The following is a 91,338-nucleotide window of genomic DNA, read 5'->3' as shown; positions in this document are numbered from 1 at the left end:
CTCGGAACGGCGCGGAATCGGTGAGTCGTGAAGGGACCGGCGCGGACGCGCCAACCGCTGCGGGCGGACACCCCCCGACACGGCCCCTCCTCGCCGTCGGCGACTGCGGCCGGTGGCTCCCTCCGCACATACGCCCTTCCGGGCGTGGGTGACTGCGGCCCGGTGGCCCATTGCGCGGGCGGGGGCTTGCGGTCACTTTCCGCGGGCGCGGGGCGGTGCGGCGGTCCGGACGCCACTCAGTCACGCGTCTCTGCGCGGGAGCGCGGGGCGACGGGCCGCTGCGGCCGGCAATCCGCGGGCAGTCGTGCCGCTGGGACGAGGGGGGGGGCTGGCGGCAATCCGTCACGCCGGGTCGCACCTCCCGGCGGTCACCGCAACGCCCCGCGCAGAAACCCGCGCTCACCCCAACCCCCGCACCAGAAGCCCGACGCTCACACCCCCGGCCACGCGACGCGGGTCACATGCGGGCGACGTTGCGTTCGTACACCAGGCGGAGCCCGATCAGCGTCAGCCACGGCTCGTGTTCGTCGATCACCGCCGACTCCCCCAGCACCATCGGCGCCAGTCCACCCGTCGCGATCACCGTCACGTCGTCGGGGTCGTCGGACAGCTCCCGCACCATGCGGTTCACGACGCCGTCGACCTGCCCGGCGAAGCCGTAGATGATGCCGGCCTGCATCGCCTCCACCGTGTTCTTGCCGATCACACTCCGCGGCCGTGCCACCTCGATCTTCCGCAGCTGCGCGCCCTTCACGCCGAGCGCCTCCACGGAGATCTCGATGCCGGGCGCGATGACCCCGCCGATGTACTCCCCGCGCGCGGACACCGCGTCGAACGTCGTCGCCGTACCGAAGTCGACGACGATCGCGGGCCCGCCGTACAGCTCGACCGCCGCGACCGCGTTGATGATGCGGTCCGCGCCGACCTCCTTGGGGTTGTCGGTGAGGATCGGCACGCCCGTCTTGACGCCCGGTTCCACGAGGACCGCGGGGACGTCGCCGTAGTAGCGGCGGGTGACCTCGCGCAGTTCGTGCAGGACCGAGGGGACGGTCGCGCAGATGGCGATGCCGTCGATGCCGTCGCCCAGCTCGTCGCCGAGCAGGGGGTGCATGCCCATCAGTCCTTGCAGCAGCACCGCCAGTTCGTCGGCGGTGCGGCGCGCGTCCGTGGAGATGCGCCAGTGTTCGACGATGTCCTCGCCGTCGAACAGGCCCAGCACGGTGTGCGTGTTTCCCACGTCGATCGTCAGCAGCACGGCCGCTCCCCCTACTCCGCCGCTCGCAGGTCCAGGCCGATGTCCAGGATCGGGGAGCTGTGGGTGAGCGCGCCCACGGCCAGGTAGTCGACGCCGGTGTCCGCGTACGCCTTGGCGTTGGCCAGAGTGAGGCGGCCCGAGGCCTCCAGCTTGGCGCGGCCGTCGACGAGGGCCACCGCCTCCTCGCACTCGCCCGGCGTGAAGTTGTCCAGCAGGATCAGGTCGGCGCCGGCGTCCAGGACGTCGCGCAGCTGGTGCAGGGTGTCGACCTCGACCTCGATCGGTACGTCCGGGAAACGTTCGCGCACCGCCTGGAAGGCCTGCGCGACGCCGCCCGCCGCGACCACGTGGTTGTCCTTGACCAGGGCCGCGTCGGAGAGGGACATCCGGTGGTTCACCCCGCCGCCGCAGCGCACCGCGAACTTCTCCAGGGCGCGCAGGCCCGGCGTCGTCTTGCGGGTGTCGCGGACCTTGGCCTTGGTGTCGGCGAGGACGTCCGCCCACGCGCGTGTGGCCGTCGCGATGCCCGACAGGCGGCACAGCAGGTTCAGCGCGCTGCGCTCGGCGGTGAGGAGGTCGCGGGTGCGGGTCGTCACGGACAGCAGCTTCTGGCCCGCCGTCACGCGGTCGCCGTCCGCCACGTGCCGTTCCACCTCGAACTCGTCCGTGCAGACGATGGACATCACCGCCTCGGCGACCCTGAGGCCCGCCACGACGCCGGCCTCCCGCGCGGTGAAGTCGGCGGTGGCCACCGCGTCCTCGGGGATGGTCGCGACGGTCGTCACGTCGACGCCGTGCGCGAGGTCCTCCTGGATGGCGACGTTGGCGATGTCCTCGACCTCCACGGGGTCGAGTCCCGCCTCGGTGAGGAGCTGGGCGAGCGCCGGGTCGAGCCCGCACTCCAGGTACTCCTCGCCGGCGCCGCAGTCACAGCTGCCGCCGCAGCCGTCGGACGGGGCGAGGGGAAGGTCGGGTGAGGTCACTGCAGTCACTGCTCCTGGGGGCGTCGCGCGGGGAGGGTCGGGGGGAAGTGTGCGGTGTCGGTGGTGTGCAGGGCGAGGGTGCGGTCCGGGTTCAGGCGTACGACGATGTGGCGGCGCCAGGCGGCGTCGTCGCGGTCGGCGTGGTCCTCGCGCCAGTGGCAGCCGCGGGTCTCCTCGCGCATCCGGGCGGCCGCCACGAGGACGCGGGCCACGCACAGCAGGTTGGTGGCCTCCCACGTGTCCACGCCGGGCTCGGCCGTCTTGCCGTGCTCGTGGAGGGCGTCGCGGGCCTCGCTGTGCAGCCGGTGGAGCTGGTCGGCGGCCTCGGCGAGGGAGTCGGCGGAGCGCAGGACGCCCGCGCCGTCCGTCATGATCCGCTGGATCGTGAAGCGGGCCTCGGCCGGGAGCAGCGGGTGGGCGGGTGTCTGCGGGTGTGGGACCGGTTCGGGCACGCGCGCGTGGAGGACGTCTTCGGCGTGGCCCTCGGCGATGTCGGCGGCGATGCGCTCGGCGTAGACCAGGCCCTCCAGGAGGGAGTTGGACGCCAGCCGGTTGGCGCCGTGCACGCCCGTGCAGGCGACCTCGCCGCACGCGTACAGGCCCGGCACCGACGTGCGGCCCCGGTCGTCGGTGCGGACGCCACCGGACGCGTAGTGGGCGGCCGGGGCGACCGGGATGGGCTGCGTGACGGGGTCGATGCCGTGTGCGCGGCAGGAGGCGAGGATCGTCGGGAAGCGGTGCTCCCACATGTCGGCGCCGAAGTGCCGGGCGTCGAGGAACATGTGCTCGGCGTCCTGCTCCTGCATGCGGCGCATGATGCCCTTGGCGACGATGTCGCGCGGCGCCAGTTCGGCCAGTTCGTGCCGGCCGGCCATGAAGCGCACGCCGTCGGCGTCGACCAGATGGGCGCCTTCGCCCCGTACGGCCTCGGAGACCAGGGGCTGCTGGCCCTCGGCGTCCGGGCCGAGGAACAGCACGGTCGGGTGGAACTGCACGAACTCCAGGTCGCTGACCTCGGCGCCCGCGCGCAGCGCCAGGGCCACGCCGTCGCCGGTCGACACCGACGGGTTGGTGGTCGCCGAGAAGACCTGGCCCATGCCGCCCGTCGCCAGGACCACCGCGGGGGCGTGCACCGCGCCCACGCCGTCGTGCTGGCCCTCGTCCATGACGTGCAGGGTGACACCGGCGGTGCGGCCGTCGGCGTCCGTGAGGAGGTCGAGGACGAGCGCGTTCTCGATGGTGCGCACGCCACGCGCGCGTACCGCCTCGACAAGGGCCCGGGAGATCTCCGCGCCCGTCGCGTCGCCGCCCGCGTGCGCGATGCGGCGCCGGTGGTGGCCGCCCTCGCGGGTGAGTTCCAGGCCGCCCTCGGCGGACTCGTCGAACTGCGCGCCGGCCTCGATCAGGCGGCGTACGGCGCCGGGCCCTTCGGTGACCAGGAGCCGGACGGCCGCCTCGTCGCACAGGCCGGCGCCCGCGACCAGGGTGTCCTCGAGGTGCTGCTCGGGGCTGTCTCCGTCACCGAGGGCCGCGGCGATGCCGCCCTGCGCCCAGCGCGTGGAGCCGTCGTCCAGGCGGGCCTTGGTGACGACGACGGTGTGCAGCCCGGCGGCCTCGCAGCGCAGCGCGGCGGTGAGCCCCGCGACGCCGGAGCCGACGACCACGACGTCGGCCGGGATCGACCACCCTGGCGCGGGCGCGTGCAGTCGTATGCCTGTGCTGGTCACGAGGCGGCTCCGAAGGTGAGGGGGATGTTGTCGATCAGCCGGGTCGTGCCGACCCGGGCGGCGACGGCGAGGACGGCCTCGCCGGTGTGGTCGTCGGCGACCTCGGTGAAGTCGGACGGGTCCACCAGGGCCAGGTAGTCCAGGACGAGCGGCGGGTCGAGGCGGGCGGCGTCGTCGAGGATCAGGCGGGCCGCGGCGCGGACGGCCGCCGGGGCGCACGGGGCGGCCTTGGCCACGGCGTGCGCGTCGGCGGCGGCACGGGACTCGCCCATGGCGCTGAGCGCCTCGGCACGCTCACGCGTGGCGGGCCATTCGCGGCCCCGGGCGCGCAGCGCCTCCTGCGCGGCGTGCCGGTCGCGGCCCGCGAACAGGGCGCGCGACAGGGCGAGGGCGGTGCGCCGCTCCTGGGGCGAGAGGTAGCGGTTGCGGCTGGACAGGGCCAGGCCGTCGTCCTCGCGAACCGTGGGGACGCCGACGATCTCGACGCCGAAGTTCAGGTCGCGCACCATGCGCCGGATCAGGGCGAGTTGCTGGGCGTCCTTCTGCCCGTAGAGCGCGATGTCGGGCCGGGTGAGGTGGAGCAGCTTGGCGACGACGGTGAGCATGCCGTCGAAATGCCCGGGACGTGAGGCGCCCTCCAGCCGCTCGCCCATGGGGCCCGCGCTGATCCGGACCTGGGGTTCGCCGCCGGGGTAGACCTCGTCGACGGACGGGGCGAACACGACGTCCGCGCCGGCCTCCTGGGCGATCTTGACGTCGGCGTCCAGGGTGCGCGGGTAGCGGTCGAGGTCCTCGCCCGCGCCGAACTGCAGCGGGTTGACGAAGACGGTGACCACGACCTCGGCGTCCGGTCCGGCGATGCCGCGCGCGGTGCGGATCAGCGTGGCGTGCCCCTCGTGCAGGGCGCCCATGGTCATCACGACGGCGCGGCGGCCGGCACGCGTGCGTGCGTGGAGCTCGTCGGCGGTGCGCAGCAGGGTGGTGGTCATCGGGCGTCCCCCTCGGTGCCTTCCGTGCCGCCCGTGCCGCCCGTGCCGTCCGTGCCGTCGGGGCCGTCGGGGCCGTGGGCGCCGTCGATCCCGGGCGTCCCGTGCGTGCCGGACGTGCCGGGCGTGCCGTGGGCCGCGTGGGCGCCGCCGTCGGCGAGTACCCCGAGGAGGTCCTCGGCCAGCTCCGGCTTGAGCAGGCCGGAGGCGAGCGCCCGGTCGGCGGTGGCGCGGGCCATCGCGAGGTAGCCGTCGGCGGCGGCCGGGGCGTGCTCGCGCAGCTCACGCACGTGTGCCGCGACCGTCCCGGCGTCGCCGCGCGCGACCGGCCCGGTGAGCGCCGCGTCGCCGGAGCGCAGGGCGTTGTCCAGGGCGGCGCCGAGCAGTGGGCCGAGCATCCGGTCGGGCGCCTCGACGCCGGCCGTGCGCAGCAGTTCCAGCGACTGGGCGACGAGGGTGACGAGGTGGTTGGCGCCCAGGGCGAGCGCCGCGTGGTACAGCGGGCGGTTGTGCTCGGCGATCCACTCGGGCTCGCCGCCCATTTCGATGACCAGGGCCTCGGCGGCCAGCCGCAGCTCGTCGGGCGCGGTGACGCCGAAGGAGCAGCCGGCCAGCCGCTGGACGTCCACGGGGGTGCCGGTGAAGGTCATCGCCGGGTGCAGGGCCAGCGGCAGCGCGCCCGCGCGCAGGGCGGGGTCGAGGACCTTCGCGCCGTACCGCCCGGAGGTGTGCACCAGCAGCTGGCCGGGGCGTACGGCGCCGGTCTCGGCGAGCCCGGCGACCAGGTCCGGCAGGGCGTCGTCGGGGACGGTCAGCAGCACCAGCTCGGCACGCCGGAGCACCTCCGCGGGCGGCACGAGCGGCACGTCCGGGAGCAGGTCGGCGGCACGCCGCCGGGAGGCGTCGGAGACTCCGGAGGCGGCGACCGGGCGGTGCCCGGCGAGTTGCAGGGACGCGGCCAGCGCCGGGCCCACGCGTCCGGCGCCGACGACGCCGACGGTGAGCCGCGCGGGGCGGTCCCGGGGATCTGGCTGTTGGCTTGTACTCACGCGACGGCGGCCTTCCCGTTCCAGTCCGCTCTGGGTACCGGACGATTTCTCGTCATGTTAACGCGATCGGTTCGAGGGCCGGCCGGTTGTCCACAGGCTGTGGGTTTCCGTGCCCGGCCCAGCCGTGCGGCGTGGGGAAATGACGGGTGCCCGCGCGGGCCGGCGCACGGCATGATCCGCCCATGAGCGATACGGCGGACGACGCGGCGAAGCAGGACCCCCACCTCTCCGACGACGACCGGGCCGAACGCCTCCGGGACCGGCGCAGGGCGGCCCATCGGGGCGCTCGGCGCGTCCTCGCGCGCCCCGGTTTCCTCGGCACCCTCCGGGAGCGCCTGGCGCTGCTGGAGTCGGCGTCCGACGTGTACGACCTGGACGAGCCGTCCGACCTGTACGGCAACGGCATCGTGGAGGCCCTGGAGGAGCGCACCGCCGGGCAGCTCGGCACGGAGGCCGCCGCGTTCTTCCCGACCGGCACGATGGCCCAGCAGGTCGCCCTGCGCTGCTGGGCCGGCCGCACCGGGAACCCCACCGTCGCCCTGCACGCTCTGAGCCACCCGGAGGTGCACGAGCGCAACGCGTTCAGCCGGGTCGGCGGCCTGCGTCCGGTCCGCGTGACCGCCGAGCCCCGGCTGCCCACGGCCGCGGAGGTGCGCGACTTCGAGGAGCCGTTCGGGGCGCTGATGCTGGAGCTGCCCCTCAGGGACGCCGGTTACGTGCTGCCGGCCTGGGAGGAGCTGACCGAGGTCGTGGAGGCGGCGCGGGAGCGTGACGCGGTGGTGCACTTCGACGGCGCGCGCCTGTGGGAGTCCACCGTCCACTTCGGCCGCCCGCTGGTCGAGATTGCGGGCCTGGCCGACAGCGTCTACGTGTCGTTCTACAAGTCTCTCGACGGCTTCGGCGGCGCCGCGCTCGCGGGCCCGCAGACGCTCGTCACGGAGGCGAAGGCGTGGCGCCACCGCTACGGCGGGATGCTGTTCCAGCAGTTCCCGACCGTGCTGTCGGCGCTCGTGGGCCTGGAGCGGGAACTGCCCCGGCTGCCGCGGTACGTGCGGCACGCACGCGTGGTGGCCGCGGCGCTCGGCGAAGGGCTCGCGGCGGCCGGGCTGCCGTGGGCGCGCGTGCACCCCGGGGTGCCGCACACCCACGACTTCCAGGTGTGGCTGCCGTACGACGCCGAGACCCTGTCGGAGGCCGCGATCCGCACGGCCGAGGAGACCGGGACGATGCTGTTCGCCCACGCCTGGGACCCGAAGGGGCCGGGCCTGGCCTGCACGGAGGTCCACGTCCGGGCGGCCGGCCTGGACTGGACGGCCGACGACGTGACCGGGGCGGTCGCGCAGTTCGCCGCCCGCCTCCCGCAGGCGTCGGGCAGGAACCCGTAGGCACCGGGCAAGGACCGCCCCGTGAGCGCCGGGCACGGACCGCCGCACCGAGGTCAGCCGGTGGAGCGCGACCGCAGGCGCAGCCGGCGGCCGAGCATCCGCCGCACCCGGCCGGGGACACGGCGTGCGACGAGGACGGCGTGGAACTCCCGCCGGTCGCGCAGCTCGCGTACGACCTGCCAGTCGTGGGCGCCCGGCGCGGGCGGGGCGGGCTCGCCGCGCTGCCTGGCGCGGTAGGTGTCCAGGAGGTACTGCTCGGTGATGCTCATGGCGGACCGCCTTCTCGGCACGTGGGAGACCTGCAAGACCTGTGGGACGACGTGGGTGACGTGCCTGGCCCACTGCCTCAACGACGCGTGTGACCTGTGGTTTCGGGCTCCGCGGCTGCCCCGGTGGTCCCAGGCTGCGCCGCCGTCGCGGCGAAGTCCCGTCGATTGACGGCCCCCGTCAATCGACGGCCGCGTTGTCAGTGGCGGGGTGCACCATGAGGGCATGGGCGTCGACATCGACATCGCGGGGCTGCGGCCGGAGAGCGTCACGGTCGCGCCCTCGCCGCTGGCCGAGCTGGGCATGGCGCTGCACGCGCTGTCCGAGCCGGGACACCACCCAGGCCTGCAGGCCTGGGTGACCGGCGTGACCGCCCGGCTCGACTCGCACCTGGCGGACCGCATGTGCGAGGCGGACTTCCTGTGGCGGACGACGTTCTCGGACCTGTTCCTGCCGAGCGCCGGGCTGCCGGGCGGCCCCACCCCGCCGGGCGGCACGCTCGCCGAGGAGCTGGACGTGCTGGACAAGCTGTCGGACGAGCAGTTCGTGGACGCGGCCCTGGAGTTCACGTGCGCGTTGCCGTACAGCTCGCGCGGGCCCTCCGCGCTGGCCGACGCCGAGGTGCGCCGGCGCGCCCTGGACCTGGCGGCGGCGCGCGGACCGCAGCAGATGCAGTTCAGCGAACGGCTGCTGGCCGACCCGCCGCGCATCCGGTCCTGGCTGCGGCAGTTCCTGCGGGACTGCGACGAGGCGTTCTTCGCGGAGACCTGGGCGCGGCTGCGTCAGCAGCTCGCGGCGGACGCCCGCCTCAAGACGGACCTGCTGCGGCACAAGGGCCTGGCCGGGGCGCTGGCCGCGGTGTCCCCGGCGGTGACGCTGGACGAGCCGGCCGCCAGGATCACGGTCGACAAACTGGGCGACGGCCACACCGCCACCCGGGACGTCGGCCTGCTGCTGGTCCCGACGAGCCTCGGCTGGCCGCACCTGATGGTCCTGCACCGGTACGGCTGGCAGCCCGTGCTGCACTACCCGGTCGGCTCCGCGGAACTGGCCGCCCCGCCCTCCGTCGACCAGCTGGCCCTGCGGATGACGGCCCTGTCCCACCCGGTCCGCATGCGCATCTGCCGCTACCTGGCCCGCAGCGCGTACACCACGGGCGAGCTGGCCCAGGTGCACGGCATGACGGCACCGGAGATATCCCGGCACCTGGGGGTGCTGAAGAAGGCGGGCCTGATCACGACGCGCCGCCGCGGTCGGTACGTGCTGCACCAGTTGGACGTGACGGTGGTGGCCCGGCTGGGCAGCGACTTCCTGGAGGGCATCCTCAGATAGCCCCCCTCCGCACAGACCGCCTACGCCCTCAGTCGAAGCGAATGTGCCGCAGCCCCACCCGCACCTGCCGCACCCTGCTGCGCAGCGCCCCCTCCGTGTGGGGCCGCAGCCGCAGCCCCGCCAGGACGGCGATGCGGTCGGCGGTCTTCGGCACGGTGGAGTGGTCGGTCCACAGATGCTCGGCGAACTCCGGTTCCCCCAGCCGCTTCAGGCAGTGGTCAAGCTGCTGCACGGCCCAGCTGTCCCCGTCCGCCGCCCCGGCCTTCTTGCCCGAGACGTACCGCAGGGCGCACCCGAAGCGGCGCTCGCGCAGCCGCCGCAGCACGGTGTCGCGTTCCGCCAGCAGCGTGAAGTGCCGTACGTCGTGGCCCAGTTCGCGCAGGGCGCCGACGGTCTCGGCGAAGTGGCCGGAGTCGGTGACCGTCATCGGGACGATCACCACGCCGTCGTGCTTGGTGAGCGCGAGGTCGAGCACCTCCACGACGCCCTGCCGCCAGGCGGCCAAGTCCTGGAAGTCGCCGCGCAGTTCGGGAGGAAGCATGCGGCGCAGACCGAACCCGACGTGCTCGGGGTCGCAGATGACGCTGCCGGGCAGGCGGCGCTGGATCTCGTGCGCGGTCTGTGTCTTGCCACCCCCGTAGGGGCCGTTGATCCACAGGAGCATGCGCAGACCCTACCGACGCCCGCGCACCCCGTCAGCCCGGCCCGTCAGCCCAGCCCACCGGCCCGTACCAGACCCGTCTCGTAGGCCAGGACCACGACCTGCACGCGGTCCCGCAGTCCCAGCTTGGTGAGGATGCGGCCGACGTGCGTCTTCACGGTCGCCTCGGACAGCACGAGCCGGGCCGCGATCTCCCCGTTGGACAGGCCCTGCGCGACCAGCACCATGACCTCCCGCTCCCGCTCGGTGAGCCGCTGGAACTCCTTGTGCTTCGGCTCGTTCCCGGTGCCGGGCAGCATCGGCGCGAAACGGTCCAGCAGGCGGCGGGTGGTCGACGGCGCGACGACCGCGTCACCGCTGTGCACGGCGCGGATCGCGGTGAGCAGCTCGCCGGGCGGCACGTCCTTGAGCATGAAGCCGGAGGCGCCCGCCTTCAGCCCGGAGAAGGCGTATTCGTCGAGGTCGAAGGTGGTCAGGATCAGCACCTTCGGCGGGTTCGGCGCGGCGCAGATGCGGCGGGTGGCCTCCACGCCGTCCAGTTTCGGCATGCGGACGTCCATCAGTACGACGTCGACCTCGGTCGAGGACAGCACCTGGAGGGCCTCGACGCCGTCGCCCGCCTCCGCGACGACCTCCATGTCCGGCTGGGCGGCGAGCACCATCCGGAACCCGGTGCGCAGCAGCACCTGGTCGTCGACGAGCATCACGCGGATCGCCATCGGGGCCTCTTCCCTGTCTCTTTCGGTCTCTCTCGGTCTGTCCCCGTGCCTTCCGGGGCGGGGCTGCCGCTTGGATGCGCCGACCCCGGGGTGTGACAGGTGCCAACAGGGGGCGCGGGGGCGTCAGTGCGCCGGTTTGAGCGGGAGCAGCGCGCTGATGCGGAATCCTCCGCCGGGGCGCGGGCCCGCGTCCAGGGTTCCGCCGACCATGCCGACCCGCTCCCGCATGCCGATCAGGCCGTGCCCCCGGCCGTCCAGGCCGCCGTCCTCGTACAGCTCGTGCGGGGCGCCCTTGCCGTCGTCCTCCACGAGCAGGCCGAGACCGTCGTCGAAGTAGACCAGGCGCACACTGGCGCCCGCGTCCGGCCCGCCGTGCTTGCGGGTGTTGGTCAGCGCCTCCTGCACGATGCGGTACGCCGTCAGCTCGACGCCGCTGGGCAGCGGGCGGGGTGTGCCCTCGACCTTGAAGTCGACGGGCAGCCCGGCCCCGCGGCACTGCTCGACCAGGTCCTCTATCTGCTCGACGTCGGGCTGCGGCACGTACTCGCCGGCCTCCTGGTGCTCGCCGGTGCGCAGCACCCCGAGCAGCCGGCGCATCTCGGCGAGGGCCTGGCGGCCGGTGGAGGAGATGGTCTCCAGGGCCTTCTTCGCCTGGTCGGGCGCGGCGTCCAGGACGTAGGCGGCGCCGTCGGCCTGCACGACCATCACGGAGACGTTGTGCGCGACGACGTCGTGCAACTCGCGCGCGATCCGGGCGCGCTCGGCGGCGACCGCGACCTTGGCCTGCGCCTCGCGCTCCTTCTCCAGCCGGGCGGCGCGCTCCTCCAGCTGCGCGAAGTAGGCGCGGCGGGTGCGGATGGAGTCGCCCAGCACCCAGGCGAGCACGAACGGCACCGTCAGGAACACGGCCGTGGCGACGTTGCCCGCGGCGCCCGTGTAGTCGTTCGGCCAGCGCAGCTGCGCGGCGGACGCGGCGCACAGGCCGGCGCCCAGCGCGAGCCGGGACGCCCAGCGCGCGCCCTCGGCGGCGACCGTGTAGGTGATCACGAGCATGGCGAAGTCGGCGGCCATCGTCCCGACGTCCAGCACCAGCTGTGCGAGCCCCACCCCGAGCGCGAGCAGCAGCATCCGCTCCGGCATGCGCCTGCGCAGCGCTATCACCAGGCACAACAGCAGGACGACCGGGATGATCAGGATCGGCGAATCGGTCCCGTTGGCCTCCTGCCGGGGGCTTTCGGCCACCACCGCGATCCCGAGCAGGACGACGGCCCAGAAGGTGTCGACGCCGGTCGGGTGCCTGCGGAGGAAGTCATAGAGGCGCTGCACATAACCCAGCGTAGGGAAGCGTGCTGTGTGCAGGAGTCAACCGGAGGGCCGATCCGTACCGGCCCGGCGTACTCCGCAAGGTGGAGGGACCGTGCCCGGGTGCGTTTAGCCTGGCCCGGTGACGGCACGGACGACGGACGACTGGCAGGGCGCGCGGGGCTGGCGGGCCGCGGCGCAGGAGGCGCTGTACGGGCCTGCGGGCTTCTACCGCCGGGCCGAGGGGCCGGCCGGGCACTTCCGGACGTCCGTGCACGCGTCGCCGCTGTTCGCGCGGGCCGTGGCGCGGCTGCTGTGCCGGGTGGACGAGGCGCTGGGCGGGCCCCGGGAGCTGGCTTTCGTCGACATGGCGGCCGGGCGCGGCGAACTCGTCACCGGCGTGCTCGCGGCGCTGCCCGCCGGCGTGGCGGCGCGCACGCGGGCGTACGCCGTGGAGATCGCCGGCCGGCCCGCCGGGCTGGACCACCGGATCGAGTGGCTCCCCGAGCCCCCGTACGGAGTCACCGGTCTGCTGTTCGCCAACGAGTGGCTGGACAACGTGCCGGTGGACGTCGCCGAGGTGGACGCCTCCGGTGTCGTGCGGCGCGTACGGGTCGGCCGGGACGGCGGCGAACGGCTCGGGGAGCCGGTCACCGGCCCGGAGGCCGACTGGCTGGCCCGCTGGTGGCCGCTGCCCGCCGAGGAAGGGCTGCGGGCCGAGATCGGGCTGCCGAGGGACGAGGCCTGGGCCGCGGCGGTCGCCACGCTCGACCGGGGCCTGGCCGTCGCCGTCGACTACGCGCACGCGGCGCACGCCCGCCCGCCGTTCGGCACGCTCACCGGCTTCCGCGAGGGGCGCGAGACGGCGCCCGTGCCGGACGGGTCGTGCGACATCACCGCGCACGTCGCCCTGGACGCCTGCGCGCTCCCCGGCGCACGCCTGCTGTCCCAGCGCGCCGCGCTGCGCGCTCTGGGCGTGACCGGCGCACGCCCGGCGCTCACGCTGGCGTCCACCGACCCCGCCGCGTACGTACGCGCCCTCGCGGGCGCTGGGGAGGCCGCCGAGCTCACCGCGGAGGGCGGCCTCGGCGACTTCGGCTGGCTGCTCCAGCCGGTGGGCCTCACCGCCGGAACGGACCTATTTGTCGATGTCCCCGACGACGAAGAACATTGACCCCAGGATCGCCACCATGTCCGAGACCAGCGTCCCCGGCAGCAGTTCGATGAGCGCCTGGATGTTGTTGTACGACGCCGACCGCAGCTTCAGCCGGTACGGCGTCTTCTCGCCCTTGCTGACCAGGTAGTAGCCGTTGATGCCGAGCGGGTTCTCGGTCCACGCGTACGTGTGGCCCTCGGGCGCCTTCAGCACCTTCGGCAGCCGCTGGTTGATCGGGCCGGGCGGCAGCTCCGCGATCCGGTCCAGGCAGGCGTCCGCCAGATCCATGGAGTTGTGCGTCTGCTCCAGCAGGCACTCGAAGCGGGCCAGGCAGTCGCCCTCCTGCCGGGTGACGACCTTCAGGACGTCCCGCAGCTCGCCGTAGGCCAGGTACGGCTCGTCGCGGCGCAGGTCGAAGTCGACGCCCGACGCCCGCCCGATCGGCCCGCTCACCCCGTACGCGTGCACGGCCTCCGGCGACAGCACGCCCACCCCGCGCGTGCGGCCCCGGAAGATCTCGTTGCCGAGGACCAGGTCGTCGAAGCGGCCGATGCGCGAGCGCACGGCGGCGACTGCGGCACGCGCACGTGCGGCCCAGCCCGCCGGCAGGTCCTCCTTCAGGCCGCCGACACGGTTGAACATGTAGTGCACGCGCCCGCCGGAGACCTCCTCCATCACGTTCTGGAGGGTCTCGCGCTCCTGGAACGCGTAGAACATCGGCGTGATCCCGCCGAGTTCCAGCGGGTACGAACCGAGGAACATCAGGTGGTTGAGCATGCGGTTCAGCTCCGCGAGCAGCGTGCGCGTCCACACCGCCCGCTCCGGGACCTCCATGCCGAGCATCCGCTCCACGGCCAGGACCACGCCCAGCTCGTTGGAGAACGCCGACAGCCAGTCGTGGCGGTTGGCGAGCATGATGATCTGGCGGTAGTCACGCGCCTCGAACAGCTTCTCCGCACCCCGGTGCATATAGCCGATCACCGGCTCGGCGCTCGTGATCCGCTCGCCGTCCAGGACCAGCCGCAGCCGCAGCACCCCGTGCGTGGACGGGTGCTGGGGTCCGATGTTCAGCACCATGTCGGTGCTCTCCGCGGCGCCGCCGATACCGACCATGGTCTCCGTCGTAGGAGTCATGCACACAGTCTCCCCTACGTACGCTGGCCTCATGGAGACGGGGAGCCCGCACGGCACGGAAACATCGGGAACGGCGGGACCGGCCGGTGCCGGACCGGAGTGGACCGGGCTGCCGCGCGCCCTGCTGCGGATGCGGCGCCTGCTGCTGGTGGTGTGGCTGGGGCCTCCGACGCTGGCCGCGGGGCTGTTGCCGGGGCTGCTCGCCGGGCCCGGCTGGGCGGCCCTCGCGCTGCTGCCGCTGGCGTTCATGGCGTGGGGCTGGGTGATGCTCGGCCGCAACTGGCGCTCCTGGCGGTACGCCGAACGCGCCGACGACCTGCTGATCAGCCGGGGCGTGCTGTGGCGCCAGGAAACGGTCGTGCCGTACGGGCGCATGCAGCTCGTGGAGGTCACCTCCGGGCCGGTCGAGCGGCACTTCGGGCTGGCCGGCGTGCAGCTGCGCACGGCCGCCGCGGCGACCGACGCGGCCATCCCGGGCCTCGACCCGGCCGAGGCGGAACGCCTGCGCGACCGCCTCACCGAACTGGGCGAGGCCCGATCGGCGGGGCTGTGACCACGCCGCGGGAGGACGAGGAGGGCCTCGCGGTCCCGCCCGCCGTCGAGGGCGCAACCGAGCGGCGGCTGCACCCCGTCACCCCGCTGCGCCGGGCCTGGGCGCCGATCGCCGCCGTCGCCGGGTGGGCCGTCCACGACCTCGACCAGACGCAGCGCCGGCTCACCGGGCTGACCACCGGCACCCTGCTGACCGGCCTAGCCGTGCTCCTCCCGGCCGCCGCCCTGTACGGCTTCATGAGCTGGTGGTTCACGCGCTTCGCGGTGACCGGCACCGAACTGTGCATCCGCACCGGCCTGGTGTTCCGGCGCACCGCGCACATCCGCCTGGAACGCATCCAGGCCATCGACGTCACCCAGCCGCTGCTCGCCCGGGTCGTGGGCGTGGCGAAACTCCGGCTCGACGTCATCGGCACGGACAAGAAGGACGAACTGGCCTTCCTCAGTGCCGGTGAGGCCCGCGCGCTGCGCGCCGAACTCCTCGCGCGTGCGGCCGGTTTCGCCCCCGAGACCGCGCACGAGGTCGGCGAGGCGCCCTCCCGCGAGCTGCTGCGCGTGCCGCCCGGCGTGCTCGCCGTCTCGCTCCTGCTGACCGGCGGGACCTGGGGCACGCTGGCCGCCGCACTCGTCGTACCGCCGGTGCTGTGGCTGTTCACGCACAGCGCCTGGACGGTCCTCGCCGCCGCCGTGCCGCTGCTCGGCGCGGCGGGCGCGAGCAGCGTGGGCCGCTTCGTCGGCGAGTACGACTGGACGGTGGGCGAGTCCCCCGACGGGCTGCGCCTGGACCACGGACTGCTGGACCGCGCCCACGAGACGGTGCCGCCCGGCCGCGTGCAGACGGTACGCATCGTGCAGCCGCTGCTGTGGCGGCGGCGGGACTGGGTGCGCGTCGAGCTGGACGTGGCCGGGTCGTCCAACTCCGTGCTGGTGCCGGTCGCCCCGCGCGAGGCCGCCGGGGCGATCGTCGCGCGCGTGCTGCCCGGCGTGACCGTGCCGCCGCGCGCCGCGCTGTCCCGTCCGCCGCGCCGTGCCGCACGCTGCGTGCCGGTGTGGTGGCGGGGCTACGGACTCGCCGTCTCCGACGCGGTGTTCGCGGCCCGCTCCGGGCTGCTGCGGCGCAGCCTCGCCCTCGTACCGCACGCGAAGGTGCAGAGCGTACGACTCACACAGGGGCCGTGGCAGCGGCGGTGCCGGGTCGCCGACGTGCACGTGGACACGGGGGCCAACAACACCGTGACGGCCCGTCTGAGGGACGCAGGCGAGGCCGCGGATCTCCTGCGCGCCCAGGCCGAACGCTCCCGCACCGGCCGCAGGGACGCCCGCCCGGACCGCTGGATGGTGTGAGGCGAAGACGCCCGACGCACGCCGGGGACCGGAACCGGACGGCGCGCCGGGCGGCGCGCGCCGGACCACGGAACGGGATGGTGCGCGCCGGAGACCGGACGGCGCGCGCCGGGCCGGGCTGTCAGCGCGGAAGCCCGGACGGCTTGAGCGCGGTCCCCGGACGGAGCGGGCGAAGGTCCCGAACAGCGCGAACGCGGGGCGGCGTCCTCCGCCTGCCCCGCGTTCCGCCGCCTCCGAACACCGCCCGGTTCCGCCGCCTTCGAACACCGCCCGGTTCCGCCGCCTTCGAAGACCGCCCGAATTCGCCGCCCCCAAGGCCGGATTGCGCCGCCTCCAGGCCGCCCGGCCGTCCTCAGGACGCCGCGCTGCGCAGCCTCTGTACGTCGATCTGCTCGGTCTCGTCGTGCGCCGTCAGGTCGATCACCTGGGGGTTCTCCCGGGACTCCACGTCGTCCGGCTTGAACGCGCCCTCCGTCTCCGCCTTGTGCAGGGCGAGGGCCTCCTGGCCGACGACATCGGCGAGGTCCTCGTTCTGCACGGCCTCCAGGGCGCTGCCCTGCTCCGGCGCCTGCCGCTTCGTACCGAAGAAGTCGAACCCGCCCTCGGCCGACGGACGCCGCACCGGCGCCTGCGGCACGACGGCCACCGCGGCCGGCACCGTGAAGCGACCGGCCGCCTGCCGCCCCTGCGGCTGCGGGGCCGTGGCGTGGGCGGCCGTGCGCTCGTGCCCGCCGGCCGCCCCGAACTTCCCCTGCGCCTCGTCCTCCCGCGCGCCGCCGTCGCCGCCCGGCTGCGCGTCCGCCCCGGCCGGCCGGCCCTTGGGCGCGCCGCCACCGCCCTTCGGCGACCCGTCGCCGTCCCCGTCCTCGTCCTCGTCCGGGCCCGCGGGCCCCTGGGACCGGTCCGCGTCGAACCTGGCCAGCGCCGCCCGCGCCCGCAGGAACAGCTGCGCGCCCTCCGCCGAGAACACCCCGGGGACGGCCGGCGTCCGCTCGGCGCCGTCGTCCGCGACGCGCCCGCTCTCCCCGGCCGGCGGGGCCGCCTGAGCGGGAACCGGAACCGGGGGCAGCGCGCGAGCCGGGGCCGCCGCCTCGATCTCCAGCAGGCGGCGGCCCTCCAGGGCGCTCGCCCGCTCCGTCTCCGCCGTGGCGTACCGCCGCAGCAGCGCCGCGTGCTCGTTGCGCAGCCCCGCCAGCTCCGCCCGCTTGGCCCGCAGCTTCTGCTCCAGCTTGCCGCGCAGCTCCCGCGATTCCTCGAGGTCGCTCTCCAGTTCGGCGACGCGTTCCTCGTGCCGCCACTCGTCGCTCGCACGCGCGCGCGTGAGATCGGCGACCCGCTTGCCGGCCTGGATGTCCCAGCGGCGCATGACGACGGCGCCGACGACCGCGGTCACCGCGGCGGCGGCGGACAGGCCGCGCAGCACCACGGCCTCCGAGAACACCCAGGGACCCAGCGCGCAGACGACCGAGACGCCTGCGATCGCCGACGGGGGCAGCAGCCTGTGCAGGGGCGGGGAATGGCGGTGTCGTCCACGTGGCATGGCCAGAAACTTACCGCGCGTAGGCGATTCTTGGCTCCCCGGGCCGTAAAAACGAACCCCTTCCGAAGTGGTTACGGGGAATCAGGAATTCCACCAAGATCGTTTATCGCTCACCGGCCGTCGGGCCTTGGAGGACGTTCACGCAATGCGAGTGAACCTCCCCCGCCAGGACAGCGTCCTACAGGGCGCAATGCCGCCGGACGCCCGCACCGGCACCGGGGCCGAGGTCTCTCGGGGAACCACGGATGCGATGTCTGACAGGACCGTACGCAAAAGCACACATGCCCTCGCCCAGGCCCCGCCCGGCCGGGCCCGGGCGGAAACCCACCCCCCACCTCGGGCCTCCCGCCCGGGCCGCATCACCCGCCCTCCCCTCACAGGCCTACGCTGAACACATGAGCAAGCAGAGCAGCGGACGCGGACGCGTGGCGGGCCTCCCGGACTGGGACCGCTGCGCGGTCATGGGGGTCGTGAACGTCACCCCCGACTCCTTCTCCGACGGCGGCCGCTGGTTCGACACGACCGCCGCCGTCAAGCACGGCCTCGCCCTCGTCGCCGAGGGCGCCGACCTCGTGGACGTCGGCGGAGAGTCCACCCGCCCCGGCGCCACGCGCGTGGACGAGGCCGAGGAACTCAAGCGCGTCATCCCCGTTGTCCGCGGTCTCGCCTCCGAAGGCGTCGTCATCTCGGTCGACACCATGCGCGCCTCCGTGGCCGAGCAGGCCCTCGCGGCCGGCGCCGCACTCGTCAACGACGTCAGCGGCGGCCTCGCCGACCCCGCCATGATCCCCGCCGTCGCCGCCGCCGACGCCCCCTTCGTCGTCATGCACTGGCGCGGCTTCCTGGAGGGCGGCACCATCCGCGGCGTCTACGACGACGTCGTCACCGAGGTCGTGAAGGAACTCCACGCACGCGTGGACGCCGTCCTCGCCGGCGGCATCGCCCCCGACCGCATCGTCGTCGACCCCGGCCTCGGCTTCTCCAAGGACGCCGCCCACGACCTCGAACTCCTCGCCCACCTCGACCGCCTGCTCGGCCTCGGCCACCCCCTGCTGGTCGCCGCCTCCCGCAAACGGTTCCTCGGCCGCGTCCTCGCCGGACCGGACGGCGCCCCACCGCCCGCCCGGGAACGCGACGCCGCCACCGCCGCCGTCTCCGCGCTCGCTGCGCACGCCGGCGCCTGGGCCGTACGCGTCCACGAGGTCCGCGCCACCGCCGACGCCGTACGCGTCGCGCACGCCGTGACCGAAGCGCGCACTCGGCCCGGCGCGCCGGGCGCGCACGACGCGGAAGGAGCGCGGTGAGCGCCTCTCACACGGACGTCGAGCAGGTCGAGGCCGCCAACACGGCCTACTACGAGGCCATGGAGCGCGGTGACTTCGAGACGCTCACCTCGCTCTGGCTCACCCCGTCCGACCTCGGCGTCGACGAGACCTACCACGACCCCGCCGACACCGGCGTGATCTCCTGCGTCCACCCCGGCTGGCCCGTCCTCACCGGCCGCGGCGAGGTCCTCAGGTCGTACGCGCTGATCATGGCGAACACCGAGTACATCCAGTTCTTCCTCACCGACGTACACGTGTCCGTCACCGGCGACACCGCCCTCGTGACCTGCACCGAGAACATCCTCAGCGGCGGCCCCGCCCCCGTGGGCAGCGACGAGCCCGGCCCGCTCCTCGGCCAGCTCGTCGTCGCCACGAACGTGTTCCGCCGCACGTCCGACGGCTGGAAGATCTGGTCCCACCACGCCTCCCCCGTCATGTCCGAAACCGACGAGGAAGAAGGCGACGAGACCCCCACCTGAGTGGGTAGGCGACACACAGCGACACCTGACGGGTTCTCCGGGGGAAACACCCGGTGAATCCTCCGGACCCCGGCCCGGGCGCGCGCCCCCGCGGCCCGGCCCTGTCGGTGTCCGCAGGTAGATTCGACCGGGGCCGACCGCGCCGCCGCACACGGCACGGGCCGGCCCATACCGACGATTGCAGGAGTGATTCGCGTGGATCGTGTCGCGCTGCGCGGCCTGAAGGCCCGCGGGCACCACGGTGTGTTCCCCAAGGAGCGCGAGGAGGGCCAGACGTTCATCGTGGACCTCGTCCTCGGCCTGGACACCCGGCCGGCCGCTGCCGACGACGACCTGGCGAAGACCGTGCACTACGGAATCGTGGCCGAGGAGGTCGTCGCCGTCGTCGAGGGCGAGCCCGTCAACCTCATCGAGACGCTCGCCGAGCGCATCGCCCAGACGTGCCTGAAGCACGACGGGGTCCACGAGGTGCAGGTCTGCGTCCACAAGCCGGACGCACCGATCACGGTCCCCTTCGACGACGTGACCGTCACCATCACCCGGAGCCGAGTATGAGCGCACCGTTCACGCGAGGTCACAGCGACCCGATCGTCCAGCCGGTACCCGCCTCCGTCGTCGAGAAGGTCGACGCCGCCGACACCACCCTGCACAACCCGCAGCGCGCCGTGATCTCCCTCGGCTCGAACCTCGGCAACCGCCTGGAGACCCTCCAGGGCGCCATCGACGCCCTGGAGGACACGCCCGGCATCCGCGTCAAAGGCGTCTCACCCGTCTACGAGACCGAGCCCTGGGGCGTCGAGCCGGGCAGCCAGCCGTCGTACTTCAACGCGGTCGTCGTCCTGAGGACCACCCTCCCGCCGTCCTCGCTCCTGGAGCGCGCCCAGGCCGTCGAGGAGGCCTTCCACCGCGTACGGGACGAGCGCTGGGGCGCCCGCACCCTCGACGTCGACATCGTCGCCTACGCCGACGAGATCTCCGACGACCCCCTGCTCACCCTCCCCCACCCGCGCGCCCACGAACGCGCCTTCGTCCTCGCCCCCTGGCACGACCTGGAGCCCGAGGCCCAGCTCCCCGGCCGCGGCGCCGTCGCCGGGCTCCTGGACGCCGTCACCCGGGAGGGTGTCGCACCCCGCGCCGACCTGGAACTCAGGCTGCCCGAATAGCCGTTAAGGTCAACACGACCGGATTTACGCGGTCACGGCGACACGGCGGACACCGGGGCCGGACCGCCGGGGCAACCGAAGGGACACCGTGAGAGAGCTGCGCATCAGGGTGCTGGCCGGCGTCTTCGCCGTGGCCGCAGTCCTGTCCTGGGCGGGCGCCCGCCTGTGGAACTCGATCGGGACCCTGCCGAGCGTCCCCCTGGCCGCCCCGGTGGTCCTGGCCCTGATCGCCGTGGTCCTGCTGGCCACGGCGATCTCCCTGCGCGCCCGCCTCAGGGCCCAGCGCGAGCGCCGCCCCGGCGCCAAGGGCGTCGATCCCCTGATGGCGGCCCGCGCGGTCGTCTTCGGCCAGTCCAGCGCCCTGGTCGCCGCCCTCGTCGCCGGCATGTACGGCGGCACGGGCGTCTTCCTCCTGGAGTTCCTCGACATCCCGACCCGCCGCGACCAGGCCGTCTACGCGGGCTTCTCGGTCCTCGCCGCCATCGCCGTCATAGCGGCAGCCCTCTTCCTGGAACGCGTCTGCAAGCTCCCGGAAGACGACGAGGACCCCCCGGCCACGGCACCGGCGGCGTGACGTACCGGCCCGTCAGCGGGCCATGATCAGGCTCATCGCCTCGTTGCGCGTCGCCGCGTCCCTCAGCTGTCCCCGGACCGCCGAGGTGAGGGTCTTCGCGCCGGGCTTGCGGATGCCGCGCATCGACATGCACATGTGCTCGCACTCCACGACGACGATGACGCCGCGCGGTTCCAGGATGTCCATCAGCGAGTCCGCTATCTGCGTCGTGAGACGTTCCTGCACCTGCGGACGGCGGGCGTAGACGTCCACGAGCCGGGCCAGCTTGGACAAGCCGGTGATCTTGCCGCTGGTGGACGGGATGTATCCGACGTGAGCGACGCCCCGGAACGGGACCAGATGGTGCTCACACGTCGAGTACACCTCAATGTCTTTGACGAGCACCATCTCGTCATGCCCCAGGTCGAACGTCGTCGTCAGCACGTCCTCGGGCATCTGCCACAGCCCCGCGAAGATCTCCCGGTACGCCCGTGCCACCCGGGCCGGTGTTTCCCTCAGGCCCTCGCGGTCGGGGTCCTCGCCGACCGCGATCAGCAGTTCGCGTACGGCGTTCTCGGCCCGCTTCTCGTCGAACTCGCCGATCTGGCCCTCGCCGTCCAGCGTCACGGGGTCGGTCATGTGGGGTGCCTCGTTCCTGTGTGTCTTGCCTGCGGGCATGCCAAAATGCCGCGCCCCCCAGGCTAGAACCTGGGGGGCGGGGCATTCATTCCGGGCCGGAGATCAGCTCTCGGGGCGTTCCTCCGGGGCTCGCTCGGCGGGCGGAGCGGGCTCCGGTGCCGTCGTGCTCTTGGCGGTGATCGCGGCCGTCGCGCCGTTGGCCCCGTTCGTCAGTGCGAGTTCCTTCGGGGAGAGCACCGGCGGGCGGGTGGACGGCGTGCGCCGCGAGGAGCCGGTCCAGGCGGGCCGCGGCGGGCGCTTGACGATCGGCGCGAAGATCTCGGCGATCTCCTCCTTGCCCAGCGTCTCCTTCTCCAGGAGGGCCAGGACCAGGTTGTCGAGCACGTCGCGGTTCTCGACCAGGATCTCCCACGCCTCGTTGTGCGCGGTCTCGATGAGCTTCTTGACCTCTTCGTCGACCAGCGCGGCGACCTCTTCCGAGTAGTCGCGCTGGTGCGCCATCTCACGTCCGAGGAACGGCTCGGTGTTGTCGCCGCCGAACTTGATCGCGCCGAGACGCTCGGTCATGCCGTACTGCGTGACCATCGCGCGGGCCAGGTTGGTGGCCTTCTCGATGTCGTTGGCGGCACCGGTCGTCGGGTCGTGGAAGACCAGCTCCTCGGCCGCGCGGCCGCCCAGCATGTACGCCAGCTGGTCGAGCATCTCGTTGCGGGTCGTGGAGTACTTGTCCTCGTCCGGGAGCACCATGGTGTAGCCGAGGGCGCGGCCCCGGGACAGGATGGTGATCTTGTGGACGGGGTCGGAGTTCGGTGAGGCCGCCGCGACCAGGGCGTGTCCGCCCTCGTGGTACGCGGTGATCTTCTTCTCCTTGTCCGACATGATCCGGGTCCGCTTCTGCGGGCCGGCCACGACGCGGTCGATCGCCTCGTCCAGCATGTGGTTGTCGATCAGCTTCTGGTCGCTGCGGGCCGTCAGCAGGGCGGCCTCGTTCAGGACGTTGGCCAGGTCGGCACCCGTCATGCCGGGCGTGCGGCGGGCGACGGCGGACAGGTCGACGTCGGGCGCGACCGGCTTGCCCTTCTGGTGCACCTTGAGGATCTCCAGGCGGCCCTGCATGTCGGGCCGGTCCACGGCGATCTGGCGGTCGAAGCGGCCGGGACGCAGCAGCGCCGGGTCCAGGATGTCGGGGCGGTTCGTCGCGGCGATGAGGATCACGCCGCCCTTGACGTCGAAGCCGTCCATCTCCACGAGCAGCTGGTTCAGGGTCTGCTCGCGCTCGTCGTGTCCGCCGCCGAGGCCGGCGCCGCGGTGGCGGCCGACCGCGTCGATCTCGTCCACGAAGACGATCGCGGGGGCGTTGGCCTTGGCCTGCTCGAACAGGTCACGGACACGGGAGGCACCGACACCGACGAACATCTCGACGAAGTCGGAGCCGGAGATCGAGTAGAACGGGACGCCGGCCTCGCCCGCGACGGCACGCGCGAGCAGGGTCTTGCCGGTGCCGGGCGGGCCGTAGAGGAGCACGCCCTTGGGGATCTTGGCGCCGACGGCCTGGAACTTGGCGGGTTCCTGGAGGAATTCCTTGATCTCGTGCAGCTCCTCGACGGCCTCGTCGGCACCCGCGACGTCACTGAAGGTCGTCTTGGGGGTGTCCTTGGTGATGAGCTTGGCTTTCGACTTGCCGAAGTTCATCACCCGGGAGCCGCCGCCCTGCATCTGATTCATCAGGAACAGGAAGACGACGACGATGAGGACGAAGGGAAGCAGGGAGAGCAGGATGCCGACGAACGGGTTCTGCTTGGACGGCGAAACGGTGTAGCCGTCCGGGATCTGCTTTTCCTGGAACTTGTTCTGCAGCGTGTTGGCGATGTCGACGCCCTGGTCGCCGATGTAGCTCGCCTGGATCTTCGAGCTGTCCTTGACCTTTACGCCGTCCTTGAGCTGGACCTTGATGGTCTGCTCGTCGCCGGTGGTCAGCTTGGCCGACTCGACCTTGTTGTCATTGATCGCCTGGACGACCTGGCCGGTGTCCACCGTCTTGTAGCCGCCGGACGAGCCGACGACCTGCATCAACACGACCACGGCAAGGACGGCCAGCACGATCCACATGACCGGCCCACGGAAGTATCGCTTCACGTCCATCCATACGGAGCGGTGCCGCCCCGTCCCTCCTGCCATAGTGAGTTTGATAAGACAGTTCTTCTGACGGTACCCCAGCATTGTCGCCCGAAGCCGCACGGGAAGGCTGGCGAACCCGTCTGCATGCTCCAACGGTGCGAAAGCCGCCGGGGTTCCCGATCACCAGCACGGGCCGCTCCGCCGGCTCAGCCGCCGTAGACGTGGGGCGCGAGCGTACCGACGAACGGGAGGTTGCGGTACTTCTCGGCGTAGTCGAGGCCGTAGCCGATGACGAACTCGTTGGGGATGTCGAAGCCGACCCATTCCACGTCGATGGCGACCTTCGCGGCCTCGGGCTTGCGCAGCAGCGTGCACACCTTGAGGGAGGCGGGCTCGCGCGAGCCGAGGTTGGAGATCAGCCAGGACAGGGTCAGGCCGGAGTCGATGATGTCCTCGACGATCAGGACGTGCTTGCCCTTGATGTCGGTGTCGAGGTCCTTGAGGATCCGCACGACGCCGGAGGACTGGGTGCCCGCCCCGTAGGACGACACGGCCATCCAGTCCATGGTGACGGGGGTGGACAGCGCTCGGGCGAGGTCGGCCATGACCATCACGGCGCCCTTGAGGACGCCGACGAGGAGCAGGTCCTTGCCCGCGTATTCCGCGTCGATCTTCGCGGCCAGCTCGGCCAGCTTCGCGTCGATCTCTTCCTTGGTGATGAGTACCTGCTTGAGGTCGGCACCCATGTCGTTCGCGTCCACCCGCATCACTTTCGGTCGGTCGTCCCACCGGCTGGCCGCCCCTCCGGTGAGGTGCCGGAGGGGTCGGGAGTCAGCCTTGCCGAATCACCAGTCTGCCACTCTGCCGCCGGGCGACGACTTTGCCGGGGAGGTTGATGGCCCCCTGGCCGCGCCAGCCGGTGATCAGCCGGTCGATTTCCTCGATGTGCCGGGCGAACAGCGAACCGGCCGGTGCGCCCGCCTCGATCGCGGCGCGGCGCAGCACCCGGCGGCGTACGGCGGGCGGCAGGGCGTGGAGCTTGGCGCACTCGAGGCGGCCGGCGGCGTCCCGTACGGAGGCCTCGGCCTGGCGGGCCCAGGCGTCGAGGGCGTCGGCGTCGTCGCGGGAGAGCCGGGCGGTGCGGGCGAGGGACTCCACGACGCCCTTGCCGAGGGCCTTTTCCAGCGCGGGCAGGCCTTCGTGGCGGAGCCGGGACCGGGTGTAGGCGGGGTCGGCGTTGTGGGGGTCGTCCCAGACGGGGAGGGACTGGACCATGCAGGCCCTGCGGGCGGTGTGCCGGTCGAGTTCCAGGAAGGGGCGCCGGTAGCGGCCGTCGGCCCCCGAGACCGCGGCCATGCCGGACAGGGAGCGGATGCCGGAGCCGCGGGCGAGGCCGAGCAGGACGGTTTCGGCCTGGTCGTCGCGGGTGTGGCCGAGGAGGACGGCGGCGGCGCCGTGGCGTTCGGCGGTGGCGTCGAGGGCGGCGTAGCGGGCGTCGCGGGCGGCGGCTTCGGGGCCGCCCGCGCGGCCGACGGTGACGGCGACGGCGTCGACGGGGTCGAGGCCGAGGTCGCGCAGGCGCAGGACGACTTCGTCGGCGCGCGCGTCGGAGCCGGGCTGGAGGCCGTGGTCGACGGTGACGCCGCCGGCGCGGATGCCGAGCTTGGGGGCTTCGAAGGCGAGGGCGGAGGCGAGCGCCATGGAGTCGGCGCCGCCCGAGCAGGCGACGAGGACGAGCGGGGACAGCGGGCGCTCGGGGCGCGTGGCACCGGGGGCGGTGGCGCCGCCGGGGGCAGCGGCGGTGCCGGCAGCGGCTGGGGGGCCGCTGTCGGGCGTGGTGCGGTGGTGTTCGGTCAGGATGTCGTGGAGCACGCGGCGGACCGCCAGGCGTATCGCCGCGACCGCAGGATGGGGACCCATGTCCGGTTCCCTTCATGAAGTTTTCGGGGGTGAGCCCGAGGCCGGTCACTCAGAGTGTGTAGATGGTGACAGAACCGGGCTGTTCCCCGAGCATTGCACGCCTACCCATGGCTCACGGTCCCTCGGACGGGTGATTGGAGGGGCGTTCGCCTGCCGTCGGCCGGTTTCGTTTCACGACCGCTCCACGGTGTTCACGCCTCGGGCCCGCCGTGCATCCGCGCGACCCAGTCCGCCGGTTTGGCGATCTCCGCCTTGGTCGGCAGGGTGTTCGGGGAGGTCCACACGCGGTTGAAGCCGTCCATGCCGATCTGGTCCACGACGGCCCGTACGAAGCGCTCGCCGTCGCGGTACTGCCGGAGTTTGGCGTCCAGGCCGAGCAGCTTGCGCAGCGCCAGGTCCAGCCGTGAGGCGCCCTTGGCGCGCCGCTGCTGGAACTTCTCGCGGATCTCCGCGACGGTCGGGACGACCTGGGGTCCCACGCCGTCCATGACGAAGTCGGCGTGGCCCTCCAGCAGGGACATCACGGCGGTGAGGCGGCCAAGGATCTCGCGCTGGGCGGGGGTCTGCACGATCTCCACGAGGGAGCGTCCCTCGTCGCCCTCCTCGCCCTCGGGCCGGCCGCCGGCGAGGGTCTGGGCGGCCTCGCGGACGCGCTCCAGGACGGTCATGGGGTCGACGTCGGTCTCGCTCAAGAACGACTGGATTTCGCCCTCGAGGTGGTCGCGCAGCCACGGCACGGACGAGAACTGCGTGCGGTGGGTCTCCTCGTGCAGGCAGACCCAGAGCCGGAAGTCGCGGGGCTGGACGTCGAGTTCGCGCTCGACGTGCACGATGTTCGGGGCGACCAGCAGCAGGCGTCCGACGCCGTTCTCCCCCGCGGGGAGGTCGCGGCTGGGCGGGGCGAACGTCTCGTACTGGCCGAGGACGCGGGAGGCCAGGAACGACAGCAGCATGCCCAGCTCCACGCCGGTGACCTTGCCGCCGACGGCGCCGAGGACCGCGCCGCCGGGGCTGCTGCCGCGCCGCTCCTGCATCTTGTCCAGGAGGGGTTTGAGGAGTTCCCGGAAGCCGGCGACGTTCGCCCGGACCCAGCCGGGGCGGTCCACGACGAGGATCGGGGTGTCGTGCGTCTCCTCGGTGGCCATGCGGGTGAAGCCCCGGACGTGTTCCTCCGAGGCCTTGGCGTGCCGCCTGAGTTCCGCGACGACGGCCCTGGCCTCCTCACGGCTCACTTCTGGGCCCGGCCGCACGAGCCGGGTCGCGGTCGCCACCGCGAGATTCCAGTCGACCATCTCCGCACCACGGATGCTCGTCATGCGTCAACCGTACGTGAGCGCTGCCACTTGGGGCAGGCGGCGCGTAGCGGGCAACGGGCCGCCTGCTGTGGTGCGCCCGGCGCCGCGGGCCGTGCCCCGCCCGTTCCGCGCCGCGTGCCCGCCCCGCACAACGCCTGCGCACGGCGGCGACGCACGACGTCAGCCGCAGCCGCAGGACGCCAGTGCCGTCGCCGCCTTGTCCAAGGCTTCCTGGGCGGCGCCCGGGTCGGTCGTGCCCGAGGCCATGAAGGCGAAGGCGAGGACCCGGCCGTCGCGGTCGACCACCGTGCCCGCCAGGGCGTTGACGCCCCTCAGCGTGCCGGTCTTGGCGCGGACGAAACCGGCCGCGCCGTCCTCGTAGCGGCCGGTGAGGGTGCCGGTGAAGCCGGCGACCGGGAGGCCGGTGAGGGCGGGGCGCAGTGCGGGGCGGCCGGGGTCGGCGGCCGTGACGAGGAGTGCGGTGAGCAGGTCGGCGGTGAGGCGGCCGGAGCGGTCGAGGCCGCTGCCGTCCTTGATGTCGGCGCCGTCGACGGGCAGGCCGAGCCGGTCGAGCCGGGCGCGGACGGCGTCGCCGGCGCCGGCGAGGTCGGCGCGTTCGCCGGCCGCGACGGCGGTGTGGCGGGCGAGGGCCTCGGCGATGTCGTTGTCGCTGTTGGTCAGCATCCGTTCGACGAGGGTGGCGAGCGGGGGCGAGGAGACGGCGGCGACGGGTTCGGCGCGGCCGGTGGCCCTGGAGGGACCGGGCGGCGTGGTCTTGATGCCGTGGTCCTTCAGGAGGTCGCCGAAGCGGCGGGCGGCGTCGGCGGCGGGTTCGGGCACGCGGGGTGCGGGGCCGCGGGTCGAGTCGTCCGTGCGGGCCTCGTCCAGCATCAGCGGGGTCACGGGGGCGAGGTTGTCGTTGACCCCGATCGGGTGGAGTTCGGGGCCGGCGTAGAGCGTGGTGTCGTAGGACAGGGTGATCTTGCGCAGGCCGCGCTCGGTCAGGGCGGCGGCGGTGCGGGCGGCGAGGGTGCGCAGGCTCGCGTGGCCGCCGGTCTTCTTGCGGGCGGTGAGGGTGGGGTCGCCGCCGCCGACGAGGACGAGTTCCCCGGTGTCGGGTTCGAGGGCGGTGCGGGTGGTGAGGCGGTGGTCGGGGCCCAGGGCGGAGAGCGCGGCCACGGCGGTGGCGATCTTGGTGGTGGAGGCGGGGGTGAGCGGCGTGCCGCCGCCGACGCCGTACAGCCGCTTGCCGGTGGTCAGGTCGACGACGGAGACGGAGCGCCGCGGGCCGAGCGCCGGGTTCTTCAGGAACGGCTCCAGGACGCGGTCGAGCGCCCTGCCGTCGGGTGCGTCGGGGGCGGCCCGCACGGTGGTGCCGGCGCCGAGGCCGGTCAGGACGGACGCGGCGCTGGGGGCGGCCCCCGGTTCCCGGCCCGCGGGGCCGCGGCCGTGATCTGCGCCACCCGTGGCCCCCCACGCGGCCGCCCGGTCCCGCTCGGCCGTACGCTGACCCGAGGAGTCCCAGGGACCGGCGGCGGTCACCGCGCCGGCGGCGAGCGCGAGGCCGGCGGTGGCGGCGCCCGCGGTGTACTGCCAGGTCCTCGTGGCTCGTGTGAGCTGCGGTTTCGTGGTCGTGGCGAGCCGTGCGACCCGCGGCCCGGCGGCCGCCGCGGCCCGTGCGAGACGCGGTCGTACGGCGCCCACGAGACGCGCCGCATGCGCTCTCGCGGATCGCCAAGGCCTCAGCTCTGGCACGACACCAGCCCCTTTCGCGATCACACACGTGCGTGAGGGACACTTAACCACCAGAACTATGTGCTGATCATGGAGGAGCCACCGGTGGAGTTCGACGTCACGATCGAGATTCCGAAGGGTTCGCGGAACAAGTACGAGGTGGACCACGAGACCGGTCGTATCCGCCTGGACCGCCGACTCTTCACCTCGACCAGCTACCCGGCCGACTACGGCTTCGTCGAGAACACGCTCGGCGAGGACGGCGACCCGCTGGACGCGCTGGTCATCCTGGACGAGCCGACCTTCCCCGGCTGCCTCATCCAGTGCCGCGCGATCGGCATGTTCCGCATGACCGACGAGGCGGGCGGCGACGACAAGCTGCTGTGCGTCCCGGCGCACGACCCGCGCGTGGAGCACCTGCGCGACATCCACCACGTGTCCGAGTTCGACCGCCTGGAGATCCAGCACTTCTTCGAGGTCTACAAGGACCTGGAGCCCGGCAAGTCGGTCGAGGGCGCCAACTGGGTCGGCCGCACGGACGCCGAGGCGGAGATCGAGCGGTCGTACAAGCGCTTCAAGGAGCAGGGCGGTCACTGAGCCCGGCCGGAGCCACCGCACACGAGGGGCCGCACGCATGCGCGTGCGGCCCCTCGTGTGCGGGTGCGCATACTGGGCACTGGGCCGACCAGTGGTGTCGTAGAGGGAGCATTGCGCACGTGACGGACGCGGAGGACCGCAAACCGCAGTCGGACGAGGCCAGGAGCGGGTTCTCCCCTCCCGCGGGGATCGCGGCGCCGTCCGTCGACAACGAGTCGTCGACGACGTCGGAGTTCGCGGTTCCGCAGGGGCTGGCCGTCCCCAAGGGCGGCTTCGATTCCGAGGCCACGTCCGAGTTCGCCCTGCCGGACGGGCTGGGCGTGCCGGCGCCGGCCGAGTCGGAGGGCTCGGCGTTCAGCCCGCCGCGCACGTACAGCGCCCGGCAGGCTCCGCCCGCCTTCACCCCGCCGAGCGGGACACCGGTCGTCAGCCTCACCAAGGACGTGCCGTGGCAGGACCGCATGCGCACGATGCTGCGCATGCCGGTGGCCGAGCGGCCCGCGCCGGAGCTGGTGCACAAGGCGGAGGACGGGACCGGTCCGGCCGTCCCGCGCGTGCTGGACCTGACGCTGCGCATCGGTGAGCTGCTGCTCGCGGGCGGGGAGGGCGCCGAGGACGTGGAGGCGGCGATGTTCGCCGTGTGCCGCTCCTACGGGCTGGACCGCTGCGAGCCGAACGTCACGTTCACGCTGCTGTCGATCTCGCACCAGCCGTCCCTGGTGGACGACCCGGTGACGGCGTCCCGCACGGTGCGCCGCCGGGGCACCGACTACACGCGGCTCGCGGCCGTGTACCAGCTGGTGGACGACCTGTCCGACGCGGAGACCCACATCTCCCTGGAGGAGGCCTACCGGCGGCTGGCGGAGATCCGGCGCAACCGGCACCCCTACCCGACGTGGGTGCTGACCTCGGCGAGCGGGCTGCTCGCGGGGGCGGCCTCGGTGCTCGTCGGCGGTGATTCGATCGTGTTCGTCGCGGCGATGATCGGCGCGATGCTCGGCGACCGGCTGGCGTGGCTGTGCGCGGGGCGCGGGCTGCCGGAGTTCTACCAGTTCACGGTGGCCGCGATGCCGCCCGCCGCGATGGGCATCGCGCTGACGCTGGCGCACGTCGACGTGAAGGCGTCCGCGGTGATCACCGGCGGGCTGTTCGCGCTGCTGCCCGGGCGGGCGCTGGTGGCGGGCGTGCAGGACGGCCTGACCGGCTTCTACATCACCGCGGCGGCCCGTCTGCTGGAGGTCATGTACTTCTTCGTCGGCATCGTCGTCGGGGTGCTGGTGGTGCTGTACTTCGGCGTGAAGCTGGGCGCCGGGCTCAACCCGGACGCGGCGCTGAGCGCCACGGAACGGCCACTGGTGCAGATCGGCGCGTCCATGCTGCTGTCGCTGACGTTCGCGGTGCTGTTGCAGCAGGAGCGGGCCACCGTGCTGCTGGTGACGCTCAACGGCGGTGTCGCGTGGTGCGTGTACGGCGCGATGCACTACGCGGGCGGGATCTCGCCGGTGGCCTCCACGGCGGTGGCGGCCGGTCTGGTGGGGCTGTTCGGGCAGTTGCTGTCCCGTTACCGGTTCGCGTCCGCGCTGCCGTACACGACGGCGGCGATCGGGCCCCTGCTGCCGGGTTCCGCGACGTACTTCGGTCTGCTGGCGATCTCGCAGAACGAGCTGGACGCGGGGCTGCTGTCGCTCACGAAGGCCGTGGCGCTGGCCATGGCCATCGCGATCGGGGTGAACCTCGGGTCGGAGATCTCGCGGCTGTTCCTGCGGGTCGGCTCGGCGGGCCAGCGGCGGGCCGCCAAGCGGACCCGAGGATTCTGACGCCGGAACGCCGGAACGCCGGAACGCCGGAACGCCGGGCGCCGGCCGGATGCCGGGACACCGGGCGCCGGATGCCCGACGCCAGCCGCCGTGCGCACGGCGGCTCGCGGTGGCGCTCCGCGGCGCTCAGTACCCCTCGTTGTACGGATACTGGCCGTTCTGCCCGCCGTAGCCCTGCGGGTACTGCGGGGCGTACGGCTGCTGCTGGGGCTGCGTCCCGTAGTACTGCTGGTCGTACGGCTGCTGCGGGTGCTGGGGCTGCTGCTGCGGGTGCCGGTGCGGCTGGTGCTGCGGCTGCTGCGAGTACGGGTACTGATCCTGGCCGTAGGGGTCGTGGTGGGCCGGGGGGACGCGGCGCAGCTGGGTCGTGGCGTCGTCCATCACCGGGGGCTGCTGCTGGGCGGGCCGGTGCGGGGCGGCGGCCGGGGCCTCGGCGGCGGCGCGCTTCTTCTTGCCGCGCTCGCGCAGGTACTCGACGATGATCGGGACGACCGAGAGCAGGACGATCAGGATGAGGATCGACTCGACGTTCTTCCTGATGAGCTCGATCTGGCCCAGCCAGTAGCCCGCGACGGTGACGCCCGTGCCCCAGGCGATGCCGCCGATGACGTTGTACGTGATGAACGTGCGGTACTTCATGCGGCCGGCGCCCGCGACGATCGGCGCGAACGTCCGCACGATGGGGACGAAGCGGGCCAGCACGATGGCCTTCGGGCCGTACTTCTCCATGAACTCGTGGGCCTTCTCCAGATTCTCCTGTTTGAAGAGCCTGGAGTTCGGGCGGTTGAAGAGTCTCGGCCCGAAGAACTTGCCGATCATGTACCCCACCTGGTCGCCGATGACGGCGGCCAGGACGATGAGGAAGCACACCAGCCACAGCGGCTGGCTGATGTACTCGCCCTGCGCCACGAAGAGGCCCGCCGTGAACAGCAGCGAGTCGCCCGGCAGAAAGGCGAAGAGGCCCGACTCGGCGAAGACGATCAACAGGATGCCGGGGAGGCTGAAGGTCGAGATCAGGTAGTCGGGGCTGAGCCACTCGGGGCCGAGCGCAAGCGTGGTCACGGGAATGTGGCTCCTGCTGCTGAGGTACGGGCTGGGGGGGCTGGCTGCCAAAAGTATCAACGCAGCCGTCGTGGCCCAGGTTCCACGGGACTCCCCAGGATGCCCTGTACCCGGCCCAGGCCAAAGTCGTGCTGGTCCTGGGCCGGGCGGGCACGCCCGGCACGTGGCGGTTACGCCGTGTGCCGGGCGGCGTTGGCGGCGATCGCGTCCCTCACATAGACCGCGAGGCCGGGCCGGCTGTTGTCGTAGGTGGAGGTGAACCGCGGGTCCGAGACGTACATCTCACCCAGGCACGTGTGCGTGCTGTGCGGGCAGTCGTAGTACGTCTCCGAGATGAAGCGGCGGTGCGCCTCGGCGGCTTCCATGGCCTCCTCGGAGTCGGCCGGGGTGCCGGCGTCCATGAGGTCGATCAAGCGGCGCAGGATCGCGTCGGAGCGCTCGTTGACGCGTTTCCAGTCCTCCTTGGTGTAGGAGGCGGTCCGCTCCCGCGACTGCCGGTACGCGTCGGTGGTGCCCCAGCGCTCCCGCACCTCGTCCTCGTACTGGTCGGGGTCGAAGTCCCCGAACACCTCGAACTTCTCCTCGGGTGTGAGGTCGATGCCCATCTTGCGTGCCTCCATGGCGTGCTCCACGGCCGCTGCCATCTTCTGCAGCTTCTCGATCCGGGCGGTCAGCAGCTCGTGCTGGCGGCGCAGGTGCGCGCGCGGGTCCGCGTCCGCATCGTCGAGCAGGGCGGCGACCTCGTCGAGCGGGAAGCCGAGCTGGCGGTAGAACAGGATCTGCTGCAGCCGGTCGAGGTCGGCGTCGCTGTAGCGCCGGTGCCCCGCGTGGCTGCGCTCGCTCGGGACGAGCAGGCCGATGCCGTCGTAGTGGTGCAGCGTGCGCACGGTCACGCCGGCGAAACCGGCCACCTGGCCCACCGAGTAGCTCACTTCCGCTCCCTTCGGGTTGACGCCCTCCAGGCTGAGCCCTCACGCCGCGTGAGGTGCAAGCCGAGGCGTCCTAACGGCTCAGCCGGGCGAAGCGGCGCACCGCCAGCGGGAAGAACACCGCCAGCAGGGCGAGCGGCCACACGATCGCCGCCCAGACGTGGCCGGGTTCCCCGCCGGGGCCGCCGAACAGGTCCCGTACGGCCGTCGCGGTCTGGGACATCGGGTTCCACTGCACGGCCGTGCCGAGCCAGTGAGGCATGGACTCGGGCGCGGCGAACGCGTTGGACAGGAACCCGACCGGCCAGATGAGGATCTGCACGGCCATGACGAGTTCCGGCCGGCCCGCCACCAGCGCCAGGTGGATGCCGATCCACAGCATGGCGAACCGGAACAGCAGCAGCAGGCCGACGGCGCCGAGGAAGCCGGTGAGGCCGCCCTGCGCGCGCCAGCCGATGGCGTACCCGACGGCGAGCATTCCCGCGAGGGCGAGCACGGACTGGAGCATGTCGGCGGCCGAACGGCCCACCAGGACGGCCCCGTCGGCCATGGGCATGGACCGCAGCCGGTCGATCACGCCCTTGTTGAGGTCCTGGGTGACCGCCAGCATGGTCCCCTCCAGCCCGAACGCCATGGTCAGCGCGAGCATGCCGGGCACCAGGTAGTCGACGTAGTCGCCGTCGACGCCGCGTCCGCCGCCGACGAGGTGGCCGAACATCAGCAGCAGCATCACGGGGAAGACGAGGCCGACCAGGACCTGCACCGGCTGCCGTGCCCAGTGGGCGAGTTCGCGGCGGGTCATGGTCCAGGAGTCGGTCAGGGCGTGCGTGGTCATGCGGCCTCCTTCACGCGCGCGTGACCGTCGTTTCCGGTCAGCCGCAGGAACACCTCGTCCAGGGTCGGCCGGCGCAGCGCGATGTCCTCGGCGTGGATGCCGGCCTCCTCCAGGGCGCGTACGGTGCCGGCCAGCGCCGCCATGCGGTCGGCGACGGGCGCGCTGAGCAGCCGGCGGTCGGCGTCCACGGACACCTCGTCCTTCGGTACGGGCAGCAGGGCGACGGCGGCGCCGAGCTGACCCGCGTCGCGCAGCACGATGTCGATGCGGTCGGCGCCGACGCGGGTCTTGAGGCCGTCCGGGGTGCCCTCGGCGACGACCCGGCCGGCGTCGACGAGCGAGATGCGGTCGGCGAGCTGGTCGGCCTCCTCCAGGTACTGCGTGGTGAGCAGGACCGTCGTGCCGCCGCCGACCAGGGAGCGGACCGCGGCCCACACCTCGGCCCGGCCGCGCGGGTCGAGGCCGGTGGTGGGTTCGTCCAGGAACAGCACCTCCGGTTCGGTGATCAGGGACGCGGCCAGGTCGAGGCGGCGCCGCATGCCGCCGCTGTACTGCTTGACGGGCTTGCGCCCGGTGTCGGTGAGGCCGAAGCGCTCCAGCAGTTCGCCGGCCCGCACGCGCGCGTGGCGAGCGCCCAGGTGGTGCAGGCGGCCGAACAGCTCCAGGTTCTGCCGGCCTGAGAGCTCCTCGTCGAGCGCGGCGTGCTGGCCGAGCAGGCCGATCCTCAGGCGTACGGCGTAGGCCTCGCGCACGGCGTCGTGCCCCGCCACCACGATCCGGCCCGCGTCGGGCCGCAGCAGGGTGGCCAGGACCCGGACCAGGGTCGTCTTGCCCGCGCCGTTGGGCCCCAGCACGCCGTGCACGGTGCCGCGCGTGACGCGCAGGTCGAGCCCGTCCAGCGCGTCCCTGCCCGCTTTGCCGCCGTATCTCTTGCGTGCTCCTTCGACGGTGATCACCGCGTCGGCCACAGACTCTCCCTCGCTAGTCAAAGTTGACTACTTGCTCGAAGGTACTCCCGCGCCCTTCATTGGTCAAACTTGATTAACGATCGTCCCCGGGATGCCGCTCGGATGTCGCGTACGGGTTCTCCTCGCCCTCCCGGAGCACGCCGACGAACGGCTCGCCCTCGCCCGCGAAGGTGTACGCCCCGCCCTCGATCCGCCCGATCAGGCCCCGGGCCCACGCGACCTCGGCGTCGGCGGTGTGGACCCAGAGGTTCATGATCTCCCCGATGTGGCCCAGCTGTTCGGGGCCGCTCTCGGGCACGTAGTGCTCGGTGACGGCCGTCCGCCACTCCTCGATGCGCCGTGTCCGCTCCTTCAGGAGCGCCACCGCCTCGTCCCTCGGCAGGTCGACCATGAAGCCGATGGCCGCCGACTTCATGTCCGTCTTCTGGTCGTGGGCGACGAGGGCCTCGCGCAGCAGCGCGAAGAACTCCTCGTCGCCCGCCGGCGTGATCTCGTACTCGGTGCGCGGCGGCCCGCCCGCCGTGGACGGCGCGATCTCGTGCGCGTGTAGCAGCCCCTGCTTCGCCATCTGCTTCAGGGCGTGGTAGATCGAGCCGGGCTTGGCGTTGGACCACTCGTGCGCGCCCCAGTACTCCAGGTCGTTGCGCACCTGGTAGCCGTGGGCCCGCCCGTGCTGGCGCACCGCGCCGAGCACGAGGAGACGGATCGCTGACATGCGGTCCACATTAGGCCGCGCGGGCCCGCCGCCCCGACGTCACCCCCGGGAGGTGTCCTGCTCCATCGCCACCAGTTCGAAGGCCGTCCTGCCGTCCAGGGACTCGCGGACGATGTCGGCGTGGCCGGCGTGCCGGGCCGTCTCGCGGATCAGGTGCAGGACCAGCCAGCGGACCGAGACGCGGCTCTCGGGCGGGAACCAGGGCTCGTCCGGCAGCGCGAAGGTGTCGTCGAGGCTCGGCACCGAGCGGACGTACGCCTCCGTCTCCGCGGCGACCTTCTCCCAGTACGCGAGCTGGTCCGCGAGGGTTTCGCCGTCGGCCAGCCGGAAGCACTCGTGCCAGTTCGACCGGTCGCGGTGCACGGCCGGCGCCTCGCCCCTGGCGCGGGCCAGCCAGCCCTGCTCCACCTCGGCGACGTGCTTGACCAGCCCGGCCAGGGACAGCTCGCTGGCGCTCGGCGTGGCCGAGGCCTGCTCGTCGGACAGCCCCAGCACCGCCCGGCGGATCGCGCCGCGCTGCTCGGCGAGGAAGGAGAGCAGCGCGCCGCGCTCGTCGCCGTGGGCCTCCGGGGGAACGTGCGTGACCATGGGCGGCCTGCCTTTCGTCGGGACCGGCATCTGTTGCCTGGCACGACGAAGCTACGGGCCATTGAGGTCAGATCCTGTCCTCAATGGCCCCGGGGGCCGAAGTTTCCGGGATCGCCCCGCGGTCAGAACGGGAAGGTGCTCCGGCCGTGCTGCACCGAGATCCACTTCAGCGTCGTGAACGCCTCCAGTGTCGTCTCGCCGTTGAGGCGGCCGACACCGGAGTGCTTCTCGCCGCCGAAGGGCACGATCGGCTCGTCGTGCACGGTGGCGTCGTTCACGTGGAACATGCCGGTGTCGATCCGCTTGGCGAAGTTCACGCCGCGCTCGATGTCGCCGGTGTGGACGGCGCCGCTGAGCCCGTAGCGGGTGTCGTTGACGATGCGGACCGCCTCCTCCTCGCCGTCGAACGGGATGAGGAAGGCGACCGGTCCGAAGACCTCCTGCTGGAGCAGCGCCGAGCCGGCGGGGACGCCGGTGAGGACGGACGGCTCGACCAGGTTGTCCCGGGTCGTGCCGTGCACCAGGGCCGTGGCGCCCTCGGCGAGGGCCTGCCGGACGACTCCCGAAACGGCCTCCGCCTGCGAGGAGTTGATCACCGGGCCGATGACGGTCTGCGGGTCGCGCGGGTCGCCGGTCCTCAGGCCGCTGACCTTGGCGACGAACTTCTCGGTGAACTCGTCCGCGACGGAGGCGTCCACCAGGATGCGGTTGGCGGCCATGCAGACCTGCCCCTGGTGCAGGTAGCGGCTGAAGACGGCCGCGTCGACCGCGTAGTCGATGTCCGCGTCGTCCAGGACCACCAGGGCGCTGTTGCCGCCCAGTTCGAGCACCGAGCGCTTGAAGTTCCTGGCGCAGACGGTGGCGACGTGCCGGCCGACCTTGTCGGAACCGGTGAAGGAGATGACCTTCGGGACGGGGTGCTCGATGAAGGCGTCGCCGATCTCGGCGATGTCCGTGACGACGACGTTGAGCAGACCGGCGGGCAGGCCGGCGTCCTGGAAGATCTTCGCGAGCAGGGTGCCGCCGGCGATCGGGGTGTTCTGGTGCGGCTTGAGGACCACGGCGTTGCCGAGCGCGAGCGCCGGGGCGACCGACTTCAGCGACAGCAGGAACGGCACGTTGAACGGGCTGATCACACCGACGACGCCGACCGGGACGCGGTAGACGCGGTTCTCCTTGCCGTCGATCGGCGAGGGGATGATCCGGCCCTCGGGGCGCAGCGCCACGTGGATCGCCTCGCGCATGAACTCCTTGGCGAGGTGCAGTTCGAAGAAGGCCTTGCCGACCGTGCTGCCGACCTCGGCGACGAGCACCTCGGCGATCTCCTGCTCGCGCTCCTCGATCAGCCGCAGCGCCTTCTCGAACACCGCGCGGCGGGCGTAGGGGTTGACCTCGGCCCATTCCTTCTGGGCACGGGCCGCGACCCGGTAGGCCTCGTCCACCTCGTCGACCGTGGCTATGGTGATCGACGCCAGCTTCTCGTCGTCGTACGGATTGAAGTCGATGATGTCCCAGGAGCCGGTACCCGGGCGCCATTCACCGTCGATGAACTGCTGAGCCAGGTCGGTGAAGCAGGACGACATGTGATCCCTCAATCCCTTGCTGCCGGAGCAGACGAAGCCGACTCCCGATCGACTTCACGGTCTGATCACATGTCATCGTACTTGCGTTTCAGGAGAGTTGGAGCAGTCCGCGGAGAAGGTCACGGCTCTCGTCCGGACCCGGGCTGTCGTGCTGCAGTTCCTTCATCGCCTTCTCGTACTGGGCGACGTCCTCGGACTTGTCGAGGTAGAGCGCGCTGGTGAGCTGCTCCAGGTACACGACGTCCGACAGGTCCGGCTCGGGGAAGCTGAGGATGGTGAACGCGCCGCTCTCGCCGGAGTGGCCGCCGAAGCCGAACGGCATGATCTGCAACCGCACGTTGGACCGCTCGGAGATCTCGATCAGATGCTGCAACTGGCCGCGCATCACCTCGCGGTCGCCGTAGGGGCGGCGCAGGGCGGCCTCGTCCAGGACGACGTGGAAGTCGGGCGCGTTCTCGTCGACGAGGTACTTCTGGCGCTCCATGCGCAGCGCCACGCGCCGGTCCACGTCGGCGTCGCTCGCGCCCTTCATGCCGCGCCGCACGACCGCGCGGGCGTACTCCTCGGTCTGCAACAGGCCGTGCACGAACTGCACTTCGTACGCCCGGATCAGCGACGCCGCGCCCTCCAGGCCGACGTAGGTCGGGAACCAGCTGGGCAGCACGTCGGAGTAGCTGTGCCACCAGCCCGCGACGTTGGCCTCCTTGGCGAGGGACAGCAGCGAGGCGCGCTCCTGCTCGTCCGTGATGCCGTACAGCGTCAGCAGGTCCTCGACGTCCCTCGTCTTGAAGCTCACCCGGCCCAGCTCCATCCGGCTGATCTTCGACTCCGAGGCGCGGATCGAGTAGCCCGCCGCCTCACGCGTGATCCCCCGAGCCTCACGCAGTCGCCTGAGTTGTGATCCGAGCAGCATGCGCCGCACCACCGATCCCGGCTCTCCCGCGCTCACCTTCGCCAGCCTCCCCAACCGTCTTCAGGTGCCGAAGTCTGCCACTAAATCACTCCGAGCAGTACTCGCCCGGTTACGGAAAGGGAATCGCGCCAAAGAATGAGCACAGGAAGGGACGGGAGAGGGCACATGAGTGAGGGAAGTCGGACACGGAACGAAGCGGAGAGGCGGTGAAGATGACGGAAAAATTAACCAACAACCGGTACGTGCAGGTTCATTTCGGTCACGTGCACGTGCATCTGCCCTTGCATCTGCTGTGCCCATCCGAAACCATGGTCCTCCGCACCACCGCGCGCCGCATCGCTATGACCGCGAATACTCGGGGGAGTGCCTCGCATGGGGACGAATGGATCGACCATGCTCGAGCCGTTACGGCAGGGCCTTCCGCCGCTTGATCCCGCGGCGGTGTCCAACGCCGCCTCCTGCGCTCTGCCCGCCCGGTACGAAGCGGTGCGCGAGGCACGCCACTTCACCCGCAGGACCCTCGATCAGTGGGAGGCCGGGGACCGGTCGGACGACGTGTGCCTGGTGGTCTCCGAGCTGGTGACCAACGCCCTGCGGCACGCCATGCCGGCGAACACCCCGCGGGTGGCCGACCAGAGCCTGCCCGTGCGGCTGCACCTGCTGCGCTGGAGCGAGCGCCTGGTGTGCGCGGTGCGTGACCCCAGTATCGACAGTCCGGTGGCCCGTACGTCGGACGACTTCTCGGCGGAGTCCGGCCGGGGCCTGTTCCTCGTCGGGTCCTTCAGCGACAGCTGGGGCTGGCAGCCGCTGGCCGGCACCCTCAACGGCAAGGTGGTCTGGGCGCTGTTCCGTCTGCGGCAGCCCCTCGGCTGACGGTCCCCCGCGGCACGGGGCGCCGTCGGTCGCGGGCGCCGTCAGCCGCGGACCAGGTGGTCGAACTCGCCGTCCTTCACGCCCAGCAGCATCGCCTCGATCTCCGCGCGCGTGTAGACGAGGGCGGGCCCGTCCGGGAAGCGCGAGTTGCGCACCGCCACGTCCCCGCCGGGCAGCCGCGCGAACTCCACGCAGGAGCCCTGCGAATTGCTGTGCCGGCTCTTCTGCCAGGCCACGCCGTGCAGCTGCGTGGCGGCGATGCCGTTGTACACGCCGGACGCCTCGTAGGCGTCGTGCACGTCGTGGTCCACAGGTCGCTCCCCGGTGATGCACTGGCTGGTGAGGCCATAGATGCAGTGGTCAACTGTCCCGGATCATAGCTGTGTTTCAAGTGCAACTGCATGAGCATATGCACGTGCACGGGGGGTTATCCCGCGATTACACCCACGGACTGCGCGGCCCGTCCTGCTGTGCTGCGCCCGCCCGGGGCCATCCCGCTCGCATCCCTCGCGTACGGGGGAAGACGCACGACGGCGCCCAGGTGTTCCATCGTCCGGCTGATCATTCCGGCAGGGCCGCGCCGCACGGGCCCGGCGGACAGCGAAAAGGCGGGAGCCTCCCCTCAGTCACACGCAGGGGAACTCCCGCCCGTTCAGCCGGCTCGGCGGCCGGTCGTCCGGCTCAGCGATCGGCGTACGGCAGCAGCGCCATCTCGCGCGCGTTCTTGATCGCCCGGGCCAGCTGCCGCTGCTGCTGCGCCGACACGCGCGTGACGCGCCGGCTGCGGATCTTGCCGCGGTCGGAGATGAACCTCCGCAGCAGGTCGGTGTCCTTGTAGTCGATGTACGTGATGCCCGCCTGGTCCAGGGGATTGGGCCGGGGCTTGGCGGGCTTGCGGTCGCTCTTGCGGGGCATGGCGGGGTCAGACCTCCAGGAGGGTGTCGAAGGCGGGCGGCAGCCGCTTCCAGGCGTCGCGCCCGGCGGCGTACTCGGCGTCGGTCAGCAGGCAGGACTCCAGCAGCCGTGCCAGCCCGTCGCGGTCGAGGCCGGGGGACGTGAAGACGAGGTGCTGGCAGCGGTCGCCGTGGTCGGGGTGCCAGTCCAGCGCGGCGGCGGCCCGGCGCACCGGCGGCAGCAGCTCCCAGGCCGCGTCCGGCAGTGCGGCGAGCCACGGGCCGGCGCTCTCCACGCACAGCGCGCCCCCGGCGGCGTCCCAGTGCAGCAGCACGTCGGGCTTGTCGGCGAGCCAGAACCGGCCCCGGCTGCGGGCGGCAGCACAGGTCAGGTCCTCCAGCGCGTCGTACAGCCGCCCCGGGTGGAAGGGGCGGCGGCGGTGCCAGACCAGCGTGGCGACGCCGTGCGCGTCGGCATCGGCGGGCAGCAGCGCGCACGCCGGATGCTGGGCGGCGGCAGCCGCCTCCACGTCGAAACCGGCGAGCGCGGCACGGGCCAGCGGCGCGTCCTCGCCGGCCGGTCCGCCAGTGCCGATCGGCACCGTACGGGCCGTCGGGTGCAGTTGCGCGAGCAACTCGCGGTCCTCGTCGTCGGCCTCCGGGGAGTCGAGGACGGCCAGCACGGGCGCGTACTCCAGCTGGCGCGCGAAGGTGTCGGCGACCGTGCGCAGGTCGGTGGCCGCCGCGGCGAGACCGCCCTCGGCGAGGTCGTCGCCGTTGCCGAGGTACGGCAGGACCAGTGCCGGGTCGACGGCCGTGAGCACGCCGGTGACGGTGAGCCCGCCGGCCGTGACCACCTCCGCCATGGCCTTCGGCTCGACGGAGTCCCACAGCTCGACGACCGCGAGGCGGGTGGTGCCCGCGTCCCTGAGGCGGACCAGCTCCGGCACCAGGTCCTCGCGCAGGGCGCAGCAGGCGCAGTCGTTGACGAGCGGCGCCTCACCGGCGCTGACGACGCCGTGCGCGTCGCGGACGGTCCGTACGACCGTGCCAGCGGCGGCCGTCGCCAGGTCGTGGTGGAGGACGACGCTGCCGGGCACGTCGGCCAGCAGCCGTGCCACGGCCGCCTTGCGGGCGTCGGCGTGCAGGCCGCCGACGATCACGACGGGAAGCTCGGGCACGGGGTCAGCCCTGCTTCCCGTACCGGCGCTCGAAGCGCTCGACGCGGCCCGCGGTGTCCATGACGCGGGCGGTGCCCGTGTAGAAGGGGTGGCTGACGTTCGAGATCTCGACGTCGACGACCGGGTAGGTGTTGCCGTCCTCCCACTCGATCGTGCGGTCGCTCGTCATGGTCGAGCGGGTGAGGAAGGCGTAGTCGGCCGCCTTGTCGCGGAAGACGACGGGACGGTAGTCCGGATGGATTCCCTTGCGCATGGCGGCTGTTCAGCGCTCCTCTCGGAAGTCGACGTGCCGGCCGGCGACCGGGTCGTACTTGCGCAGGGTCAGTCGGTCCGGGTCGTTGCGGCGGTTCTTGCGGGTCACGTAGGTGTAGCCGGTCCCGGCCGTGGACCGGAGCTTGATGACCGGCCTGAGTTCGTTGCGAGCCATGCTGGTATCTTACTGAAAATGAATTCCATTTACACAAGCTGAGGCAGAGAGGTACGTCACCACCCATGTCCGCCCACTGCATGCTGACCGGGGCCCGGCCGGGCTTCGGCAACCGCATCTCGCACTCCCATCGGCGCACGTCACGACGGTTCGACCCCAACATCCAGACCAAGCGGTACTGGCTGCCGAGCGAAGGCCGGTACGTGCGGCTGCGGCTGAGCGCCCGGGGCATCAAGACCGTCGACACGATCGGCGTCGAGGCCGCCGTCGCACGCATCCGCGCGCGGGGGGTGAAGGTCTGATGGCCAAGAAGAGCAAGATCGCGAAGAACGAGAAGCGGCAGGAGACCGTCGCGCGGTACGCCGCGCGACGGGCCGAGCTGAAGGAGATCATCCGGCGACCGTCCACCCCGGAGGCCGAACGCCTCGCTGCGCAGGCGGAGTTGCGCAGGCAGCCGCGCGACGCGAGTGCCACGCGCGTGCGCAACCGGGACCAGGTGGACGGGCGCCCGCGCGGGTACTTCCGGGCGTTCGGGCTGTCCCGCGTCTCCCTGCGGTCGCAGGCGCACGCGGGGTATCTGCCGGGGGTGCGCAAGTCGTCCTGGTGAAGGGCGGCGGCGGTGGGGCCGGGGCGGTCCGGGGGTGCCCGGGGGGCCTGGGGTCTTCGGGGGTACCGGGGCTCTCCGGGGCTGCCGAGGGTCCGAGGCGGGAGCGGTTGGCCCGGGGCGGGCCCGGCGGTCGCGGGAGGGTCGTCGCGGGGGCTGGTAGCTTGCGGCCACCGGGCCGACGGGCTCGATCCGGGGCGGGTCCGCGGGCTCGTCCCGGACCACCGGCTACCGCTTGGGAGTTCCCGTGAACTCACGGACCTTCTCGCGCCTCTCATGCCTCCCTCGTCTTTCGCGCCTTTCGCGCCTTTCATGCCTTTCGCGCTTTTCGCGTCTTCGGGTTGTCTCATGTCTGTCTGGCCCCTGCGGCCTCTGCGGTCTCTGTCGTCGCTCGGGCGCCGTGTCGCGTCGGCCGCTGAGGGTGGTGGCCGCGGCCGTGGGGGTGGCCGGCTCGCTCGCGCTGGCCGCGTGCAGTGATGGGGGCGACGGGGGTGAGGGCGCGGGCAAGGCGTCGGACACGCCCTCGGCGTCCGCGTCCGCGTCCGCAGACGGTGGCGACGGTGGTGCGAGTGACGGTGCGTCGGCGTCCGCCTCCCCCGGCGGGCTGGAGGGCAGCTGGCTCGCCACCACCGACGGCAAGGCCGTGGCCCTGGTGATCAACGGCACGCAGGCCGGGCTGTTCACGACGGGCGGCACTGTGTGCAGCGGCACCGCCGAGGATGAGTCGATCCGGCTCAAGTGCACGGACGGCGCCACGGAGCGGGCCAACGGCACGGTCGGCGCCGTGAACGCGACCAAACTGACGGTGACCTGGGAGGGCACGCTCGGCGAGGAGACGTACACCCGGTCCGAGGGCGGGAAGCTGCCGACGGGGCTGCCCACGGCGGGACCGGGGTCGTAGCGCGGCCGTTCGGGTGTTTCGGTGGGGCCGGGTGACCGGACCGTCGCCCGGTGCGTGATGATCCACTGGCACCGTCAACGACCGAGCATCCTGGGGACCTCATGCGCGCCACGCCGATCGCCGTCACCGCCCTCACCGCGGCCCTCCTCCTGACCGCCTGCGGCAGCGGAGGTGACGGCGGCGACGGCAGCGGGAGCGACGGCAAGGCGACCGCCACGGCCGGGGGCGGTACGGCGGAGGGCGGCGCGGCCTGCCGGCTCGGCAAGGTCGGTGTCGAGGTCGGGCCCGCGAACGCCGCTCCCGCCGCCGGCGACACCGGCAACATCCCCGTCGCCCTCACCAACCAGGGCGGGCCCTGCACCCTGGACGGCCTGCCCGGCGTCACCGTCTCGGCCGGCGGCGAGTCCGTCGAGGTACCGGCACAGAAGGGCGCCAAGGCGCAGCCGCTGACGCTCGCCGAGGGACAGTCGGCGTCCTTCACGATCACGTACGTGCGTGGCGAGGAGGGCGCCGCGGACAGTGTCGCGGCCGACACCCTGAAGATCGCGCTGCCCGGCGACTCCGGCGACCGGAGCTTCCCGTGGACGTACGGCCCGATCGCCGGAACGGGTGCTGAGGACATCTCCGTGGGGGCGTTCCAGGTGGCGGGGGACTGAGCGGGGGCGACGCGCACGGGACGGGCCGGGACCGGGGCGGGGGCCTCGGTTCGGTGGGCGTAGGCAGGGGCGGGTGGTGATCGCCGGCCGGTCGGGACAGGCGCGCGGGTGCAGGCGGGGCGCCGGCCCCGGCCCCCGGTCACCGCAGGCGGTTGCCCGCCTCCACCCAGTCAGCGCAGGCGGGGCGTCAGCCCCAGCCCGGTCACCGCTGGCCCGGGCGGATGTTGACCGCCGCCCGGGTGGCGCAGGCACAGGCCCGGGCGGGCGCCGACCCCGGCCCGGTCACCGCAGGCGTGGGCGGTTGCCCACCTCCGCCCGGTCGGCCGCTCGCTCCCCCTCCGTCCAGCCCGCCTCGTCCCGGGCGCCGCGCAGGCGGGTCGTGGTCGTCTCCGGGAACATGCTGTCCAGCCGGCCGGTGACCGCGACCTCGCGGGAGGCGAGGACCGGCAGCAGGTCGTCGGTCACCTGGGTCTCGGCGGCGGCCCGCAGGCGGGTGCCGACGCGGTGGGCGTACGCGGCGAGGAAGGCCTGCCGGAAGGCCTTGGTCCGCTTGCGTCCCCCCGCCCGCTGCGCGGCTTCCGCCGTGGTCATCGCGGTCTGGGCCTGCACGAGCAGCGACGTGTAGAGGAGTTCGACCACCTCCAGGTCGGCCTCGAAGCCGACGACCGTGGAGAAGCCGAAGGTCTCGTTCCACACGGCACGGCAGTGGTTCGCGTCGGCGACCGCGTCCAGCAGCACCGCCTTGGCCTGCTCGTACGGCGGCTCCACGCCGATCCGGCAGGCGCCGGGCGCGTCGGGTGAGGGCGCCCCGGCGGCCAGCAGGGCCTCGTCGATGCTGTGCCGGGCCATCAGTTCCTGCGCCTTGGCGCTGAGCGCCTCCGCCTCCTCCGGGTAGCCGGTGGCCTCCGCCTTGGCGAGCAGGGCGCGGATGCGGGTGAGCGCGCGGGATTCCGGCCGGCGCCCGCGGGTCCGCTCGTCGGTGGCTTCCTCGAGCGGTTCGAGGGCGGGCAGCCGCAGCAGCAGCCGGTACAGCTCCAGCACCGCGGTGGCGTGCGTGAAGCGGTCGGTGCGGGGCGGCGCCCCGGTGGGCAGCTCGTCGAGCTGGGCGGCCCAGCGCGGCCCGCGCGGCCGGTCGTGCGGCGCCTGCCCCCGGATCAGCGCCGACACCACGCGCACGTGGACGTCGTCCAGCTCGCGGCGCACGATGCGTACGACGTCGGCGGGCTGCCAGCCGCGCCGCCAGGCCGCCGCCACGAACTCCTCGCCACGACGGGCGAGTTCGGCGTCCGCGTCCGGGTCGGCGGCGAGCAGCGACGCGGCGGTGTCCAGGGACGCGTCGGCGGAGTCGTGGAGGGCGGCCCGCAGGGCGCGCTCGACGGTGCTGGTGGTGCTCACCGGGTGATCGTGCCACGGGGCCGTTGCGCGCCTGGTGCCACGGGGTCGGCGGGCACCTCGTCCCCGCATGTCAACTCTCGGTTGACAGTACCCGGCTGTCAACCTACGGTTGACGCATGACGACGAACCCCTCTCTCACGTCATCCATCCGGCTGGACGACCTCATCGCGGCCATCAAGAAGGTCCACACCGAGCCCCTCGAACAGCTCCAGGACGCGGTCATCGCCGCCGACCACCTCGGCGAGGTCGCCGATCACCTCATCGGCCACTTCGTCGACCAGGCCCGCCGCTCGGGCGCCTCCTGGACGGACATCGGCAGGAGCATGGGCGTCACGCGCCAGGCGGCGCAGAAGCGCTTCGTGCCGAAGGAGTCCGCCGACCTCGACCCCGGCCAGGGCTTCAGCCGTTACACACCCCGGGCCCGCGAGGCGGTCATGGCCGCCCACGCCGCCGCCAGGTCCGCGGGCAACGCCGAGGGCGTGCCCGAGCACCTCCTCCTCGGTCTGCTCGCGGACCCCGACGGGCTCGCCGGCAAGACGCTCGTCGCCCTGGGCGTGAGCCTCGGGTCGGTGCGCGAGGCCGCCACCGCCGCGCTCCCGCCCGCCGTCGAACAGGTGCCGGAGCTGGTGCCGTACGGCTCGGCGGCGAAGAAGGTCCTGGAGCTGACGTTCCGCGAGGCCCTGCGCCTGGGCCACAACTACATCGGCACCGAGCACATCCTGCTGGCCCTGCTGGAGCACGAGAACGGCGAGGGCGTCCTGGCCGGTCTCGGCGTCACCAAGCAGGCGGTGGAGGACCACGTCACCGCGCTGCTGTCGCAGTTCCTGAAGACGGCGCCGGAAGCGGGCGGGGACCAGGCCTGAGACGCCCCGCCCGGGCCCACGCCCTCGCTGAGCAGGCCGCTGTCAGACCCCCCTGCGACACTCGCAGCATGACCGGCCGGTGGGCGCTCGTGCCGACCGAGGGCGGCGGCGCCGAGCTCGCCCCCCTCGGTCCGGACGGGCTGCCCGCCGGCCCCGTGCTGCGCGAGCCGGACCTCGTGGCGGCCGTCCGCAGCCGCCCGGACGTCGCCCGCTGGGTGTGGCGCTCGACGGCCGAGGTGTATCCGCGGCTGATCGCCGCGGGGGTGCGGGTGGAGCGGTGCTACGACATCGAGGACGCGGAGACGCTGCTGCTCGGCCACGAGGGGCGGTACGGCACGCCCCGGTCGGCCGCGGCGGCCCTGGCCCGGCTGCGCGGCGGCCCGGTACCGCCCGACCCGCCCCAGCGGTCCGCCGAACCGGGCGCGCAGTCCCCGCTGTTCGAGCCGCAGGGCCTCCACGTGCCGCTGACCGACCTCGTCGAGGTGTACGCCGAGCAGCAGCGGCGGCACGACCGGGCCGCGCACCCGGACCGGATGCGGCTGCTGACCGCCGCCGAGTCGGCGGGCATGCTGGTGGCCGCGGAGATGAACCACGCGGGGCTGCCGTGGAGCGCCGAGGTGCACCGCGAGGTGCTGCACGAACTGCTCGGCGAGCGGTACGCGGGCGGTGGCGAGCCGCGCCGGCTGGCCGAGCTGGCGGAGGAGGTGTCGGCCGCGTTCGGGCGCCGGGTGCGGCCGGACCTGCCGGCCGACGTGGTCAAGGCCTTCGCGCAGGCCGGGATCAAGGTCGCCTCGACCCGCCGCTGGGAGCTGGAGTCGGTCGACCACCCGGCCGTGAAACCGCTCGTCGAGTACAAGAAGCTGTACCGCATCTGGGTGGCCCACGGCTGGTCCTGGCTCCAGGACTGGGTGCGCGACGGCCGCTTCCGCCCGGAGTTCCTCGCGGGCGGCACGGTCACCGGCCGCTGGGTCACCAACGGCGGGGGCGGCCTGCAGATCCCCAAGGTGATCCGCCGCGCCGTCGTCGCCGACCCGGGGTGGCGGCTGGTCGTCGCCGACGCCGACCAGATGGAGCCGCGCGTGCTCGCGGCGATCTCCCGGGACCCCGGCCTGATGGAGGTGGCCGCCCGCGAGAGCGACCTCTACCAGTCGGTGTCGGACCGCGCCTTCTCCGGCGACCGCGCCCAGGCCAAGGTCGCCGTACTCGGTGCGATCTACGGCCAGACGTCCGGCGACGGCCTGAAGAACCTCGCCGCGCTCAGACGCCGCTTCCCCAAGGCGGTGGCGTACGTGGACGACGCGGCACGCGCGGGCGAGGAGGGACGGCTGGTGCGGACCTGGCTCGGCCGGACCTGCCCACCCGCGGCCCGCACCCCGGACGACGCGGAGGAGGCCGGCATCCCGGCCCCGGAGGACGAGAGCGACCCCCAGCAGTGGGTCCCCGGCTACGCCTCCACCAGCATCCGCGCCCGGGGCCGCTTCGCCCGCAACTTCGTGGTCCAGGGCAGCGCCGCCGACTGGACCCTGCTGCTCCTCGCGGCACTGCGCCGGACCTGCGCGTCCATGGCGGCGGAGCTGGTCTTCTTCCAGCACGACGAGGTGATCGTCCACTGCCCGACGGAGGAGGCCGAGACCGTCGCCGCGGCCATCCGCCAGGCGGCCGACCTGGCCGCCCGCCTCACGTTCGGCGACACCCCGGTCCGCTTCCCGTTCACGACGGCGGTGGTGGAGTGCTATGCGGACGCGAAGTGACGGCGGGACAGGCGCGGGCGGTAAGGGACGAGGGTGGGGCCTGCGCCAAGGCGCGCGGCCGCGGGCGGCGCACCGGTGGACGGACGGCGTACCGGCGGACGGGCGCGGCCGAGGTCGCCGTGGCCCGCCGGGAGCTTCACCGTGCTTGTCCATGGTTGTCCGGCGGTCCAAGATCCGCCCGAACGCCCCCAGTTCTATGCTGGGCGAATGAGTCTGGAATGGGAGCAGGTAATCGTTCATTCGGTGGATCCGGCGGCCCTGGGGCAATGGTGGGCCGACGCTCTCGGCTGGGTCGTGGTCCACTCCTCGGAGGACGAGTTCGAGATCCGCCCCGCCCCGGACCGCATGCCGGGGCTGGACTTCGTCCGGATCAACGAGGAACGGAAGGCCAAGAGCCGGCTGCACCTGGACTTCCGACCCGACGACCAAGCGGCCGAGGTGGCCCGCCTGGTGGCGCACGGCGCACGGCGCGTCGACATCGGCCAGGGCGAGCAGTCGTGGGTCGTCCTGGCGGACCCCGAGGGCAACGAGTTCTGTGTGCTCGGCCAACGCCAGTGAGCACGACGCGGCCGGATCGGCAGCTGACCCTCCGTCAACTCCGGCTCCCGGCCGCATCACCGCCGAAGCAGGACAGCCACCGCCGGCCCGGGACGCCATCTCCCGCTCGGAGTTCAGAGGCAAGCGCCGCCTCGGCCGCCATCCGGACGACGCTCACCGGGAGCCCCGCTGCCTCTGGTTGACTTCCGTCGGCTAGGTTCCGTGCGGACGTACGGACGGTCGACTGCCGACGCGCGGAGGAAGGGAGCGGGCCGGTGAGCACGGACGGTGGGGCGGGGGCCGCGGACAACCGGGAGCCGGCCGACCGGTGGCAGCGGATCTGGGAGCACCGAGAGGCGCTGCTTCGAGTGGCCCGCCGGCGGTCGGCGAGCCTGGAGGACGCCGAGGACGCCGTGCACGAGGCGATGGTGCGGGCCATGGAGCGGCCGGAGCTGGATGACGAACGGCTCGGCAGCTGGCTGACCACGGTGACCATGCGGCTGTGCGTCGACCGGCACCGTCAGGTCGCCCGGGAGGCGGAGGTGCACCGGCAGGCGGCGCGAGGGCTGCCGGGGTACGTCACCGTCGACGACCGGGTGTGCGACCGGGCCGAGGCGCACTGGCTCACCCGGCGCGGCCGGGAGGAGTTGCCCGGGCGGCAGGCCGAGGCGCTGGGGCTGCAGGCGCAGGGCCTGGAGCTGGGGCAGATCGCACAGCAGATGGGGCTCAGCTACCGGGCGGTCCAGTCGTTGCTGGCCCGCGCCCGCAAGACGCTGCGCGGCGTGTTGGCCGGGACCCTGGCCCTCCTGCTGTGGCCGTGGCGGGGCAGCCGTTCGACAGGGGTGGGCGGTGGCGTACCGGCCGGAGCGGCGCCGTTGGTGACGGCCGCCGTGACGCTGACGTTCGCCGGGCTGACCCTGCTTGCCCCGGGTACGGCCGACCCCGCGCCGGGGAGCGGTCCGGGGCGGCCGGTGCCGGGCAGCCCGGTGGCACAAACGGTCCTGGAGCAGAGCGAGCAGAGCGCGCCGAAGGGTCCGGCCATCCCGGCGGGCGACCCGGGTGCGGGGTTGCCCCACGGCGGCGCGCTGCCGGGTCAGGGCGACGACGGGACGGGCACCCCGGAGATGTCGAGGACGCAGGAGGAGCCGGGCGTCCAAGGGTTGCCGGAGTCATCGGGGCTGCCGGAGTCATCGGAACCGCCGGAGTCGCCCGTGCTGCCGGAGGTGACCGGCCCGGCGCTGCCGGTCACGCCCGTGCTGCCGGAGGTGACCGGTCCGGCGCTGCCGGATACGCCCAGGCTGCCGGAGGTCTCGGGGCCCGCCCTGCCGGAGCCGGACGTCCTCGGCGCCGGAAAGGCGGCTTCCGCGGCGTCCGCGGCGTCCGCCGAGGCCATCGGCACCACTCCTCCACCGGTCGCCGAAAGGCAGCCGAAAAAAGTGTGAATCCGTGCGACGCAAGCCCCGCCTCTCCCCGTAGAGCGGCTGACAGTGCCACCAGCGGTGGCAACAGCTGCGAAGGAGGGGTCACCCAGTGGCTCGAAGCAGAAACGGAGGGGGCGGCGGCGTCACGCGCGCCCTGCGCGGCGGGCTCGCCCTCGCGCTGGCCGGCGCGGCATCGGCGACCCTGCTGTCGTCCCCGTCGCAGGCCGCGTCCGGCGTGAACATCGGACAGCGCTACCACGACGGCCTGGACAGCCGCTACAGCGTCACCAGCTTCACCAGCGCCGCGAACGCGATGGGTTACGACACCCTCGGCCACACGGGCGGCCGCAGCGCGACCAACACCTTCAACGACGGCACCGGCGCCGCCGTCCTCGGCCTGTTCGGCCACGCCAACGCCGGGATCTTCCAGACCGACGAGGGCCCCACCGACCCCCAGGACGAGATCCTGGCCGCCGGTACGGCCACCGACGTGGTCAGCCCCTACGCCAACCTCCGCTTCGTCTCCGAGTACTTCCCGTACGCCGAGGTCGACGACATGCGTCTGATGGTGCTGGCGGGCTGCTACACCTCCCTGAACGGCCCGTGGGGCAACTTCAACGACGCCGCCGTGTCCCGGGGTGTCGACTCGGTCATCAGCTTCAGTGACCTGGTCTACTTCCCGGCGACCTCCTCCGGAACGTCGATCGGCTCGACCAACTACTCGGGCAACTACTTCTGGGACCGCTTCGGCTACCACGCCAGGACCGGCGTGACGATCGGCACCGCGCTGTCCCGGGCCCGTACCGACCTGGTGGCCAAGGAAGGCAGCGCCGGGGGCTGGAACACCTACGTGGTCCGGGGCGCCGTCGGCAACCCGGCCGGCGTCCGTCTCAAGCCCGCCGGGAGCGGTGAGCCGCTGAACAGCCGGCCGCTGGCCACCCTGCCCTTCACCACCTTCAGCGTGCTCACCCCCACCGCGTCCACCACCACCGAGGGCCCGGACGGCACCGAGCTGACGGACGTGACGACCGCCCAGGGCGTCCAGTACCGGCAGCGGCAGGACGGCACCGTCCTGGACGCCGTGGGCACCCCGTCGACCGACGGCGAGGTGGCCCTCTCCGCCACCGAGGCCCGGACCGCCGCCCAGGACTTCGCGAAGGCCAACGTCACCGGCTTCGACCCCGACTGGCGGCTGGTCACCGACGAGACCATCAGCCATGTCGAGGGCGACGCGGTGCGGCTGCTGCGCTGGCGGTCCGTCGCCGACGGCCGGGACGCCGCCCGCGAGGTGACGGTGGAGCTGGACCGGCGCACCGGCGCGGTCGTCTACTTCTCCGCCGCCCGGGGCACGGCCGGCAGCGCAGCCTTCCCGGTGACCGCCGAGCAGGCCGAGGCCACGGCCCGCGAGCTGACCGGCGACCGCACCACGGCCGCCACGGTGGTGGCCGACACGTGGAACGCCAGCCGCTGGACGGTCACCTTCGACCGTGGCCCGACGGGCTGGTCCGAAGCCCGCGTCCCGGACGCGGACCGAGTCGAGGTCGACGCCCGCACCCGCGAAGTGCTCTCCCGCACCACGGCCTGAACGAAAGTGAGAAGAGCGACATCATGAGATCCCACCCTGCCCGGCGGCTGCGCCGTGCCCTCCTCGCGCCGGTGCTCACCGCCGGCCTGCTGCTCGGCGGCGCGATGCCGACGCAGGCCGCCACCTCCGCGGCCCCGGCGGCCGTCTCCGTCACCGCGGACGGCGTCAGGCTGAGCTGGTCCTCCGTCTCCGGCGCCACCGCCTACCTCGTCATCGACGACCGCGCGCACGAAGTGCTCTGGCGCGGCGAGCAGACCGCCGCCACGCTCCCCGTCCAGGCCCCGGCCTCCGTCTCCGTCCTCGTCGTCGCGCTGACCGAGCAGGGCCCGCGCCTGGTTTCCAAGACGCTGGCCACGGTTCCCGACGCGGCCTCGGGCCTGACCCCGCTCACCGCCGTCACCACCCCCACCGGCACCAGCCTCGGCTGGGGAGCCCTGCCGGACGCGGCCGAGTACGAGATCACGGCCGACGGCGACCGGCTCACCACGACCGCCGCCGTCCAGCTGCGGACCGAGACGAGGCTGGGCGAGAACGCCGAGTACACGATCGACGCCACGCTGGACCTGCCCGCCGAGGAGGTCACCGAGGACACCGTCACCCGCTCCACCTACGGCGTCGAGGTGACCCCGGCGACCACGGACGTGTCGCAGACCTCCGACGACGCCCGCCCCGGTGACACGCTGCCCGCGAACGTCCGCACCCTGACGACGTCCCGCACGACGTACGAGACGTACATCCCCGCGAGCCACCTGCAAGGGGAGAGCTGGGGCTTCGGTTTCCCCTGCGAGTCGGCCGACGACAACGCCCCCTGGTTCTCCGGCGACGGCCGGAGCACCGGCTACGACACCGGGAAGTACCGCACCAAGGCCGCGGCCAACCACTACTGGACCAGCGCCTCGACCTGGACGTCGAAGGGCATCAGCCCCACCAAGCGCTACCGGAAGGAGGGAAGCACGTACTTCTACGACTCCGAGCGCACGGCCGGCGGTGACGGCTTCATCATCCGGCCGCTCCGGAACGACGGCCGGTATGCCCGCACGGTGATCGAGCACAATGTCGGCAACCCGTACTGCACCGGGGTTGCCGACATCAGCTACGACAGCCAGCAGGACCTTTATCAGAACGGTTCGCACTGGATTTACGGCGCCCATGACAAGATGCCGAACCACCAGTTCTACCGTTACGACCAGTACTCCGACGGGACGTACGCCCTGAAGCTGGTCTTCGATCACCCGCTGGACGACCCCAAGTGCCTCGCGGGCTGGATGGGCGGCTGCTCGGCACGGCAGTACCAGTACACCCGCTGAGAACCACACCGAACGCGCCGTGGACCGGCGTGGGCCGGCGGCTCCGGCCGAAGGTTCCCACGCCGGTCCACGGCCGCTCACCGCACAGGAAAGACGACATGAACGAGCAGCAGACGGCCGGCACACGGATCATTCGCTGGGTGCTGGGACTTCCCTTTCTGGGCTTCTTCCTGATCGCGTCCGTGGTCGCGGCGGGTTTCGCCGGGTGGGGGTTCGGTGAGCGGACGGCCGCGGAAAGGCTCCAGGACGCGATTCCCTCCCTGTTGATGTCACTGGCGTGGGGGGCCGTCGCCATCGCCGGTTTCCGCCTGTTGGTCGGCCACCGCCTGCTCTCCTGGTGGCTCGCCTGCGCCCTGATCATCCCGGCCTACGCGGCGCTGCACACCGCGGACGTGCTGTAGAGCGCGGCCGGAGCCCGTCCGGCTGGGGTTTCGGCGGAGCCGCCTTCGGAGGTGTGCCTGCCGGATGCTTCTCCGGTGTCCGGAACTCCCAGGTCAGGGCACATGCGGCCCGCCGCGGGATCCACTCGGTGACGACCTGTGCCGCGGAACTGAGACCGCCGACACCCATACGGCACGCTCCAGGCGCCGCCGCCGTATCAGCTGAACGAAAAAGCCCCAGGCCACGGCGAGTGAGTCCTGGGGCTTCTCCGGAGCCGCCTTCGGGATTCGAACCCGAGACCTACGCATTACGAGTGCGTTGCTCTGGCCATCTGAGCTAAGGCGGCGCGCTGCCCGCACCCATGGTGCGATCGGCAACGTCGGTAAGTCTACACAGTTTCCGAGGGTGCTTCGTACCAGCCCCGGAGGCCTCCGGCCCGGGGCTGGTACGCGGGTGGGGACAGTGCGGGACCGGCCGGACGGCAGGTGCTATGAGCAGCGTTTTCCGTCCTGCGGCGGGGTCCCGCGGAGCAGGTACGCGTTGATCGTGGAGTCGACGCACGCGCTGCCCCGCCCGTACGCCGTGTGGCCGTCGCCCTCGTACGTCAGGAGGCGCGCCGAGGACAGCTGGGCGGCCAGGGACTTCGCCCAGCGGTACGGCGTCGCCGGGTCCCGGGTGGTGCCGACCACGATGATCGGCGAGGCGCCCGCGGCCTTGATGCGGTGCGGTTCACCCGAGGGCGCCACCGGCCAGTACGCGCAGTTCAGTGAGGCCCACGCCAGCCCTTCGCCGAACACCGGGGACGCCCTCTCGAAGGCGGGCAGCGCCTGGCGCACCTCGTCGGGGCTGTTGAAGGCCGCGGGGAGGTCGAGGCAGTTCACGGCGGCGTTGGCGAACATCAGGTTGCTGTAGCCGCCGTCGGCGTCCCGCTCGTAGTAGCTGTCGGACAGCACGAGCAGGCCCGCGCCGTCCTTCTCCTTCATCGCCGCCGTCAGCGACTCCCGCAGTTGCTCCCAGGCACTCTCGTCGTACATCGCGGCGATCACACCGGTCGTCGCCAGGGATTCGGTGAGCCGGCGGCCGCCTGCGTCGCCGGCGGGGACGGGGCGCCTGTCGAGCTTGTCGAAGAACGCCTTCAGGTTCTTCCCGGCCTGGGCCGGCGTGGTGTTCCGGCCGCCCAGGGGGCAGTCGGACCGCCGTACGCAGTCCTTCGCGAACGACTGGAACGCCGTCTCGAAGCCCGCGGTCTGCTCCAGGTTCAGCCGCCGCGCGGGCAGCGACGGGTCCATCGCCCCGTCCAGGACCAGCCGCCCCGCGCGATCGGGGAACAGCCCGGCGTACGTCGCCCCGAGGAACGTCCCGTACGACGCCCCCACGAAGTTCAGCTTCCTGTCGCCCAGCACGGCCCGCAGGATGTCCATGTCCCGCGCCGCCTCGACCGTGGACACGTGCCGCAGCAGCCCCGGCGCGTCGGCACCGCAGCCCTCCGCGAACGTCCGGTACGCGCCGACGAGCGTCTCGGTCTCCCTCTCGTGGTCCGGGGTGACGTCCGTCTGCGTGTACGTGTCCATCTCCCGCCCGTCGAGGCACTCCACGGGCTCACTGCGGGCCACGCCCCGCGGGTCGACCGCCACCATGTCGTACCGGGCGCGGACCTCGGCCGGATAGCCGACCCCGGCATACGCCTGGAGGTAGTCGACCGCCGAGCCGCCCGGCCCGCCCGGGTTCACCAGCAGCGAGCCGATCCGCCCGCCCGGGCCGGTGGCCTTCTTCCGGGCGACCGCGAGCCGGATGTCACCGCCCGACGGCTTCGCGTAGTCCAGCGGCGCCTTGAGCGTGGCGCACTGGAAGCCGGGGGCGCCGCACCCTCGCCACTTCAGCTTCTGCCCGTAGTACGGCGACAGGGCCGGCGGGGTGGCCCTCGGCAGCGCGGCCAGCGCCACCGGCCCTTCGGCCGCCGAGCGCGCCATGCCCGACGCGCCTTCGGAGGAACAGGCCGGGACGAGCAGACCGACGGCGGCGAGGAGGCCGATGCCGATCCTGGTGGTGCGGGATCTGCGGTGAGTGCGCCTTGTGTGCATCCAGCGAGCGTAACTGTGAGCGACGGCTCCTACGCGCTGTGTGCGGGATGTGCCTCGGACGAGTTATGGCGTCAATCTCGGGTTGCCTTGCGGGCCGCCCAACGATCCCGGGCGGGTGGGGTCGCGTTGCGGGCCGCCCGGTGGTTCCAGGCGGGCGGGGTCGGTTTCGGTCCGTCCCCCCGGTCGGCCCGGCCCGTGCCGTCAGCCCGCTCTGAGCGCCATCGTCATCGCCTCCACCGCGAGCAGCGGAGCCACATTGCGGTCGAGGGCGTCGCGGCAGGCGGCGATCGCCTCTATGCGACGCAGGGTGGACTCGGGGGTGCTGCTGCGGGCGATCCGGCCCAGGGCGTCCTCGGCGTCGACGTTGGCGATCGCGATGCGGGAGCCGAGCTGGAGGGCGAGGACGTCGCGGTAGAAGGCGGTGAGGTCGGACAGGGCGACGTCCAGGCTGTCGCGCTGCGTCCGCGTCCGGCGGCGTTTCTGGTTGTCCTCCAGGTCCTTGATCACGCCCGCCGTGCCGCGCGGCAGCCGGCCGCCCTGCGCCGCGCCGAGCGCCGCCTTCATCTCCTCGGTCTCCTTGGCGTCCGTCTCGTCGGCGAGCACCTTGGCGTCCGCGGCGGCGGCGTCAACGAGTTCCTGGGCGGCCCGGAGGCAGCCGCCGATGTCGTCGACGCGCAGCGGCAGCTTGAGCACGGCGGCGCGGCGCTCGCGGGCCGCCGGGTCGGTGGCCAGCCGGCGCGCCCGCTCCACATGTCCCTGGGTGGCGCGGGCGGCGGCCAGCGCGACGTCCGGTTCGACGCCCTCGCGCCGGACGAGCATGTCCGCGACGGCCTCCACCGACGGCGTGCTCAGCGTCAGGTGGCGGCAACGGGAGCGGATGGTGGGCAGCACGTCCTCGACCGACGGCGCGCACAGCAGCCACACCGTGCGGGACGCGGGCTCCTCGACGGCCTTGAGCACGGCGTTCGCCGACTTCTCGTTCAGGCGCTCGGCGTCCTCCACGAGGATCACCTGCCAGCGGCCGGTCGCCGGTGCGGTGAACGACTTGCGGACCGTGTCCCTCATGTCCTCGGCCCGGATCTGCGCGCCGACCGCCGTGACCGTGGTGACGTCCGCGTGCGTGCCGATCAGGGCCGTGTGGCAGCCGTCGCAGAAGCCGCAGCCGGGGGCGCCGCCGAGCGCGCGGTCGGGGCTCACGCACTGCAGGGCGGCGGCGAAGGCACGCGCAGCCTGGACGTACCCGGCGCCGGGCGGGCCCGTGAACAGCCAGGCGTGCGTCATCTTCGACGCCTCGGGCGGGGGCGCGTCGGTCGCCGCCGCGGTCACCAGGGCGTCGGCGTCCCGGGCGGCGGCGGCGAGTTGTTCGCTCACCCGCTCCTGCCCTACGAGGTCGTCCCACACCGTCATGGGTCACGCCGCCCTTCCAACACGTTCGGTCTTGCGGGATCCATTGTGCGGGCGGGCACTGACAATCCCGCACGCCCGGGCGGGGCGAGGACTCCCGGCGCCGGGTACGGCAGCGGGTCCGGCAGGGCAGCTCCGGGCGCGGCCGAGCGGTCCGGCCGGCCCACGCCGGCGTGGCATGGGGTGCCGAAGGGCGACGCCGGGCGCGGCCCCGGATGGCGACAGGCCAACGCCGGTCGTGGCATGGAGTTGCGAAAGGACAGTGGCGGGCGCGGCGCCAAATTCCGACAGGCCAACGCCGGGCGTGGCATGGGGTTGCGGAAGGACAGTGGCGGGCGCGGCGCCGGATTCCGGTCGGCCGGCGCCGGTCGCGGCATGGCGTTCAGCAGCTCAGCGCCGTCCAGCGGATCTTCAGCCAGCGGCACCCGCACTCAGCCCGGGCACCCCCGCACCGCACGCGGAACCCGACGCTCAGCGCCGCCGCCCCCGACCCCGGCCTCCGTCCTCGTCCTCGTGCGGGCCCAGCAGTTCGTCCGCCAGCGTCGGCAGGTCGTCCAGCGGGGTCTCCTCGGCCCAGTCGGAGCGCTGACGGCGGCGGGGGGCGGCCTCCTCGGCGTCCACCTGGGGCAGCTCGCGCGTGCGGTCCTCGGTGCCGTCCGGCCGGGGCGGGGGCTGCTCGTCCCGGAAGTAGCCCGGCGGAACCCGGTCCCCGAGTCCGTCCCCACGCACCGGAGGCAGGACGGCCGTCTCGTCGGCAGCGCCCGGGACCGGCGGCGGCGCGGCCGTCTCCTCACCCGCATCCGCCACCGACGGCAGCACCGCCGTCTCGTCGGCAGCCCTCGGCACCGTCGGCAGCACCGCCGTCTCCTCGCTCGCCCCCGGTACCGGCTTGGGCAGCTCCCTGGTCTCCTCCGTCTCGGAGACCCGCCCCGCCCCGCTCCGCGGGTCACGCTCGTCGCGGACCGGCCGCAGCACCGTGGTGTCCTCACCGGTCCCGGCGACCGGCGTCGGCACGGTCGCCCCGTCCTGCGCCGGCGCCGACCGGGGAGCCGCAGCCGCCTCGGGCGCCGCCGGCTTCGGTCCCGCCGCTGCCGCGGCCGCTGCCGCCTCCGCCTGGCGCCGGGCCTCCTCGGCGCGCAGCAGCGCCTCCTCGGCCTTCCGCTGCTTCTCCAGCCGCATCGCCTCGGCCTCGGCACGCAGTCGTGCCTCCTCCTCGGCCTGCATGCGGCGCCGCTCCTCCTCGGCCCTGCGCCGGGCTTCCTCCTCGGCGCGCGCCTTCTCCTCGGCGAGGAGCCGGGCCCGCTCCTCCTCCGCCTTGCGGCGCGCCTCCTCGGCCCGCTGCCGGGCCTCCTCGGCCTGCCGCTCGGCCTCGCGGCGCTGCGCCTCCTCCAGCTCGCGCCGCTTGCGCTCCTCCTCCTCGGCGCGCAGCCGGGCCAGCTGCTCCTGGCGCTCGCGCTCCAGGCGCTCCTCCTCGGCCTTGCGCCGGGCCTCTTCCTCGGCCTTCCGGCGGGCTTCTTCCTCGGCCTTCCGGCGGGCCTCCTCGCGGGCCTGGATCTCGGCCTCGGACAGCGGCAGCACCCGGTCGAGCCGGTGTCGTACGACGGCGGTGACGGCCTCGGGCTCCTGGCCGGCGTCCACCACCAGATAGCGCCCGGGGTCGGCCGCGGCCAGCGTGAGGAAACCGGACCGCACGCGTGCGTGGAACTCCGCGGGCTCCGACTCCAGCCGGTCCGGCGCCTCGGTGAACCGCTCACGCGCGGTCTCGGGGGCGACATCCAGCAGCACGGTCAGGTTCGGGACGAGCCCGTTGGTCGCCCAGCGGTTGATCCGGGCGATCTCGGTCGGCGACAGGTCGCGGCCCGCGCCCTGGTAGGCCACCGAGGAGTCGATGTACCGGTCGGAGATCACCACCGCGCCGCGCTCCAGCGCGGGCCGTACGACGGTGTCCACGTGCTCCGCGCGGTCGGCCGCGTACAGCAGGGCCTCCGCGCGGTGCGAGAGCCCGGCGCTGGAGACGTCGAGCAGGATGGAGCGCAGCCGCTTGCCGACCGGCGTCGCCCCCGGCTCGCGGGTGAGCACGACCTCGTGGCCCTTGGACCTGATCCACTCGGCGAGCGCCTCGGCCTGCGTGGACTTGCCGGCGCCGTCGCCGCCCTCCAGGGCGATGAAGAAGCCGGACGCGGCGGGCGCGGGCTCCGGGTCGTCGCCGCCGAGGACCGCGTCCCGCAAGTCGTGCCGCAGCGGCACGCCGGACCGGTCGTCGATCTTGGCCAGCACCAGCGCGGCCACCGGCAGCAGCAGCGCGCCGACCAGCATCAGCGTGAACGCGGCACCGCCGTGCGCGAACACGAACTTGCCGTTCTCCAGCCGGTGCGGCCCGATGCCCGCGGCCACCACGGGAGCGATCACCGCGCCGAGCGCCACGAAGACCCGTACGACCGCGTGCAGGTGTTCGGTGACCCGCGCGCGGCGTTGCGTCTCGGTCTCCTGGTCGAGCAGCGTGTGCCCGGTGTTGGCGGCCACGCCCGCGCCGACTCCGGCCAGCGCGAGGATCACCAGGACGCTGGTGACGTCCGGGACGAGGCCCGCCGCCAGCAGCGCGACGCCCGTGGCGGCGATGGCGAGCGCGAGCAGCCGCCGCCGGGACAGCGCGGGCAGGACGGCGGGCGCCGTGCGGATGCCGACGACGACGCCGCCGGTCAGCGCGAGCACCAGCAGGCCGAACAGGACGGGGCCGCCGCCCAGGTCCTTGGCGTGCAGCACGGTCACGCCGACCGCGGCGGCCACCGCACCCGCGACGGCCGCGCAGGCCACGACGAGCAGCGGTATCGCACCGGTACGGCCCTTCTCTCCGCCGCCGTCGGCCGACTTCGGGCGGCGCAGCCCCTCCAGCGGCGACCGCGCGCGGGGGGTGCGCGTGCCGGGCAGCTCAAGGAACGTCAGCACGGACAGGGACGCGGCGAACAGTCCCGCCGCGACGTACGAGGCGAGGGCCGCCTGGTGCTGGGCGAACCAGGCGATGCCGGCGCCGAGCAGGTTGTTCACCAGGGCGGCGACGACCAGCAGGGCGCCCGCGAGGGGTATCGCCACGAAGCCGGTCCGCAGCGACAGGCGGCGCAGGGCGTCCATGTGGTCCGGCAGCGGCCGTACCGTCGCGCCTTCCGGGGGCGGTGCGGGCAGCAGGGCGGGCGCGGCGCTCTCCTTGCACACTCCCCAGAACCGCTCGGCGACACCGGTCACGAAGGCGGTGACGAGGAGGACGGCCAGGGCGTCGTCCGGCATCCAGTCGATCCACAGCGGCGCGACGATCAGCAGCGCGGCCCGCAGCCCGTCCGCGCCGACCATGGTCCAGCGGCGGTCGAGCGGGCCGTCGGGCGAGGTCAGCGACGTGAGCGGGCCGAGGAGGACCGCCCCGAAGAGCAGGGTGGCGAGGATGCGCACGGCGAAAACGGTCGCCACTGCGAACGCCACGCCCCGGTAGCCGCCCCCGAAGGAGCCCTCGGCGATCGCCGCCTGCAGGACGAGGACGACCAGGACGAGGAGGGCGAGGGTGTCGCCGACACCCCCTACGAGCTGTGCGCTCCACAACCTCTTCAGCTGCGGCTGGCGCAGCAGCGCCCGGACGGCACGCTCGCGTGAGTCCGCGACCAGTGCGTCGTCGGGGGCCGGGTGAGGGGCCGTTGGCTGCTCGGCTGGCTGCTCGGCTCGCGTCATGCTTTCAGCCTATCGGGCCCCGCCGACAGTCCGGGGGACCCGCCCGAACGTATGGCCGCCCCGGCGCCGCGCGGGCGCCGGGGCGTTCGTTTCGCAAATCCGGGCGTATCGGGAGGTTGCGAACTCCGCCGACCGGGAGGGGACTTCACCACTCCCGGAAGCCGGCGTTCCTGAGGAGCGCCCAGTCCTCGGACGTGCTCAGTCCTCGGACGTCTTGGCGGCCGTCGTCTTCTTGGCAGCCGTCTTCTTCGCCGCGGTCTTCTTGGCGGCCGTCGTCTTCTTCGCCGCGGCCGTCTTCTTGGCCGGTGCCTTCTTCGCGGCGGCCTTCTTCGCCGTCTTCTTGGCGGGGCCCTTGGCGCGCTTCTCGGCGAGCAGCTCGAAGCCGCGCTCGGGGGTGATCGTCTCGACGCTGTCGCCGGAGCGCAGGGTCGCGTTGGTCTCCCCGTCGGTCACGTACGGGCCGAAGCGGCCGTCCTTGACCACGACCGGCTTGCCGCTGACCGGGTCCTCGCCGAGTTCCTTCAGCGGCGGCTTGGCCGCGGCGCGACCGCGCTGCTTGGGCTGGGCGTAGATCGCCAGCGCCTCTTCCAGCGTGATCGTGAACAGCTGGTCCTCGGACTGCAGGGACCGCGAGTCCGTCCCCTTCTTCAGGTACGGGCCGTAGCGGCCGTTCTGCGCGGTGATCTCCTGGCCGTCGGCGTCGGTGCCGACGACGCGCGGCAGCGACATCAGCTTCAGCGCGTCCTCGAGGGTCACCGTGTCCAGCGACATCGACTTGAAGAGGGAGGCCGTGCGCGGCTTGACGGCGTTCTTGCCCGTCTTCGGGGTGCCCTCGGGGAGGATCTCCGTGACGTACGGGCCGTAGCGGCCGTCCTTGGCGACGATGGTGTGGCCGGTCTGCGGGTCGGTGCCCAGTTCGTAGTCGCCGCTCGGCTTGGCGAGCAGTTCCTCGGCGAGTTCGACGGTCAGCTCGTCCGGCGCGAGGTCGTCGGGGATGTCCGCGCGCTGGTGCTGCTCTGTGTCCTTCTCGCCCCGCTCGATGTACGGGCCGTAGCGGCCGACGCGCAGCACGATGCCGTTGCCCACCGGGAACGACGACACCTCGCGCGCATCGATCGCGCCCAGGTCGGTCACGAGCTCCTTGAGGCCGCCGAGGTGGTCCCCGTCGCCGTTGCCGGCGTCGGCCGCGCCGCCGCCCTGGTCGGGGCCCTCGCCGAAGTAGAAGCGCTTCAGCCAGGGCACGGCCTGGGCCTCGCCGCGGGCGATGCGGTCGAGGTCGTCCTCCATGCGGGCGGTGAAGTCGTAGTCGACGAGGCGCCCGAAGTGCTTCTCCAGGAGGTTGACCACGGCGAAGGACAGGAAGGACGGCACGAGGGCCGTGCCCTTCTTGAACACGTAGCCGCGGTCGAGGATCGTGCCGATGATCGACGCGTACGTCGACGGGCGGCCGATCTCGCGCTCTTCGAGTTCCTTGACGAGGCTGGCCTCGGTGTAGCGGGCCGGGGGCTTGGTGGCGTGGCCGTCGACCGTGATCTCCTCGGCCGTCAGCGCGTCGCCCTCGGTGACCTGCGGCAGCCGGCGCTCGCGGTCGTCCAGCTCGGCGTTCGGGTCGTCGGCGCCCTCGACGTACGCCTTCAGGAAGCCGTGGAAGGTGATCGTCTTGCCGGACGCGCTGAACTCGACGTCCCGGCCGTCGGAGGCGGTGCCGCCGATCTTGACGGTGACGCTGTTGCCGGTCGCGTCCTTCATCTGGGAGGCGACGGTCCGCTTCCAGATCAGTTCGTACAGCCGGAACTGGTCACCGGTCAGTCCGGTCTCGGCAGGCGTGCGGAAGCGGTCGCCGGAGGGGCGGATCGCCTCGTGCGCCTCCTGCGCGTTCTTGACCTTGCCGGCGTACGTACGGGGCTGCGGCGGCAGGTAGTCGGCGCCGTACAGCTGCGTGACCTGGGCGCGGGCGGCGGCGATCGCCGTCTCACTCAGCGTCGTGGAGTCCGTACGCATGTAGGTGATGTAGCCGTTCTCGTACAGCTTCTGCGCGATCTGCATGGTGGCCTTCGCGCCGAAGCCGAGCTTGCGGCTGGCCTCCTGTTGCAGCGTCGTCGTACGGAACGGGGCGTACGGCGAGCGGCGGTACGGCTTCGATTCGACGGAGCGGACCGCGAAGCGCGTGCTGTCCAGGGCGGCGGCCAGGGCGCGGGCGTTCGCCTCGTCGAGGTGGAGGGTGTTCGCGCTCTTCAGTTGTCCCAGGGAGTCGAAGTCGCGGCCCTGCGCGACCCGCCTGCCGTCGACGGTCTGGAGGCGGGCGACCAGCGACGACGGGTCCGACGAGTCCCCTGCGCGGCCGGTCGCGAAGGTGCCCGTCAGGTCCCAGTACTCAGCAGAACGAAACGCCATGCGCTCGCGTTCCCGCTCGACCACGAGCCGGGTCGCGACGGACTGGACACGGCCGGCCGACAGGCGCGGCATGACCTTCTTCCACAGGACCGGCGAGACCTCGTAGCCGTAGAGACGGTCGAGGATGCGGCGGGTCTCCTGGGCGTCGACCAGCTTCTGGTTGAGCTGACGCGGGTTGGCCACGGCTTCCCGGATCGCGTCCCTGGTGATCTCGTGGAACACCATGCGCTTCACGGGGATCTTGGGCTTGAGGACTTCCTGGAGGTGCCAGGCGATGGCCTCGCCCTCGCGGTCCTCATCGGTGGCGAGGAAGAGCTCGTCGGATTCCTTCAGCAGGTCCTTGAGCTTCTTGACCTGCGCCCTCTTGTCGGCGTTGACCACATAGATCGGCTGGAAGTCGTGTTCGACGTCCACACCGAGGCGGCGGACCTCACCGGTGTACTTGTCGGGCACCTCGGCAGCGCCGTTGGGGAGGTCGCGAATGTGCCCGACGCTCGCCTCGACGATGTATCCAGGGCCGAGATAGCCCTTGATCGTCTTCGCCTTGGCAGGCGACTCGACGATGACGAGTCGGCGGCCGCCGTTCGCGGTCTCGCTGGTCGGGGACAACTTCGCTCTTCTCTCCGGTCGACGCTGGGTCTCCCCAGGCCTTGATTCCCGGGGGCGGGTCGTGCTCACGCTGCGGAGTGTGACGGTACATCCCGCCCCCGTGTCAAACGGTAAAAGCCCGCAACGGCCACTCGAACGGTAACCCGACTACCACCATTCCTGCCGCCCGAAGTGCCGACCAGCCCGTTCGGCGCTATGCGGAGCCGTGCCTCCCATTTATTGGAGCGGCGGTCCTTTCGAAGATCCGCTCCGCTCCCCGGGTGCGGGAGCCGGCGCCGCTCAGACGCGGGTGAAGCACCACGTTCCGACAGCGAGCGCGAGCAGGGCGGCGACGCCCGCGACGGCCGCCGATGCGACGGGACTCACACCGTCCGCCACGGGGCGGCGCTGTCGCAGCCGGGTGCCGGTCCACACCGCGAGACCGCCCCCGAACAGGGCGAACACGAGTCCCGAGAAGATCGCCGGTCCGCTCTCCATGGCTTCAGCGCCCCTTTTCTCCCGACCGCGGGTCCCCAGTGACGCGAGACTGACACGCGCGGGCGGCACAGAGGCGAACCTGAGGTGAACGCGGCCCCGGCGTGTCCCGGCTCCGCCCGTCTCCGTCCGGCCCGCGGCGCCGGACGATCCTCCCCGGGACGAGATGCCGGTCACTCCCGTCCGGCTCCCGTGTCGCGGGTATCACTTCGGCCACATGTTCAGGTCGGCGTGAATTCGCCGTCTCGCGGCCCGCGCCGGAGCCCGCCCGGTCACGGCCCCTGGGCACCACCGCGGCTCACGCCCCGGGGTCACGGAGCGCGGACGTCACCCCACCGGCTCCAGGAACCCCTGCTCCACCAGCAGCCGGATCTGCGCGGGCGTGCGGTCGCGCAGCAGCACCGGGTCCTCGCCGAGCAGCTGGGCGATGGCGTCCAGGATGCGGCCCGCGCTCATCGAGCCGTCGCAGACGCCCGCGAAGCCCGCGCCGACCGTGTCGACCTTGGTGGCCCGGCGCATGCCGCGGTTCTGCCGCAGCACGACGTGCTCCGGGTCCTCGGCCCCGGGCAGCCCGACCTGCTCCTGCACGATCTCTTCGGCGAGCCTGAAGTGCTGTTCGAGCAGCGCCGCGTCGTCGTGCGTGCGCAGGTAGTCGAGGCGGGAGAAGTACGCCCGCACCGCGTCGCCGAGCGGCTGCTCGACCGGGTGCGGCCACTCCTCGGCGGTGACCGACGGCACGGCGGAGCCGGTCCTGCGCAGCGTGATCCATCCGAACCCCACCGCCTTCACCTTGCGCGCCTCGAACTCGTCCAGCCACGCGTCGTACCGCGCCTGGTACTCGACCGGGTCGGCCCGGTGGTCCCCGGCGTCCCTGAGCCACAGCTCGGCGTACTGCGTGACGTCCTGCACCTCGCGCTTCACGATCCAGGCGTCGCAGCCGCGCGGCACCCATGACCTGAGTCTGTCCTGCCAGTCCTCCCCCTCGACGTGCTGCCAGTTGGCGAGGAACTGCGCGAACCCGCCCTCGGTCAGCCGCTCCCCCGCCTGCTGAACGAGCGTGCGGCACAGATCGTCCCCGCCCATCCCGCCGTCGCGGTAGGTCAGCCGGGCGCCGGGCGAGATCACGAACGGCGGGTTCGACACGATCAGGTCGTACGTCTCGTCCTGCCGGACCGGCTCGAACAGCGAGCCCTCGCGCAGATCGACGGCCGGGGCGCCGGACAGCGCCAGTGTGAGCGCGGTGATGTGCAGGGCGCGCGGGTTCACGTCCGTCGCCGTCACGCGCGTGGCGTGCCGGGAGGCGTGCAGCGCCTGGATGCCGGACCCGGTGCCGAGATCGAGCGCGGCGGCGACGGGCGTACGCACGGTGATGCCGGCCAGCGTCGTGGAGGCGCCGCCGACGCCGAGGACGACGCCCTCGTCGCGGCTGCCGATGCCGCCCGCGCCGCCGACGGCGCAGCCGAGGTCGGACACGATGAACCAGTCCTCGCCGCCGGGCCCGCCGTACGGCCGTACGTCCACGGTCGCGGCGATCTCGTCGCCGCCCGTGCGCACCAGCCAGCCGGCTTCCAGGCAGGCGTCGACGGGCAGGGCGTCCGCCACGCGCGCGTGCGGCACCGGCTGCTGGAGCAGGAACAGCCGGACGAGCATCTCCAGCGGCGAGTCCCCGCGGGTCGCCCGGAGCGCGGGCACGGTCTCGCTGCGCGCCAGCGCCGCGTACGCGGGGGCGCCGAGCAGGTCGAGCAGTCCGTCGGCGGTGAAGGAGGCCGCGAGCAGGGCGTCGCGGAGCCGGGCGGCGGTCTCGGGTCGGTCGGCGGAGGGCAGCGGGGACAGGGTGGCGTTACTCACGCACCCATTGTGTCCGCTCCCACCGACATCGCGCGCGTGCGCGTCGGCTCCCCGCACACGCGCGTGCCGGGGAGCCGAGGGGGCGCCGACGGGAGGTCAGCTCTTGGTGGCGGAGGCCGACGCGGTGGCCGACTTGCAGCTGGGCTGCTTGCCCATGGCCTTGCCGACCTCGCCCTCCTCCAGCGTCTTCAGGGCGTTGTTGCCGCTCTTGCTGAGCTTGTCCAGCTCGGCGGCGACGTCCTTGAGGCCGTCGGCGAACTTCGCCTGGTCCTTGGTGTCGAGCGCGTCGACCTGCTTCTTCAGGGAGGCGTAGGAGGCGGAGATGCCGTTGAGCTCCTTCACCGCGTCCTTCTGCTTCTTCTCGCCGTTCTCGACGTCCGGCGCACCGGCCCGGTCGACGGCGGAGCCGATCGCCTTGTAGGCGTCGGACATGTCCTGGAAGGCTTTGGAGTCGGTCTTCTGGACCTCTTCCGGCGTGCTGTTGTCCGAGGTCTCCTTCTGGATCGCGGCGTTGGCGTCCGCGATCTTCTTGGCCTGCGGCTGCACCGCGTCGCAGACCTGCTTGGCCCAGGAGTCCAGCTGGTCGTTGTCGTCGCTGCCGCAACCCGTCAGCGCCAGTACCAGTACCGCACCGCCGGACAGTGCGGCCGCGAGCTTCTTGTTCACCGGATTGGTCCCTTCCATGGCTCTCGGCCCCGGAACATACACGCCAGATGGGCGACAAACGCATGCCGTCCATCCGTTATGACCCTATTGAAGCCATTTGCACCAAGCGAGAGAAGCCTCACGACCACGGTGAACGCACGGACGCGGGCGGGCGACGCGACAACGCGCTCCGCCCGCCCGCCCTTTGAGCTGGGATCTTGCCCCGCCCTCGGCCCGGCCGCTAGGAAACCACCGCCGGGTCGGCCGACTTGGGCGCCGAACCGGCGTTGTCTTCGTCACCCATGGCGATGCCGCGCCGCTTGGAGACGTAGACCGCGCCGACGACGACGCCGAGGGCGAGGACCGCGATCGCGATCCTGACGCCGATGTTCTCGTCGGGGCCGTAGGAGAACTTGATGACCGCCGGGGCGATGAGCAGCGCCACCAGGTTCATCACCTTCAGCAGCGGGTTGATCGCGGGACCCGCGGTGTCCTTGAACGGGTCGCCGACCGTGTCACCGATGACCGTCGCCGCGTGGGCTTCGCTGCCCTTGCCGCCGTGGTGGCCGTCCTCCACCAGCTTCTTGGCGTTGTCCCAGGCGCCACCGGAGTTGGCGAGGAACACCGCCATCAGCGTGCCCGCGCCGATCGCGCCCGCCAGGAACGCGCCGAGCGCTCCGACGCCGAGCGTGAACCCGATGAAGATGGGTGCCAGCACGGCCAGCAGCCCGGGCGTGGCGAGTTCCCGCAGGGCATCCCGGGTGCAGATGTCGACGACCTTGCCGTACTCCGGTTTCTCCGTGTAGTTCATGATCCCGGGCCGCTCGCGGAACTGCCGGCGGACCTCGAAGACCACGGCACCCGCCGACCGCGACACCGCGTTGATCGCCAGCCCCGAGAAGAGGAAGACGACCGCCGCGCCCGCGATCAGGCCGACGAGGTTGTTCGGCTGCGAGATGTCCATCATCAGGGTCATCGGCGCGCCCTCGCCGGTGAGTTTCTCGCCCACGTCCCGCGCGCCGGTCGTGATCGCGTCACGGTACGAGCCGAACAGCGCCGCCGCCGCGAGCACGGCCGTGGCGATCGCGATGCCCTTGGTGATGGCCTTGGTGGTGTTGCCAACCGCGTCCAGGTCGGTGAGCACCTGCGCGCCGGCGCCCTCGACGTCGCCGGACATCTCGGCGATGCCCTGCGCGTTGTCGGAGACCGGTCCGAAGGTGTCCATCGCGACGATCACACCGACCGTGGTGAGCAGGCCGGTGCCCGCGAGCGCCACCGCGAACAGCGCCAGCATGATCGACGTACCGCCCAGCAGAAACGCCCCGTACACGCCGAGGCCGATCAGCAGGGCGGTGTAGACGGCCGATTCGAGGCCGACCGAGATGCCGGCCAGGACCACGGTCGCGGGGCCGGTGAGCGAGGTCTTGCCGATGTCCCTGACCGGCCGCCGGGTCGTCTCGGTGAAGTAGCCCGTCAGCTGCTGGATCACCGCGGCCAGCACGATGCCGATCGCCACCGCGACGAGCGCGAGGACCCGCGGGTCGCCGCTCTTGGCCTGGATCACCGCGTCGGTGACCCCCTCCAGCTCCGCGTACGTGCCGGGCAGGTAGAGGTAGACGGCCACCGCCACCAGCACGAGCGAGATCACGGCCGAGATGAAGAAGCCCCGGTTGATCGCGCTCATGCCGCTGCGGTCGGCCCTCCGCGGCGCCACCGCGAAGATGCCGATCATCGCGGTGAGCACGCCGATCGCCGGCACGAGCAGCGGGAACGCCAGCCCCGAGTCGCCGAAGGCCACCTTGCCGAGGATCAGCGCGGCCACCAGCGTCACGGCGTACGACTCGAAGAGGTCGGCCGCCATGCCCGCGCAGTCCCCGACGTTGTCGCCCACGTTGTCGGCGATGGTCGCGGCGTTGCGCGGGTCGTCCTCCGGGATGCCCTTCTCGACCTTGCCGACGAGGTCGGCGCCGACGTCCGCGGCCTTGGTGAAGATGCCGCCACCGACCCTCATGAACATCGCGATCAGCGCCGCGCCGAGCCCGAAGCCCTCGAGCACCTTCGGCGCGTCGGCCGCGTACACCAGCACCACGCAGGAGGCACCCAGCAGGCCGAGCCCCACCGTGAACATGCCGACGACGCCGCCCGTGCGAAAGGCGATCTTCATGGCTTTGTGCGAAACGAGGGTGAGATCCTTTTCCGGTTCGCCCGCCGCCGGTGTCGCTTCCCGGGCCGCCGCGGCGACCCGGACATTGCTGCGCACGGCGAGCCACATGCCGATATAGCCGGTGGCCGCCGAGAACGCCGCGCCGATCAGGAAAAACACCGACCGCCCGGCACGCTGATTCCAGTCGTCCGCGGGCAGCAGCATGAGCAGGAAGAACACGATCACGGCGAATACGCCGAGCGTGCGCAGCTGGCGGGCCAGATAGGCGTTCGCGCCTTCCTGGATCGCTGCCGCGATCTTCTTCATGCTGTCGGTGCCCTCGTCGGCCGCGAGTACCTGGCGCACCAGGACGCCCGCGACCACGAGTGCCGCCAGGGCGACGAGGGCGATCACCACGACGAGCACGCGGTTTTCGTCCGTCAGCACCGCGGCGGCGAAAGTGGTGGGCCGGTCCAGCTGATGGGGGTCCAACTGAGGGGGGAGAGAAAGCTCCGCCATTCGTCCTCCTTGACGCTTGGGCTGAGCTCAAGATGTGGACGGATTGTAGGTAGCCGGACCTGATCAAAACAGTGCGCAGTAAGCGGAATCAGCCTTCACATGCCTTTTGGCAAATGATCGACCCAGGCTCCCGAACCCGAAAGGAGTAATGCCTTTGGGGCATTGTCGCGTGATCGAATTTTCGCGCGACTGATCGTGAATGGGTTCACGAAAAGAATCGCTCGGGATCACTGTAGGCGCGGGCCCCGGCGGCTGCCACGCAAAAGGGGCCCTACGGAGTAGGGCCCTTCGGGGTACAGCGGGACGTGGCGGACCGCGTCAGGGGAGCACACCGGTCGGCTGGTCGGTCGGCCACGTCATGCGGATCAGCCCGCCGTGCGCTCCGGCGGAGACCTCCACGTCGTCCACGAGACCGCTGATGACGGCGAGGCCCATCTCGTCCTCGTCGGTCTCCACGTCCGCGTCGCCCGGCGCGTCGCCGGGGGCCCGCTCACCGGGAACGGCGTGCGGCGCCTCGTCGCCGACCTCGATGGAGAACTGCTTCTCCTCCTCGATCAGCACCACCTGCACCGGCGCGGTGATTCCACCCGACTGGTGCAGCCCGACGGCGCGGCTGCAGGCCTCGCCGACGGCGAGCCGTACCTCGTCGAGGACCGCCTCGTCCACCCCGGCCCTGCGCGCCACCGCTGCCGCCACGAGGCGGGCGGTCCTGACGTGCTCGGGCAGCGCGCTGAAGCGGAGTTCGACGGTGGCCATGCATCCCCCTCGCGACGGGCGGGCGGTCGGAGGACCGGGCCGTCGACGGCCCGCCCCCTTCGGTCGAATCGGGCGCCCCGGGCGCGTGGCCCGGGGCGGAGTGGTCAGTCGGTGGCCGCCACCGCTTCCTCGACCGAGGTGTGGATCGGGAACACCTTGGTGAGGCCGGTAATGCGGAAGATCTTGAGAATGCGCTCCTGGTTGCAGACCAGGCGCAACGAGCCCTCGTGGGCACGCACACGCTTGAGACCGCCGACCAGCACGCCGAGCCCGGTGGAGTCGAGGAAGTCCACGCCCTCCATGTCGACGACGAGGTGGAAACTCCCGTCGTTCACCAGCTCGACCAGCTGCTCGCGCAGCTTGGGCGCGGTATATACGTCGATTTCGCCACCGACCTCGACGACCGTACGATCGCCGACGGTACGGGTCGACAGGGACAGGTCCACGGATCCTCCAGCACCTTGCTATCGAGCGGTCGCCCCTCGGGCACCTCTGCTTGAAGCCCCCGGGACGGTTCGCCAGCCGCGATGGCATTCAATCACTTACCGGCAGGCGTGCACGACGCCTTGACTCCATTGTCCGTCACGCCAGTGACACACTCGGAGCCGATGGCCAAGAATCACCGATCCGATCGCCCCACGACGGACCCCGTCTCCCGCCTGCATCCGGGCACGGTTCTGGACCGGCTCGCCGCCGGGCCGAGCCGTGCTTCGCGCATCACTCATACGGAGCACTTGCCCCCGCGCGAGGGGCGCCATGCCGTCTGGCCGGACCGGATCCGGCCCGAGGTCGTCGCCGCCGTGCAGGCAGCGGGCATCGAGCACCCGTGGGAGCACCAGGCCCGCGCGGCCGAGCACGCCCTGGACGGCGAGTCGGTGGTCGTCGCCACCGGCACCGCCTCGGGCAAGTCCCTGGCGTATCTCGTGCCGGTCCTGTCCAGCCTCCTGGACGGCGCCGAGGCCCCGAACGGCCGTGGCGCCACCGCCCTGTACCTGGCCCCGACCAAGGCACTTGCGGCGGACCAGTGCCGATCGGTGAAGGAACTTTCACACCGTCTCGGCCATTCCGCGCGCGCCGCCGTGTACGACGGCGACACGCCCGTCGAGGAACGCGAGTGGATCCGCCAGTACGCCAACTACGTCCTGACCAACCCGGACATGCTGCACCGCGGCATATTGCCCTCCCATCCCCGCTGGGCCTCCTTCCTGAAGGCGCTGAAGTACGTCGTCGTCGACGAGTGCCACACCTACCGCGGCGTCTTCGGCTCGCACGTCGCCCAGGTGCTGCGCCGACTGCGCCGGCTCTGCGCCCGCTACGGCTCCTGCCCCGTCTTCCTGCTGGCCTCCGCGACGGCCGCCGAACCCTCGGTCGCCGCCCGGCGCCTGACCGGCCTGCCGGTGGTCGAAGTCGCCGACGACGCCTCACCGCGCGGCGAACTGGTGTTCGCCCTGTGGGAGCCCCCGCTCACCGACCTGCACGGCGAGAAGGGCGCCCCCGTCCGCCGCACCGCCACCGCCGAGGCCGCCGACCTGCTGACCGACCTCACCGTGCAGGGCATTCGCTCGGTCACCTTCGTCCGCTCCCGGCGCGGCGCCGAGCTGATCTCCGTCATCGCCCAGGAACGCCTCGCCGAGGTCGACCGCTCCCTCGCCCGGCGTGTCGCGGCCTACCGCGGCGGCTACCTCCCCGAGGAGCGCCGCGCCCTGGAACGCGCCATCCACTCCGGGGAACTCCTCGGCCTGGCCGCGACCAACGCCCTGGAACTCGGCGTGGACATCTCCGGCCTGGACGCCGTGGTCATCGCCGGCTACCCGGGCACCCGCGCCTCCCTGTGGCAGCAGGCGGGCCGGGCCGGACGCTCCGGGCAGGGCGCCCTCGCCGTGCTGGTCGCCCGCGACGACCCCCTGGACACGTTCCTCGTGCACCACCCCGAGGCCCTGTTCGAGCAGCCCGTGGAGTCCACCGTCCTCGACCCCGACAACCCGTACGTGCTGGCCCCGCACCTGTGCGCCGCCGCCGCGGAGCTGCCGCTGACCGACGACGACCTGGAACTGTTCGGCCCCGCCTGCGACGAACTGCTCCCCCAGCTGGAGGCCGCGAGACTGCTGCGCCGCCGCACCAGGGCCTGGCACTGGACCCGCCGCGAGCGGGCCGCCGACCTCACCGACATCCGCGGCGAGGGCGGCCGGCCGGTCCAGGTCGTCGAGGCCAGGACGGGCCGATTGCTGGGCACGGTGGACGAGGGCGCCGCGCACGCGACCGTCCACGAGGGCGCGGTCCACCTCCACCAGGGCCGCACCTACCTGGTGCGCTCGCTCGACCTGGAGGACTCCGTCGCCCTGGTCGAACAGGCCGCTCCGCCCTATTCGACGGTCGCCCGCGACACGACGGCGATCTCCGTCCTGGAGACCGACATCGAGGTCCCCTGGGGCGACGGGCGCCTGTGCTACGGCTCCGTCGAGGTCACCAACCAAGTGGTCTCCTTCCTGCGCCGACGTCTGATCACGGGTGAGGTGCTGGGCGAGACCAAGCTCGATCTGCCGCCCCGCACGCTGCGCACCCGCGCCGTGTGGTGGACGGTCACCGAGGACCAGCTCGACGCCGCCCGGATCACCCCCGAGATCCTCGGCGGCGCCCTGCACGCCGCCGAGCACGCGTCGATCGGCATGCTGCCCCTCTTCGCGACCTGCGACCGCTGGGACATCGGCGGCGTGTCCGTGCCGCTCCACCCCGACACCCTCCTGCCGACGGTCTTCGTCTACGACGGCCACCCCGGCGGCGCGGGGTTCGCCGAGCGTGCCTTCCACACCGCCCGCGAGTGGCTCACCGCCACCCGCCAGGCCATCGCCTCCTGCGAGTGCGACGCCGGCTGCCCGTCCTGCATCCAGTCCCCCAAGTGCGGCAACGGCAACGACCCTCTGCACAAGCGGGGAGCGGTGCGGCTGCTCACGGTGCTGTTGCGGGGGGCGGAGGGCGCGGTGGCGGCCGGGGGTGGGGCGGCCAAGCCGGAGGGTCGGCCGGCTCCGGAGGGTGGGGTGGCGGAGCCGCAGAGGCCGAAGGCTCCCGGGGGTTCAGCGCGGTAGGCGCCGGTGTCGGCAGTGGGCCCGTCGCAGCCGGCCCGGGGCAGGCCTGTCAGTGGTTGGCCTCCTGCCAGGGGAACGGGGCGAGGTCAGGCGGGACCCAGCCGGTCCGAGCGGGCGTGCTCGCCAGTGTCGCGGGGCGGTAGAAGCGGGTGAGCAGGCGCTTGTCGAGCAGGGATGGGTGGTGCTCGGTGAAGGCGGCAAAGGTCTCGGCGTCGTCTTCGGCCATGTGATGCCCCACGAGTTCCACCCAGGCCCGGCTTATGGTCGCGTGGTACTTCTGGGGTGCTCCCTCATAGCGCGCGGTGCGCTGAATGCCTTCGCTGACCAGGCTGACTGCCGCGGGAACGCCGTACTTCCGCACCGCCATCCAGGTCAGATGGATGTGCTGCCGGTGGCCGAAGTACTCGGCGGACGCCATCGCCTCGGCCATCAGGTCGTCGAAGGCGGCAATCCTGTCCTCGTCGGGCTGGGATCTAATCCGGGTCATGGGGACACCTCCGTCAGCGCCCGCAGAACCGCGTGGAATCCGGCGACTGCCTCGGGGGGAAGCTCACCGATCGCGCGGTGCTCCAGGTCGGTCAGGGTCTTGTGAATCGTGTCGGCAGTCAGGCGGCCGGTGGGGGTCAGTTCGATGAGTACGGAACGCCGGTCACCGGCACGGGTGCCACGAGTGATGTGACCGCGCCGCTCCAGCCGGTCCAGCACGCTGGTCAGCGTGGTCGGCCGGGTGCCTGCGGCCGCACCCAGTTCAGAGACTGTGCGGGGGCGGCCGTCGGCGAGGTTGGCCAGAGCGTTGATCTCGGAAGCGGTCAGGTCGAGGTCGACGAGTTCCGCGGCGAGCACTTGCAGGGTGGCGTGGGTGGCCCGCTGCAGCTCGAGCACGGCCGACCCGTCAGGTGATACGTATTCGGGATTCAAGATTTCGGACTATACGATTTCGTAGTAGTGGCGGCAAGGGGCGGGCTCGGGCTTCTGTCCGCGCCGGCCGCAGATCCCGCATGCACCGCAGAACCCGTATGCACCGCAGAATCCGCCGGCCCCGCAGGTCCGGCTCTGGCGCGGGCCCGGGCCGTGAAGGGTCCCAGTCTCGCCGTCGCCGTGACGTCCGAGATCTCGCCCGTCACCGCGCACCGTGCGAGCCGCGTGCCCTGGGCTCGGGCCACCCGGTCCGCCCGGGCGCACGCTGCCGCCGCGCCCTGCGTCCAGTGGTCCGCCGCCGCGAGCGCCGCGAGATCGGCCCCGCCGGCCGCACGATGCCGGACCACGACGACCTGCCCCAGCGCGAGCACGACACCGAACACCACACACAGCACGCCGATCGCGCCGACGCTCCAGACGGTCGCGGAACCTCGATCGGAGAAGCGGGCCTTCATGTGCCGGCCTCCGTCGAGGAGTCGCGCGCTCATGTTCCGGCCTCCGCTGTTTCCCCGGCCCTCGCTGTTTCTCGGACCTCCGCTGTTTCCCGGGCCCCCGCCGGATTCCCGGCGCCTACGCTCTCCTCCGCGTCCGCCACCGCCTCCGCCCGCAGGTCGAACGGCAGCGGCGTCCTCGCCACGACCACCACCCGGACCTGGCTGTCCTCCCGGCTGATCGTGACCGTCGCACCGCGGGGTGCGATGCCGCGGACCACCTCCTCGACCTGGTCCGCGGAATCCTGCCGGGCCGCCGCCCGCGCGCCCGACCGTGCCGCGTCCACGCACTGGATCTGCACGAGTATCGCGATGAGCCCTCCCACCAGCAGCGCGGTGACCATCACCAGCACGGGCAGTGCCAAGGCCGCTTCCGCCGTCACGAACCCGCCGTCCGAGTCCCGTCGCCTCTCACATCCGCGCATTGAGCGCCTGCTTCACGATGTCCTGCAGTTCAGCGGTGACCGGCCCGCTCGTCACCACCTTGTAGAGCACCACCGCGAACGCCACGGCCGCGACGATCCCCATCGCGTACTCGGAGGTGACCATTCCGCCGTCCCTCCCCGCGCTTCGCCGCGCCGTACGCATCCCGCACACCAGGGCACGCAGCCGTGCCCGCATCGCCTGAAACATCACAACCCCCGTGAATTGGAATTGCTCACTTTGTTGGTCTGGTTTGGTCTTGCTGTCGCCGCAGCTGTCAGCTGTGGCCTGTCGGGTGTCGACTGCCGATTGCCGACTGCCCGTGCCGACTCCCATCGCCCTATGTGGCCCGGCATCACCCCCCACCCCCACCCAGCACCCCGTCGGCGAGCCCGATGACCACGGGCAGGATGCCCACCGTGACGAACGCGGGCAGGAAGCAGAGCCCCACGGGTGCCGTGACCATGACGGCCGCCCGCCTGGCGCGTGCCGTCGCCGTGCGTGCCCAGTCGGCGCGGGCCTCGGCGGCCACCCGGGCGACCGGTCCGGCGGCCGGGAGGCCGGACACGTCGGCCCGTTCCACCAGCCTCGCCAGTGGTCCGGCGCCCGGCACGGCGGCCAGTCTCCGCCACGCGTCACCCGGTTCACCGCCGAGCCGGACCTCGGCCGCCCCGCGTGCCAGTCCGTCCCCCACGGGGCCGCCGAGCGCCTCTCCGACGGCCTGCGCGGCGATCACAGGCCCGGCTCCCGCCGCGATGCAGGCCGCCAGCAGGTCCGCGGCGAGCGGCAGTTGCCGGGCCGCCTCGGCAGCATCGCGTTCCGTCGCCGCCGTACCGGCCGCCTCCTGCCGAAGCCGCCACCGCCACAACCCGCCCGCGACGACCGACCCCACGGCGACACCCGCGACCCCGCCGATCAGCAGCCATCCGGCACACACCGCCCCCACGAGAGGCATCCCGCGCCGCGCGGCCTCCCGCACCGGCAGCCGCCGTTCGGTGCGGCCGGCGCCGGGGGCCGGCAGCACCGCCAGGCGCCGCCGCATGCGCTGCTCGCTCCGCATCGCCGCCAGCCGACGCGCGACCCATGCGACAGCCAGCGCCGTCCCCACAGCCACCCCCAGCCTGTGGACAACTTCCGCGCTCATGCCGCCTCCGCTCCCCGGACGATCCGCATCGCCCACCAAAGGCCCAGTCCTTCCAGCGCCCCGCCCACGACCAGGCATCCGAGTCCCGCGCCGGTGTGCAGCAGCACGTGCAGTGGATCGGTACCGAGCGCGGTGCCGAGCAGCAGGCCCAGGACGGGCAGTCCGGCGAGCATCACGGCCGTCGCGCGGGCACCTGCCAACTGGGCGCGCAGGTCCGCGCGTTGGTCCCGTTCGGCGCGCAGTGCCGCCTCCAGCCGGTCGAGTCCGGCGGCCAGCCCCGCGCCCTGGTCCACGGCCACCCGCCAGCACGCGGCCAGTCCCAGCAGCCCGTCGGCGCCCGGTTGCCGCGCCGCCGTGGCAAGCGCTCCGGGTACGTCACCGCCGAACCGCGCCGCTGCCAGCACCGTCGCCTGCCCGTCCCCGAGCCCACCGGAATCGCGGGCGGCGCACAGCAGTGCCTCACCCGGCTGCCGCCCGGCCCGTACCTCACCGGCGAGCGCACCGCACAGCGCGATCACCGCGTCGGCCCGGCGCTCCCGCTCCCGGCGTGCCTGCGCGGCCAGCCGCAGCCGCCGCACCACGGGCACCCCGGCCGCCCCCGCGGCGACCGGCAGCACCGACGACCCCAGCAGCCCGAGAACCAGCCCGGCCACCACCGCCCACCACTCGGCGCGCAACCGCCTGCGGAGCCCTCGCACCCGATCGGCCAGCTCCCGCCAGCCCGGTGGTCCGGTGTCCACGACGCCGCCCCCGGCCGGCATCAGCCAAACCCGCCGTGTTCCCGGGTGCCATCCGCCCGCCAACCACAGCGCGGCCGCCGCACATGCCACCGCCATGCTCGTCGTCGCCCCGGCCGTCCCCGTCGTCACTCCCGTCCCCTTTCGCAACTGTCGCTCTCCAGCAGCCCCCTGAGCCGCTCCCAGCCCCGCTCGTACGCGAAGGCCTCCGTGCCCCACCGCAGTGCCGGCACCGTCCTCACGAGCCCTGACGGGTCCCGCTCCAGCACATGCACCTCGGCGATCCGCCGCCGCCCGGCGCGGTCCCGCACGAGATGGAGCACGACCGACAGGGCGGCGGCCAACTGGCTGTGCAGGGCGGCCCGGTCAAGCCCCGCTGCCGTGCCGAGCGCCTCCAGGCGGGCGGGCACATCGGCGGCGGCGTTGGCGTGGACCGTGCCGCACCCGCCTTCATGACCTGTGTTCAGGGCGGCCAGGAGATCGACGACCTCGGGGCCGCGCACCTCGCCCACCACCAACCGGTCCGGCCGCATCCGCAGTGCCTGCCGCACCAGGTCCTCGAGCGTGACCAGCCCCGCGCCCTCCTGGTTGGCGGGTCTGGCCTCGAGCCGCACGACGTGGGGATGGTCGGGACGCAGCTCCGCCGAGTCCTCGGCGAGCACGATCCGCTCACCCGGCCCGACCAGCCCCAGCAGCGCGCTGAGCAGCGTCGTCTTGCCCGTGCCGGTGCCGCCGCTGATGAGGAACGACAGCCGGGCATCCAGCAGGGCCCGCAGCACGCGGTCCCCGCCGGGCGGCACCGTGCCCGCCGCGACGAGTTCGCCGAGCGTGAAGGCGCGCGGCCGTACGACCCGCAGCGACAGGCACGTGCAACCCACGGCCACCGGCGGCAGCACCGCGTGCAGCCGGGTTCCGTCCGGCAACCTGGCGTCGACCCACGGCCGCGCGTCGTCCAGTCGGCGTCCGGCCACGGCGGCCAGGCGCTGCGCGAGCCGTCGTACGGCCGCCGCGTCCGGGAACGCGACGGAGGTCAGCTCCAGGCCACCACCCCGGTCCACCCACACCCGGTCGGGCGCCGACACCAGCACGTCGGTGACGCGCGGGTCGGTCAGCAGAGGCTCCAACGGCCCGCTGCCGACCAGCTCGGACCGCAACTGCTCCGCCGCCCCGAGGACTTCGGCGTCCCCGAGCACCCGCCCCTGCTCCCGCAGCGCCTGCGCCACCCGCGCGGGCGTCGGCTCGGCCCCGCTCTCGGCGAGCCGCCGCCGAACTCCGTCGAGCAGCCCGACAGAGATCCCGGCGCCTCCCACAAGCTCGACGGAAGCCACGCGAGTCCCGCCCCTCACAAGCCCGTCAGCCCCGACGCTCCCGCTCGGCCACCTCGGCCCACCCGGCCCACCCGGCCCGTCCGGCCCACCTGCCCCACTTGGCCGACCCTCCGCCCTCGACCCATCACCACCGCCGTTCCCGCCGAACCCGCCGACCGCCACGAACCCACCGGCACCACCACTCACCCCACGCACCCCCTTCACCTCGCCAGTCCTGCCGACCCACGGAAACCCACTGGGCCCAAACCCCGGCACCACCCGCCCCGTCGCCACCTCACCCCCGCCCTCACGCCGCCCCCGCCTCAATCAGCGCCCGCTCCCAGAACTGACCGCAGAACCGCGCGAGCGGACCCCGGGCCGCCGCTCCCGGCGGGCGTCGGCTGCCCTGCGGGCGCAGCAGCCCGGGCTCGACGGGTACTTCGCCTGCCAGCGGCAGGCCGAGCAGCCGGGCCACCTCGCGGTCGTCGAGCCCCGGCGCGTACGGGCCCCGTACCGCCACCCGCAGATCGCGCAGGACCATGCCGACGGCGGAGGCCACCCGCCCGGCCGCCGCGACGGCGCGCAGCTCGGCGGGGACCACGAGGAGCCCGACGTCGAGCTGGGCGAGGACCTCGGCGACCCCGTCGTCGACGCGGCGGGGCAGGTCGACGACGACCGTGCCTCCCCTGCGCCGGGCCGCGGCGAGCACCGCCCGCACGGCCTGCGGCGGGACGGCCACGCAGTCGCCGCGGTCCCAGCTGAGGACCCGCAGCGAGTGCAGTTCGGGCAGCGACTCCTCCAGGGCGCCGCCGCCGACCCGTCCGCGGGAGGCGGCGAACGCCGGCCAGCGCAGCCCTTCGGCCGTCTCGCCGCCGAGCAGGACGTCCAGCCCGCCGCCGAGCGGGTCGGCGTCCACGAGCAGGGTGCGCAGTCCCTCACGCGCGGAGGTGACGGCGAGGGCGCACGCGAGCGTGGAGGCCCCGGCGCCGCCCCGGCCGCCGATCACGCCGACGGTGACGGCGGGCCGGCCGACGCCTTCGGCGACGTCGGCGATGCGGTCGACCAGCCACTGCTCTCCGTCGGGCAGCATCAGGACGTGGTCGGCGCCGATCTCGACGGCGCGGCGCCAGACCCCGGGGTCGTCCTGGTCGTGGCCGACCAGCACGACTCCTCGTCTGCGGGCGGCTCCGCGTACGCGCCGGGCGGCGTCGTCGCCGACCAGGACGAGCGGCGCGGCCTCCCAGCCGCCGCCGCGCTCCGGCACCCCGTGATGGACCTCGGGTGTGGCGCCGGCCGCCGCGCACAGGCGCAGCAGGTCGTCGAGGAGCGCGGCGTCCTCGGTGATGATCAGTGGTCCGCCCGGTCGCCCTCCCGCGGGCGGCGGCGGATCGTGTGTGACGGCTCCGGACATGAACAAGCTCCCCCTGTCGCGGCGTCTCGCGCCTCTCGCGGGGCCCGTCCGGCCCCGCGTTTCCCAAACGTGCGGAGAACCGGCAACCGGCTCTCGTTATGAACGGCCGACGGAAACCGGCCATACGCGCCCGACAAACAGATCCCGGCCATGAACTCGCCACGAGCGGGCCGCGCTGGAATCACGATGCGGGGATCCCGGAAATCGTGTGGATCTTGGTCGATAACTGTGGACAACTCGGCGCCTGTGAATATCGCCGTCACCCATACCGGTGACCTCTGCACTGCCCGGTGTGCGACATCCACAGAGCAGCGCCGCGACTACACAGCGTGATGGATCATCGGTGTGCCGAGAATCGGGGCCGATCGCCCCGGACGCGGCGCGGCCGCCGCACGGCAATCAGGAAAACCCACCCGGACATGCGACGACCCCCGCCGGGGGGGAGAGCGGGGGTCGTCTCCACGGCCGACTCGGGGGGGGAGGAGTCGGACCGGGTTAGCACGGTCGCGAACGATCCGTGACTTCCATGGTGTACCCGAGAGGCCTCTCAGGCAAACCCACGCGCCCACCTTACGCCGAATGGGCTGCGCCTATGCTCAAGGTTGTGGAAAACCACTCCTTGCCCCGCACAGCGGCCTTCTTTGACCTGGACAAGACGGTCATTGCGAAGTCGAGCACGCTCACCTTCAGCAAGTCGTTCTACCAGGGCGGCCTGATCAGCCGCAGGGCCGCCTTGCGTACCGCCTATGCCCAGTTCGTCTTCCTCGCCGGCGGCGCCGACCACGACCAGATGGAGCGGATGCGCGAGTACCTGTCCGCGATGTGCCGCGGCTGGAACGTCCAGCAGGTCAAGGAGATCGTCGCCGAGACCCTCCACGACCTGATCGACCCGATCATCTACGACGAGGCCGCCTCCCTCATCGAGCGGCACCACGCGGCCGGCCGGGACGTCGTGATCGTGTCGACGTCCGGCGCCGAGGTGGTCGAGCCGATCGGCGAGCTGCTCGGCGCCGACCGGGTGGTGGCGACCCGCATGGTGGTGGGCGCCGACGGCTGCTTCACCGGGGAGGTGGAGTACTACGCGTACGGCCCGACGAAGGCCGAGGCGGTCCGGGAGCTGGCCCTCTCCGAGGGCTACGACCTGGAGCGCTGCTACGCCTACAGCGACTCGGCGACGGACCTGCCGATGCTGCAGGCCGTGGGGTATCCGCACGCCGTGAACCCGGACCGTGCGCTGCGCCGTGAGGCCGTCGCGCGCGGCTGGCCCATTCTCGACTTCCACCGGCCGGTGCGGCTCAAGCAGCGGCTCCCCGCTTTCTCCGTGCCGCCCCGTCCCGCGCTCGTCGCGGCGGCCGCCATAGGTGCGGCGGCGGCCACGGCCGGTCTCGTCTGGTACGCGAGCCGGCGGCGGTCGGCGGTCGCCTGACCCGCCGCACTCAAGGGAGCCCGTTTCCTGCCCATTTGAAGGTAAAAGTAAAGAAGTGGGGCCACGGGTTCCGCTTCCCCCGGATCGGGGGTACAAAGGAGTCAACGGCCCGCGAGACCAGGGACATCCGAGAGGATCACCTGCACTACGCAACTGGCCCACGGACCGAGCATGAACACCGGGCACCCACGCGACGTCGACCCGTCGATTACGGGCCAGCCGCACCAGGTGGCGGGCAAAGTTCCCGACCTGATGGGCACATATCGAGGACGCCTGGTAACCCGGTGCTCATGCCAGCGGCGGTACGAGAACTCGTACCGCCGCACCTCTGTCCGAACCCCGTGCGAGAGCCGTTACGCCGCCCCGCGCTGGAGCGCCTCGCACACCGCGGTCGACTCGCGCGCGCCGAGCTGAACCGCCTTGCCGCAGTGGGCGATCCAGGCGGCCACACCCTGAGGAGTGCCGGAGACATAGCCGTCCAGCGCTTCCAGATAGGCCTCGCGGCCCAGTTCGGCGTAGCCCACCTCGGCCGGGCACACCGACTTCGGGTCCAGGCCGCTGCCGACCAGGACGACACGCTCCGCGGCGCGCGCGACCAGGCCGTTGTGGGAGACGAAGGGCCGCAGCGCGAGGAGTTCGCCGTGCACCACGGCGGCCGTCACCAGCGCCGGCGCCGAACCGCCCGCGATGATCAGCTCCGCCAGGCCCTCCAGACGCCCGGAGACCTCCGTGGCGGCCGGCAGCGGCAACGTGACGAGCGGCTCGTCGACCGGCTCGCCCTCCTGGCGGGGCCGCCCGACCTGGTCGGCGTTGTCGGCCGCCGCCACCAGGTGCAGCCGGGCCAGGACGCGCAGCGGTGACTGCCGCCAGACGGACAGCAGTTGGCCCGCCTCGGCGGTCAGCCGCAGCGCCGCGCCCATCACGCGCGCCTCGTCGTCACCGCTGAAGTCCGTGCGCCTGCGCACCTCCTCCAGGGCCCAGTCCGCGCCGGACAGCGCGGCGGTCCCGCGCGCGCCGCGCAGTGCGGCCTCCGAGGTGATCTCGTTGCTGCGCCGCCGCATGATCCGGTGCCCGTAGACCCGGTCCACGGCCTTGCGCACGGACTCCACGGAATCGGCCACGCCGGGCAGCGAGCCCAGGGCCGCGAGCGGATCGGCGTTCGCGCCTGTCGTACTCATGCGTACGACCCTACGCACCCGGCGCCCACACCCCACGAAGGAGTGGTCTTCTTCACGTCCGTTTGCCACATACAGCCATCGGATGACTACCCTTGGTGAACATGAAAATTGCTTTCGTCGGGAAGGGCGGCAGCGGCAAGACGACCCTGTCCTCCCTGTTCATCCGGCATCTCGCGGCCACCGGAGCACCGGCCGTCGCGATCGACGCCGACATCAACCAGCACCTGGGCGCCGCGCTCGGCCTCGACGAGGCGGAGGCGGCAGCACTGCCCGCGATGGGCGAGCACCTGCCGTTGATCAAGGACTACCTGCGCGGTTCCAACCCGCGCATCGCCTCGGCAGCCACGATGATCAAAACGACGCCGCCCGGCGAGGGCTCCCGGCTGCTGCGGGTCCGCGAGGACAACCCGGTCTACGACGCCTGTGCCCGGCCGGTGGAACTCGACGGCGGCACCGTCCGTTTGATGGTCACGGGCCCCTTCACGGATGCCGACCTGGGGGTCGCCTGCTACCACTCCAAGACGGGAGCGGTGGAGCTGTGCCTGAACCACCTGGTGGACGGCCCCGACGAGTACGTCGTGGTCGACATGACGGCCGGTTCGGACTCCTTCGCCTCCGGCATGTTCACCCGCTTCGACATGACGTTCCTCGTCGCCGAGCCGACCCGGAAGGGGGTCTCCGTCTATCGCCAGTACAAGGAGTACGCCCGTGACTTCGGCGTCGCCCTGAAAGTCGTCGGCAACAAGGTGCAGGGCCCGGACGACCTCGACTTCCTGCGCGCCGAGGTCGGCGACGACCTGCTCGTGACGGTCGGCCACTCCAACTGGGTGCGCGCCATGGAGAAGGGCAGGCCGCCCCGGTTCGAGTTGCTGGAGGACGCCAACCGCCGGGCCCTGCACACCCTGCGGTCGGCCGCCGACGCGACGTATGAGCTGCGGGACTGGGAGCGCTACACGCGGCAGATGGTGCACTTCCATCTGAAGAACGCCCAGTCGTGGGGCAACGAGCGCACGGGGGCCGACCTGGCGGCGCAGGTCGACCCCGGGTTCGTGCTCAGCGAGCGGGTCGCGGCGACGGCCTGACGGTCACCGCTTCGCCGCCGGCGCCCCGGGCACACCCTTGGGCGCCGGGGCGGGCCCGCCCGCCATGAAGGCCGGCCAGCCTTCCTTCGGGGCCTCGCCGACGGGCAGGCTGCGCAGCTTGTCCAGCGTGTTCGGGTCCTGGGCGTCCAGCCAGTCCGCGAGCTGCCGGAAGGAGACACACCGCACCTCGGCCTTGGTGCACACGTGCTCGACGACTTCCTGGACGGCCCGCATGTAGGTGCCGCCGTTCCAGGACTCGAAGTGATTGCCGATGATCAGCGGCGCGCGGTTGCCGTCGTAGGCCCGGTAGAAGCCCTTGAGGAGGCTGTCGCGCATCTCGTCGCCCCAGATGCGGTGCTTTGCGGGGTCGCCCTGCGTCGTGCCCGACTGGTTGACCATGTAGTTGTAGTCCATGGTCAGCTGCTCGAAGGAGCGGCCGGGGAAGGGCACGAGCTGCATCGACAGGTCCCACAGGCCCTCCTTCTTCCGGGGCCAGAGCTGGTTGTTGACGCCGCTGGTGTCGTAGCGGAAGCCCAGTTCGCGGGCGGCCTGCATGAAATTCTCCTGCCCCTCCAGGCAGGGGGTGCGGGCGCCGATGAGTTCCTTTTCGTAGTCGAAGGGCAGCGGGGCCGCGTCCGTCAGGCCGGTGTTGGACTTCCAGGTCTTCACGAACTGCTTGGCCTGGGCGATCTCGTCCTTCCAGTCCTGCACCGACCACTCCCCGACGCCACCGCCACGGCCGCAGAAGTGACCGTTGAAGTGGGTGCCGATCTCATTGCCCTCCAGCCACGCCAGGCGCAGCTGCTTGACGGTGTCGGCGATGCCGCGCACGTCGTTGAATCCGATGTCGGAGCGGCCCGGGGAGTGCTGCGGCGGCCGGTACTGGGTGCGCTTGTCCTCCGGCAGCAGGTACACACCGCTCAGGAAGTACGTCATGGTGGCGTTGTTGGCCTTGGCGACCTTGCGGAAGTGGGAGAACAGCCGCTGACTGTCCTCGCCCGCGCCGTCCCAGGAGAACACGACGAACTGCGGCGGCTTCTGCCCGGGCCTGAGGCGCTCGGGGCGGGACAGGTGCGGCTGCGCCCCGGTGTACGCGGTGGAGCCGTCGCCGATCAGCCGGACGACGCTCTTGGGCGCCGGGGCGGCCGGGTTCACCTTCTGCGGGGCGGGTTTGCCCCGCAGGGAGTCGCCGGTGACGATCCCGCAGCCGGCGAGCGACGCGGCGCAGACCGCGGCGACCACGGTGCCCGCGGCGATCCTGTGGGTGGCGGCCAATCCGCCCACCTTCTTCCTTCTCTCGGGCCAACGCTGGTGAGGGCGATGTCGGGTGCTGTGCCGAGGGGGCGGACAGCGCCGTCAACGTCGCACGGAGGAAGAGAAGGAATAAGTACGACAAGCCGATCAAAAAGCTTGCTTCACTCTCCGGAGTGATCCTTTCGCCCATTTGCCCGGAATATCCATGCTTTGCCTTTACTCTCCATTACGATCTGTTTACCGAGCGTTGATTCATCCCGCCGCTGCACGCCGTGACCCACGGCCGCAACCGACCCCCGCCACCGAGCGGGGACCACCAGTTCTGCGACCGCGCCGCCCCGGAGGAGACGGGAAACATGTCCGCCTGCACCCCCACCCGCGCCGACTCGACGCCGCCGAAGCGCGACCACCGCCCCCAGAGCCCGCCACCGGCCCCGCGCCGCCGATTCCGCATCGCGGGCGCCGACGTGTCCGCCTCGATCACGGTCTTCCTGATCGCACTGCCCCTGTCCCTGGGCATCGCCCTCGCCACCGGCGCACCCCTTCAGGCCGGCCTCGTCGCCGCGGCCGTCGGCGGCATCGTCGTCGGACGGATCGGCGGCTCGCCCCTCCAGGTCAGCGGTCCCGCCGCCGGACTCACCGTCGTCACCGCCGAGCTGATCCAGCGCTACGGCTGGCGGACGACGTGCGCCATCACCGTCCTCGCCGGCTTCGCCCAACTCGGCCTCGGCTGCCTGCGCGTGGCGCGCGGTGCGCTCGCCGTCAGCCCCGCCATCGTGCACGGCATGCTCGCCGGCATCGGCGTCACCATCGCCGTCGCCCAGCTGCACATCGTCCTCGGCGGCACCCCGCAGAGCGCCGTGCTGGACAACCTGCGGGGGCTGCCCGCCCAGTTGGCCGACGTGCGCCCCGCCTCACTCGCGGTCAGCGCGCTGACCCTGGCGCTGCTGCTGCTGTGGCCGCGCCTGCCCGGCCGGACGGGACGTCTGCTGCGCTCCGTGCCCGCCGCGCTCGTCGCCGTCACCGGGGCCACCGGCGCCGCGGCACTCGCCGGCGTGGGCCTGCCCGAGGTGGAGCTGCCGTCCTGGCGCAGTCACGCACTCGCCGGGCTTCCCGAGGGGCCGGTGCTCGGCCTGGTCGCCGCCGTCCTGACCATCACGCTGGTGTGCAGCGTGCAGTCGCTGCTCGGCGCGGTCGCCGTGGACAAGCTGGTGGCCGCCCGGACCGGCCCGGCCGCCCACGTCGGACGCTCGGACCTGGACCGCGAACTGCTCGGGCAGGGCGCCGCCAACATCGTCTCCGGCACCCTCGGCGGACTGCCCGTGGCGGGCGTCGCCGTGCGCAGTACCGCGAATGTGAACGCGGGTGCCGTGAGCCGGAACTCCACGATCCTGCACGGTGTTCTCGTAGTAGCCGCCGCACTGCTGATGGTCCCGGTCCTGGAGTTCATCCCGCTCGCCTCACTGGCCGCCCTGGTGATGGCCATCGGCATCCAGATGGTGTCCCTGCACCACATCCGCACGGTGACCCGCCACCGCGAGGTGCTCGTCTACGTCGTGACCACCCTCGGCGTGGTGTTCCTCAACGTCCTCCAGGGCGTCGCGCTGGGGATCGCCGTCGCCGTCGGTGTCGCCCTGCACCGCCTCACCCGCACCCGCATCACACACGACGAGCAGGAAGGAGTCCATCACGTTCACGTACGGGGCCAGTTGACGTTCCTCGCGGTTCCGCGGCTCAGCCGCATCCTGCATCGCGTACCCCAAGGCGCCGACACGGTCGTGGAGATGGACGGATCGTTCATGGACCACGCGGCGTACGAGACGCTGCAGGACTGGCAGAAGACGCACACCGCGCGGGGTGGCACCGTCAGGATCACCAGTCGCCGCGCCGGGGTCCGGATCGCCGAACCCGCCACCTTCGCGGCCCTCGCCGCCAACAGCGGAACCGACAGCTCCCAGGACTTCACGGCCGACACAACCCCAGCCGTCTCCACCGACGCCGACTGCCGCTGCCGGCCCTGGACCGCCTGGCGCAACCACCAGTGCGGGCGCCCGCAGCCCGCCCCGTCCCACGGCGGGCACCCCGAGGGGACCGGCCGGTTCCCGTCGAGCGGGCACGACCTGGCCCGTGGCATCAGCGCGTTCCAGTGCCACACCGCTCCGCTGGTGCGCGACGAGCTGGCCCGGCTCGCCCGCGAGGGCCAGCGGCCGTCCCACCTCTTCCTGACCTGCTCCGATTCACGGCTGGTCACCTCGATGATCACCTCCAGTGGTCCGGGCGACCTGTTCGTGGTCCGCAACGTCGGCAACCTCGTGCCGCCGCCCGGCGAGGAGAGCGGGGACGACTCGGTGGCGGCCGCGATCGAGTACGCGGTGGACGTGCTGCAGGTGCGGTCCATCACGGTGTGCGGGCACTCCGGATGCGGCGCCATGCAGGCGCTGCTCAGCTCCGAGCCCGGCGGCGCCCGCACGCCGCTGAAGCGCTGGCTCCGGCACGGACGACCCAGCCTGGAGCGGCTGGCCGGCGATGCCGCGGACCGGCCCCGGCTGGCCGGGCTGGAGCCCGCCGACACGGTGGAGCGGCTCTGCCTGGCCAACGTGGTCCAGCAGCTGGAGCACCTGCGCTCCCACGAGTCGGTGGCCCGGGCCCTGCGGGAGGGTGCGCTGCAGCTGCACGGGATGTACTTCCACGTGGGTGAGGCGCAGGCCTACCTGCTCACGGGGACCGACGGGAGCGAGGTGTTCGACCGGGTCCGGGCGGCGGAGCTGTCGGTCTGACGGGGGGGTGGCGACAGCGGAGGGGGCGTGGCGCCGGGCCGGGGACGGAGACGCCCGGACCGGACCCGGCCGGGGGGGGAGGGGCGAAGGGATCCGGCACCGACCTGGGACGCATGCCCCCTGCGCCGGACCACGAACGAGGGCGCGCGACACCGGCAGGCGGCGTACCCCCACCCGGTCAGTCCGCATGTGAGAGCCAGGCGGCCGAACACGAGCCGACCGCTCCGGACATGAGCCGACTCACCCGCAGGTGAGCCGACCCATCCGGACGTGGGCCAACCCATCCGGACGTGAGCCGACCGTTCCGGACAGGAGCCAGCCGATCCAGACGTGAGCCGACCGATCCGGAGGCCGGTCGGCCCACCCGGAGGCCGGTCCCTCCACCCGCAGGCCGGTCCGCCCACCCGCAGGCCGGTCCGCCCACCCGGAGGCGGTCGGCTCGCCCGGGTGTGAGAGGGATAACAGCGCTGAACCCTCCCGTCGCACCGCCCGTGGGAACCGGTGAGCCACAGCCGCCCACCCGATGCCCGCCCCACCGCAAGCCGTCAGCCACCCGCACCACGGAACCGTCCGAGCCGCCCGAGCCCTCGGAGCCGCAGGGCCCGCACGCGCCCGAGCAGCCCGGACGCCCCGCCAAGCGACCCTCCACACAGGTCTACACCAATTCCCCGTCGACCCTTGTCACCGGACCCTCGGGTCTGATGAGCTGTGGCCTGGGACACAACGGACACCCTTCGAAAGGGAGATGTCGTGAGCAACGAAAGCCTGGCCAACCTGCTCAAGGAAGAACGCAGGTTCGCGCCGCCCGCCGACCTGGCCGCCAACGCCAACGTCACGGCAGAGGCGTACGAACAGGCCAAGGCTGACAGGCTCGGCTTCTGGGCCGAGCAGGCCCGCCGGCTGACCTGGGCCAAGGAGCCGACCGAGACCCTGGACTGGTCGAACCCGCCGTTCGCCAAGTGGTTCAAGGACGGCACGCTCAACGTCGCGTACAACTGCGTCGACCGGCATGTGGAGGCCGGGCACGGCGACCGGGTCGCCATCCACTTCGAGGGCGAGCCCGGCGACAGCCGCGCCATCACCTACGCCGAGCTCAAGGACGAGGTCTCCAAGGCCGCCAACGCCCTGCTGGAACTGGGCGTGCAGAAGGGCGACCGGGTCGCGATCTACATGCCGATGATCCCCGAGACGGCCGTCGCGATGCTGGCCTGCGCCCGCATCGGCGCCGCGCACTCGGTGGTCTTCGGCGGCTTCTCCGCGGACGCGCTCGCGACCCGTATCCAGGACGCCGACGCCAAGGTCGTCATCACGTCGGACGGCGGCTGGCGGCGCGGCAAGCCGTCCGCGCTCAAGCCCGCCGTGGACGAGGCGGTCGAGCGCGCCGGCAACGTCGAGCACGTGCTCGTCGTCCGCCGCACCGGCCAGGACGTCGCCTGGAACGACTCGCGGGACAAGTGGTGGCACGAGCTGGTGGACGGGCAGTCCGCCGAGCACACGCCGGAGGCGTTCGAGGCGGAGCACCCGCTGTTCATCCTCTACACCTCGGGCACCACGGGTAAGCCGAAGGGCATCCTGCACACCTCCGGCGGCTACCTCACCCAGGCGTCGTACACGCACTGGGCGGTCTTCGACCTCAAGCCCGAGACCGACGTGTACTGGTGCACCGCCGACGTCGGCTGGGTCACGGGCCACTCCTACATCGTGTACGGGCCGCTGGCCAACGGCGCGACGCAGGTCATGTACGAGGGCACGCCGGACACCCCGCACCAGGGCCGCTTCTGGGAGATCGTCCAGAAGTACGGCGTCACGATCCTGTACACGGCGCCGACGGCGATCCGGACGTTCATGAAGTGGGGCGACGACATCCCCGCGAAGTTCGACCTGAGCAGCCTGCGGGTGCTGGGCTCGGTGGGCGAGCCGATCAACCCCGAGGCGTGGATCTGGTACCGCAAGCACATCGGCGGCGACCGGACGCCCATCGTGGACACGTGGTGGCAGACGGAGACCGGCGCGATGATGATCTCGCCGCTGCCGGGCGTGACGGAGGCCAAGCCCGGTTCCGCCCAGCGTCCGCTGCCCGGCATCGCCGCGACCGTCGTGGACGACGAGGCGAACGAGGTGCCCAACGGCGGCGGTGGTTACCTGGTGCTCACCGAGCCGTGGCCGTCGATGCTGCGCACCATCTGGGGCGACGACCAGCGGTTCCTGGACACGTACTGGTCGCGTTTCGAGGGCAGGTACTTCGCCGGTGACGGCGCGAAGAAGGACGAGGACGGCGACATCTGGCTGCTGGGCCGGGTCGACGACGTCATGCTCGTGTCGGGCCACAACATCTCGACCACCGAGGTCGAGTCGGCGCTGGTCTCCCACCCGTCGGTGGCCGAGGCGGCCGTGGTGGGCGCCGCGGACGAGACGACCGGTCAGGCGATCGTCGCCTTCGTCATCCTGCGGGGCTCCGCGGCGGAGACCGACACCCTGGTCGCCGACCTGCGCAACCACGTCGGTGCCGCGCTCGGGCCCATCGCCAAGCCCAAGCGGATCCTGCCGGTGGCGGAGCTGCCGAAGACCCGCTCCGGCAAGATCATGCGCCGTCTGCTGCGGGACGTCGCCGAGAACCGGCAGCTCGGTGACGTCACGACGCTCACGGACTCCACGGTCATGGACCTCATCCAGGCGAAGCTCCCCGCCGCGCCGAGCGAGGACTGACCGGCGGCTGATCGAGCAGCCGAGGCCGTCCGACTGAACGGCCGAGCGAGGGGCACCCGGCGCGTCCAGCGCCCGGTGCCCCTCTGCGTGCGTGAGGACCGCGCCCGGTCTGACGTCGTGCTTTCCGCGCACGTTAGGTAAACTAAACAAAAAGACAGCAACCCAAGGTGCGCCGGGAAGTCTGGTCGGCATGCGCTCCACACTGCCCACCGACCGGAGGTCTCCCGTGCCCGCGCCCAGCACCACCAGTAACACCAGCACCCGCAAGGCGTTCGGACGCCTCTCGCTGCCCGAGCGCACATTCGTGACGGACGCGCTGCGCGCCGAGACCGTCGGCGGTGTCCTACTGCTCCTCGCGGCCATCACCGCGCTGGTCTGGGCGAACGTACCGGCGCTGCGCGACAGCTACGAAAGCGTCAGCCACTACCACCTCGGCCCGGCGTCCCTCGGCCTGGACCTGTCCATCGCCCACTGGGCCGCCGACGGGCTGCTGGCGATCTTCTTCTTCGTCGCGGGCATCGAGCTCAAGCGCGAACTCGTCGCCGGCGACCTCAAGGACCCGAAGGCGGCCGTGCTGCCGGTCGTGGCGGCGCTGTGCGGCATGGCCGTACCGGCCCTGGTCTACGTCCTGACCAGCACCGCGGGCGGCGGCTCCCTGGCGGGCTGGGCCGTGCCCACCGCCACCGACATCGCCTTCGCACTCGCCGTGCTCGCCGTGATCGGGACGTCCCTGCCGAGCGCGCTGCGGGCCTTCCTGCTCACCCTCGCGGTCGTGGACGACCTGTTCGCGATCCTCATCATCGCGGTCTTCTTCACCGAGAGCATCGACTTCGCCGCGCTCGGCGGCGCCGTCGTCGCCCTCGCGGTGTTCTGGCTGCTGCTGCGCAAGGGCGTGCGCGGCTGGTACGTGTACGTGCCGCTGGCGCTGGTCGTCTGGGGGCTGATGTACAACAGCGGCGTGCACGCCACCATCGCGGGCGTCACGATGGGTCTCATGCTCCGCTGCCACCGGCGCGAGGGCGAGAAGCACTCCCCCGGCGAGCACATCGAGCACCTCGTGCGCCCCCTGTCGGCGGGGCTGGCGGTGCCGCTGTTCGCGCTGTTCAGCGCGGGTGTGTCGGTGTCCGGCGGCGCCCTCGGCGACGTATTCACCAAGCCGGAGACCCTGGGCGTCGTGCTCGGTCTGGTCGTCGGTAAGACCATCGGCATATTCGGTGGCACCTGGCTGACGGCACGTTTCACCAGGGCCTCGCTCAGCGACGAACTGGAGTGGGCCGACGTCTTCGCGGTGGCGACGCTCGCCGGCATCGGATTCACCGTCTCGCTGCTCATCGGCGAGCTCGCTTTCGAGGGCGACGCGGTCCTCACGGACGAGGTCAAGGCCGCGGTACTGGCGGGCTCCGTGATCGCGGCC

The 91,338-nt window shown here is 72.6% G+C and carries 82 protein-coding genes and 1 tRNA gene (1 of these 83 only partly in view); 30 read left to right on the top strand and 53 right to left on the bottom strand.

What is annotated here, in order from left to right; genetic code table 11:
• Positions 1-457: 457 nt before the first annotated feature.
• Genes AB0M97_RS20080 through AB0M97_RS20060 form a run of 5 tightly spaced genes read right to left on the bottom strand, consistent with a single transcriptional unit; the run spans position 458 to position 6,000 of the window.
• Positions 458-1,255: a type III pantothenate kinase gene (locus tag AB0M97_RS20080; protein ID WP_365962244.1), complete on the bottom strand. Its 798-nt coding sequence runs from the start codon at positions 1,253-1,255 to the stop codon at positions 458-460.
• A gap of 11 nt (positions 1,256-1,266) precedes the next feature.
• A complete protein-coding gene (gene nadC / locus AB0M97_RS20075) occupies positions 1,267-2,238 on the bottom strand; it encodes a carboxylating nicotinate-nucleotide diphosphorylase (protein ID WP_365962243.1) in 972 nt (323 codons plus the stop codon).
• Between the two features lie 5 nt (positions 2,239-2,243).
• On the bottom strand, positions 2,244-3,965 hold the full coding sequence (locus AB0M97_RS20070) for an L-aspartate oxidase (RefSeq protein ID WP_365962242.1): 1,722 nt from the start codon (positions 3,963-3,965) through the stop codon (positions 2,244-2,246).
• Entirely contained in the window at positions 3,962-4,954 is a 993-nt protein-coding gene (gene panC, locus AB0M97_RS20065) for a pantoate--beta-alanine ligase (protein ID WP_365962241.1), read from the bottom strand. Before panC ends, AB0M97_RS20070 begins: the two co-directional genes overlap by 4 nt.
• Positions 4,951-6,000, bottom strand: coding sequence for a DUF2520 domain-containing protein (locus AB0M97_RS20060; RefSeq protein ID WP_365962240.1), 1,050 nt, complete (start codon positions 5,998-6,000; stop codon positions 4,951-4,953). The genes panC and AB0M97_RS20060 overlap by 4 nt, the downstream gene beginning before the upstream one ends.
• Before the next feature lie 182 nt (positions 6,001-6,182).
• Here AB0M97_RS20060 and AB0M97_RS20055 point away from each other — a divergent pair, with 182 nt between their 5' ends.
• The gene (locus tag AB0M97_RS20055; RefSeq protein WP_365962239.1) at positions 6,183-7,385 is read left to right on the top strand and encodes a beta-eliminating lyase-related protein; all 1,203 of its coding nucleotides are present in this window, start codon (positions 6,183-6,185) and stop codon (positions 7,383-7,385) included.
• Positions 7,386-7,438: 53 nt separating this feature from the next.
• Here AB0M97_RS20055 and AB0M97_RS20050 read toward each other — a convergent pair whose 3' ends face one another.
• Entirely contained in the window at positions 7,439-7,654 is a 216-nt protein-coding gene (locus tag AB0M97_RS20050; RefSeq protein WP_365962238.1) for a hypothetical protein, read from the bottom strand.
• A gap of 223 nt (positions 7,655-7,877) precedes the next feature.
• Between AB0M97_RS20050 and AB0M97_RS20045 the strand changes: the two genes are divergently transcribed.
• On the top strand, positions 7,878-8,984 hold the full coding sequence (locus AB0M97_RS20045) for a DUF5937 family protein (protein WP_365962237.1): 1,107 nt from the start codon (positions 7,878-7,880) through the stop codon (positions 8,982-8,984).
• Positions 8,985-9,012: 28 nt separating this feature from the next.
• Here AB0M97_RS20045 and AB0M97_RS20040 read toward each other — a convergent pair whose 3' ends face one another.
• From AB0M97_RS20040 to AB0M97_RS20030, 3 genes are all read right to left on the bottom strand, one after another.
• Positions 9,013-9,648 carry an AAA family ATPase gene (locus AB0M97_RS20040; RefSeq protein ID WP_365962235.1) on the bottom strand — a complete coding sequence of 212 codons (636 nt, stop codon included), beginning with the start codon at positions 9,646-9,648 and terminating at the stop codon, positions 9,013-9,015.
• A gap of 44 nt (positions 9,649-9,692) precedes the next feature.
• Entirely contained in the window at positions 9,693-10,364 is a 672-nt protein-coding gene (locus AB0M97_RS20035; RefSeq protein ID WP_365962234.1) for a response regulator transcription factor, read from the bottom strand.
• A gap of 123 nt (positions 10,365-10,487) precedes the next feature.
• On the bottom strand, positions 10,488-11,690 hold the full coding sequence (locus tag AB0M97_RS20030; protein WP_365962233.1) for a sensor histidine kinase: 1,203 nt from the start codon (positions 11,688-11,690) through the stop codon (positions 10,488-10,490).
• Positions 11,691-11,808: 118 nt separating this feature from the next.
• On the opposite strand from AB0M97_RS20030, the gene AB0M97_RS20025 reads away from it, so the two are divergent.
• Complete coding sequence (locus AB0M97_RS20025) at positions 11,809-12,840, top strand: SAM-dependent methyltransferase (protein ID WP_365962232.1); 1,032 nt, start codon at positions 11,809-11,811, stop codon at positions 12,838-12,840.
• Here the strand turns inward: AB0M97_RS20025 and AB0M97_RS20020 are convergent.
• Entirely contained in the window at positions 12,805-13,956 is a 1,152-nt protein-coding gene (locus tag AB0M97_RS20020; RefSeq protein WP_365962231.1) for an NADH-quinone oxidoreductase subunit D, read from the bottom strand. The two genes, AB0M97_RS20025 and AB0M97_RS20020, sit on opposite strands and share 36 nt — an antisense overlap.
• A gap of 31 nt (positions 13,957-13,987) precedes the next feature.
• Here AB0M97_RS20020 and AB0M97_RS20015 point away from each other — a divergent pair, with 31 nt between their 5' ends.
• A complete protein-coding gene (locus tag AB0M97_RS20015) occupies positions 13,988-14,509 on the top strand; it encodes a PH domain-containing protein (protein ID WP_365962230.1) in 522 nt (173 codons plus the stop codon).
• Positions 14,510-14,577: 68 nt separating this feature from the next.
• Positions 14,578-15,852, top strand: coding sequence for a PH domain-containing protein (locus tag AB0M97_RS20010; protein ID WP_365962254.1), 1,275 nt, complete (start codon positions 14,578-14,580; stop codon positions 15,850-15,852).
• Between the two features lie 352 nt (positions 15,853-16,204).
• Here the strand turns inward: AB0M97_RS20010 and AB0M97_RS20005 are convergent, their stop codons facing one another.
• On the bottom strand, positions 16,205-17,392 hold the full coding sequence (locus tag AB0M97_RS20005) for a hypothetical protein (RefSeq protein ID WP_365962229.1): 1,188 nt from the start codon (positions 17,390-17,392) through the stop codon (positions 16,205-16,207).
• Positions 17,393-17,787: 395 nt separating this feature from the next.
• Between AB0M97_RS20005 and folP the strand changes: the two genes are divergently transcribed.
• The 5 genes from folP to AB0M97_RS19980 all read left to right on the top strand — a co-directional run bounded on the left by folP (position 17,788) and on the right by AB0M97_RS19980 (position 20,933).
• Positions 17,788-18,696, top strand: coding sequence for a dihydropteroate synthase (gene folP, locus AB0M97_RS20000; protein WP_365962228.1), 909 nt, complete (start codon positions 17,788-17,790; stop codon positions 18,694-18,696).
• A complete protein-coding gene (locus AB0M97_RS19995; protein WP_365962227.1) occupies positions 18,693-19,196 on the top strand; it encodes a nuclear transport factor 2 family protein in 504 nt (167 codons plus the stop codon). The genes folP and AB0M97_RS19995 overlap by 4 nt, the downstream gene beginning before the upstream one ends.
• 195 nt (positions 19,197-19,391) lie before the next feature.
• Positions 19,392-19,751 carry a dihydroneopterin aldolase gene (folB, locus tag AB0M97_RS19990; RefSeq protein WP_365962226.1) on the top strand — a complete coding sequence of 120 codons (360 nt, stop codon included), beginning with the start codon at positions 19,392-19,394 and terminating at the stop codon, positions 19,749-19,751.
• Positions 19,748-20,359 (top strand): 2-amino-4-hydroxy-6-hydroxymethyldihydropteridine diphosphokinase, encoded by a 612-nt coding sequence (folK, locus tag AB0M97_RS19985; protein ID WP_365962225.1) that lies wholly within the window; start codon positions 19,748-19,750, stop codon positions 20,357-20,359. Before folB ends, folK begins: the two co-directional genes overlap by 4 nt.
• A gap of 88 nt (positions 20,360-20,447) precedes the next feature.
• Positions 20,448-20,933, top strand: coding sequence for a DUF3180 domain-containing protein (locus AB0M97_RS19980; RefSeq protein WP_365962224.1), 486 nt, complete (start codon positions 20,448-20,450; stop codon positions 20,931-20,933).
• A 12-nt stretch (positions 20,934-20,945) separates the two neighbouring features.
• On the opposite strand, the gene folE is transcribed toward AB0M97_RS19980, so the two are convergent.
• The 6 genes from folE to dacB form a co-directional block, all read right to left on the bottom strand.
• Entirely contained in the window at positions 20,946-21,551 is a 606-nt protein-coding gene (gene folE / locus AB0M97_RS19975) for a GTP cyclohydrolase I FolE (RefSeq protein ID WP_365962223.1), read from the bottom strand.
• 102 nt (positions 21,552-21,653) lie between these two features.
• Complete coding sequence (ftsH, locus tag AB0M97_RS19970) at positions 21,654-23,693, bottom strand: ATP-dependent zinc metalloprotease FtsH (RefSeq protein ID WP_365962222.1); 2,040 nt, start codon at positions 23,691-23,693, stop codon at positions 21,654-21,656.
• A gap of 182 nt (positions 23,694-23,875) precedes the next feature.
• Positions 23,876-24,436 (bottom strand): hypoxanthine phosphoribosyltransferase, encoded by a 561-nt coding sequence (gene hpt / locus AB0M97_RS19965; protein WP_365962253.1) that lies wholly within the window; start codon positions 24,434-24,436, stop codon positions 23,876-23,878.
• Positions 24,437-24,500: 64 nt separating this feature from the next.
• Complete coding sequence (gene tilS, locus AB0M97_RS19960) at positions 24,501-25,589, bottom strand: tRNA lysidine(34) synthetase TilS (protein ID WP_365962221.1); 1,089 nt, start codon at positions 25,587-25,589, stop codon at positions 24,501-24,503.
• A gap of 191 nt (positions 25,590-25,780) precedes the next feature.
• Positions 25,781-26,905: a zinc-dependent metalloprotease gene (locus tag AB0M97_RS19955; protein ID WP_365962220.1), complete on the bottom strand. Its 1,125-nt coding sequence runs from the start codon at positions 26,903-26,905 to the stop codon at positions 25,781-25,783.
• Positions 26,906-27,064: 159 nt separating this feature from the next.
• Complete coding sequence (gene dacB / locus AB0M97_RS19950; RefSeq protein WP_365962219.1) at positions 27,065-28,588, bottom strand: D-alanyl-D-alanine carboxypeptidase/D-alanyl-D-alanine-endopeptidase; 1,524 nt, start codon at positions 28,586-28,588, stop codon at positions 27,065-27,067.
• A 135-nt stretch (positions 28,589-28,723) separates the two neighbouring features.
• Between dacB and AB0M97_RS19945 the strand changes: the two genes are divergently transcribed.
• Positions 28,724-29,215: an inorganic diphosphatase gene (locus AB0M97_RS19945; protein WP_003991985.1), complete on the top strand. Its 492-nt coding sequence runs from the start codon at positions 28,724-28,726 to the stop codon at positions 29,213-29,215.
• 119 nt (positions 29,216-29,334) lie between these two features.
• On the top strand, positions 29,335-31,032 hold the full coding sequence (locus AB0M97_RS19940) for a threonine/serine exporter family protein (protein ID WP_365962218.1): 1,698 nt from the start codon (positions 29,335-29,337) through the stop codon (positions 31,030-31,032).
• Between the two features lie 126 nt (positions 31,033-31,158).
• Here AB0M97_RS19940 and AB0M97_RS19935 read toward each other — a convergent pair whose 3' ends face one another.
• From AB0M97_RS19935 to AB0M97_RS19900, 8 genes are all read right to left on the bottom strand, one after another.
• Positions 31,159-32,094: a VTT domain-containing protein gene (locus AB0M97_RS19935; RefSeq protein WP_365962217.1), complete on the bottom strand. Its 936-nt coding sequence runs from the start codon at positions 32,092-32,094 to the stop codon at positions 31,159-31,161.
• A gap of 170 nt (positions 32,095-32,264) precedes the next feature.
• Positions 32,265-33,026: a MerR family transcriptional regulator gene (locus AB0M97_RS19930; protein ID WP_365962216.1), complete on the bottom strand. Its 762-nt coding sequence runs from the start codon at positions 33,024-33,026 to the stop codon at positions 32,265-32,267.
• 70 nt (positions 33,027-33,096) lie between these two features.
• A complete protein-coding gene (locus AB0M97_RS19925; protein WP_365962215.1) occupies positions 33,097-33,858 on the bottom strand; it encodes an ABC transporter permease in 762 nt (253 codons plus the stop codon).
• Complete coding sequence (locus AB0M97_RS19920; RefSeq protein ID WP_365962214.1) at positions 33,855-34,826, bottom strand: ATP-binding cassette domain-containing protein; 972 nt, start codon at positions 34,824-34,826, stop codon at positions 33,855-33,857. Before AB0M97_RS19920 ends, AB0M97_RS19925 begins: the two co-directional genes overlap by 4 nt.
• Before the next feature lie 73 nt (positions 34,827-34,899).
• Positions 34,900-35,541, bottom strand: a complete 642-nt coding sequence (locus tag AB0M97_RS19915) for a PadR family transcriptional regulator (protein WP_365962213.1) — start codon at positions 35,539-35,541, stop codon at positions 34,900-34,902.
• Positions 35,542-35,580: 39 nt separating this feature from the next.
• The gene (locus AB0M97_RS19910) at positions 35,581-36,129 is read right to left on the bottom strand and encodes a DinB family protein (RefSeq protein ID WP_365962212.1); all 549 of its coding nucleotides are present in this window, start codon (positions 36,127-36,129) and stop codon (positions 35,581-35,583) included.
• Between the two features lie 122 nt (positions 36,130-36,251).
• Positions 36,252-37,712: an aldehyde dehydrogenase family protein gene (locus AB0M97_RS19905; protein WP_365962211.1), complete on the bottom strand. Its 1,461-nt coding sequence runs from the start codon at positions 37,710-37,712 to the stop codon at positions 36,252-36,254.
• 88 nt (positions 37,713-37,800) lie between these two features.
• The gene (locus AB0M97_RS19900; protein ID WP_365962252.1) at positions 37,801-38,625 is read right to left on the bottom strand and encodes a helix-turn-helix transcriptional regulator; all 825 of its coding nucleotides are present in this window, start codon (positions 38,623-38,625) and stop codon (positions 37,801-37,803) included.
• Positions 38,626-39,018: 393 nt separating this feature from the next.
• On the opposite strand from AB0M97_RS19900, the gene AB0M97_RS19895 reads away from it, so the two are divergent.
• Positions 39,019-39,498 carry an ATP-binding protein gene (locus AB0M97_RS19895; RefSeq protein WP_365962210.1) on the top strand — a complete coding sequence of 160 codons (480 nt, stop codon included), beginning with the start codon at positions 39,019-39,021 and terminating at the stop codon, positions 39,496-39,498.
• A 41-nt stretch (positions 39,499-39,539) separates the two neighbouring features.
• On the opposite strand, the gene AB0M97_RS19890 is transcribed toward AB0M97_RS19895, so the two are convergent.
• The 5 genes from AB0M97_RS19890 to rpmG form a co-directional block, all read right to left on the bottom strand.
• Complete coding sequence (locus AB0M97_RS19890) at positions 39,540-39,809, bottom strand: DUF397 domain-containing protein (RefSeq protein WP_365962209.1); 270 nt, start codon at positions 39,807-39,809, stop codon at positions 39,540-39,542.
• A gap of 370 nt (positions 39,810-40,179) precedes the next feature.
• Positions 40,180-40,413, bottom strand: a complete 234-nt coding sequence (gene rpsR / locus AB0M97_RS19885) for a 30S ribosomal protein S18 (protein ID WP_365962208.1) — start codon at positions 40,411-40,413, stop codon at positions 40,180-40,182.
• Positions 40,414-40,420: 7 nt separating this feature from the next.
• Complete coding sequence (locus AB0M97_RS19880) at positions 40,421-41,572, bottom strand: GTP-binding protein (RefSeq protein WP_365962207.1); 1,152 nt, start codon at positions 41,570-41,572, stop codon at positions 40,421-40,423.
• A gap of 4 nt (positions 41,573-41,576) precedes the next feature.
• Positions 41,577-41,825, bottom strand: a complete 249-nt coding sequence (locus AB0M97_RS19875) for a type B 50S ribosomal protein L31 (RefSeq protein ID WP_365962206.1) — start codon at positions 41,823-41,825, stop codon at positions 41,577-41,579.
• 9 nt (positions 41,826-41,834) lie between these two features.
• Entirely contained in the window at positions 41,835-41,999 is a 165-nt protein-coding gene (gene rpmG, locus AB0M97_RS19870) for a 50S ribosomal protein L33 (RefSeq protein ID WP_030361075.1), read from the bottom strand.
• A 65-nt stretch (positions 42,000-42,064) separates the two neighbouring features.
• Between rpmG and rpmB the strand changes: the two genes are divergently transcribed.
• The 4 genes from rpmB (at position 42,065) to AB0M97_RS19850 (ending at position 44,160) form a co-directional block, all read left to right on the top strand.
• Entirely contained in the window at positions 42,065-42,301 is a 237-nt protein-coding gene (gene rpmB / locus AB0M97_RS19865; RefSeq protein ID WP_365962205.1) for a 50S ribosomal protein L28, read from the top strand.
• On the top strand, positions 42,301-42,606 hold the full coding sequence (gene rpsN / locus AB0M97_RS19860; protein ID WP_365962204.1) for a 30S ribosomal protein S14: 306 nt from the start codon (positions 42,301-42,303) through the stop codon (positions 42,604-42,606). The genes rpmB and rpsN overlap by 1 nt, the downstream gene beginning before the upstream one ends.
• 421 nt (positions 42,607-43,027) lie before the next feature.
• Positions 43,028-43,504 (top strand): hypothetical protein, encoded by a 477-nt coding sequence (locus AB0M97_RS19855; RefSeq protein ID WP_365962203.1) that lies wholly within the window; start codon positions 43,028-43,030, stop codon positions 43,502-43,504.
• A gap of 101 nt (positions 43,505-43,605) precedes the next feature.
• Positions 43,606-44,160 (top strand): DUF4232 domain-containing protein, encoded by a 555-nt coding sequence (locus AB0M97_RS19850; protein WP_365962202.1) that lies wholly within the window; start codon positions 43,606-43,608, stop codon positions 44,158-44,160.
• Between the two features lie 282 nt (positions 44,161-44,442).
• On the opposite strand, the gene AB0M97_RS19845 is transcribed toward AB0M97_RS19850, so the two are convergent.
• Positions 44,443-45,555, bottom strand: a complete 1,113-nt coding sequence (locus tag AB0M97_RS19845) for a DUF2786 domain-containing protein (protein WP_365962201.1) — start codon at positions 45,553-45,555, stop codon at positions 44,443-44,445.
• A gap of 116 nt (positions 45,556-45,671) precedes the next feature.
• Here AB0M97_RS19845 and AB0M97_RS19840 point away from each other — a divergent pair, with 116 nt between their 5' ends.
• From AB0M97_RS19840 to AB0M97_RS19810, 7 genes are all read left to right on the top strand, one after another.
• Entirely contained in the window at positions 45,672-46,418 is a 747-nt protein-coding gene (locus tag AB0M97_RS19840) for a Clp protease N-terminal domain-containing protein (RefSeq protein WP_365962200.1), read from the top strand.
• Positions 46,419-46,486: 68 nt separating this feature from the next.
• The gene (locus AB0M97_RS19835; RefSeq protein ID WP_365962199.1) at positions 46,487-48,169 is read left to right on the top strand and encodes a bifunctional 3'-5' exonuclease/DNA polymerase; all 1,683 of its coding nucleotides are present in this window, start codon (positions 46,487-46,489) and stop codon (positions 48,167-48,169) included.
• 207 nt (positions 48,170-48,376) lie between these two features.
• Positions 48,377-48,727, top strand: coding sequence for a VOC family protein (locus AB0M97_RS19830; protein ID WP_365962198.1), 351 nt, complete (start codon positions 48,377-48,379; stop codon positions 48,725-48,727).
• A 254-nt stretch (positions 48,728-48,981) separates the two neighbouring features.
• A complete protein-coding gene (locus tag AB0M97_RS19825) occupies positions 48,982-50,148 on the top strand; it encodes a sigma-70 family RNA polymerase sigma factor (protein WP_365962197.1) in 1,167 nt (388 codons plus the stop codon).
• A gap of 88 nt (positions 50,149-50,236) precedes the next feature.
• Complete coding sequence (locus AB0M97_RS19820) at positions 50,237-51,712, top strand: hypothetical protein (RefSeq protein WP_365962196.1); 1,476 nt, start codon at positions 50,237-50,239, stop codon at positions 51,710-51,712.
• 23 nt (positions 51,713-51,735) lie between these two features.
• On the top strand, positions 51,736-53,019 hold the full coding sequence (locus tag AB0M97_RS19815) for a hypothetical protein (protein ID WP_365962195.1): 1,284 nt from the start codon (positions 51,736-51,738) through the stop codon (positions 53,017-53,019).
• A 98-nt stretch (positions 53,020-53,117) separates the two neighbouring features.
• Positions 53,118-53,420: a hypothetical protein gene (locus tag AB0M97_RS19810; protein WP_365962194.1), complete on the top strand. Its 303-nt coding sequence runs from the start codon at positions 53,118-53,120 to the stop codon at positions 53,418-53,420.
• A gap of 252 nt (positions 53,421-53,672) precedes the next feature.
• Here AB0M97_RS19810 and AB0M97_RS19805 read toward each other — a convergent pair.
• The 11 genes from AB0M97_RS19805 to bldG form a co-directional block, all read right to left on the bottom strand.
• A tRNA-Thr gene (locus AB0M97_RS19805) sits at positions 53,673-53,746 on the bottom strand.
• A gap of 142 nt (positions 53,747-53,888) precedes the next feature.
• A complete protein-coding gene (locus AB0M97_RS19800) occupies positions 53,889-55,481 on the bottom strand; it encodes an alpha/beta hydrolase (protein WP_365962192.1) in 1,593 nt (530 codons plus the stop codon).
• A gap of 201 nt (positions 55,482-55,682) precedes the next feature.
• On the bottom strand, positions 55,683-56,888 hold the full coding sequence (locus AB0M97_RS19795; protein ID WP_365962191.1) for a DNA polymerase III subunit delta': 1,206 nt from the start codon (positions 56,886-56,888) through the stop codon (positions 55,683-55,685).
• A 468-nt stretch (positions 56,889-57,356) separates the two neighbouring features.
• Positions 57,357-60,599, bottom strand: coding sequence for a dTMP kinase (gene tmk / locus AB0M97_RS19790; protein ID WP_365962190.1), 3,243 nt, complete (start codon positions 60,597-60,599; stop codon positions 57,357-57,359).
• Positions 60,600-60,797: 198 nt separating this feature from the next.
• Entirely contained in the window at positions 60,798-63,602 is a 2,805-nt protein-coding gene (topA, locus tag AB0M97_RS19785; RefSeq protein ID WP_365962189.1) for a type I DNA topoisomerase, read from the bottom strand.
• A gap of 279 nt (positions 63,603-63,881) precedes the next feature.
• Entirely contained in the window at positions 63,882-64,079 is a 198-nt protein-coding gene (locus tag AB0M97_RS19780; RefSeq protein ID WP_365962188.1) for a hypothetical protein, read from the bottom strand.
• A 324-nt stretch (positions 64,080-64,403) separates the two neighbouring features.
• The gene (locus tag AB0M97_RS19775; RefSeq protein ID WP_365962187.1) at positions 64,404-65,924 is read right to left on the bottom strand and encodes a class I SAM-dependent methyltransferase; all 1,521 of its coding nucleotides are present in this window, start codon (positions 65,922-65,924) and stop codon (positions 64,404-64,406) included.
• Between the two features lie 96 nt (positions 65,925-66,020).
• The gene (locus AB0M97_RS19770; RefSeq protein ID WP_365962186.1) at positions 66,021-66,608 is read right to left on the bottom strand and encodes a small secreted protein; all 588 of its coding nucleotides are present in this window, start codon (positions 66,606-66,608) and stop codon (positions 66,021-66,023) included.
• A 202-nt stretch (positions 66,609-66,810) separates the two neighbouring features.
• A complete protein-coding gene (locus AB0M97_RS19765) occupies positions 66,811-69,231 on the bottom strand; it encodes a sodium-translocating pyrophosphatase (protein WP_365962185.1) in 2,421 nt (806 codons plus the stop codon).
• 318 nt (positions 69,232-69,549) lie between these two features.
• Positions 69,550-69,987: an ATP-binding protein gene (locus tag AB0M97_RS19760; protein WP_365962184.1), complete on the bottom strand. Its 438-nt coding sequence runs from the start codon at positions 69,985-69,987 to the stop codon at positions 69,550-69,552.
• 104 nt (positions 69,988-70,091) lie between these two features.
• Positions 70,092-70,433: an anti-sigma factor antagonist BldG gene (gene bldG / locus AB0M97_RS19755; RefSeq protein WP_003975386.1), complete on the bottom strand. Its 342-nt coding sequence runs from the start codon at positions 70,431-70,433 to the stop codon at positions 70,092-70,094.
• 81 nt (positions 70,434-70,514) lie between these two features.
• Between bldG and AB0M97_RS19750 the strand changes: the two genes are divergently transcribed.
• Positions 70,515-73,070, top strand: coding sequence for a DEAD/DEAH box helicase (locus AB0M97_RS19750; protein WP_365962183.1), 2,556 nt, complete (start codon positions 70,515-70,517; stop codon positions 73,068-73,070).
• 49 nt (positions 73,071-73,119) lie between these two features.
• Here AB0M97_RS19750 and AB0M97_RS19745 read toward each other — a convergent pair whose 3' ends face one another.
• From AB0M97_RS19745 to ssd, 9 genes are all read right to left on the bottom strand, one after another.
• The gene (locus AB0M97_RS19745) at positions 73,120-73,557 is read right to left on the bottom strand and encodes a hypothetical protein (protein WP_365962182.1); all 438 of its coding nucleotides are present in this window, start codon (positions 73,555-73,557) and stop codon (positions 73,120-73,122) included.
• Positions 73,554-73,952, bottom strand: a complete 399-nt coding sequence (locus AB0M97_RS19740) for a MarR family transcriptional regulator (protein ID WP_365962181.1) — start codon at positions 73,950-73,952, stop codon at positions 73,554-73,556. The genes AB0M97_RS19745 and AB0M97_RS19740 overlap by 4 nt, the downstream gene beginning before the upstream one ends.
• Positions 73,953-73,984: 32 nt before the next feature.
• Positions 73,985-74,443 (bottom strand): Rv3654c family TadE-like protein, encoded by a 459-nt coding sequence (locus tag AB0M97_RS19735; protein WP_365962251.1) that lies wholly within the window; start codon positions 74,441-74,443, stop codon positions 73,985-73,987.
• A 29-nt stretch (positions 74,444-74,472) separates the two neighbouring features.
• Positions 74,473-74,904, bottom strand: coding sequence for a TadE family type IV pilus minor pilin (locus AB0M97_RS19730; protein ID WP_365962180.1), 432 nt, complete (start codon positions 74,902-74,904; stop codon positions 74,473-74,475).
• Positions 74,891-75,112, bottom strand: coding sequence for a DUF4244 domain-containing protein (locus AB0M97_RS19725; protein ID WP_365962250.1), 222 nt, complete (start codon positions 75,110-75,112; stop codon positions 74,891-74,893). Before AB0M97_RS19725 ends, AB0M97_RS19730 begins: the two co-directional genes overlap by 14 nt.
• Positions 75,113-75,257: 145 nt before the next feature.
• Positions 75,258-76,046: a type II secretion system F family protein gene (locus AB0M97_RS19720; protein ID WP_365962179.1), complete on the bottom strand. Its 789-nt coding sequence runs from the start codon at positions 76,044-76,046 to the stop codon at positions 75,258-75,260.
• Positions 76,043-76,882 (bottom strand): type II secretion system F family protein, encoded by an 840-nt coding sequence (locus AB0M97_RS19715; RefSeq protein ID WP_365962249.1) that lies wholly within the window; start codon positions 76,880-76,882, stop codon positions 76,043-76,045. Before AB0M97_RS19715 ends, AB0M97_RS19720 begins: the two co-directional genes overlap by 4 nt.
• Positions 76,883-76,911: 29 nt before the next feature.
• Positions 76,912-78,093 (bottom strand): TadA family conjugal transfer-associated ATPase, encoded by a 1,182-nt coding sequence (locus AB0M97_RS19710; protein ID WP_365962248.1) that lies wholly within the window; start codon positions 78,091-78,093, stop codon positions 76,912-76,914.
• A 304-nt stretch (positions 78,094-78,397) separates the two neighbouring features.
• Entirely contained in the window at positions 78,398-79,501 is a 1,104-nt protein-coding gene (gene ssd / locus AB0M97_RS19705; protein WP_365962178.1) for a septum site-determining protein Ssd, read from the bottom strand.
• A 592-nt stretch (positions 79,502-80,093) separates the two neighbouring features.
• On the opposite strand from ssd, the gene AB0M97_RS19700 reads away from it, so the two are divergent.
• Positions 80,094-80,927, top strand: coding sequence for an HAD-IB family hydrolase (locus AB0M97_RS19700; RefSeq protein WP_365962177.1), 834 nt, complete (start codon positions 80,094-80,096; stop codon positions 80,925-80,927).
• Positions 80,928-81,280: 353 nt separating this feature from the next.
• On the opposite strand, the gene AB0M97_RS19695 is transcribed toward AB0M97_RS19700, so the two are convergent.
• The gene (locus tag AB0M97_RS19695) at positions 81,281-82,105 is read right to left on the bottom strand and encodes an oxidoreductase (RefSeq protein WP_365962176.1); all 825 of its coding nucleotides are present in this window, start codon (positions 82,103-82,105) and stop codon (positions 81,281-81,283) included.
• 101 nt (positions 82,106-82,206) lie between these two features.
• On the opposite strand from AB0M97_RS19695, the gene AB0M97_RS19690 reads away from it, so the two are divergent.
• Positions 82,207-83,187 (top strand): ATP-binding protein, encoded by a 981-nt coding sequence (locus AB0M97_RS19690; protein ID WP_365962175.1) that lies wholly within the window; start codon positions 82,207-82,209, stop codon positions 83,185-83,187.
• Positions 83,188-83,190: 3 nt separating this feature from the next.
• On the opposite strand, the gene AB0M97_RS19685 is transcribed toward AB0M97_RS19690, so the two are convergent.
• On the bottom strand, positions 83,191-84,462 hold the full coding sequence (locus tag AB0M97_RS19685; RefSeq protein WP_365962174.1) for a hypothetical protein: 1,272 nt from the start codon (positions 84,460-84,462) through the stop codon (positions 83,191-83,193).
• A gap of 335 nt (positions 84,463-84,797) precedes the next feature.
• On the opposite strand from AB0M97_RS19685, the gene AB0M97_RS19680 reads away from it, so the two are divergent.
• The 3 genes from AB0M97_RS19680 to nhaA all read left to right on the top strand — a co-directional run.
• Positions 84,798-87,218, top strand: coding sequence for a SulP family inorganic anion transporter (locus AB0M97_RS19680; RefSeq protein WP_365962173.1), 2,421 nt, complete (start codon positions 84,798-84,800; stop codon positions 87,216-87,218).
• Positions 87,219-87,968: 750 nt separating this feature from the next.
• Complete coding sequence (acs, locus tag AB0M97_RS19675; RefSeq protein ID WP_365962172.1) at positions 87,969-89,924, top strand: acetate--CoA ligase; 1,956 nt, start codon at positions 87,969-87,971, stop codon at positions 89,922-89,924.
• Positions 89,925-90,114: 190 nt separating this feature from the next.
• Positions 90,115-91,338, top strand: the 5' portion of a protein-coding gene (gene nhaA / locus AB0M97_RS19670; protein ID WP_365962171.1) for a Na+/H+ antiporter NhaA. Its footprint extends 258 nt past the window's final position; the window shows 1,224 of its 1,482 coding nt (coding positions 1-1,224); its start codon is at positions 90,115-90,117; its stop codon lies off the right edge, out of view.

Origin of the sequence: Streptomyces sp. NPDC051207, assembly GCF_040682395.1 — a bacterium.
GTDB lineage: Bacteria > Actinomycetota > Actinomycetes > Streptomycetales > Streptomycetaceae > Streptomyces.
Note: the sequence above shows the minus strand (reverse complement) of the source record. Positions and strands in the feature narration are given on the sequence as shown.

What these genes read in the sequence shown, in the direction of transcription:
- panC (WP_365962241.1), bottom strand. Translation starts at nt 4,954, where the DNA reads ATGACCACCACCCTGCTGCGCACCGCCGACGAGCTCCACGCACGCACG.
- AB0M97_RS20055 (WP_365962239.1), top strand. Translation starts at nt 6,183, where the DNA reads ATGAGCGATACGGCGGACGACGCGGCGAAGCAGGACCCCCACCTCTCC.
- AB0M97_RS20050 (WP_365962238.1), bottom strand. Translation starts at nt 7,654, where the DNA reads ATGAGCATCACCGAGCAGTACCTCCTGGACACCTACCGCGCCAGGCAG.
- AB0M97_RS20045 (WP_365962237.1), top strand. Translation starts at nt 7,878, where the DNA reads ATGGGCGTCGACATCGACATCGCGGGGCTGCGGCCGGAGAGCGTCACG.
- AB0M97_RS20040 (WP_365962235.1), bottom strand. Translation starts at nt 9,648, where the DNA reads ATGCTCCTGTGGATCAACGGCCCCTACGGGGGTGGCAAGACACAGACC.
- AB0M97_RS20035 (WP_365962234.1), bottom strand. Translation starts at nt 10,364, where the DNA reads ATGGCGATCCGCGTGATGCTCGTCGACGACCAGGTGCTGCTGCGCACC.
- AB0M97_RS20020 (WP_365962231.1), bottom strand. Translation starts at nt 13,956, where the DNA reads ATGACTCCTACGACGGAGACCATGGTCGGTATCGGCGGCGCCGCGGAG.
- AB0M97_RS20015 (WP_365962230.1), top strand. Translation starts at nt 13,988, where the DNA reads ATGGAGACGGGGAGCCCGCACGGCACGGAAACATCGGGAACGGCGGGA.
- AB0M97_RS20005 (WP_365962229.1), bottom strand. Translation starts at nt 17,392, where the DNA reads ATGCCACGTGGACGACACCGCCATTCCCCGCCCCTGCACAGGCTGCTG.
- folP (WP_365962228.1), top strand. Translation starts at nt 17,788, where the DNA reads ATGAGCAAGCAGAGCAGCGGACGCGGACGCGTGGCGGGCCTCCCGGAC.
- folK (WP_365962225.1), top strand. Translation starts at nt 19,748, where the DNA reads ATGAGCGCACCGTTCACGCGAGGTCACAGCGACCCGATCGTCCAGCCG.
- folE (WP_365962223.1), bottom strand. Translation starts at nt 21,551, where the DNA reads ATGACCGACCCCGTGACGCTGGACGGCGAGGGCCAGATCGGCGAGTTC.
- ftsH (WP_365962222.1), bottom strand. Translation starts at nt 23,693, where the DNA reads ATGGACGTGAAGCGATACTTCCGTGGGCCGGTCATGTGGATCGTGCTG.
- hpt (WP_365962253.1), bottom strand. Translation starts at nt 24,436, where the DNA reads ATGCGGGTGGACGCGAACGACATGGGTGCCGACCTCAAGCAGGTACTC.
- tilS (WP_365962221.1), bottom strand. Translation starts at nt 25,589, where the DNA reads ATGGGTCCCCATCCTGCGGTCGCGGCGATACGCCTGGCGGTCCGCCGC.
- AB0M97_RS19955 (WP_365962220.1), bottom strand. Translation starts at nt 26,905, where the DNA reads ATGACGAGCATCCGTGGTGCGGAGATGGTCGACTGGAATCTCGCGGTG.
- AB0M97_RS19925 (WP_365962215.1), bottom strand. Translation starts at nt 33,858, where the DNA reads ATGACCACGCACGCCCTGACCGACTCCTGGACCATGACCCGCCGCGAA.
- AB0M97_RS19915 (WP_365962213.1), bottom strand. Translation starts at nt 35,541, where the DNA reads ATGTCAGCGATCCGTCTCCTCGTGCTCGGCGCGGTGCGCCAGCACGGG.
- AB0M97_RS19910 (WP_365962212.1), bottom strand. Translation starts at nt 36,129, where the DNA reads ATGGTCACGCACGTTCCCCCGGAGGCCCACGGCGACGAGCGCGGCGCG.
- AB0M97_RS19905 (WP_365962211.1), bottom strand. Translation starts at nt 37,712, where the DNA reads ATGTCGTCCTGCTTCACCGACCTGGCTCAGCAGTTCATCGACGGTGAA.
- AB0M97_RS19900 (WP_365962252.1), bottom strand. Translation starts at nt 38,625, where the DNA reads ATGCTGCTCGGATCACAACTCAGGCGACTGCGTGAGGCTCGGGGGATC.
- AB0M97_RS19895 (WP_365962210.1), top strand. Translation starts at nt 39,019, where the DNA reads ATGCTCGAGCCGTTACGGCAGGGCCTTCCGCCGCTTGATCCCGCGGCG.
- rpsR (WP_365962208.1), bottom strand. Translation starts at nt 40,413, where the DNA reads ATGCCCCGCAAGAGCGACCGCAAGCCCGCCAAGCCCCGGCCCAATCCC.
- AB0M97_RS19875 (WP_365962206.1), bottom strand. Translation starts at nt 41,825, where the DNA reads ATGCGCAAGGGAATCCATCCGGACTACCGTCCCGTCGTCTTCCGCGAC.
- rpmG (WP_030361075.1), bottom strand. Translation starts at nt 41,999, where the DNA reads ATGGCTCGCAACGAACTCAGGCCGGTCATCAAGCTCCGGTCCACGGCC.
- rpmB (WP_365962205.1), top strand. Translation starts at nt 42,065, where the DNA reads ATGTCCGCCCACTGCATGCTGACCGGGGCCCGGCCGGGCTTCGGCAAC.
- rpsN (WP_365962204.1), top strand. Translation starts at nt 42,301, where the DNA reads ATGGCCAAGAAGAGCAAGATCGCGAAGAACGAGAAGCGGCAGGAGACC.
- AB0M97_RS19850 (WP_365962202.1), top strand. Translation starts at nt 43,606, where the DNA reads ATGCGCGCCACGCCGATCGCCGTCACCGCCCTCACCGCGGCCCTCCTC.
- AB0M97_RS19840 (WP_365962200.1), top strand. Translation starts at nt 45,672, where the DNA reads ATGACGACGAACCCCTCTCTCACGTCATCCATCCGGCTGGACGACCTC.
- AB0M97_RS19835 (WP_365962199.1), top strand. Translation starts at nt 46,487, where the DNA reads ATGACCGGCCGGTGGGCGCTCGTGCCGACCGAGGGCGGCGGCGCCGAG.
- AB0M97_RS19830 (WP_365962198.1), top strand. Translation starts at nt 48,377, where the DNA reads ATGAGTCTGGAATGGGAGCAGGTAATCGTTCATTCGGTGGATCCGGCG.
- AB0M97_RS19815 (WP_365962195.1), top strand. Translation starts at nt 51,736, where the DNA reads ATGAGATCCCACCCTGCCCGGCGGCTGCGCCGTGCCCTCCTCGCGCCG.
- AB0M97_RS19810 (WP_365962194.1), top strand. Translation starts at nt 53,118, where the DNA reads ATGAACGAGCAGCAGACGGCCGGCACACGGATCATTCGCTGGGTGCTG.
- AB0M97_RS19800 (WP_365962192.1), bottom strand. Translation starts at nt 55,481, where the DNA reads ATGCACACAAGGCGCACTCACCGCAGATCCCGCACCACCAGGATCGGC.
- AB0M97_RS19795 (WP_365962191.1), bottom strand. Translation starts at nt 56,888, where the DNA reads ATGACGGTGTGGGACGACCTCGTAGGGCAGGAGCGGGTGAGCGAACAA.
- tmk (WP_365962190.1), bottom strand. Translation starts at nt 60,599, where the DNA reads ATGACGCGAGCCGAGCAGCCAGCCGAGCAGCCAACGGCCCCTCACCCG.
- AB0M97_RS19780 (WP_365962188.1), bottom strand. Translation starts at nt 64,079, where the DNA reads ATGGAGAGCGGACCGGCGATCTTCTCGGGACTCGTGTTCGCCCTGTTC.
- AB0M97_RS19770 (WP_365962186.1), bottom strand. Translation starts at nt 66,608, where the DNA reads ATGGAAGGGACCAATCCGGTGAACAAGAAGCTCGCGGCCGCACTGTCC.
- AB0M97_RS19765 (WP_365962185.1), bottom strand. Translation starts at nt 69,231, where the DNA reads ATGGCGGAGCTTTCTCTCCCCCCTCAGTTGGACCCCCATCAGCTGGAC.
- AB0M97_RS19760 (WP_365962184.1), bottom strand. Translation starts at nt 69,987, where the DNA reads ATGGCCACCGTCGAACTCCGCTTCAGCGCGCTGCCCGAGCACGTCAGG.
- AB0M97_RS19750 (WP_365962183.1), top strand. Translation starts at nt 70,515, where the DNA reads ATGGCATTCAATCACTTACCGGCAGGCGTGCACGACGCCTTGACTCCA.
- AB0M97_RS19745 (WP_365962182.1), bottom strand. Translation starts at nt 73,557, where the DNA reads ATGACCCGGATTAGATCCCAGCCCGACGAGGACAGGATTGCCGCCTTC.
- AB0M97_RS19735 (WP_365962251.1), bottom strand. Translation starts at nt 74,443, where the DNA reads ATGAAGGCCCGCTTCTCCGATCGAGGTTCCGCGACCGTCTGGAGCGTC.
- AB0M97_RS19730 (WP_365962180.1), bottom strand. Translation starts at nt 74,904, where the DNA reads ATGCGCGGATGTGAGAGGCGACGGGACTCGGACGGCGGGTTCGTGACG.
- AB0M97_RS19725 (WP_365962250.1), bottom strand. Translation starts at nt 75,112, where the DNA reads ATGTTTCAGGCGATGCGGGCACGGCTGCGTGCCCTGGTGTGCGGGATG.
- AB0M97_RS19720 (WP_365962179.1), bottom strand. Translation starts at nt 76,046, where the DNA reads ATGAGCGCGGAAGTTGTCCACAGGCTGGGGGTGGCTGTGGGGACGGCG.
- AB0M97_RS19715 (WP_365962249.1), bottom strand. Translation starts at nt 76,882, where the DNA reads ATGGCGGTGGCATGTGCGGCGGCCGCGCTGTGGTTGGCGGGCGGATGG.
- ssd (WP_365962178.1), bottom strand. Translation starts at nt 79,501, where the DNA reads ATGTCCGGAGCCGTCACACACGATCCGCCGCCGCCCGCGGGAGGGCGA.
- AB0M97_RS19700 (WP_365962177.1), top strand. Translation starts at nt 80,094, where the DNA reads ATGCTCAAGGTTGTGGAAAACCACTCCTTGCCCCGCACAGCGGCCTTC.
- AB0M97_RS19695 (WP_365962176.1), bottom strand. Translation starts at nt 82,105, where the DNA reads ATGAGTACGACAGGCGCGAACGCCGATCCGCTCGCGGCCCTGGGCTCG.
- AB0M97_RS19690 (WP_365962175.1), top strand. Translation starts at nt 82,207, where the DNA reads ATGAAAATTGCTTTCGTCGGGAAGGGCGGCAGCGGCAAGACGACCCTG.
- AB0M97_RS19680 (WP_365962173.1), top strand. Translation starts at nt 84,798, where the DNA reads ATGTCCGCCTGCACCCCCACCCGCGCCGACTCGACGCCGCCGAAGCGC.